At 72.8% G+C, this 115,343-nt stretch carries 105 protein-coding genes and 1 pseudogene (2 of these 106 cut by a window edge); 35 read left to right on the top strand and 71 right to left on the bottom strand.

The features are described 5' to 3' along the window. The 5 genes in view from RM445_RS16985 to RM445_RS16965 are tightly spaced (at most 3 nt apart) and all read right to left on the bottom strand, a layout consistent with a single transcriptional unit that may run on beyond the window. Positions 1–1,337 carry the 5' portion of a beta-galactosidase gene (locus tag RM445_RS16985; protein ID WP_311557425.1) on the bottom strand. 10 nt of this gene lie to the left of the window's left edge, so 1,337 of the gene's 1,347 nt are visible here — the first part of the coding sequence; its start codon is at positions 1,335–1,337; the stop codon falls past the left edge of the window. A gap of 3 nt (positions 1,338–1,340) precedes the next feature. Beyond that, the gene (locus RM445_RS16980; RefSeq protein WP_311557423.1) at positions 1,341–2,954 is read right to left on the bottom strand and encodes an ArnT family glycosyltransferase; all 1,614 of its coding nucleotides are present in this window, start codon (positions 2,952–2,954) and stop codon (positions 1,341–1,343) included. Further along, positions 2,951–4,363: a lipopolysaccharide biosynthesis protein gene (locus RM445_RS16975; RefSeq protein WP_311557422.1), complete on the bottom strand. Its 1,413-nt coding sequence runs from the start codon at positions 4,361–4,363 to the stop codon at positions 2,951–2,953. Before RM445_RS16975 ends, RM445_RS16980 begins: the two co-directional genes overlap by 4 nt. Then, positions 4,360–5,817 (bottom strand): glycosyltransferase family 4 protein, encoded by a 1,458-nt coding sequence (locus RM445_RS16970; RefSeq protein WP_311557421.1) that lies wholly within the window; start codon positions 5,815–5,817, stop codon positions 4,360–4,362. Before RM445_RS16970 ends, RM445_RS16975 begins: the two co-directional genes overlap by 4 nt. Next, positions 5,814–6,602: a glycosyltransferase gene (locus RM445_RS16965; RefSeq protein ID WP_311557420.1), complete on the bottom strand. Its 789-nt coding sequence runs from the start codon at positions 6,600–6,602 to the stop codon at positions 5,814–5,816. Before RM445_RS16965 ends, RM445_RS16970 begins: the two co-directional genes overlap by 4 nt. A gap of 262 nt (positions 6,603–6,864) precedes the next feature. Here RM445_RS16965 and RM445_RS16960 point away from each other — a divergent pair, with 262 nt between their 5' ends. Then, positions 6,865–7,470, top strand: a complete 606-nt coding sequence (locus tag RM445_RS16960) for a TetR/AcrR family transcriptional regulator (RefSeq protein ID WP_311557418.1) — start codon at positions 6,865–6,867, stop codon at positions 7,468–7,470. An 18-nt stretch (positions 7,471–7,488) separates the two neighbouring features. Next, positions 7,489–8,922: an FAD-dependent oxidoreductase gene (locus tag RM445_RS16955; protein ID WP_397469337.1), complete on the top strand. Its 1,434-nt coding sequence runs from the start codon at positions 7,489–7,491 to the stop codon at positions 8,920–8,922. 81 nt (positions 8,923–9,003) lie between these two features. On the opposite strand, the gene cimA is transcribed toward RM445_RS16955, so the two are convergent. Beyond that, entirely contained in the window at positions 9,004–10,662 is a 1,659-nt protein-coding gene (gene cimA, locus RM445_RS16950) for a citramalate synthase (RefSeq protein ID WP_311557417.1), read from the bottom strand. A 478-nt stretch (positions 10,663–11,140) separates the two neighbouring features. Between cimA and RM445_RS16945 the strand changes: the two genes are divergently transcribed. After that, on the top strand, positions 11,141–12,112 hold the full coding sequence (locus tag RM445_RS16945; protein ID WP_311557415.1) for a hypothetical protein: 972 nt from the start codon (positions 11,141–11,143) through the stop codon (positions 12,110–12,112). A 14-nt stretch (positions 12,113–12,126) separates the two neighbouring features. Here RM445_RS16945 and RM445_RS16940 read toward each other — a convergent pair whose 3' ends face one another. The 3 genes from RM445_RS16940 to serA form a co-directional block, all read right to left on the bottom strand. Beyond that, positions 12,127–13,629: an SUMF1/EgtB/PvdO family nonheme iron enzyme gene (locus RM445_RS16940; protein ID WP_311557413.1), complete on the bottom strand. Its 1,503-nt coding sequence runs from the start codon at positions 13,627–13,629 to the stop codon at positions 12,127–12,129. A gap of 90 nt (positions 13,630–13,719) precedes the next feature. Then, positions 13,720–14,763 (bottom strand): 3-isopropylmalate dehydrogenase, encoded by a 1,044-nt coding sequence (locus tag RM445_RS16935; protein ID WP_311557411.1) that lies wholly within the window; start codon positions 14,761–14,763, stop codon positions 13,720–13,722. Between the two features lie 142 nt (positions 14,764–14,905). Beyond that, complete coding sequence (gene serA, locus RM445_RS16930; RefSeq protein ID WP_311557410.1) at positions 14,906–16,507, bottom strand: phosphoglycerate dehydrogenase; 1,602 nt, start codon at positions 16,505–16,507, stop codon at positions 14,906–14,908. A 114-nt stretch (positions 16,508–16,621) separates the two neighbouring features. Between serA and RM445_RS16925 the strand changes: the two genes are divergently transcribed. Further along, positions 16,622–17,599, top strand: a complete 978-nt coding sequence (locus RM445_RS16925) for an aldo/keto reductase (protein ID WP_311557408.1) — start codon at positions 16,622–16,624, stop codon at positions 17,597–17,599. Between the two features lie 89 nt (positions 17,600–17,688). Here the strand turns inward: RM445_RS16925 and ilvC are convergent, their stop codons facing one another. From ilvC to RM445_RS16910, 3 genes are read right to left on the bottom strand one after another with little or no spacing between them, the layout of a single operon-like run. Beyond that, positions 17,689–18,693, bottom strand: a complete 1,005-nt coding sequence (ilvC, locus tag RM445_RS16920) for a ketol-acid reductoisomerase (RefSeq protein WP_311557406.1) — start codon at positions 18,691–18,693, stop codon at positions 17,689–17,691. 40 nt (positions 18,694–18,733) lie between these two features. Continuing rightward, positions 18,734–19,240 carry an acetolactate synthase small subunit gene (gene ilvN / locus RM445_RS16915; protein WP_311557491.1) on the bottom strand — a complete coding sequence of 169 codons (507 nt, stop codon included), beginning with the start codon at positions 19,238–19,240 and terminating at the stop codon, positions 18,734–18,736. Further along, on the bottom strand, positions 19,240–21,213 hold the full coding sequence (locus tag RM445_RS16910; RefSeq protein ID WP_311557404.1) for an acetolactate synthase large subunit: 1,974 nt from the start codon (positions 21,211–21,213) through the stop codon (positions 19,240–19,242). Before RM445_RS16910 ends, ilvN begins: the two co-directional genes overlap by 1 nt. A 273-nt stretch (positions 21,214–21,486) precedes the next feature. On the opposite strand from RM445_RS16910, the gene RM445_RS16905 reads away from it, so the two are divergent. Together RM445_RS16905 and ilvD are read left to right on the top strand one after the other, a co-directional pair. Next, complete coding sequence (locus RM445_RS16905; RefSeq protein WP_311557403.1) at positions 21,487–21,873, top strand: PH domain-containing protein; 387 nt, start codon at positions 21,487–21,489, stop codon at positions 21,871–21,873. Positions 21,874–22,022: 149 nt separating this feature from the next. Continuing rightward, on the top strand, positions 22,023–23,864 hold the full coding sequence (gene ilvD, locus RM445_RS16900) for a dihydroxy-acid dehydratase (RefSeq protein ID WP_311557402.1): 1,842 nt from the start codon (positions 22,023–22,025) through the stop codon (positions 23,862–23,864). A gap of 9 nt (positions 23,865–23,873) precedes the next feature. Here the strand turns inward: ilvD and RM445_RS16895 are convergent, their stop codons facing one another. After that, positions 23,874–24,503 carry a DoxX family protein gene (locus tag RM445_RS16895; protein ID WP_311557400.1) on the bottom strand — a complete coding sequence of 210 codons (630 nt, stop codon included), beginning with the start codon at positions 24,501–24,503 and terminating at the stop codon, positions 23,874–23,876. A 182-nt stretch (positions 24,504–24,685) separates the two neighbouring features. Here RM445_RS16895 and RM445_RS16890 point away from each other — a divergent pair, with 182 nt between their 5' ends. Next, positions 24,686–25,831, top strand: coding sequence for a PQQ-dependent sugar dehydrogenase (locus RM445_RS16890; protein WP_311557399.1), 1,146 nt, complete (start codon positions 24,686–24,688; stop codon positions 25,829–25,831). A 131-nt stretch (positions 25,832–25,962) separates the two neighbouring features. Further along, positions 25,963–26,472, top strand: a complete 510-nt coding sequence (locus RM445_RS16885; RefSeq protein ID WP_311557397.1) for a bifunctional nuclease family protein — start codon at positions 25,963–25,965, stop codon at positions 26,470–26,472. An 81-nt stretch (positions 26,473–26,553) separates the two neighbouring features. Here the strand turns inward: RM445_RS16885 and gatB are convergent, their stop codons facing one another. Genes gatB through gatC form a run of 3 tightly spaced genes read right to left on the bottom strand, consistent with a single transcriptional unit; the run spans position 26,554 to position 29,887 of the window. Next, a complete protein-coding gene (gatB, locus tag RM445_RS16880) occupies positions 26,554–28,053 on the bottom strand; it encodes an Asp-tRNA(Asn)/Glu-tRNA(Gln) amidotransferase subunit GatB (RefSeq protein ID WP_311557395.1) in 1,500 nt (499 codons plus the stop codon). Beyond that, the gene (gene gatA, locus RM445_RS16875; protein ID WP_397469336.1) at positions 28,050–29,558 is read right to left on the bottom strand and encodes an Asp-tRNA(Asn)/Glu-tRNA(Gln) amidotransferase subunit GatA; all 1,509 of its coding nucleotides are present in this window, start codon (positions 29,556–29,558) and stop codon (positions 28,050–28,052) included. The genes gatB and gatA overlap by 4 nt, the downstream gene beginning before the upstream one ends. Continuing rightward, on the bottom strand, positions 29,558–29,887 hold the full coding sequence (gene gatC / locus RM445_RS16870) for an Asp-tRNA(Asn)/Glu-tRNA(Gln) amidotransferase subunit GatC (RefSeq protein ID WP_311557393.1): 330 nt from the start codon (positions 29,885–29,887) through the stop codon (positions 29,558–29,560). The genes gatA and gatC overlap by 1 nt, the downstream gene beginning before the upstream one ends. 274 nt (positions 29,888–30,161) lie before the next feature. Here gatC and RM445_RS16865 point away from each other — a divergent pair, with 274 nt between their 5' ends. Together RM445_RS16865 and RM445_RS16860 are read left to right on the top strand one after the other, a co-directional pair. After that, on the top strand, positions 30,162–30,818 hold the full coding sequence (locus RM445_RS16865) for an ACT domain-containing protein (protein WP_311557391.1): 657 nt from the start codon (positions 30,162–30,164) through the stop codon (positions 30,816–30,818). Beyond that, positions 30,818–32,017 carry a helix-turn-helix domain-containing protein gene (locus RM445_RS16860; RefSeq protein WP_311557389.1) on the top strand — a complete coding sequence of 400 codons (1,200 nt, stop codon included), beginning with the start codon at positions 30,818–30,820 and terminating at the stop codon, positions 32,015–32,017. Before RM445_RS16865 ends, RM445_RS16860 begins: the two co-directional genes overlap by 1 nt. A 24-nt stretch (positions 32,018–32,041) precedes the next feature. Here RM445_RS16860 and RM445_RS16855 read toward each other — a convergent pair whose 3' ends face one another. The 6 genes from RM445_RS16855 to RM445_RS16830 form a co-directional block, all read right to left on the bottom strand. Then, the gene (locus tag RM445_RS16855) at positions 32,042–33,211 is read right to left on the bottom strand and encodes a fatty acid desaturase family protein (protein WP_311557388.1); all 1,170 of its coding nucleotides are present in this window, start codon (positions 33,209–33,211) and stop codon (positions 32,042–32,044) included. Positions 33,212–33,235: 24 nt separating this feature from the next. Then, the gene (locus RM445_RS16850) at positions 33,236–34,321 is read right to left on the bottom strand and encodes a ferredoxin reductase (protein ID WP_311557386.1); all 1,086 of its coding nucleotides are present in this window, start codon (positions 34,319–34,321) and stop codon (positions 33,236–33,238) included. Between the two features lie 159 nt (positions 34,322–34,480). Further along, positions 34,481–35,200 carry a 3-keto-5-aminohexanoate cleavage protein gene (locus RM445_RS16845; RefSeq protein ID WP_311557384.1) on the bottom strand — a complete coding sequence of 240 codons (720 nt, stop codon included), beginning with the start codon at positions 35,198–35,200 and terminating at the stop codon, positions 34,481–34,483. Between the two features lie 115 nt (positions 35,201–35,315). After that, complete coding sequence (gene ligA / locus RM445_RS16840; protein WP_397469335.1) at positions 35,316–37,673, bottom strand: NAD-dependent DNA ligase LigA; 2,358 nt, start codon at positions 37,671–37,673, stop codon at positions 35,316–35,318. 152 nt (positions 37,674–37,825) lie between these two features. Then, a complete protein-coding gene (locus RM445_RS16835; protein ID WP_311557486.1) occupies positions 37,826–38,956 on the bottom strand; it encodes a uroporphyrinogen decarboxylase/cobalamine-independent methonine synthase family protein in 1,131 nt (376 codons plus the stop codon). A gap of 136 nt (positions 38,957–39,092) precedes the next feature. After that, positions 39,093–39,911 carry a DUF1206 domain-containing protein gene (locus RM445_RS16830; protein ID WP_311557382.1) on the bottom strand — a complete coding sequence of 273 codons (819 nt, stop codon included), beginning with the start codon at positions 39,909–39,911 and terminating at the stop codon, positions 39,093–39,095. Positions 39,912–40,124: 213 nt separating this feature from the next. Between RM445_RS16830 and RM445_RS16825 the strand changes: the two genes are divergently transcribed. Together RM445_RS16825 and RM445_RS16820 are read left to right on the top strand one after the other, a co-directional pair. Further along, complete coding sequence (locus RM445_RS16825) at positions 40,125–41,216, top strand: alpha/beta fold hydrolase (protein WP_311557380.1); 1,092 nt, start codon at positions 40,125–40,127, stop codon at positions 41,214–41,216. 125 nt (positions 41,217–41,341) lie between these two features. Further along, complete coding sequence (locus tag RM445_RS16820) at positions 41,342–41,713, top strand: DsrE family protein (RefSeq protein ID WP_311557379.1); 372 nt, start codon at positions 41,342–41,344, stop codon at positions 41,711–41,713. Positions 41,714–41,754: 41 nt separating this feature from the next. On the opposite strand, the gene mnmA is transcribed toward RM445_RS16820, so the two are convergent. The 8 genes from mnmA to RM445_RS16780 all read right to left on the bottom strand — a co-directional run bounded on the left by mnmA (position 41,755) and on the right by RM445_RS16780 (position 50,060). Further along, complete coding sequence (gene mnmA / locus RM445_RS16815) at positions 41,755–42,831, bottom strand: tRNA 2-thiouridine(34) synthase MnmA (RefSeq protein ID WP_311557377.1); 1,077 nt, start codon at positions 42,829–42,831, stop codon at positions 41,755–41,757. Between the two features lie 13 nt (positions 42,832–42,844). Next, positions 42,845–44,074, bottom strand: coding sequence for a cysteine desulfurase family protein (locus tag RM445_RS16810; protein ID WP_311557375.1), 1,230 nt, complete (start codon positions 44,072–44,074; stop codon positions 42,845–42,847). Between the two features lie 97 nt (positions 44,075–44,171). Further along, positions 44,172–44,867 (bottom strand): class F sortase, encoded by a 696-nt coding sequence (locus RM445_RS16805; RefSeq protein ID WP_311557374.1) that lies wholly within the window; start codon positions 44,865–44,867, stop codon positions 44,172–44,174. Next, positions 44,857–45,714 carry a DUF4397 domain-containing protein gene (locus RM445_RS16800; RefSeq protein ID WP_311557372.1) on the bottom strand — a complete coding sequence of 286 codons (858 nt, stop codon included), beginning with the start codon at positions 45,712–45,714 and terminating at the stop codon, positions 44,857–44,859. Before RM445_RS16800 ends, RM445_RS16805 begins: the two co-directional genes overlap by 11 nt. Beyond that, on the bottom strand, positions 45,711–47,387 hold the full coding sequence (locus RM445_RS16795; protein ID WP_311557370.1) for a hypothetical protein: 1,677 nt from the start codon (positions 47,385–47,387) through the stop codon (positions 45,711–45,713). Before RM445_RS16795 ends, RM445_RS16800 begins: the two co-directional genes overlap by 4 nt. A gap of 32 nt (positions 47,388–47,419) precedes the next feature. Beyond that, a complete protein-coding gene (locus RM445_RS16790; protein ID WP_311557369.1) occupies positions 47,420–48,091 on the bottom strand; it encodes a hypothetical protein in 672 nt (223 codons plus the stop codon). A gap of 173 nt (positions 48,092–48,264) precedes the next feature. Then, the gene (locus RM445_RS16785; RefSeq protein ID WP_311557367.1) at positions 48,265–49,233 is read right to left on the bottom strand and encodes an electron transfer flavoprotein subunit alpha/FixB family protein; all 969 of its coding nucleotides are present in this window, start codon (positions 49,231–49,233) and stop codon (positions 48,265–48,267) included. Positions 49,234–49,256: 23 nt separating this feature from the next. Continuing rightward, positions 49,257–50,060: an electron transfer flavoprotein subunit beta/FixA family protein gene (locus RM445_RS16780; RefSeq protein WP_311557366.1), complete on the bottom strand. Its 804-nt coding sequence runs from the start codon at positions 50,058–50,060 to the stop codon at positions 49,257–49,259. Positions 50,061–50,237: 177 nt separating this feature from the next. On the opposite strand from RM445_RS16780, the gene RM445_RS16775 reads away from it, so the two are divergent. From RM445_RS16775 to RM445_RS16765, 3 genes are all read left to right on the top strand, one after another. Beyond that, positions 50,238–50,378, top strand: a complete 141-nt coding sequence (locus RM445_RS16775) for a hypothetical protein (RefSeq protein WP_311557364.1) — start codon at positions 50,238–50,240, stop codon at positions 50,376–50,378. 68 nt (positions 50,379–50,446) lie between these two features. Continuing rightward, positions 50,447–50,758 carry a hypothetical protein gene (locus RM445_RS16770; RefSeq protein WP_311557363.1) on the top strand — a complete coding sequence of 104 codons (312 nt, stop codon included), beginning with the start codon at positions 50,447–50,449 and terminating at the stop codon, positions 50,756–50,758. Positions 50,759–50,774: 16 nt separating this feature from the next. Then, entirely contained in the window at positions 50,775–52,031 is a 1,257-nt protein-coding gene (locus tag RM445_RS16765) for a glycosyltransferase family 4 protein (RefSeq protein WP_311557361.1), read from the top strand. A 6-nt stretch (positions 52,032–52,037) separates the two neighbouring features. On the opposite strand, the gene RM445_RS16760 is transcribed toward RM445_RS16765, so the two are convergent. From RM445_RS16760 to RM445_RS16740, 5 genes are all read right to left on the bottom strand, one after another. Beyond that, on the bottom strand, positions 52,038–52,226 hold the full coding sequence (locus RM445_RS16760; RefSeq protein ID WP_311557359.1) for a hypothetical protein: 189 nt from the start codon (positions 52,224–52,226) through the stop codon (positions 52,038–52,040). A 50-nt stretch (positions 52,227–52,276) separates the two neighbouring features. Continuing rightward, a complete protein-coding gene (locus RM445_RS16755) occupies positions 52,277–53,194 on the bottom strand; it encodes a PfkB family carbohydrate kinase (protein ID WP_311557358.1) in 918 nt (305 codons plus the stop codon). 117 nt (positions 53,195–53,311) lie between these two features. Beyond that, entirely contained in the window at positions 53,312–53,929 is a 618-nt protein-coding gene (locus tag RM445_RS16750) for a response regulator transcription factor (RefSeq protein WP_311557357.1), read from the bottom strand. Positions 53,930–53,990: 61 nt separating this feature from the next. Continuing rightward, on the bottom strand, positions 53,991–54,770 hold the full coding sequence (locus RM445_RS16745) for an enoyl-CoA hydratase/isomerase family protein (RefSeq protein WP_311557356.1): 780 nt from the start codon (positions 54,768–54,770) through the stop codon (positions 53,991–53,993). A gap of 105 nt (positions 54,771–54,875) precedes the next feature. Next, positions 54,876–55,640 (bottom strand): ABC transporter ATP-binding protein, encoded by a 765-nt coding sequence (locus tag RM445_RS16740; RefSeq protein ID WP_311557355.1) that lies wholly within the window; start codon positions 55,638–55,640, stop codon positions 54,876–54,878. A gap of 106 nt (positions 55,641–55,746) precedes the next feature. On the opposite strand from RM445_RS16740, the gene glgX reads away from it, so the two are divergent. The 3 genes from glgX to RM445_RS16725 all read left to right on the top strand — a co-directional run bounded on the left by glgX (position 55,747) and on the right by RM445_RS16725 (position 59,049). Beyond that, entirely contained in the window at positions 55,747–57,762 is a 2,016-nt protein-coding gene (glgX, locus tag RM445_RS16735; RefSeq protein WP_311557354.1) for a glycogen debranching protein GlgX, read from the top strand. A gap of 233 nt (positions 57,763–57,995) precedes the next feature. Beyond that, entirely contained in the window at positions 57,996–58,229 is a 234-nt protein-coding gene (locus RM445_RS16730; RefSeq protein ID WP_311557352.1) for an FmdB family zinc ribbon protein, read from the top strand. A 229-nt stretch (positions 58,230–58,458) separates the two neighbouring features. Then, positions 58,459–59,049: a LysM peptidoglycan-binding domain-containing protein gene (locus tag RM445_RS16725; RefSeq protein WP_311557350.1), complete on the top strand. Its 591-nt coding sequence runs from the start codon at positions 58,459–58,461 to the stop codon at positions 59,047–59,049. A gap of 109 nt (positions 59,050–59,158) precedes the next feature. Here the strand turns inward: RM445_RS16725 and glgP are convergent, their stop codons facing one another. Then, positions 59,159–61,729, bottom strand: a complete 2,571-nt coding sequence (glgP, locus tag RM445_RS16720) for an alpha-glucan family phosphorylase (RefSeq protein ID WP_311557348.1) — start codon at positions 61,727–61,729, stop codon at positions 59,159–59,161. 206 nt (positions 61,730–61,935) lie between these two features. Between glgP and RM445_RS16715 the strand changes: the two genes are divergently transcribed. From RM445_RS16715 to glgB, 4 genes and pseudogenes are all read left to right on the top strand, one after another. Further along, positions 61,936–63,930 carry an alpha-1,4-glucan--maltose-1-phosphate maltosyltransferase gene (locus tag RM445_RS16715; protein WP_311557347.1) on the top strand — a complete coding sequence of 665 codons (1,995 nt, stop codon included), beginning with the start codon at positions 61,936–61,938 and terminating at the stop codon, positions 63,928–63,930. Between the two features lie 161 nt (positions 63,931–64,091). Beyond that, entirely contained in the window at positions 64,092–65,879 is a 1,788-nt protein-coding gene (treS, locus tag RM445_RS16710) for a maltose alpha-D-glucosyltransferase (RefSeq protein ID WP_311557345.1), read from the top strand. Positions 65,880–65,993: 114 nt separating this feature from the next. Next, positions 65,994–67,409 (top strand): maltokinase N-terminal cap-like domain-containing protein, encoded by a 1,416-nt coding sequence (locus RM445_RS16705; protein ID WP_311557344.1) that lies wholly within the window; start codon positions 65,994–65,996, stop codon positions 67,407–67,409. Positions 67,410–67,510: 101 nt separating this feature from the next. Beyond that, a pseudogene (glgB, locus tag RM445_RS16700) lies at positions 67,511–69,694 on the top strand (1,4-alpha-glucan branching protein GlgB); the annotation flags it as partial. A gap of 440 nt (positions 69,695–70,134) precedes the next feature. Here the strand turns inward: glgB and RM445_RS16695 are convergent. The 3 genes from RM445_RS16695 to RM445_RS16685 all read right to left on the bottom strand — a co-directional run bounded on the left by RM445_RS16695 (position 70,135) and on the right by RM445_RS16685 (position 73,429). Then, complete coding sequence (locus tag RM445_RS16695; protein WP_311557342.1) at positions 70,135–71,418, bottom strand: glycosyltransferase family 87 protein; 1,284 nt, start codon at positions 71,416–71,418, stop codon at positions 70,135–70,137. Positions 71,419–71,536: 118 nt separating this feature from the next. Beyond that, positions 71,537–72,520: a tetratricopeptide repeat protein gene (locus RM445_RS16690; protein WP_311557340.1), complete on the bottom strand. Its 984-nt coding sequence runs from the start codon at positions 72,518–72,520 to the stop codon at positions 71,537–71,539. 15 nt (positions 72,521–72,535) lie between these two features. Then, positions 72,536–73,429: an SCO6745 family protein gene (locus RM445_RS16685; RefSeq protein WP_311557338.1), complete on the bottom strand. Its 894-nt coding sequence runs from the start codon at positions 73,427–73,429 to the stop codon at positions 72,536–72,538. Positions 73,430–73,747: 318 nt separating this feature from the next. On the opposite strand from RM445_RS16685, the gene RM445_RS16680 reads away from it, so the two are divergent. After that, the gene (locus tag RM445_RS16680; protein ID WP_311557337.1) at positions 73,748–74,041 is read left to right on the top strand and encodes a hypothetical protein; all 294 of its coding nucleotides are present in this window, start codon (positions 73,748–73,750) and stop codon (positions 74,039–74,041) included. Between the two features lie 46 nt (positions 74,042–74,087). Here RM445_RS16680 and RM445_RS16675 read toward each other — a convergent pair whose 3' ends face one another. After that, positions 74,088–74,405, bottom strand: coding sequence for an MTH1187 family thiamine-binding protein (locus tag RM445_RS16675; RefSeq protein ID WP_311557336.1), 318 nt, complete (start codon positions 74,403–74,405; stop codon positions 74,088–74,090). 150 nt (positions 74,406–74,555) lie between these two features. Here RM445_RS16675 and RM445_RS16670 point away from each other — a divergent pair, with 150 nt between their 5' ends. Next, positions 74,556–75,125, top strand: coding sequence for a MarR family winged helix-turn-helix transcriptional regulator (locus tag RM445_RS16670; protein WP_311557334.1), 570 nt, complete (start codon positions 74,556–74,558; stop codon positions 75,123–75,125). A gap of 5 nt (positions 75,126–75,130) precedes the next feature. Here the strand turns inward: RM445_RS16670 and RM445_RS16665 are convergent, their stop codons facing one another. Beyond that, positions 75,131–75,310: a hypothetical protein gene (locus RM445_RS16665; RefSeq protein WP_311557333.1), complete on the bottom strand. Its 180-nt coding sequence runs from the start codon at positions 75,308–75,310 to the stop codon at positions 75,131–75,133. Positions 75,311–75,390: 80 nt separating this feature from the next. On the opposite strand from RM445_RS16665, the gene RM445_RS16660 reads away from it, so the two are divergent. Beyond that, positions 75,391–76,590: a hypothetical protein gene (locus RM445_RS16660; protein WP_311557332.1), complete on the top strand. Its 1,200-nt coding sequence runs from the start codon at positions 75,391–75,393 to the stop codon at positions 76,588–76,590. Here RM445_RS16660 and meaB read toward each other — a convergent pair. After that, positions 76,536–77,528 (bottom strand): methylmalonyl Co-A mutase-associated GTPase MeaB, encoded by a 993-nt coding sequence (gene meaB / locus RM445_RS16655; protein WP_311557331.1) that lies wholly within the window; start codon positions 77,526–77,528, stop codon positions 76,536–76,538. The genes RM445_RS16660 and meaB overlap by 55 nt on opposite strands. Positions 77,529–77,664: 136 nt before the next feature. Here meaB and mce point away from each other — a divergent pair, with 136 nt between their 5' ends. From mce to RM445_RS16640, 3 genes are all read left to right on the top strand, one after another. Next, positions 77,665–78,114, top strand: coding sequence for a methylmalonyl-CoA epimerase (gene mce, locus RM445_RS16650; protein ID WP_311557329.1), 450 nt, complete (start codon positions 77,665–77,667; stop codon positions 78,112–78,114). A gap of 259 nt (positions 78,115–78,373) precedes the next feature. Then, on the top strand, positions 78,374–79,705 hold the full coding sequence (gene ccrA, locus RM445_RS16645) for a crotonyl-CoA carboxylase/reductase (protein WP_311557327.1): 1,332 nt from the start codon (positions 78,374–78,376) through the stop codon (positions 79,703–79,705). A gap of 113 nt (positions 79,706–79,818) precedes the next feature. Further along, complete coding sequence (locus RM445_RS16640; RefSeq protein ID WP_311557325.1) at positions 79,819–81,030, top strand: coiled-coil domain-containing protein; 1,212 nt, start codon at positions 79,819–79,821, stop codon at positions 81,028–81,030. Between the two features lie 8 nt (positions 81,031–81,038). On the opposite strand, the gene RM445_RS16635 is transcribed toward RM445_RS16640, so the two are convergent. Next, the gene (locus RM445_RS16635) at positions 81,039–81,329 is read right to left on the bottom strand and encodes a hypothetical protein (RefSeq protein ID WP_311557323.1); all 291 of its coding nucleotides are present in this window, start codon (positions 81,327–81,329) and stop codon (positions 81,039–81,041) included. Between the two features lie 85 nt (positions 81,330–81,414). Beyond that, positions 81,415–82,074 (bottom strand): endonuclease NucS, encoded by a 660-nt coding sequence (gene nucS, locus RM445_RS16630; protein WP_311557321.1) that lies wholly within the window; start codon positions 82,072–82,074, stop codon positions 81,415–81,417. A gap of 60 nt (positions 82,075–82,134) precedes the next feature. Between nucS and RM445_RS16625 the strand changes: the two genes are divergently transcribed. Beyond that, complete coding sequence (locus RM445_RS16625; RefSeq protein WP_311557319.1) at positions 82,135–82,674, top strand: NUDIX hydrolase; 540 nt, start codon at positions 82,135–82,137, stop codon at positions 82,672–82,674. 52 nt (positions 82,675–82,726) lie between these two features. After that, the gene (locus RM445_RS16620; RefSeq protein ID WP_311557318.1) at positions 82,727–83,440 is read left to right on the top strand and encodes a hypothetical protein; all 714 of its coding nucleotides are present in this window, start codon (positions 82,727–82,729) and stop codon (positions 83,438–83,440) included. Between the two features lie 12 nt (positions 83,441–83,452). On the opposite strand, the gene RM445_RS16615 is transcribed toward RM445_RS16620, so the two are convergent. The 3 genes from RM445_RS16615 to RM445_RS16605 form a co-directional block, all read right to left on the bottom strand. Then, positions 83,453–84,214 (bottom strand): tetratricopeptide repeat protein, encoded by a 762-nt coding sequence (locus tag RM445_RS16615; RefSeq protein ID WP_311557317.1) that lies wholly within the window; start codon positions 84,212–84,214, stop codon positions 83,453–83,455. Positions 84,215–84,262: 48 nt separating this feature from the next. After that, positions 84,263–85,051, bottom strand: a complete 789-nt coding sequence (locus tag RM445_RS16610) for an ATP-binding cassette domain-containing protein (protein ID WP_311557315.1) — start codon at positions 85,049–85,051, stop codon at positions 84,263–84,265. A gap of 101 nt (positions 85,052–85,152) precedes the next feature. Continuing rightward, positions 85,153–87,156, bottom strand: a complete 2,004-nt coding sequence (locus RM445_RS16605; protein ID WP_311557314.1) for a protein meaA — start codon at positions 87,154–87,156, stop codon at positions 85,153–85,155. Positions 87,157–87,284: 128 nt separating this feature from the next. On the opposite strand from RM445_RS16605, the gene RM445_RS16600 reads away from it, so the two are divergent. Then, on the top strand, positions 87,285–87,614 hold the full coding sequence (locus tag RM445_RS16600; protein ID WP_311557312.1) for a hypothetical protein: 330 nt from the start codon (positions 87,285–87,287) through the stop codon (positions 87,612–87,614). Positions 87,615–87,632: 18 nt separating this feature from the next. Here the strand turns inward: RM445_RS16600 and RM445_RS16595 are convergent, their stop codons facing one another. Together RM445_RS16595 and murA are read right to left on the bottom strand one after the other, a co-directional pair. Further along, positions 87,633–88,439, bottom strand: a complete 807-nt coding sequence (locus tag RM445_RS16595; protein ID WP_311557310.1) for a DUF1206 domain-containing protein — start codon at positions 88,437–88,439, stop codon at positions 87,633–87,635. Positions 88,440–88,587: 148 nt separating this feature from the next. Beyond that, a complete protein-coding gene (gene murA, locus RM445_RS16590) occupies positions 88,588–89,856 on the bottom strand; it encodes a UDP-N-acetylglucosamine 1-carboxyvinyltransferase (protein ID WP_311557309.1) in 1,269 nt (422 codons plus the stop codon). Between the two features lie 108 nt (positions 89,857–89,964). Here murA and RM445_RS16585 point away from each other — a divergent pair, with 108 nt between their 5' ends. Further along, a complete protein-coding gene (locus RM445_RS16585) occupies positions 89,965–90,558 on the top strand; it encodes a cob(I)yrinic acid a,c-diamide adenosyltransferase (RefSeq protein WP_311557307.1) in 594 nt (197 codons plus the stop codon). 20 nt (positions 90,559–90,578) lie between these two features. Here the strand turns inward: RM445_RS16585 and RM445_RS16580 are convergent, their stop codons facing one another. From RM445_RS16580 to RM445_RS16525, 12 genes are all read right to left on the bottom strand, one after another. Further along, on the bottom strand, positions 90,579–91,031 hold the full coding sequence (locus RM445_RS16580; RefSeq protein ID WP_311557306.1) for a DUF2550 domain-containing protein: 453 nt from the start codon (positions 91,029–91,031) through the stop codon (positions 90,579–90,581). 19 nt (positions 91,032–91,050) lie between these two features. Continuing rightward, positions 91,051–91,434, bottom strand: coding sequence for a F0F1 ATP synthase subunit epsilon (locus RM445_RS16575; protein WP_311557305.1), 384 nt, complete (start codon positions 91,432–91,434; stop codon positions 91,051–91,053). 20 nt (positions 91,435–91,454) lie between these two features. Continuing rightward, positions 91,455–92,882 (bottom strand): F0F1 ATP synthase subunit beta, encoded by a 1,428-nt coding sequence (gene atpD / locus RM445_RS16570; RefSeq protein WP_311557303.1) that lies wholly within the window; start codon positions 92,880–92,882, stop codon positions 91,455–91,457. Then, complete coding sequence (locus RM445_RS16565; protein WP_311557302.1) at positions 92,879–93,892, bottom strand: F0F1 ATP synthase subunit gamma; 1,014 nt, start codon at positions 93,890–93,892, stop codon at positions 92,879–92,881. Before RM445_RS16565 ends, atpD begins: the two co-directional genes overlap by 4 nt. A 25-nt stretch (positions 93,893–93,917) precedes the next feature. Continuing rightward, a complete protein-coding gene (atpA, locus tag RM445_RS16560) occupies positions 93,918–95,576 on the bottom strand; it encodes a F0F1 ATP synthase subunit alpha (protein ID WP_311557300.1) in 1,659 nt (552 codons plus the stop codon). Between the two features lie 49 nt (positions 95,577–95,625). Further along, positions 95,626–96,456 (bottom strand): F0F1 ATP synthase subunit delta, encoded by an 831-nt coding sequence (locus RM445_RS16555; RefSeq protein ID WP_311557298.1) that lies wholly within the window; start codon positions 96,454–96,456, stop codon positions 95,626–95,628. After that, positions 96,456–97,016 (bottom strand): F0F1 ATP synthase subunit B, encoded by a 561-nt coding sequence (locus RM445_RS16550; RefSeq protein WP_311557485.1) that lies wholly within the window; start codon positions 97,014–97,016, stop codon positions 96,456–96,458. The genes RM445_RS16555 and RM445_RS16550 overlap by 1 nt, the downstream gene beginning before the upstream one ends. A 59-nt stretch (positions 97,017–97,075) precedes the next feature. Beyond that, entirely contained in the window at positions 97,076–97,279 is a 204-nt protein-coding gene (atpE, locus tag RM445_RS16545; protein WP_169412857.1) for an ATP synthase F0 subunit C, read from the bottom strand. Positions 97,280–97,327: 48 nt separating this feature from the next. After that, positions 97,328–98,122, bottom strand: coding sequence for a F0F1 ATP synthase subunit A (atpB, locus tag RM445_RS16540; protein WP_311557296.1), 795 nt, complete (start codon positions 98,120–98,122; stop codon positions 97,328–97,330). A gap of 475 nt (positions 98,123–98,597) precedes the next feature. After that, complete coding sequence (locus RM445_RS16535) at positions 98,598–99,038, bottom strand: hypothetical protein (RefSeq protein ID WP_311557295.1); 441 nt, start codon at positions 99,036–99,038, stop codon at positions 98,598–98,600. A gap of 48 nt (positions 99,039–99,086) precedes the next feature. Beyond that, on the bottom strand, positions 99,087–100,262 hold the full coding sequence (locus RM445_RS16530; protein WP_311557294.1) for a glycosyltransferase family 4 protein: 1,176 nt from the start codon (positions 100,260–100,262) through the stop codon (positions 99,087–99,089). A 6-nt stretch (positions 100,263–100,268) separates the two neighbouring features. Next, entirely contained in the window at positions 100,269–101,774 is a 1,506-nt protein-coding gene (locus tag RM445_RS16525) for a glycine hydroxymethyltransferase (protein WP_311557292.1), read from the bottom strand. 143 nt (positions 101,775–101,917) lie between these two features. On the opposite strand from RM445_RS16525, the gene RM445_RS16520 reads away from it, so the two are divergent. Then, positions 101,918–102,610, top strand: a complete 693-nt coding sequence (locus tag RM445_RS16520) for a TetR/AcrR family transcriptional regulator (protein ID WP_311557290.1) — start codon at positions 101,918–101,920, stop codon at positions 102,608–102,610. Between the two features lie 105 nt (positions 102,611–102,715). Here RM445_RS16520 and RM445_RS16515 read toward each other — a convergent pair whose 3' ends face one another. The 10 genes from RM445_RS16515 to RM445_RS16470 form a co-directional block, all read right to left on the bottom strand. Further along, entirely contained in the window at positions 102,716–103,378 is a 663-nt protein-coding gene (locus RM445_RS16515) for an L-threonylcarbamoyladenylate synthase (RefSeq protein ID WP_311557289.1), read from the bottom strand. 175 nt (positions 103,379–103,553) lie between these two features. After that, the gene (prmC, locus tag RM445_RS16510) at positions 103,554–104,432 is read right to left on the bottom strand and encodes a peptide chain release factor N(5)-glutamine methyltransferase (protein ID WP_311557287.1); all 879 of its coding nucleotides are present in this window, start codon (positions 104,430–104,432) and stop codon (positions 103,554–103,556) included. Between the two features lies 1 nt (position 104,433). Continuing rightward, complete coding sequence (gene prfA / locus RM445_RS16505) at positions 104,434–105,510, bottom strand: peptide chain release factor 1 (RefSeq protein WP_311557285.1); 1,077 nt, start codon at positions 105,508–105,510, stop codon at positions 104,434–104,436. Positions 105,511–105,581: 71 nt separating this feature from the next. Further along, positions 105,582–105,806, bottom strand: a complete 225-nt coding sequence (gene rpmE / locus RM445_RS16500) for a 50S ribosomal protein L31 (protein ID WP_311557283.1) — start codon at positions 105,804–105,806, stop codon at positions 105,582–105,584. Positions 105,807–105,930: 124 nt separating this feature from the next. Then, positions 105,931–108,330 (bottom strand): transcription termination factor Rho, encoded by a 2,400-nt coding sequence (rho, locus tag RM445_RS16495; protein ID WP_311557282.1) that lies wholly within the window; start codon positions 108,328–108,330, stop codon positions 105,931–105,933. 300 nt (positions 108,331–108,630) lie between these two features. Then, on the bottom strand, positions 108,631–109,533 hold the full coding sequence (thrB, locus tag RM445_RS16490) for a homoserine kinase (RefSeq protein WP_311557280.1): 903 nt from the start codon (positions 109,531–109,533) through the stop codon (positions 108,631–108,633). Between the two features lie 72 nt (positions 109,534–109,605). Further along, positions 109,606–110,691: a threonine synthase gene (gene thrC, locus RM445_RS16485; protein WP_311557484.1), complete on the bottom strand. Its 1,086-nt coding sequence runs from the start codon at positions 110,689–110,691 to the stop codon at positions 109,606–109,608. After that, entirely contained in the window at positions 110,691–112,019 is a 1,329-nt protein-coding gene (locus tag RM445_RS16480; RefSeq protein WP_311557278.1) for a homoserine dehydrogenase, read from the bottom strand. Before RM445_RS16480 ends, thrC begins: the two co-directional genes overlap by 1 nt. After that, the gene (gene lysA / locus RM445_RS16475) at positions 112,016–113,455 is read right to left on the bottom strand and encodes a diaminopimelate decarboxylase (RefSeq protein WP_311557277.1); all 1,440 of its coding nucleotides are present in this window, start codon (positions 113,453–113,455) and stop codon (positions 112,016–112,018) included. Before lysA ends, RM445_RS16480 begins: the two co-directional genes overlap by 4 nt. Before the next feature lie 12 nt (positions 113,456–113,467). Then, positions 113,468–114,331, bottom strand: coding sequence for a DALR anticodon-binding domain-containing protein (locus RM445_RS16470; protein ID WP_311557276.1), 864 nt, complete (start codon positions 114,329–114,331; stop codon positions 113,468–113,470). 120 nt (positions 114,332–114,451) lie between these two features. Here RM445_RS16470 and RM445_RS16465 point away from each other — a divergent pair, with 120 nt between their 5' ends. Together RM445_RS16465 and RM445_RS16460 are read left to right on the top strand one after the other, a co-directional pair. Next, a complete protein-coding gene (locus RM445_RS16465; RefSeq protein ID WP_397469334.1) occupies positions 114,452–115,273 on the top strand; it encodes a DUF3105 domain-containing protein in 822 nt (273 codons plus the stop codon). Next, positions 115,270–115,343: the beginning of a DUF305 domain-containing protein gene (locus RM445_RS16460; protein ID WP_311557274.1), read on the top strand. It continues 613 nt past the right edge of the window; only the first 74 of its 687 coding nucleotides appear in the window; it begins with the start codon at positions 115,270–115,272; its stop codon lies beyond the right edge, outside the window. The genes RM445_RS16465 and RM445_RS16460 overlap by 4 nt, the downstream gene beginning before the upstream one ends.

Below are 115,343 nucleotides of genomic sequence, written 5' to 3'. Positions count from 1 at the left end.
GCGATGCGACGCGCGAGGTCGTCGACCGACACCTCGGGGTCCGGGCCGAACAGGTCGTCCTCGAAGGCCCACATCAGCACCTCGAACCCGCACTCCTGGGCGTAGCGGGGAGCGTGGACGAGCTGCTGGGTGAGGTCGTCGGACGAGTCGTCGCCACCGGTTCCCGGGGTCGCCGGGTGCCCGGGGTTCTCGCCGACGACGCGCAGACCGGCGGCGCGGGCGTTGGCGACGGTCCACCGCGTCGCGGACCACGTGTCGACGGACGGGGTGTCGCGCAACGGGAGTGACGCGTCCGCCGCCTGGCAGGTGTCCTGCGGCGGGTCCAGCTCGCGGGCCGCCACGGCGGTGGCGTCGTCGACCCCGGTGACGTCGGCGAACAGCGTGCTCGCGTCGGTCGCGCCGGCGATCGCCCGCAGCTGCTCGGGGTAGAACAGGCCCCGCTCCAGGCTCCCGTCACGGTCGGCGGTGCCGTCGAGCGCCGCCTCCGTCGCCGCGACGAGGTCGGCGGGCAGGACGCCTCGCCCGGCGAGCGGCATGTGGATCGGGCCGCGATAGCCGCGGTCGCGCAGGACGCCGATCTGCCAGACGGTTGTCCGGACCGCCGAGCCGGCGTACCAGTCGAACCACGACCGGGCGGCCGCGGCGTCGACCGGGCGGCCCTGCCAGGTCCGGTCGCCGGGCTTCCAGCCGGGCATCGGGTTCGGCGACATCCCGGCGGGCAGCCCGTCGCCGGAGAGCGCGGCGTCGTCGAACGCCCAGAAGCGGTTGCCCTCCGTGCCGAGCTGCATGCCGGGATAGCCGAGCTCACCCGCCTCGCTCGTCCCGATCCGCACCGCCGCGAAGCCGTCGAGGGGGAACTCGGCGGCGAACCGGTCGAGGTACCGCTCCGCCGCACCCCGGACCCTCGCGCTGAAGACGTAGTTCGGCACCTTCGCAGGGTTCGCGGCGCCGTTCTGGTCCCGGTACCTGCCGCCCGGGAGGTCGCGGACCCACGCCGGCGCGTACTGGAAGCCCGGGGTGAGCACGACGCCGAGGCCCGCGTCCGTGCACCGGGCGAGGCGGGCCCGCAGAGCGTCGATGTAGGCCTGGTCGAACTGCTCCGGGGCCGGCTCGAGCCGGCTCCACCGCACGCCCACCTCGACGAACTGCACCCCGGCCTGGTGCAGCGCGCTAACCCGGTCCGCGTCGCACGACCCGCCCAGGACACCGAAGGTGAGCCCCGGCTGCGCGCTGGCCGGCTCGGCGGGACCCGAGCGGCACGCGGTCAGTGCGGTGACGAGCACCGCCGCACCGATCGCCGCCAGGCCCCGCCGGCACCCGCGCAGGACGTCCGACATCCCCTACTGCTCCTGCTCGTTCGCCGGGAATGCGACGCGGGCCGCGGCGCCTGCCTGCAGCGCGTCCTTGTTGATGAACCACAGCGTGGTGGTCCCGTTGGTCGGCCCGTTCACCGCGATCATGGGCTTGGCGTTCGCCGCGAGCCAGGGCAGCAGCTCCGGCTTGGCGTAGCCGTACCCGAGGCTGGTCGGCAGGCTCTGGGTCAACACGTAGGACGCCCCGTTGTCGGCCAGGTCGGGCAGCGAGGCCCAGATCCCGAAGTGCGGATCCTGGTCGAACGCCCACGCCCCGGTGCTGTTCGTGACCCCCACCTTGGCGCCGACGGGGAGGTTCGTCCGCATCCAGTCGCTCACCTGCAGGAAGCCGTCGTCCCTGGTCGCCTCGGCGCGGATGCCCAGTACCGCCGCCGCGACGACGAAGACGAGGCAGACCGCCGTGATCGGGCGGCTGGCGCGCGGGAAGCGCGCAGAGAGCTCCACCGCGCTGATCGCGGCGGCAAGGATCCCCGCGATCATGACGGGGTAGCCGTACTGCTCCTCGAACGTGCCGAAGGCGGCGGAGTAGACGCCGAACAGCCCCATCATCAGCGCGACCAGACCGAGGAACCGCCGCGCCGGCGAGGCGCTCAGTGCCGCGACGACGCCCGCCAACGGGCACACGAGAAGCAGCACGTAGCTGGTGCCGAAGGAGCCCAACTGGTCGAGGATCCGGCCGATCAGGCTCGGTGAGTTCGGGGCGTTGAAGCCGGTCGCCTGGACTAAACCGAGCGCGCGCAGCAAGCCCTGGCTCTTGGCCTCGAACCAGCCGCCGAGGCCGCCGGAGAACGCGAGGACGACCAGGTAGATCACGTACGGCACGACGGTCGTGCCCATCAGCACCGCCCCGTCGCGCAGTGGCAGCGTCCGGCGCCACAGCACGGCGAGCGCCACCGGCACGACGGTGCACACGAACAGGACGTCCTTGGTGAGCAGGCCGTAGCCCAGCGCGAGGCCGGCCACGACGAGCCGGAGCCGGCTCCGCTGGTCGGCCTCCCTGCACAGATGGTCCCTGCTCAAATGCTCGCTGACCAGCGCCAGCCCGACGAGGACCGCCAGCATGCCCGTGGTCTCGATGAACACGCGGCTGTTGTTGCGCAGGATGAACGGCTCGAAGACCGCCAGGAGACCGGCGACGAACGCGGCCGGAGCCCCGATCGGCCGTCGCAGGATCACGAAGATCAGTCCGACGGAGAGCGCTCCGCAGAAGGCACTGACCCACCGCAGCTGGTAGACGAGATCCATCCGATCGCCGCTGATCCCGAACAGGTGGATCGCGACGGCCTCGACGATGAAGAAGCCGGGCGGGTGCAGGAAGAACGGCCCGTCGGGCAGGTTCGGCATCTCCCCCCGCGCGACCGAGGCCCCGAGCTCGGCGTAGAGCATCTCGTCGACCCACAGCTCGAAGCTGGTGGTCAGCCCGATCGAGCGGAACCCGAACGCGGCGACGACGAGGAGAAGGGTGGGCAGCAGGACGGCGCCGGCCCGCGACGAGAGCAGGGTCCGGGCCCGTCCGGAGCCCGACGAGGGCACCGTCTCGGTCGCCGGGGCGGACGTGCCGTGGATTTCGGATCGGGTCATCGCCGAGGCCTCCGGTGCAGCAGTCCGCGGACAAGGTCGGGTCGCAGGGCGAGCAGGCCGCCGACCGCCGCGCAGATCAGCCACAGCACCAGGAGGTGCGCGGTGAGCAGCAGCACGACGAGCAGAACGGCGGCGACGAGCACGGTGCGCGCCGTCGAGCCGAGCGTCCCGGCGGGGAGCGCCGGGGCCGTGAGCAGCGCCAGGACCAGCGTCGCGGTCAGCGCACCCGCGGCCGCGCCGGTCGCCAGCCCGGCCACCCCGCCCAGCACCCAGCCCACGCCGAGCCCGGCGGAGAGGAGCACCGTTGCGGCGACGAGGGCGATGTAGGTGCGGCGGGTCATCCGCAGGGCGAGCAGCACGGTCGCGAGCACGGTGACGGCGCCGTAGCCGAGACCGGCGGCGGCCAGTACCGGCAGCAGCACCGTCGAGCCGAGGTACTTGTCGGGCAGGAAGAGCATCACCAGCGGCGTGGGCACCGTGGCGAGCACGACGGCGGCGACGAGCGCGAGTGCTTCGAACGAGTGCAGAGCGGGCGCCAGCGCGTCCGTGAGCATTCTGGGGGCACCGGCACGCAGGAGCGGGAAGGCCACCAGCACCGTGCCGGACGCGACGTACACCGGCCCCTTGGCCAGCGTGGCCAGCGCCTGGAACCCGGCCTCGGCCGCGGTGCCGCTGCCGAGCAGGGCGACCAGCACGACGTCCGCGCCCACCAGCACGGACACCACGAACTGCACGAGCGCGATGTCGCCGGTCTCGGCCCAGCGGACCCCTTCGCGGAGCACGCGCGGGTGCCACGAGACGTCGCGCAGCATCTGCAGCGGCCCGGCGACCAGCACGAGCCCGCCGACGGCGAAACCGATCAGCGCCCCTGCCGGGCCCCACCCCACGAGCACCGCTACGGCGCTGAAGGCCACCCGCAGGGTGACCTCGAGGATCGAGGCGACCGCGTACCGGGTGAACCGCAGCTCGCCCTGCAGCCAGCCCTGCGCCGGGGCCACCGTGAACAGCACGAACGACCCGATTCCCGTGGCCACCGCGACGTTCCACGGGGCGAACGCCGCAGTGATCCCGCCGGTGAGCAGGCCCGCGACGAGGCCGGCGGCGACCGAGACGAGTACGGCGAACGCCATCCCGTCGCGACGGCCGCCCGTGCCGCGCGCGTGCCGGCGCACCAGCGCGGCCAGCGGAAGCGGCACGAGGGCGTGCGCGACGATCCCGACGATCCCGACCAGCATCTGCGCCGCGGCGTACTGCGTGTACTGCTCGGGCGGCAGCAGGTGGGCCATCAGCAGCGTGCACAGGTAGCTGAGCACGCCGACCATCCCGGCCGACACGGCCAGCAGCGCGCTGTGCTTCGCGACCTGGCCCGCCGGTGCGGCAGGGACCTCCAGGCCGATCGGCGAGGTCACACTGCACCCGGTCCGTGGACGCGGTTCAGCAGGTTGGGCAGCCGGGCGGGGCCGACGAGCAGGTCGTAGCGGTCGGCGAGCCGGATGTCGGCATCGGTGACGCCGAGGCGCTTGAGCGCCGCCGCGGCGTCGACCTCGTCGCACCCGGTGAGCAGCAGGCCTACGCGGTCGCCGTGCACCTCGACCTGGTCGGTGGGCCGCAGCGCCGCGTAGGCGAGCGCCCCTGCGAAGTCACGCGGCCGGTCGAACTCCGCGATGATGCCCATGTCGCTGCGGGCCGAGCGGTCGCCCGGGCCGATCTCCGGCTTGCCCGCGGCGAGCAGCACGCCCGCAAGCAGGCTCGCGCTGCGGTCCCAGGTGAAGCACCGCGCCCAGACCTGGCAGGCCTCGGTGATCTCGCGGGCGCGGTCCTCGTCGGCGAGCTCGCGCAGCGCGAGGATCGCCGCCGTGCCGAACTGGCCGACCTCGTCGACGAGCCAGCCGGTGCTGCCGTTGACCACCGAGTCGCGCACGCCCGGCACCCGCAGCGCGAGCGTCGGCACGCCGTACGCGGCCGCCTCGATGATCGACAGGCCCCAGCCCTCGTGGTGCGAGGTGCTCATGGTCAGCCAGGCCCGGCGCAGCAGTTCGTCGCGGATCTCGTCGGGCTGGAAGCCGTGGAAGGTGACCACGTCGCCGAGCCCCAGCTCGGCGGCGAGCGCGGTCAGGCGCATCCGCTCCGGGCCGTCGCCGACGATGTCGACGCGCAGCTTCGGCTCGGCGGCCGCGGCCACCGCGAGCTGGGCCAGCAGGACGTCGACGCGCTTGTGCGGGACCAGCCGCGAGACCACAGTGATCGTCGGCTCCGGGTCGCGCGGCGACCGGACGTCAGGAGTGGCGGTGTTGCCGTTGGGCACGATGTGGATCGGCCCGCGGAAGCCCAGGCGGCGGCGCAGCTCCTGGCGCGTCGAGGGCGACACCGCAGCGGTCGGGCGGTCCTTGTAGACGGCACGGGTGCCGCGGCTCTCGAGGAAGCGGCCGACGGCCGAGAGCACCGGGCCGAACCGCAGGGCGAACTGGTCCTGGTGGACGTGGTGCACGACCTGGACGACCGGAACGTCGCGCTCGACGAACAGCGGGGAGAAGAACGGGATGCCGTTCTGGCAGTCGACCACGTAGTCGATGCGGCCGTAGCGGCGCAGCAGGGCCAGGGCCGTGCGCGGGTAGATGCCGAGCGCGCCGCCGGCCCGCACGATCTCGATCCCGTCGATCACCCCGCGGTGCGTCTGCCCGGGACCGCGCGAGGTCAGCCACCCCACCTGGGCGCCGACCTCGACCCAGCGGCGGGCGATCTGGTGCATGTACTGCTCGGCGCCGCCCGCCTGCGGGTGCTGGATGTCGCGCCAGTTCAGCACGACGATCCGGGCGCCCTCGAGCTGCGCCAGCGGATGGAAGGGGCTCTCGATCTTGATCACCTGTGGCTCCCGCGGAGGTCGAAGACGGCGCGGAAGCTCGCCAGGCCGTCGCGGACGGGGTGGAAGGTGGACCCGGTGACGTCGGTCCAGGCGACGGGAATCTCGACGATCTTCCCGCCAGCGCGCTGCACCTGGGCGAGCAGTTCGACGTCGAAGGCGAAGCCGGTGGTGCGCACGCGCGCGATGGCGGTCTGCACGATCTCCCGGCGGAAGAACTTGAACCCGCACTGCGTGTCCGCGATGCCGGGGACGAGCTTGCGGGTCAGGAGCCGGAACATGTCGCCGCCCGCCCGGCGGCGCAGCGGCTGCGGGATGACGAAGCTGGCGCCGGGCGCGTGCCGTGAGGCGATGACCGCGTCGGCGCCGGTCTGCAGCGCCTCGACGGTCGGGACCAGGGTGTCGAGCGGCGTGGCGAGATCGGCGTCGTAGAACCCGACCAACGGCGAGGTGCTGGTCAGCAGGCCGCGGCGGACCGCGGCGCCCTTGCCGGCCCGGGAGCAGCCGATCACGACCACGTCGACCCTCTCGGTCACCGCCGCGGCCACGCGCGCGTCCGCGGCCGTCTCGTCGACGCTGCCGTTGTCGACCACGACGATCCGGCTCTGCCACGACTGTCGGTCGAGGTAGGCGACGCTCTGGCGCAGGGTCTCGGGAAGGCGGCCCGACTCGTTGTAGGCCGGGATGACGACCTCGAGCTCGACCGGTGCACGCAGCCGGCCGCGCCGGGCGGCGGGTTCGGGTGCGGAAGACGCCTCGGCCGGTGTCGAGGCGGTGACAGAGCTCATCAGTGCTCCTCCATACAGCGCAATGCAGCTACTCCTAATGCTTGCACTTCGGTGCTCTGTTGTCGCCTGTCACGAAACTCACCGTCTCGTCGCGGTGCGCTCACGAACCCTGCTTCGGCGGGGCATGGACGTCACGCGCACGGATGATCTGGACCCAGAGCTGCATCAACAGTGTGTCGCCGGGTTGCGTCCTGTCACTCGTTCGAGTGACCTAGCATTCCGCGGAACGACTCCGGAATAGACGCGCGATACGGACCGTATCGTGCACGAGAGGTATGGCGTGGCGGACGACGACATCACCCGGCGGCGCAACGAACGCGCCCACACCGCGATTCTCGAGGCGACCGTCGCGCTGTTACGGGAAGACGGCTATCCGAACCTGCGTCTCGACGCCGTGGCGGCACGGGCCCGTGTCGGCAAGACCACGATCTACCGCTGGTGGCCGGGCAAGGCACTGCTCGCGATCGAGGCCCTGCAGACGCTGGTCGACCCGCCGCACGTGACCTTCAGCGGCGACAGCCGGGCGGACGTACGGGCCCTCGTCACGCGCGTGGCGGAGGTCTGGACGGAGCCGACCGTGGGAGACACGCTCCCGGCACTGGCCGCCGACACTGCGCGCGACCCGGAGGCCCGGGCCCGCCTCGTCGAACTGCTCGCACCGCGGCGCGCGGCCGACACGGCCGTGCTGCTGTCGGCTGCGGCGCGCGGTGATCTCCCGCACGACGTCGACGTCCCCCTGCTGCTCGACGTCGTCTTCGGGACGCTGTTGTTCCGCCGGATGCGGGGCGCTCCGGTCGACGACGTCGTCGACGAACTGGCCGATCTCGTGGTGGCCGGCCGCAGGCCGAGGGTGGCACCGGCTCCCTGAACCCGCTATATTCAACGCGTGTCGAATAACGAGCGCACGACCTGCCTCGTGGTCGGCGGCGGCCCTGCCGGGATGGTCCTGGGGCTACTGCTCGCCCGCGCCGGCGTCCCGGTCACCGTCCTGGAGAAGCACGCCGACTTCCTGCGCGACTTCCGCGGCGACACCGTCCACGCCTCCACCCTGACCCTGCTCGACGAGCTCGGCCTCGGAGCGCGCTTCGCCGCGCTCCCCCAGCGCCGGTTCGACGTCGCCCGCATTCAGCTCGACCAGGGCACGGTCCAGGTGGGCGACCTGAAACGGCTGCCCGGACCGCACAAGCACATCGCGCTGGTCCCCCAGTGGGACCTGCTCGACCTCCTCGCCGACGCGGCCGCCGAAGAGCCCGCCTTCACCCTTCGTCGCAACGCTCAGGTCACCGACCTGCTGCGCGAGGACGGCCGGGTCGTCGGAGCGCGCTTCACCGACCGCACGGACGGCTCCGTGCACGAGGTGCGCGCGACGCTGACGGTGGCCTGCGACGGACGCGGATCCGCCGTCCGCGCGGCGGCCGGGCTCTCCCCCCGGGGGTTCGGCGTCCCGATGGACGTCTTGTGGTTCCGGCTGCCGCGGCACGCCGACGACCCGGCAGGCCTGGTCGGGCGGTTCAGCACGGGCCAGGTCATGGTGATGATCGATCGCGGCGACTACTGGCAGTGCGCCTACCTCATCCGCAAGGACAGCGACGCGATGCTGCGCTCGGAGGGCATCGAAGGGTTCCGGGCCCGACTGACGGCCCTGCAGCCGTGGATCGCGGACCGGGTCGGCGAGCTCGCCTCGTTCGACGACGTGAAGCTGCTCGACGTGCGTCTGGAGCGGCTGCGGCGCTGGTACGTCAACGGACTGCTGCTGATCGGCGACGCGGCGCACGCGATGTCGCCGGTCGGGGGCGTCGGGATCAACCTGGCGGTGCAGGACGCGGTCGCGGCGGCCCGCATCCTCGCCCCGGCCCTGCAGGTCGACGGGCCGGTCCCGGTGTCGGTGCTGCGCCGGGTGCAGCTGCGGCGCTGGTGGCCGACGGCGCTGACCCAGGCCGGGCAGCGGGTGGCGCACCGCCGGATCCTCGGGCCGGCACTTGCGGCCGGCCCGGCCGCAGCGCACCCGCAGAGGCACGCCGCCGATATCCCGACGGACACGTCAGCAGGCGCTTCGCGTCCCGTCGGGCCGGATGATGCGGTCGCCGAGGCGCCGTCGGCGTCGCTGCCTCTCCCGATGCGCCTGGTGCGCCGGTTCCCGGTGCTGCAAGGCATCCCGGGCCGCGTGATCGCCATCGGCCCGCTGCCGGAGCACGCGCCGGCCTGGGCCCGGCGGCCCGAGATGCCCGTCGTCTCCGCCCCGGTGGCCACGCCCGACATCACCGCATCCGGAGCGGGACGACGCGACACACAAGAAACCGGGTCGACACCCAGGTCCTGACCTGTGTGCCGACCCGGCAACGTGTGTGTGAGCCAGGCGGCCTGCTACACGCTGCGTGCAGAGCGGGCCCGTGCGTCGTGATCAGCCGGCGGTTGCCGCCACCGGCGCGCCCTCGCGCAGGCCCGCGTACGCCACGGCGTCGACAAGGGCCAACCACGACGCCTCCACGACGTTGCCGTGCACGCCCACCGTGGTCCACGAGCCCGCGCCGTCGGTCGACTCGACGAGCACCCGCGTGACGGCGTCCGTGCCGCGCGTCTCCCCCGCGCCCTGCGGGGCGAGCAGGCGGACCTTGAAGTCCGACAGCTCGACGTCCGCGAGCCACGGCCGCGACGGCGACAGCGCCGCGCGCAGGGCGGCGTCGAGAGCGTTGACCGGGCCGTTGCCCTCGCAGGTCGCGATCGTCCGCTCGCCGTCGACGACGAGCTTGACGGTCGCCTCCGTGACGACCTCGCCGCCGCGGTTCTCGATGAGCACGCGGTAGGACTCGATCGCGAACGGGAGCACCGTCCCGTCGTCGAGCCCTGTGTCGTTCAGCGCAGCACGCATGAGCAGCTCCAGCGAGGCGTCGGCGGCCTCGAACGACCACCCCTGCGACTCGCGCTCCTTGACGGTGGCGACCACGCTCGACACGGCGTCGGGACGGCCGGCCAGGTCCAGGCCGAGCTCAGCACCCTTGAGCTCGACGCTGGCCCGGCCGGCCATCTCCGTGACCAGCACCCGTTGCCCGTTGCCGACGTCCACAGGGTCCATGTGGTTGTACAGCTCGGGATCGACCTTGATCGCACTCGCGTGCAGGCCCGCCTTGTGGGCGAACGCTGCGACCCCGACATAGGCCTGGTGGGTGTCGGGGGCGATGTTGGCGATCTCCGCCAACGCGTGCGAGGTCCGGGTCATCTCGCTGAAGGCGCCGTCCGGTAGGACGGGCATGTTCAGCTTGGTCACGAGGTTCCCGACGACGGCGAACAGGTCGGCGTTGCCGGCCCGCTCCCCGTAGCCATTGGCGGTCAACTGCACGTGCGTCGCGCCCGCCTGCACCGCCGCGACGGAGTTGGCGACGGCGCAGCCGGTGTCGTCCTGGCAGTGGATGCCCAGCCGGAACCCGGTGCGGTCCTTGACCTGCGCGACGGTCTCGGCGATGCCGAGCGGCAGCATCCCGCCGTTGGTGTCGCAGAGCACGGCGACGTCCGCGCCTGCGGTGACGGCCGCGTCGAGCACCCGCAGCGCGGTGTCGGGGTCGAAGCGGAAGCCGTCGAAGAAGTGCTCGGCGTCGAGGAAGACCCGCCGGCCTTCGTTCGTCAGGAACGCCACCGTGTCGGCGACCATGGCGCAGTTCTCGGCGACGTCGGTGCGCAGCGCGCGCTCGATGTGGCGGCGGTCGGACTTCGCGACGAGCGTGACGACCGGGGCCTGCGAGTCGAGCAGGGCGCGGACCTGCGGGTCGTCCGCGGCGGTGGTCCCCGCCTTGCGGGTGGCGCCGAACGCGACGAGCGCGGCGTGCCGCAGCTCCAGCTCCCCCGCCGCGGCGCGGGCGAAGAACTCGGTGTCCTTGGGCATCGCTCCCGGCCAGCCACCCTCGATGTAGCCGACCCCCAGCGCGTCGAGGTGGCGGGCGACGGCGAGCTTGTCGGCCACCGAGTAGCTGACCCCCTCCCGCTGGGCACCGTCGCGCAGCGTCGTGTCGTAGACGTGGAAGTCGTCGCCGAGGGGGGTGCCGGCCGGGACGGTGCGGGGGGACATCAGGGCTCCTGGTGGTGGGATGCGCGTGATCGGGCAACAAAAAAGACCCCTCGCGGGTGCGAGAGGTCTGCGCGTCGGCTCGGGAGAGCTAGCCGACGCGCCTGCCGATAATGATCACGTGGAGGTGAGGCACGGGCGCAGTGTTACACGCCCGATCCCGCGCCGTCACATACCGTCCCACATCGTGGACGTTGCAGAGTTCGCTCGAGACCAGCGCCTGCCGCCACCGTCGAGATCCCAGCCCGGTTCGACGGTTCGGGCGATCACCGACCGTACGGCGCGGCCCGCTCAGCGACGGGGGCGAACTCTCCGCATGGGCCGCCCGTGTCGTAGTCGGCGCGCCGCGGCGGCGCGCGCAACGAGCACAGTGACCGCGAGGGAGCCCGCCGTGCACCCACAGCCGATCGGCACATCGAGCGCCGAACCCGATACGCCGATCACCCGCCGGACGGGCGCCCTGGTGAGGACGCTCGGAGGCGTGCTGGCACTGGCGGCGTGCGGAGCGCCCGACCCTTTCCCCGATCCGGTGCCGGCTCCGGCCGACTACTCCTGGGACCTCCCAGCGGGCGACACGACCTCCGACGGAGTCGACGGCGAGATCTACCAGGCTCTGCTGCGGAGCTGCGACGACGGCGAGACGACGCTGACGCAGCGGTGGCAGGCGTCCTCGGGGCCGCGCGAGGTCCTGCTGTTCGAGGCGGGTGTGCTCGCCTGCCGCGGCGACATCGCGGGTGCTCGGGCCCTCTACGACCGGGCGCGGGAGGAGTTCGGATGGACCGGCCTCGGACCGGTGCAGGTCTCGGCACGCTGCGATCTCTACAAGTCAGTGGCGAGCGTCGTCGAGAAAGCACCCCGCGACCGATTCCCCTGCCCCGACGGCACCGCGGCGGCCTTCCAGCCGGGCGCGAACGGCGAGATCGACAACCCGCTGACCCCGGTTGACGAGAGCGCTCTGAGCGACGTCGGCGCGCCCCCGCCTACCGACGCGTCGGCCCGGCCGGTGACGGACCCCGCGATCCCGCGGCCAGGCGGCGGCGGAGTGGTCCGGAGCCGAGTCGACGGGGGCGGAGCAGTCGGCGGCGGAGCGGTGAGCGGTGGGGTCGTCAGCGGTGCGGCCAGGGGCGGCGGAGGCCGCTCCACCGACGGGTCAGAGTCCACCGGCGCCACCCGAAACGGAACGACCCGAGGCAGCACGCCGCCGTCGATTCGCGGCCCGGTCGGCCCTCCGATCGGCACCGTGCCATCTCCCGGGATCGTCGGCCCACCGCCGCCCCCCGAGCCGCAACCGGTTCCGGTTCCGGTTCCGGTTCCGGTCGACATGGATCCCGCCGCGACCGATCCTCCGACCAACATGAACCCCGCCGCGACCAAGCCTCCGTCGAACATGGATCCCGCCGCGACCGAGCCTCCGACCAACATGAACCCCGCCACGTCGAAAGACAACCCGTGAGCTGACGACCGCGCCTACGACGGCTCCAGCTCGCACACCACACGCAGGCCCACGCGGCCCTCCCAGCCCGGCCAGTCGGGGCGCATGGAGTCGCGGTAGGCGGCGCGACAGATCGCCGGGTTGTGGGACCAGGACCCCCCGCGCAGCACCCGACTGCCCTGCGGCCCGACGGCAGGGCGGCCGTCCGTCGGCGCTTCGCGGTAGTCGACCGGCCCCACATCCGCGCAGTGCTCCCAGACGTTGCCGTGCATCTCGTGGAGACCGAATCCATTCGGCGGATAGGTCCGAACGGCGACCGTGCGGCCGAGGAAGACCCCGGCCGGCCCGCCGGCGTAGGCCCCGCTGTCGTAGGTGCGGGGCCCATAGGCCGGTCCGCCGATGTCCACGCCGTTGTTGGTCCCGCGCACCGCTCCGCCCGTCCCGCAGTAGTTGGCCAGCTCGGCCGTGAGCGTCGGGCCGAAGTGGAAGGCCGATGCCGTATGGGCACGGCAGGCGTACTCCCACTCGGTCTCGCTGGGCAGCCGCACCCGTAGCCCGCTGAGCCGCGACAGCCGAGCGCAGAACTCGACCGCCTGGTACCAGGTCACGGTCTCCACCGGGAGGTCATCCCCGCGGAACGACGACGGGTAGGGGCGCAGGGACTGACCGATCGGCTCGGGTGCCGCCTCGACCAACGCCGCCCACTGCGCCTGCGTCACCGCGGTGCGGCCGACCGCGAAGCTGCTCAGCTCGACGAGCTGCTGCGGTCCCTCGATCGGCAGCCGCTCCGCCTCGCCGTCGGGCGAGCCCACCTGGAACCCGCCGGCAGGGATCGCCGAGAAGGCCATTGTGGTACGCCCGACGGGAAGGTCGAACACCTCGACGGTCGTGCGCTGCGGTGGGGCGGCGTCGCCCCGGGCGTCGACGGTTACCGCGTCGACCTGCTCGGTCCGCCTCACCGGGACCGAGGCGCGCTGAAACACCGGTGCGCCGAGCCACCACCCACCGCCCAGCGCGACGCCTGCCGCCCCGACCGAGAGCACCCGCCGCCGCGACAGCCGCCGCGGCCGCGAGAGCCGCTGCGGGGGGTCTGCGAGGTCCTGCCGGACGTCCGGAACCGCCATCGGTGCCAGCTGGGGCATCCCACCGCCCTGCACCGCTCGGGTGATACCTGCAGTCAGCTGCTCGATCCGGGGATCGTCGGGATCGCCGGACCAGTCGCTCAAGTCGGGAGTCTGGAGCTGGCGGAAGCCCAAGGGGGGCGTCACGTCGTCCAGACGGAGCGGGACGAGAATGCCGCGGTCTCGACCCGCTGCCGCCTCGTCCCGGACCCAGTCCGCCCCGATCGACGATGCCGACCACGCCACCACCACGCAGCGCGCGCACTCGATCTCCCGGGCGATGACGTCGCCGAAACGTTCGCCCGCAACCAGGTCCGGGTCCCACCAGACCGTCAGGCCCGCATCTTCAAGCAGGCCAACGATCGGCTCGATCCGCGGGCGGTCGGCCCTCTTGTAGCTGACGAAGACGTCGGCCATATCCAGCCCGACCCGTTTCGACCTCGACGCAATCGGCGAGCAGCGTAGTGCAACACCCGCCCGCCGCTGGTCCGGGGTCCGGAGCGCCGGTCAGGACGAGGACGGGGCCGCCTGCCGGCTCACCAGCGCCGCCAGCCGGTCGCCGATCGACTGCGTGTGGCCCGTGGCCTGGTGGTCGCGGGTCGCGAGGTCGAACGCCACCGCGGCCTCGATCCGGCGCGCCTCCTCGGTCTGGCCGAGGTGGTCGAGCAGCAGCGCTACGGACAGGACCGCCGCCGTGGGGTCGGCGATCCCCTGCCCCGCGATGTCCGGTGCGCTGCCGTGGACGGGCTCGAACATGCTCGGGTTGTTCCGGCTCACGTCGAGGTTGCCGCTGGCCGCCAGGCCGATTCCGCCCGTCACCGCGGCCGCGAGGTCGGTGAGGATGTCACCGAACAGGTTGTCGGTGACGATCACGTCGAACCGGCCCGGGTCCGTGACCAGGTGGATCGTGGTGGCGTCGATGTGCTGGTACGACACCGCGACCTCCGGGTACTCCAGCGACACCTCCTCCACGAGCCGTGACCACAGCGAACCGGCGTAGGTCAGCACGTTCGTCTTGTGCACCAGGGTGAGGTGCTTCCGCGGGCGGCGCTCGGCCCGGTAGAACGCGTCGCGCACCACCCGCTCGACGCCGTACGCCGTGTTCACGCTGACCTCGGTGGCGATCTCCTGCTGGCTGTCCTTGCGCAGGTGGCCGCCCACCCCGGCGTACGGGCCCTCGGTGCCCTCGCGCACCACCAGCATGTCGATCTCCGACTTGCCGGCGAGCGGGCTGCGCACTCCGGGGTAGAGCCGCGCCGGGCGCAGGTTGACGTGGTGGTCGAGTTCGAAGCGCAGCCGCAGCAGCAGGCCGCGCTCGAGGATGCCGCTGGGCACCGACGGGTCGCCCACCGCGCCGAGCAGGATCGCGTCGTGGTCGCGCAGCTCCGTGAGCACCGACTCCGGCAGCAGCTCGCCGGTGGAGTGCCACCGCGCGGCGCCCAGGTCGTAGGTGGTGGTCGCGATGTCCGGAACCACCTCGGTGAGCACCTTCAGCGCCTCGTCGATGACCTCCGGCCCGATGCCGTCGCCCGGGATTACCGCAAGGCGCATGCCCTCGTTCCTCTCTGCACTTCAATCAGCTCAACACAACCCTGTTCGCAACAGCGCTGCCGCACGCTACTCCGTGCAACGACGCGCGAACCCCGGCGGCCACCCGACCGTGGTAATCCGGCCGGGTGGTTCCTCGGGTGGCTCAGTCGAACGAGACGAGCCGCGTGGTGCGCGCGCCGATGGACGCGCCGATCGGCTCGAGCACACCGGGATCGACGGCGCGGTCCACGCGGAGCAGCATGATCGCGTCCGTGCCGTCGGTGGTCTGGCTGATCTGGGCCGCCTCGATGTTCACCGCGGCCTCGCCCAGCAGCGAGCCGACACGGCCCATGACGCCCGGCCGGTCGGCGTACTCGAGCACGATGACCTCGCCCTCGGCGCGCAGGTCGAAGTGCCGGCCGTTGACCTCCACCAGCTTCTCCACCTGGGACCGGCCGGTCAGCGCGCCGGAGACGGTGATCGCCTCGCCGTCCGGCATCGCGGCGCGCAACTGGACGACGCTCCGGTAGTTCTCGCTCTCCGGGACGGTGGTCAGCTCGACACCGACACCCCGCTCCGCGGCGAGCGCCGGCACGTTCACGAACGTGACCTGCTCATCCACCACGTGGGTGAACACGCCGCGCAGCGCCGCGAGCGGCAGCACCGAGACGTCGTCGGCGGCGAGCTCGCCCGAGACCACGACGGTCACCGAGCTGGGCACCCGTCCGGCCAACGCGTGCAGCACCGTGCCGAGCTTCTGGGTGAGCGGCAGCCACGGCCGCACCTCCTCGCCCACGACACCGGTGATCTGCACGTTCACCGCGTCGGGCACGAACTCACCCGCGAGGGCGAGCTGCACCGAGCGGGCGACGTCCGTGCCGGCCCGGTCCTGGGCCTCGTCCGTCGACGCGCCGAGGTGCGGGGTGACGACGATCTGCGGCAGCTCGAAGAGCGGGCTGGACGTGGTGGGCTCGGTGACGTAGACGTCGATGCCGGCCCCGCCGACGTGCCCGCTGCGGACGGCCTCCGCGAGCGCCTCCTCGTCGACCAGACCGCCACGGGCGGCGTTGACGATCAGCACGCCGGGCTTGGTCAGCGCGAGCTGGTCCTTGCCGATGAGGCCGAGGGTCTCGGGCGTCTTGGGCAGGTGGATCGAGATCATGTCGGCCTGGCGCAACAGGTCGTCCAGGCTCATCAGCTCGATGCCGAGCTGGGCGGCGCGGGCGGGCGAGACGTACGGGTCGTAGGCGACCAGCCGGACGTCGAACGCGGCCAGGCGCTGCGCCACGAGCTGGCCGATCTTGCCGAGGCCGACGACACCGACGGTCTTGCCGTTGAGCTCGACGCCGGTGTACGCGCTGCGCTTCCACTGGCCCATCCGCAGGCTCGCGTCGGCCGCCGGGATGTGCCGGGCGGTGGCCAGCAGCAGGGCGATCGCATGCTCGGCCGCGGAGACGATGTTCGACGTCGGGGCGTTGACGACCATCACGCCGCGGGCCGTCGAGGCGGGCACGTCCACGTTGTCCAGGCCCACGCCGGCGCGGGCGACGACCTTCAAACGGTTGGCGGCCGCCAGCGCCTCGGCGTCGACCTTGGTGGCCGAGCGGACGAGCAGGGCGTCCGCATCGGCGAGCGCGGCGAGCAGGGCCGGTCGGTCCGTCCCGTCGACGTGGCGGATCTCGACGTCGTCGCCGAGCAGTGCGACCGCGGACGGCGCCAGCTTCTCTGCGAGGAGGACGACAGGGCGGCGGACGGCGGTGCTCACGCAGTTCTCCAGGATCGGGGACAGTGGTCTGGTCCCGATGGTAGTTGGCGGCTCCGAGGCACCTGCGGGGCCGCTCGGGTGGCGCATGCCGGACCGGTTCCCGACACTCGCGCCATGAGGATGACGACGTTGGGTAGGTCCGGCCTGCAGGTCTCACGGATCGCGTTCGGCACGTGGTCGTTCGGTGGCGACTGGGGCTCCGTGGATGTCGACGCCGCGCAGTCGGCCATCCGCTACGCCCACGAGCTGGGTGTCAACTTCTTCGACACCGCGCAGGGCTACGGCGACGGCGCCGCGGAGCGGATCCTCGGTGACGCGCTGCGCAGCGAGCTCGACAGCCGCCGCGACGAGATCGTGATCGCGACGAAGGGCGGGATCGATCCGGGGGCCGAACGCTCCCGGAACTCGAGCCGGGAGTTCCTGCGCGCCGGTGTGGAGTCGAGCCTGCGGGCGATGAACATCGACTACATCGACCTCTACCAGGTCCACTGGCCCGACGAGCAGACCCCGTTCGAGGACACGGCCGGTTATCTGCAGGAGATGGTCGACGAGGGGAAGCTGCGCCACGTCGGCGTCTCCAACTTCGACGTGCCGCAGATGGAGGCGTTCGAGCGCGGGCGGCCCGTCGAGACCCTCCAGCCGCCCTACCACCTCTTCCGCCGGTCCGACGCGGAGGAGACGATCTGGCCCTACGTGGGGCCCCGCGACATCGGCGTGCTCGTCTACAGCCCGCTGGGCTCCGGCCTGCTGACCGGCACGATGACCGAAGACACGACCTTCGACGCCGACGACTGGCGCTCGCAGGCGTCGGCGTTCACCGGGGAGAACCTCCGGACCAACCTGCGGGTCGTCGAAGAGCTCAAGAAGTTCGCCGCGCACAAGGGCTGCGAGGTGAGCCAGCTCGCGATCGCCTGGGTGCTGGCGCAACCGGAGGTCGACGTGGCGATCGTGGGGGCGCGGTCGCACCGCAACATCGAGCGCAGCCTCGCCGCGGTCGACATCGAGCTCGACGGGGCGGACCTGGCGGAGATCGACCACATCACGATGAACGGGGTCGAGGTCGTGGGCGCGACCCCGGAGGGCGCCCTGTAGTCAGTCGCCCGGGATGTCAGGAAGGCCACCTTCAGGACGCGAGACGCCGTGAAGGTGGCCTTCCAGACACAACGAGCAGGGACCGGCGCCTACTTCGCCTTCGTGCCCACCCAGCTCATGAGTCCGCGGAGCTTCTCGCCCACCTGCTCGATGGGGTGCTCCTGGCCCTCGCGCTGCAGCTTCGTGAAGGTCGGGCGGCCGTTGTCGTCCTCGGCCACCCACTCGTTCGCGAACGTGCCGTCCTGGATCTCGCCCAGGATCTTCTTCATCTCCGCCTTGGTCGCGGCGTTCACCACGCGCGGGCCGCGGGTGAGGTCGCCGTACTCGGCGGTGTCGGAGATCGAGAACCGCTCGTTCGCGATGCCGCCCTCGTACATGAGGTCGACGATCAGCTTGAGCTCGTGCAGGCACTCGAAGTACGCGATCTCCGGGGCGTAACCCGCCTCGGTCAGCACCTCGAAACCGGTCTGCACCAGCGCCGCCATGCCGCCGCAGAGCACGGCCTGCTCGCCGAAGAGGTCGGTCTCGGTCTCCTCGGTGAACGTGGTCTCGATGACGCCCGCGCGGGCGCCGCCGATGGCCGCGGCGTAGGACAGGGCGAGGGCCTTGGCGCCGCCCGTCGGGTCCTGCTCCACCGCGATCAGGCAGGGCACGCCCTTGCCGTCGACGAACTGCCGGCGCACGAGGTGGCCGGGGCCCTTCGGGGCCACCATCGCCACGTCGACGTCCTTCGGCGGCGTGATCAGGCCGTAGCGGATGTTGAAGCCGTGCCCGAAGAAGATCGCGTCGCCGCTCTTGAGGTTCGGGGCGATCGACTCGGCGTAGATGTGCCGCTGCGCGGTGTCCGGCGCGAGGATCATGATCAGGTCGGCCTCGGCGGAGGCCTCCGCCGGCGTCACCACCCGCAGGCCCTCGTCGGCGGCCTTGGCGCGGCTCTTCGAGCCTTCGGGCAGGCCGATCCGGACGTCGACGCCGGAGTCGCGCAGCGAGAGCGCGTGCGCGTGGCCCTGGCTGCCGTAGCCGATCACCGCGACCTTGCGGCCCTGGATGATCGACAGGTCGGCGTCGTCGTCGTAGTAGATGTTCACGCTCATGGCAGGTGGTGCGTCCTCTCGCAGAAGATTCAGGGAGTGTCTAGCGGACGGCGGTGGCCGTGATGGAGCGGGGCCCGCGGCCTACGGCGACCATGCCGGACTGCACCATCTCGCGGATGCCGTAGGGCTCGAGCATGCGCAGCAGTGCTGTGATCTTGTCCGACGTGCCGGTGGCCTCGACCGTCAGCGACTCGGGCGAGACGTCGACGACCTTGGCGCGGAACAGCTGGACGGTCTCGAGCACCTGGCTGCGCACCGTCGCGTCGGCGCGCACCTTCACCAGCAGCAGCTCGCGCTGCACCGACTGGGTCGGCTCGAGCTCGACGATCTTGATGACGTGCACGAGCTTGTTGAGCTGCTTGGTCACCTGCTCGAGGGGGAAGTCCTCGACGGAGACGACGATGGTCATCCGCGAGACGCCCACCTGCTCGGTGGGGCCGACCGCGAGCGACGCGATGTTGAACCCGCGGCGGGAGAACAGCCCGGAGACGCGGGCGAGCACGCCGGGCTTGTCCTCGACGAGCACCGAGAGCGTGTGCTTCTCCATCATCGCGCCTCCTCCTGCGCCTGATCGTTCCGGGAAGACTGCGCGTTGACCTGCGCGGTGACGGCCGACTCGGTGTCGACGTCCGCGACCAGCTCGTCGCCGTCGAAGAGCGGCCGGATGCTGCGCGCGGCCATCAGCTCGTCGTTCCCGGTACCGGCCGCCACCATCGGCCACACCTGCGCGTCCGGTCCCACCACGAAGTCGACGACGACCGGCCGGTCGTTGATCGCCATCGCGTCGCGGATCGTCTTGTCCACCTCGTCACGCGACTCCGCCCGCAGCCCCACACAGCCCATGGCCTCGGCCAGCAGCAGGAAGTCGGGGATGCGGTGCTTGTGCGTGCCGAGGTCGGTCTGGGAGTAGCGCTCCCCGTAGAACAGGTTCTGCCACTGCCGGACCATGCCCAGGTTCCCGTTGTTGATCACGGCCACCTTGATCGGGATGCCCTCGATCGCGCAGGTGGCGAGCTCCTGGTTGGTCATCTGGAAGCAGCCGTCGCCGTCGATGGCCCAGACCACCGAGTCCGGGCACGCGACCTTGGCGCCCATCGCGGCGGGCACCGCGTAGCCCATCGTGCCCAGGCCGCCCGAGTTGAGCCAGGTGCGCGGCTTCTCGTAGCCGATGAACTGCGCGGCCCACATCTGGTGCTGGCCGACGCCCGCCGCGTAGATCGCGTCGGGTCCGGCGATCTTCCCGATCCGCTGGATGACGTACTGCGGGGACAGCGACCCGTCGTCGGGCCAGTCGTAGCCCAGGGGGTAGGTGTCCCGCCAGGAGTGGAGCTGCGTCCACCACGCGGACAGGTCCGCGGTGCCGCGCTCCCGCTCGGCCGCGACGGCGGTCAGCAGGTCGATCAGGACCTCCTTGCAGTCGCCCACGATCGGGACGTCCGCCCGGCGGTTCTTGCCGATCTCGGCCGGGTCGATGTCGGCGTGCACGATCTTCGCGCCGGGCGCGAAGGTGGAGAGCTGCCCGGTCACCCGGTCGTCGAACCGCGCGCCGAGCGCGATCAGCAGGTCGGCCTTCTGCAGCGCGCCGACCGCCGAGACCTTGCCGTGCATGCCGGGCATCCCGACGTGCTGGGGGTGGCTGTCGGGGAACGCACCCAGTGCCATCAGCGTGGTGACGACCGGGATGTTGGTCAGCTCGGCGAGCGCCAGCAGCTCCGCACAGGCCTCCGCCTTGAGCACGCCGCCGCCCACGTACAGCACGGGCCGCTGGGCGGCGGTGATCAGCTTGGCGGCCTCGCGGATCTGCTTGCCGTGCGGCCGGGTCGTCGGCCGGTAGCCGGGCAGGCGCAGCTCCGGGGGCCAGGTGAAGGTCGTCTTCGCCTGCAGCGCGTCCTTGGAGATGTCCACCAGCACCGGGCCCGGTCGGCCCGTCGACGCCAGGTGGAACGCCTCGGCGATCGCCCGCGGGATCTCCGCGGCGTCGGTCACCAGCATGTTGTGCTTGGTCACCGGCATGGTGATGCCGGTGATGTCGGCCTCCTGGAACGCGTCCGTGCCGATCAGCGGGCGGGCGACCTGCCCGGTGATCGCGACGACCGGCACCGAGTCCATGTGCGCGTCGGCGAGCGGGGTGATGAGGTTGGTCGCCCCCGGCCCGGACGTCGCCATGCAGACCCCGACCTTGCCGTTGGCCTGCGCGTAGCCCGTCGCCGCGTGTCCTGCGCCCTGCTCGTGGCGGACGAGGACGTGCCGGACCCTCGTGGAGTCCAGGAGCGGGTCGTAGGCCGGCAGGATGGCGCCGCCGGGGATCCCGAAGACCACCTCGCAGCCGGCCTCCTCGAGCGAGCGCACCAGCGACTGGGCGCCGGTCACCCCCTCCTCCTCGATACGCACGGGGTCGGCGTGGCCGGAATCGGCGTGCCCGGAGTCGGTGTGCGCGGTGTCGGTGCGCCCCGGGTCGGTGCGCGGTGGCGGCGCCGGTTTCGGCGGTCCGGGGACCGGGCGGGGCGTTGCGGTGGTCATGGGGCTGGCCTCGGCTTCAGGATCGAGTAGGGGTCCGGGCAGAAAAAAACCCTCGACCGCCGGATGCGGCGGAACGAGGGTGGCGCGTCGACGGGGGACGTCCTCAGGCGTCGACGCGCCTGGGAAGTACGAGGAAACCGCGGACGGACATGACGCGGAGGTTAACGTCCGTCTCGGGCCAGCGTCAAACCAGTGGGAGGCGTTGCCCGGATGCTGGGACACCGCACGCGCGACGGAGGTGCCGTCCGTCCAGGTACGCGGCACCATGAAGCGGTGAGCTCTCCCGCCACGCCGCGCGCCGTGTTCCGCGTCTCCCCGCTCATGGTCCTGTTCGCCCTGTTCCTGTCGGTGTGCGCGATCCCCGTCGCCTTCAACGGCCCGTACCTGTGGCTGATCTACCTGGTGCCCCTGGCCGTCGTCGCGTGGACGCTGCGCACCCGCACGGTCGTCGACGCCGACGGGCTCCGGGTGCGACGGCTCGTCGGCGGTCGGCGCGTTCCGTGGGACGCGGTCGGCGGCCTGCGGGTCGACCGCCGCGACGGGGTGCACGCGGTGTTGACCGGGGGCGGTGAGGTCGCGCTCCCGGCCGTCCACACGCGTGACCTGCACCAGCTCGCGGTGGCCAGCGGCGGCCGGGTGCCGGACCCCGCGGCAGAGTGAGTGCACGAGTCGGTATGTCCTGACTCGCGCGTGACCGGCGCGTACCGTGGACGGCGATCAACCTCGGACGGGACCGTGGCGTCGACCCGTGCCGTCCGGGCCACCCTCGCAGCGGCTCCCGGCGGCTGCCTGACCGGCTGGAGACCGACGTGCCGGCCCTTCGTTCCCGCGTGACCACCCACGGCCGCAACGCCGCCGGAGCCCGCGCCCTCTGGCGCGCCACCGGCATGGGCGACGACGACTTCGGTCGCCCCATCGTCGCGATCGCGAACTCCTACACCCAGTTCGTGCCCGGTCACGTGCACCTCAAGAACATGGGCGATCTCGTCGCCGGGGCGATCCGGGAGGCGGGCGGGGTGCCGCGGGAGTTCCACACGATCGCCGTCGACGACGGCATCGCGATGGGGCACGGCGGGATGCTCTACTCGCTGCCGTCGCGCGAGGTGATCGCGGACGCCGTCGAGTACATGGTCAACGGGCACGCGGCCGACGCACTCGTGTGCATCTCGAACTGCGACAAGATCACGCCAGGCATGCTCAACGCCGCCATGCGGCTCAACATCCCCACGGTCTTCGTCTCCGGCGGCCCGATGGAGGCCGGCAAGGCCGTGGTCGTCGACGGCGTCGCCCACGCCCCGACCGACCTCATCACCGCGATCTCCGCGTCGGCGTCGTCGCAGGTCGACGACGCCGGGCTCTCCGTGGTCGAGCGCTCCGCGTGCCCGACCTGCGGGTCGTGCTCCGGCATGTTCACCGCCAACTCGATGAACTGCCTCACCGAGGCCCTCGGGCTGGCCCTGCCGGGCAACGGCTCGACGCTGGCCACGCACGCCGCGCGCCGCGAGCTGTTTCTGGAGGCCGGGCGCACGGTCATGGCCCTGTGCCGCCGCTGGTACGACCACGACGACGCCTCGGCGCTCCCCCGCAACATCGCCACGCGAGACGCGTTCGAGAACGCGATGGCGCTCGACGTCGCGATGGGCGGCTCCACGAACACCGTGCTGCACATCCTGGCCGCGGCGCAGGAGGGCGAGATCGACTTCGACCTCGCCGCGATCGATGCCGTCTCCCGACGGGTCCCCTGCCTGAGCAAGGTGGCCCCGAACGGCGACTTCCACATGGAAGACGTGCACCGCGCCGGCGGGATCCCCGCGATCCTCGGCGAGCTGTGGCGGGCCGGCCTGCTGAACGAGGGCGTGCACACCGTGCACTCCCCCTCGATCGAGGCGTGGCTCGGCGAGTGGGACGTCCGCGCCGCCGCGCCGTCCGAGACGGCCGTCGAGCTGTTCCACGCGGCGCCGGGCGGCGTGCGCACGACCGAGGCGTTCTCGACGGAGAACCGCTGGTCGTCGCTCGACACCGACGCCGCCGAGGGCTGCATCCACGACGTGGCGCACGCCTACACCGTCGAGGGCGGCCTGGCCGTGCTGCGCGGCAACATCGCCCCCGACGGCGCGATCATCAAGTCCGCGGGCATCCCCGAGGAGCTGTGGCACTTCGAGGGCCCGGCGCGGGTCGTCGAGAGCCAGGAGCAGGCCGTCGAGGTCATCCTCGGCAAGCAGGTCCAGCCCGGCGACGTGCTGGTGATCCGCTACGAGGGCCCGTCCGGCGGACCGGGGATGCAGGAAATGCTGCACCCGACGGCGTTCATGAAGGGCACCGGGATGGGCAAGGTCTGCGCGTTGATCACGGACGGCCGGTTCTCCGGCGGCTCGTCGGGCATCTCGGTGGGTCACATCTCCCCCGAGGCGGCCGCAGGCGGCGTGATCGGCCTCATCGAGGACGGCGACCACATCGTGCTCGACGTCCACCAGCGCCTGATCGAACTGCAGGTCGACGACGAGGTGCTGGCCGAGCGGCGGGCGAAGATGGAGGCGTCGGAGCGGCCGTGGCAGCCGCGCGACCGCGACCGCCCGGTGTCGAAGGCGCTGCGCGCCTACGCGGCACTGGCGACGAGCGCGCACACGGGCGCCGTCCGGCGCGTCCCGTAAAGGACGACCTCAGCGCTGGCGGAGCAGGAAGTACACCGCCAGCGCCGCGGCGACACCGATGATCAGGAAGAGCACGCCCCACGGGGCGGGGCGGCGGTTCCAGGTGCGGCCGTTCTCCAGGGCGACGCGGCCCGCGCCGGTCAGCACCAGTGCGGCGGCCCCGAGCCCGAGCACGACCTCCAGCTCGACCGAGGCCGCCCCGGGCGGACCGGCGATGAAGAACCCGTTGACCGCCTTGAGCAGCACCGCGTTGATCATCAGAGCCAGCAGGCCGGCGGCGGCCAGCGGTGTGAACAGCCCGAGGACGACGGCGGCGCCGCCCACCAGCTCGGTCAGCGCCGTGACCCATGCCAGGACGTTGACGTTGCGGAACCCGAAGGCCGTCAGCGCGTTGCGGAGGCCGGTCATCCCGACACCGCCCCACAGCCCGAACACGTGCTGCATGCCGTGCGCGAAGAACACGCCGCCGACGGCGAAGCGGAGCAGGAGCAGCCCGAGGTCGGCGCTGGGGTTCCAGGTCAGCTCCCGGCGCTTCGGGCGGTCCAGCGGCTGGGTGGTCGCACCGCCGAGGCCGAATCCCGACCCCGAACCGGAAGCCCCGGGGTCGCTGTCGAACAACGAGGTCTGCTGGTCACTCATGGCTCTCCCTCGCCGCCCGCACGTTCCCACCCTAGTGCTCTGCGGACCCTAGTACCCGTCTTCGACCAGGTTGGACGGTGTGTCGCCGGGTCAGCCGTGTCGGGTCCGATCCATTCAGCGCCGAGCCATGACCGCACGTTACTCACCGGCCGCTCACCCGCCCCGCCCTAGCGTGGGGGTCGATGATCGGACGGGTGCGGCGCGCGGTCGCGGGGGTGGCGCTCGCCCTCGCGCTGACGAGCTGCGCCACCTTCCCCGACGCCGGCCCTCGCGACTGGCGCGAGAAGGTCGAGGGGGCGGGCGAGCTGGGCGGCCCGCCGCTCGTCCCCGACCCCGGTCCTCCCAGCGAGGAGCAGGGCTCCCCGCAGGACGCCGACCCGTCCACGACCCCGGAGCCGACGGGGTGCGACGACCCCGACCTGCAGGTGGTGGCCACCTGCCTCTCCCCGATATCCGCGGTGGCGGTGCTGCCGGACGCGCGGACCGCCCTCGTCGCGGAGCGGACCACCGGCCGGGTGCTGCGGGTGCAGCGCGGGATGGATCCGGTGCTGGTGACGACCGTGCCGGTCGACGCGAGCGGAGGTGGCGGGCTGACCGGTCTGGTGCTCTCCCCCGGCTACGCCGAAGACCGGCTGGTCTACGCCTACGCCACTACGGCCGAGGACAACCGGGTGCTGCGCCTGGCACCGGGTGAGGAGCCGAAGCCGGTCCTGACCGGGATCCCGCGCGGGCCCCGGGACAACGGGGGTGCGCTGGCGACCGACCGCCGCAATGCGCTGCTGATCGCCACCGGCTCGGCCGGGCTCACCGCGGACGCCGGGTCGCTGGCCGGGAAGCTGCTCCGGATCGACACGCTCGGCCGGCCCGCCTCGGACAACCCGGACCCGGCGTCGCCGATCTTCAGCTCCGGCCTGCGTGCCCCGGGCGGGGTCTGCACGGACGGCAGCGCGATCTGGATCACCGACCATCCCGGCTCCCGGGACGTGCTCTACCGGGCGACGCCGGGCGTGCTCGGCGACCCGGCCTGGTCCTGGCCGGACCGGCCCGGCGTCGCGGGGTGCGTGGCGCAGCCCGGGCTGCTACTGGTGGCGCAGACGGTGGCCCGCTCGGTGTTCGTGCTGCGTCCCGACGACAACGGCACGTTCACCGGCGCCCCGGAGACCCTCCTGGCGAACCGGTACGGGCGCCTGGCGGCGGCCGCGACGGCGCCGGACGGACTGCTGTGGCTGGGCACCACGAACAAGGGTTCGAGCGGAAAGGTCGTGCCGAGCGACGACCGGGTGATCCGCATCCAGCCGCCGGCGGGCGGGGGCGAGTCGCGGCAGTAGGCCCCGCGCCGGCGTGCCTGGAAGGCCACCTTCATGTCACCAGGCGTCAGGAAGGTGGCCTTCCAGGCACCACGAGCCTTCGTCTCAATGTGAGATCGCCGCCCGGGGCGTCGCGGGACGACACTGCCGGGATGCGGGCCATGCGCGTGCTCCGGCTGGTCGTCCACGGGCGGACGCGCGAGCCGGTGCTGCTGCTCGGTGAGGCCGATCCGGGAGAAGGCGGGGGCCGGTGCGTCCCGGTGTTCCTGCGCCGCGCCCAGGCCGACGTCATCGCGCTCGGCCGCCGCAGCGGGACCGACCCGCTGCTCCCCCAGGACGTCGTGATCCCGCTGCTGCGCGGGCTGGGGCACACGGTGGACGGCGCGGAGGTCACCTCCCTGACCGACGGCGTCTTCGAGGCGGTTCTGGTGTGCGACGGCGACGTCCGCGTCCCCGTGCTGCCGAGCGACGCCCTGGCCGTGGCGGTACGCGAGGGCCTGCCGATCGCGATGGCGGAGGAGATCCTCGACGAGGTCGGTCAGCCGGTCGCGGAGCTCTTCCCGGACGGCGGAGCCGCGCCGCCGGAGGAGCAGGTGCAGGAGATGCGCGAGTTCCTGTCCGACGTCTCGCCGGACGACTTCGCCGACCCGCCGCGCCCCTGACCGGATGTAGCGAAAGCGGCGTTCGGTGCACTCAACGCACCGAAAGCCGCTTTCGCTACGTCGGTCGGGACGTGCCCGGCGCTAGGAGCAGCGCTCGATCACCAGTTCGCGGACGCGCTTGGCGTCCGCCTGGCCCCTCGTCGCCTTCATCACCGCGCCGACGATCGCCCCCGCCGCCGCGACCTTCCCGCCGCGGATCTTCTCCGCGATGTCCGGCTGCGCGGCCAGGGCCTCGTCCACCGCGGTGACCAGGGCGCCGTCGTCCGACACGACCTTGAGGCCACGGCTCTCGACGACCTCGTCCGGTGCGCCCTCCCCGGCCAGCACGCCGTCGACGACCTGGCGCGCGAGCTTGTTCGTCAGCTGCCCCGACGCCACCAGCGCGGCCACCCGCGCCACCTGCTCCGGGGAGATCGGCAGGCCGACCAGCTCGACACCGCGGACGTTCGCCTCCTGGGCGAGGTACGAGACCCACCACGACCGGGCCTCGGCGGGCGATGCGCCTGCCGCGACCGTGTCCGCGATCAGGTCCAGCGCACCCGCGTTAACCAGGTCGCGCAGCTCCGCGTCGCTCAGGTCCCACTCGGCCTTGATCCGGGCGCGCCGCGCCCACGGGAGCTCCGGCAGCGTGGCGCGCAGCTCCTCCACCCACTCCGCGGACGGCGCGATCGGCACGAGGTCGGGCTCCGGGAAGTACCGGTAGTCCTCGGCGGTCTCCTTGCGGCGGCCTGCGCGCGTGGTGCTCGTGGCCTCCTCGAAGTGCCGGGTCTCCTGGACGACCTTCTCGCCCGCCAGCAGCACGCCGGCCTGCCGCGACATCTCGTACCGGACCGCCCGCTCGACCGACCGCAGCGAGTTCACGTTCTTGGTCTCGGAGCGGGTGCCGAGCACGCCGGAGCCGCGCGGCGAGAGCGACAGGTTCACGTCGCAGCGCAGCGAGCCCTGGTCCATCCGCACGTCCGACACGCCGAGCGCGCGCAGCAGGTCGCGCAGCGCCGTCACGTAGGCCCGGGCGACCTCGGGCGCACGCTCCCGCGTCCCTGGGATCATCTTCGTGACGATCTCAATCAACGGGACGCCCGCGCGGTTGTAGTCGAGCAGCGAGTACTCCGCGCCGTGGATACGCCCGGTGGCGCCGCCGACGTGCAGCGACTTCCCGGTGTCCTCCTCCATGTGGGCGCGCTCGATCTCCACGCGCACAGTGGTGCCGTCGTCCAGCGGGACGTCCAGCCAGCCGTTCACGGCGATCGGCTCGTCGTACTGGCTGGTCTGGAAGTTCTTCGGCATGTCCGGGTAGAAGTAGTTCTTCCGCGCGAAGCGGCCCCACGGGGCGATCGTGCAGTTCAGCGCCAGCCCGATGCGCATCGCCGACTCGACCGCGACGCGGTTCACCACCGGCAGCGAGCCGGGAAGACCCAGGCAGATCGGGCAGACCTGGGTGTTCGGCTCGGCGCCGAACTCCGTCGGGCAACCGCAGAACATCTTGCTGTTCGTCGACAGCTCGACGTGCACCTCGAGCCCGAGCACGGGGTCGAAGCGCTCGACGACCTCGGCGAAGTCGACCAACGTCGGCGCGCTCATCGGGAGACCTCCAGTGCGGGCACCCGCTGGATCAGCGGGGTGTCGTCGTCGGCGTCGCGCGCGGCCTCGTACGCCGCACCGACCCGGTACATCTGCGCCTCGCCCAGGGCCGGGGCCATGATCTGCAGCCCGGCCGGCAACCCGTCCTCCTCGGCGAGCCCGCACGGCACCGACATCGCGGCAATGCCGGCGAGGTTCGTCGGGATCGTCGCGAGGTCGTTGAGGTACATGGCCAGCGGGTCGTCCACCTTGTCGCCCATCGGGAACGCCGTGGTGGGCGCCGTGGGCGAGACCAGCACGTCGGCCTGCTCGAATGCCGCGGCGAAGTCGCGGGCGATCAGGGTGCGGACCTTCTGCGCCTGGCCGTAGTAGGCGTCGTAGTAGCCCGACGAGAGCGCGTACGTGCCGAGGATGATCCGCCGCTTGACCTCGGGGCCGAACCCGGCCTCGCGGGTGAGCGCCATGACCTCCTCGGCCGAGGCGCCGCCCGCGACGCGCAGGCCGTAGCGCATGGCGTCGAACCGGGCGAGGTTGCTCGACACCTCGCTCGGCAGGATCAGGTAGTACGCGGCCAGCCCGTACTCGAAGTGCGGGCAGCTGACCTCGACGACCTCGGCGCCCAACTTCTCCAGCCGCTCGACGGCCGCGCGGTACGCCCGCTCGACGCCCGGCTGGTAGCCCTCGCCGCCGAGCTCCCGGACCACACCGACCCGGACGCCGCTCAGGTCGCCCGACGCCCCGGCGCGCACCGCCTCGACGACCGAGGGCACCGGCGCGTTGATCGACGTGGAGTCGAGCGGGTCGTAGCCGCCGATGATCTCGTGGAGCAGCGCGGCGTCGAGCACCGTCCGGGCGCAGGGACCGCCCTGGTCCAGCGATGACGCGCAGGCGACGAGGCCGTAGCGGGAGACGCCGCCGTAGGTGGGCTTCACGCCGACCGTTCCGGTCATCGCGGCGGGCTGGCGGATCGAGCCGCCGGTGTCCGTCCCGATGGCCAGCGGCGCCTCGAAGGCCGCGAGGGCCGCGGCCGAACCGCCACCGGAGCCGCCCGGGATGCGGGTGGTGTCCCACGGGTTGCGGGTGGGGCCGTAGGCCGAGTACTCGGTGGACGAGCCCATCGCGAACTCGTCCATGTTCGTCTTGCCCAGGATCGTGATCCCGGCGGCGCGCAGCCGCGCCGTGACCGTGGCGTCGTAGGGCGGCCGCCAGCCTTCGAGGATCTTCGATCCGCAGGTGGTGGGCATGTCGGACGTGGTGAACACGTCCTTGAGCGCGAGCGGGACTCCGGCCAGCGGGGAGGCGGGCGGAGTGCCGGCGTCGAGCGCGGCGTCGACCAGCGATGCCGACTCGAGCGCCGCCTCGCCGGCGACGTGCAGGAAGGCGTGCACCGTGCCGTCGACGGCGGCGATCCGGTCCAGGTGCGCCTGGGCGGCCTCGACCGCCGAGACCTCCCGCGAGTGGATCTTCTCGGCCAACGCTGCGGCGGAGAGACGGGTGAGCTCCATCAGGCCTCCTCCCCCAGGATCTGCGGCACGCGGAAGCGGCCGTCCTCGGCGGCGGGCGCACAGGCCAGGGCCTGCTCCTGCGTGAGGCCGGGGCGGCGCTCGTCCGGGCGGAAGACGTTCACCAGCGGCACGGCGTGCGACGTCGGCGGGATGTCGCCTGAATCGGACCCAGGACGGGCGACCTCGCCGACGCGCGCGACGGCGCCGAGGATGACGTCGAGCTGGCCGGCGAACAGGTCGAGCTCACGGTCGGTGACGGCGAGCCGGGCGAGCCGGGCGAGGTGCGCGACCTCGTCCCGGCTGATCGTGCCCGGGGAGTCGGCGGACATGTCCCTCCTACGGACGTTGCGGGCACCGGAAGGGCGCCCGTCACTACAGCCTAGGCGCGGAGGCGGACGCGCCTCGCAGACCTCCCCACGGCCGCTGTCAGCAGGGCATGATCGACTCTCGGTGCGGTGACCGTCACGCTGCTGTTGCATCCGGGGCGCCTGCGCCTGACAGAATCGGCAGTTCCGCCGCAGCAGCCGTGCCGACGCGCACGGCGGGGCACGCGGCGTTCGGAGGCCGGAGGGCCTCGTCGATCTCATCGAGAGGGTGTGCCGCGTGTCGTTCCTGCTGCGGGTGGTCCTACCGGACAAGCCGGGCAGCCTGGGAGCCGTGGCGACCGCGCTCGGCAATGCGGGCGCAGACATCCTGGGCGTCGACGTCGTCGAGCGGGCCGACGGCCACGCCGTCGACGACCTGGCCGTGGAGCTGCCCTCCGGGCGCCCGCCCGACGTGCTGATCACCGCTGCCGAGTCGGTCCCCGGCGTCGAGGTCGAGTCGGTCCGGCCGCACTCCGGGCGCCTGGACACCGCGCGCGAGCTGGCGCTGATCGAGGAGATCACCAACGACCCCAAGGAGGGGCTCCCGCTGCTCGCCGAGGGCGTGCCGCGGATCTTCCGGGCCGGGTGGGCGATCGTCGTGGTCCGGGAGGGCACCCGGTCGTACCGGCTCGCCCAGAGCACGGCCGCGCCGGAGACGGTGGCGGCGGACCTGCCGTGGCTGCCGCTGGAACGCACGGTGGTGATCGACCCCGAGGTGCAGTGGGTGCCCACTCCCTGGACGGCGCTGGACACCGAACTGGCCGCCGCTCCGCTGGGGCTGGCACCGCGGGCGCTGGTCGTCGGCCGCCCCGGAGGCCCCGCGTTCCGCCCGTCCGAGCTGGCCCGCCTCACGCACCTGACCGGGATCATCGCGACGGTGCTCACGGAGAGCTGATGGACCGACCGTGGGCGAGGGTGCCCGACTGGGTCGGCCCCGCGCTGCGTCCCGAGCTCCTCGGCGCGACCGAGGAGATCATCGCGGCGGTGCGGGCCGGCGTGCCGGAGTACGCACGGCCGTTGGAAGGACGCTTCGGCCGGCGGATCACCGAGGGCGTCTCGGTGGCGCTCAACCAGTTCGTCGACCTGCTCGGCGTCGACGCCGCTCCCGGTGATCTGCGGGTCTACCGCGCCCTGGGCCAGCTCGAGCACCGCGAGGGGCGGACGCTCGCGGCCCTGCAGTCGGCCTACCAGGTCGGCACCCGGACGGCGTGGCGGCGGATCGCGGGCAGCCCCGCCGCCCGGCAGCTGCCCCCGGAAGTGATCTTCGCGCTGGCCGAGGCGCTGTTCACCTACGTCGAGCAGCTGGGGGCCGCGTCGGTGGCGGGGTGGGCGTACGAGGACGCGCGCAACGCCGGATCGGTGCAGACCCGCCGGCACGCCCTCGTCGAGCTGCTTGCCCGGCAGCCGTCCGCGCCCGTCGCCGAGGTGGAGCGGGTGGCAGCGGCCGCCGCCTGGCGGCTGCCCGAGCGGCTGGTCGCGCTGGTCGTCGAGGAGGCCGTGGCGGTCGCGGCGCGCCTGCCGGGCGCCATCGGCGCGAACCTGGACCCGGTGGGGGTCGCGCTCGTGCCCGTGCCGGAACGCCCCGTGCCTGGTCGCACCGCCTGGCAGGACCGGGTGACGATCGCGGTGCGCGATCGGCCCGCGGTGCTCGGGCCGGTGGTCGAGCTGGCCCGGGCGAGCCGGTCCGTCGCCCGCGCCCAGGCCGCGTGGCCCTTGCACGTCGCCGGCCTGCTGGGCAGGGCGCAGGCCGGTCTGATCCGGGCGGACGAGCACCTGCTGGCACTGCTGCTGGCCGCCGAGCCGGAGCTGGCCGCGGAGCTGTGCGAACACGCGCTGGCCCCGCTGCACGCCCTGCCGGCGGGGGCAGGAGCCCGGGGCGAGCAGACGCTACGGGCCTGGCTGGACGCCCACGGCGACGTCTCGGTGGCGGCCGCGACCCTCCACGTGCACCCGCAGACGGTGCGGTACCGGCTGGCGGCGCTGCGCGAGGTGTTCGGCGACGCGCTGGACGACCCGGGGGCGCGGCTGGAGGTCGCGATCGCGCTGCGGATGACCCACCCGGCACCCCCGGACGCGACGGACCCGCCCTCCTGATCCAGGAGAGCGGGTCCGCGAGCCTCAGCCCGCCAGACGGACCGGCTGCTGGGTCTCCGGGATCTCGGAGCGCACCGGCAGCGCCGCGATCGAGCGGGTCCGGTGCGCCAGTGCTGCGCGCTGCTCCGCGCGGCGCGGCAGCGCGTAGCGGGAGATCTTGCGCAGCACGGTGCCGTACTGCTTCGTCAACGGGCCGGTGGTGTAGTTCAGCCCGTAGCGCTTGCAGATCTCGCGAACCCGCGGCGCGATCTCCACGTACCGGTTGCTCGGGATGTCCGGGAAGATGTGGTGCTCGATCTGGTGGCTCAGGTTGCCGGTCATGGTGTGGAAGACCGGGCCGCCCGAGAGGTTCGCCGACCCCATCATCTGCCGCACGTACCACTGGCCGCGGGTCTCGCCCTCGAGCTGCTCCTCGGGGAAGGTCTCGACGCCCTCCGGGAAGTGCCCGCAGAAGATCACAGCGTGCGCCCAGAAGTTGCGCACGGTGTTGGCCACCAGGCTCGCGGCGGCGCTCGCCAGGAACCCCTTGGGACCGGACATCGCCGGGTAGAGGATGAAGTCCTTCGCCAGCTGGCGGCGGGCCTTGCGCCACAGGCGCATGGCGTCGGCCCTGAAGGCCGCCTTGGACTTCTTGCCCTCTGCGACAAGGTCGAACTCGAGGTCGTAGAACGCCACACCCCACTCGAAAAACGCCGCGAGCAGCTGGTTGTACACCGGCTGCATCAGGTGGGCGGGGTGCCACTCCTGGTCGGCCGAGACGCGCATGATCGAGTAGCCGAGGTCGCGGTCCTTGCCCAGCACGTTCGTGTACGTGTGGTGCTCGAAGTTGTGCGACTTCTTCCAGCCCTCGGACGCGCAGGCGTGGTCCCACTCCCACGTCGTGGAGTGGATCTTCGGGTCGCGCATCCAGTCCCACTGGCCGTGCATGATGTTGTGGCCCAGCTCCATGTTCTCCAGGATCTTGGCCACCGACAGCGCCGCTGTTCCCGCGATCCACGCCGGCGGGAACTTCGCGAAGAGCAACAGGCCGCGGGCGCTCACCTCGAGGGCGCGCTGCGTCCTGATCACCTTGTGGATGTAGCGGGCGTCGCGCTCGCCCAGGCTCGCGACGACCTCGGCGCGCAGCGCGTCGAGCTCGGCGCCGAGCGCCTCGATCTGCTCGTCGGTCAGATGGTCTGCGGTGAGAGTGGCCACGGTGTCTCGCTGTCTCCTAGATCTCTACAGTTCGATTTCGACGTCGCCGGCTGCGCCCGACACGCAGGTCCGCACCGGTTCCCCGGGGGTGTCGTGGAGCTCGCCGGTGTGCAGGTTGGTCACGGCGCCCGACAGCAGGCGCCCGACGCAGGTGTGACAGATGCCCATGCGGCAGCCGTTGGGCAGCAGCGCCCCCGCGGTCTCGCCGGCAAGCATCAGCGGCTCGCCGGGAGCCGCCTCGGTCTCGACCTTGCTGGTGGTGAAGCGGACCCGGCCGCCGGTGCCGGCTCCCGCGGCCGGGCGGGGGGCGACGAACCGCTCGACGTGCAGCACGTCCGCATCGCCGTGGCGGTCCCACCAGTCGCCCAGGTCGTCGAGCAGACCTGCCGGACCGCACGCCCAGGTCTTCCGCGCGGCCCAGTCGGGCACGAGGCAGGTCAGGGCGTCCGGGGTCAGTCGCCCGTCGAGGGCGGTGTGCCGCTCGACGAGCCGCATCCCGGTCGCCGAGGCGAGTGCCCGCAGTTCCGCCCCGAAGACGACGTCCTCCGCGGTCCGGTCGCAGTGCACGGCGACGGCACCGGCGAGTGAGTCCGGCCGGGTCGCCGCGAGATGGCGCAGCATCCCCATCACAGGGGTGATGCCGCTACCGGCGGTGACGAACAGCAGCTTCTCGGGCACCGGCTCGGGCAGCACGAACTCGCCAGCCGGCGGGCCGAGCCGCAGCACGGTGCCCACGGGCGTCGCGTGGGCCAGCGCTCCCGAGACGGTCCCGCCCGGGATCGCGGTCACGGTGACGGCGAGCAGGCGGTCGTCGGGCCGCGACGTCGCCGAGTACGTGCGCCAGTGCCACACCCCGTCGAGCCGGGTGCCGACGCCGACGTACTGGCCGGGCCGGTGCCTCTGGCGGCGCGGTCCGGTCTGGATGAGCAGCGTGCTGGTGTCGGCGGTCTCCCGACGCACCGCGACGACCCGACCGGCCGGCTCGGTGGTCGACCAGACGGGATTGAGCGTGCCCAGGATGTCGTCGGGCAGCAGCGGCGTGGTCAGCAGGTTCGCGACATCGCGCGCCCGCGCCGCCGCGCGGCTTCCGATCTCCCGCCAATGCACCATGCCACTCACGGTATTTGAGCGGACCGACGGATTGCCACGCCGCGAACCACGCCAAGCGGGCGAGTTCCGTTGCAAACACCAAAATTAGTTGCAGGCTTTCTGGGTACGCCCCCTGCATCCGGCAGGTGTCTGCGCGCCCGGCGCGTCGTGCAGTGTCGCTCAGACTCTGATCTGTTGCGCGGCCCTCACGAGGTCGTCGTTGCCGGTGGCGAGCCAGCCGTCGGGCCGCTGGAGCACGTCTTCGAAGCCGATGCGGGTGTCCTGTTTGGTGCGCAGTGCGTACTCCAGCACCGGCCAGGCGCCGCCCTCCTCGCCGTGCAGGAGGACCGGGACCGACAGCTTGCCCAGCGCCCGCAGGATCCGGACCGACTCGGCGACGGCGGTGTCCGGGTCCGTCACCGTCGACTCGGCGAGCACCCGCGTCGTCATCGGCGGGATCCCCTTCTTACGCAGCGTGACCGCGTCGCCGCTCGTCCACACGCCGAGCTCGACGCCGATCCCGACCGACGCGGCCGCGTTGCAGATCTCGACCCAGCCCAGTTCGTGCACGTTCACCGAGCAGAAGTCGGGCTTGGCCAGGCCGAGTCGGCCCCATGCGAGCACGGCCTCGATCCGCAGGCGGGGATCGGGCTGGATCCAGCGGCCGGTGGTGACGCCGATCTCCATCGACGGAACCTCCGTGCGGATCGCCGCGACGGCGTCGCCGACGTGCACGGGTTCGAGGGTCTCGAGGGTGTCGGGCCCTCGCGGGTGCACGTGCACGGAGGTGATGCCGAGGCGGGCGACGGCGCGTGCGTCGCGGGCGAGGTGGCGGGCCTGCACCGGGAGCGCCGGGTGCGCGTCCTCCGGACGCGAGCCGTTGAGCGCCGCCTGCAGCACCGCACACCGTCCTTCCGGTCCGCCCCGTCACCCTGACACGACAAGACTAACCGCCAAGCGCGACACCCGAAGATCGACACGGCCTGTAATCACAGGCTCTTGGGTCACGGCTCTGTCAACCGCCGATTGTGGCCACCTCCCGCGCCGCCTCGGGCCCGCGCTCGAGCAGGACGCGGAAGCCCGATTCGTCGAGGAGGGGGACACCCAGCTCGAGCGCCTTGTCGTATTTCGACCCCGGCGCGTCGCCCGCGACGACGAACGCCGTCTTCTTCGACACCGATCCCGCCGCCCGGCCCCCGCGCGACATGATCGCCTCCTTCGCCTCGTCGCGGGAGAAGCCCTCCATCGAGCCGGTGACGACGATCGAGAGGCCCTCGAGGGTGCGCGGCACGGAGGTGTCGACCTCGTCGACCATCCGCACGCCGGCCGCCCGCCAGCGCGCGACGACGTCGCGGTGCCAGTCGACGGCGAACCAGTCGCGTACCGCCGCGGCGATCGTGGGGCCCACCCCGTCGACGGAGGCGATCGGGGCCAGCGCGGCGGCGACGGCCCTGGTCCGGGCGCGGACCGCGTCGCGGGCGACCTTGGCCTCGGCGGCGGCTCGAGCGTCTGCCTCGGCCTCCTCCGCGGCGGCCCGCTCGGCCTCGGCAGCGGCGGCATCCCCGACGGCCGTCTCGTCCGGGCCGGCGACAGCTGTCACCGATGCGGTCTCTGAACTCGGGGCGGGGACGTCGCCGTCCTCGGCTGAGTCCGGCTCCCCCGCCGCGCCGTCCGACGTGAGCGCCACTCCCGCCGCCTCGGTGTCGCGCGCCGCCTGCTCCGCCGCCGCCTCGATCACGTCCAGCGAGCCGAACTCCCGCGCCAGCGCCTGTGCGGCCGTCGGCCCCACGTGCCGGATCGACAACGCCACCAGCACCCGCCACAGCGGCCGGTCCTTGGCGGAGTCGAGGTTGTCGAGCAGCTTGCGCCCGTTCGCCGACAGCGCGCCCGCCTTGGTGCGGAACAGCTCGACGCGGAGCAGGTCGTCTTCGGTCAGGGCGAAGACGTCGCCCTCGTCCTGCAACACCCCCGAGGTCAGCAGGGCCGTCGCCGCCTCGTAGCCCAGCACCTCGATGTCGAACGCCCCGCGGCCTGCGAGGTGGAACAGCCGCTCACGCAGCTGCGCGGGACACGAGCGCGCGTTCGGACAGCGCAGGTCGACGTCGCCGGCCTTCTGCCGGGCCAGCGCCGTGCCGCACTCCGGACAGTGGGTGGGCATCACGAACGCGCGCTCGGTGCCGTCGCGGGCGTCGACCACCGGCCCGAGCACCTCCGGGATGACGTCGCCGGCCTTGCGGATCACCACGCGGTCGCCGATCAGCACGCCCTTGCGCCGCACCTCGTCCGCGTTGTGCAGGGTCGCGAGCGACACCGTCGAGCCCGACACGGTGACCGGCTCCATGAACGCGAACGGCGTGACCCGCCCGGTGCGGCCGACGTTCACCCGGATGTCGAGGAGCTTCGTGGTGGCCTCCTCGGGCGGGTACTTGTAGGCGATCGCCCAGCGGGGCGCGCGGGACGTGGCGCCGAGCCGGCGCTGCAGCGCCACCTCGTCCACCTTCACCACCACGCCGTCGATCTCGTGCTCGATGTCGTGGCGGTGCTCGCCCCAGTACGTGACGTGCTCGAGCACCTCGCCGACGCCGTGGCGGACCACCGTGCGGTCCGACACCGGCAGCCCCCACGTCCGCAGGGCCGCGTAGGCCTCCGACTGGCGCCGCGGGTCGAACCCGATCCGCTTGCCGAGCCCGTGGCAGATCAGCCGCAGGTGCCGCGACCCGGTGACGCGCGGGTCCTTCTGGCGCAGCGAACCCGCAGCGGTGTTGCGCGGATTCGCGAACGGCGGCTTCCCGGCCTCGACCAGCGACGCGTTGAGCGCCTCGAAGTCGGCCAGCCGGAAGTACACCTCGCCCCGCACCTCGACCAGCTCGGGCACCGGGAACTCGGCCGTGCCGGTGAGCCGCTCGGGGACCTCCTCGAGAGTGCGCATGTTCAGCGTGATGTCTTCGCCGGTGCGGCCGTCGCCACGGGTCAGAGCGCGGGTGAGCACGCCGTTCTCGTAGAGCAGGTTCACCGCGAGCCCGTCGATCTTCAGCTCACAGAGGTACGACACCTCGCCGACCTCGCGCGCGACCCGCTCCGCCCAGGCGCGCATCTCGTCCGGGGAGAACGCGTTGTCGAGGCTGAGCATCCGCTCCAGGTGGTCGTGCGCCGTGAAGTCCGTGGAGAACTTGCTGCCGACCTTCTGCGTGGGCGAGTCGGGCGTCGACAGCTCCGGATGTTTCTCCTCGAGCTCCACCAGCTCGCGCCACAGCGTGTCGAACTGCCCGTCGGAGACGATCGGCGCGTCGAGCACGTAGTAGCGGAACTGGTGGTCGGCCACCTCGGCAGCCAGCCTCGCGTGCCGCTCGCGGGGGTCGGTGTCGGTGCTCACGACGGTGAGGCTAACGAGGGCCACCGACATTCTCAGCCGGGCGAACCGGCTGTCGCCCGGGTCCACCCGTGAGAGCAACGTGAGCGCTGCGGTCGGGCCCGGAGAGGACCGTGGTGTTCACCTCACGAGCAGAGCGCGGTGGATGCGGCGGGTCACCAGCTCTCCGGCGGGTCGACGAACGCCTTGCCGAGCTCGCGGGACAGCGCCATCGCGCGGCGGGCCCAGGCCGATGTGGCGCCGGCCAGCCCGCAGGTGGGGGTGGGGACGGCGAGCTCCCCGAGGCGGGACCGGTCGAAGCCGAGGCGATCGGCCAGATCGAAGGCGCGCCGGGCGACGGTCCGCAGGGCAGCCGACGAGTCCGGGGACGTGGAGCGCGGGTCGTCGGAGCGCGGGTCGCGCGGCTCGGGGCGGCTCGACCCGGCCTCCACAGCGCCACCGCGCCGCGGCACCGCTGGGACCAGCCCGAGCAGCAGCGGGATCCCCTCATCCCACACCTCGCCCAGCGCGTCCAGCGCCGCCGGGACCGCGGTCGGGCCGCTCACCGCGGGCAGGGTGGCGTCGATCCCGATCCCCGCCACCCCGGTGGCGGCGAGCAGCCGGACCGGTGGGTCCACTGCGCAGCAGTGCACCACCACCGGTGCGCCGATGGCGGCGATGAGGTCGCGCAGCAGGTCCTGGGCGTCCGGGGCCGCCACGGACCGGACCGTCCCCCAACCCGACGCCGTCGGCAGCCTCCCCTCGAGCACCGCGGGCAGGCTCGGCTCGTCGAGCTGGACGAGCACCCGCGCGCCGGTCCGCTCCGCGATCTCCGCGACGTGGGCCCGCAGCCCCTCCCCCAGGCTGCCGGCGAACTCGCGGACGGCGCCCCGGTCGGTGAGCACCCGGTGCCCGGTGTGCAGCTCGACCGAGGCCGCGAGCGTCCACGGCCCGGCGGCCTGCACCTTCACCCACTCCGGCCGCGGGCCTGCGCACGCGGCGTCGAGGGCGTCGATGTCGAAGCGCAGGAGGTCCAGCGCGCGCCGGTGGTCGCGGCCGGGCCGCGCTGTCACCCGCCAGCCGGTGGGCACGACCTCGACCGCGAGGTCGACGAGCAGCGCGGCGGTCCGTCCGATCATGTCGGCCCCGACCCCGCGTGCGGGCAGCTCGGGCAGGTGCGGCAGGAGCGGCAGTTCCCCGACGACCGTGCTCGCAGCCTCGGTGACGTCCGTACCCGGCAACGAGCCGACCCCCGTCGCCGCACCCGCGGGCCAGCGGACCCGCTCAGGAGCGGGTGCGTCGGGCAGGTCGTCGGGGCCGGCGATCACCAGCGGGCCGGGCACCGTGGTGCCCGGCGCGGCACCGGCGAGGCCGGCGGCGGCCAGCGCGGCCTCGAGGTCGGGATCGGTACTCACGGGCCAGGTCTACCAGCGTGCGGTCGCCCTACTCCGCGCGGTACCGCGCGTCGAACAGGCAGTAGACGGCGAAGACCGCCAGCCCGGCTGCGAGCAGGAGCAGCAGCACGGGCCCGAACGGCTGCTGGGCCAGCGCGCGGATCCCGGCGTCGAGGCCGACAGGGGCCGCGCGGTCGAACCGGATGGCCGCGCCGACCAGCAGCACTCCGGCCGTCGCACCCGCGACCCCGAGCACCGTCCAGCCCACCGTGCCGAGCACGACGACCAGGCGGCGCAGGCGGGCGGGCGGCGCCAGTTCGCGCATGAAGGCGCGGCGTACGCCGTGCACGACCGCGTACCCACCCGCCGCGAGGACCGCGACCCCGACGAGCCCCACCAGGAACCGTCCGCCTGGCAGGCCGAACAGCACGGCGACGACCGACTTGCTGAACGAGTCGCCGCCCTCGGCCTGCGCGATCGCGGCCGCCGATCGGGCCAGCACCGCGAAGACGACGGCCTCGCCGACCGCGAGGGCGATCCGTCCGGCCCCGCTCCGCTCCCGGAGCGCGGACACCGCGTCGACGAGCCGCACGACCACCAGCGCGACCAGGGTCGCCACGACCACCCACAGCAGCATCCGGCCGACCCCGGTCTCGGCGATCTCCTGCAGCGCGCCCTTCTTGTCGGCACGCTCGCGCTGCCCCAGAGCGACCTGGGCGATGAGGCTCGCCAGCACCAGGTTGACCAACCCGTACGCGACGAGCCCGACACGGGCGGCCACCCGCACCGGCTTCGCGGCCTGCTCGGCGACGTCGCCGGGACGCACCTGCTCGCCGACCGGACGGTCTCGAGCACCGGACTGGGTCACGGCGACCTCCTCGGCGTGGTGACGCGCGAAGAGTGCCCGAAAGGCCGGATTCGCGCCAACCCGGCCTGCGTCGCCGTGTCAGCAAGGCCACCTTCAGGGCGCCAGGCGTCTGGAAGGTGGCCTTGCTGGCATGAGGAGCGCGCCGACGCGGACGTGGTCCGGAGCGCGCCCGGACGGTGGTGGACGTCCTCGACGGAGCACTACGCTGCGGGAATGTCGCGGCCGGCCCGGGTGGACGGCGCGCCGCCGCAGGACGTCCGGTTCTGCCGCAGCGCGGACGGCACGCGCATCGCCTACGCCGTCCACGGGTCCGGTCCGCCGCTGCTGCTCGCGGCCTGTTGGCTCAGCCACCTCGAGTTCGACTGGCAGAGCCCGGTGTGGCGGCACTTCCTGCTCGACCTCGGACGGGTCGCGACCGTGATCCGCTACGACGAGCGTGGCAACGGGATGTCGGACTGGGACGTCGCCGACTTCGGCCTGCCCGCCCGCGTCGCCGACCTCGAAGCCGTCGCCGACGCCGCCGGGTTGGACCGGTTCGCCATGGTCGGCATGTCGCAGGGCGGGCCGGTGGGTGTCGCGTACGCGGCCCGCCATCCCGGGCGGCTGTCGCGCCTGATCCTCTACGGCACCTACGGGCGGGCCATGGACCAGACGGACCCGCAGGCCGTGGAGCTGGAACAGACGTTCCGGCAGATGATCAAAGTCGGCTGGGCGCGGCCCGACAGCACGTTCCGACGGGTGTTCACCAACCTCCTGATCCCGGGCGCGACCGCCGAGCAGGCCGGTTGGCTCGACGACCTGCAGGCCCGCGCGACCTCGACCGAGAACGCCGTGCTTGCCCGCGCCGGACGGATGCAGGCCGACGTCCGCGACCTGCTGCCGGGGCTGACCGTGCCGACCCTCGTGCTGCACGCGCGCGGCGACCGCATGATCGATTTCTCGCTGGGCCGCGAGCTGGCCGCGCGGATCCCGGGCGCCCGCCTGGTGTCGCTGGACAGCGACAACCACATCACGCTGGCCGACGAGCCGGCGTGGCCGGTGTTCGTCGACGAGGTCACGGCCTTCCTGACCCCCGACCGGGTCTCCGCAGGAACTCCCGCCGGCGCGCTGCGCTCGCTCACCGACCGCGAGGTCGACGTATTGCGCCTGGTCGGGCAAGGCCGGGACAACGCCGAGGTCGCGCTGGCGCTCTCCCTGAGCGTCCGTACCGTCGAACGCCACCTGACCAGCATCTACGCCAAGCTCGGCCTCACCGGACGGGCGGCGCGCGCCGCGGCGGTCGCCCGGCTGCTCGCCGCAGGCTGAGCCTGCGTGCCGACCGCCACGAAGGCGCGGTCCGACGGCACGAGGTCGGCGGCTGACGCGGAATCGGCCGCCCCTTCGGATCCCGACACTTGTCCTCGGTAGCCCACCGACGAATCGAGGACGAGATGAGCACCATCCCCGGCAAGGCCGCGATCAGCCTGAGCACCGGACTGGAGGACGCCGAGCGGGTCACGGTGGCCTTCCTCATGGCCGTCGGCGCCGCCGAGCAGGGCCGCCCGACGATGATGTTCCTGACCAAGGAGGCGGTACGGCTCGCCGTCCCCGGGGTCGCCGTCGGCACCGCCTGCGACGGCTGCCCCCCGCTGCCCGAGCTGATGGACCGCTACGAGCGGGCCGGCGGCCGCTACCTCGTGTGCCCGATCTGCGTCAACGCCAAGAAGATCGACTCCGGCACCCTGATCGCCGGGGCGGACATGGGCGGGACCGTGCCGCTGTGGCAGTGGATCGGCGACGGCGCCACGACGTTCAGCTTTTAGCCCTCAGCCGGGGCGACCTGCACACGTCTGGTGCTGACCGCTCAACGGGCTGCGGTGATCGTCGCGCTGCCCAGCACGACGTCGCCCGCGGGGTCCGGCCGGTACAGCGCCACCGCCTGGCCGGGGGCGACGCCGCGCAGCGGCTCGTCCAGCTCGACGCGCAGGTCGCGGCCCACCGGGTGAGCAGTGGCGGGCGCGAGACCACCGTGCGCCCGCACCTGGGCGACACACTCCACCGGCCCGTCCGGCCCCGCACCGTCGCTCCACACCGTCTCGCGGGCCTCGAGCGACCACACGTCCAGGGACTCCGCCGGGCCGACACGCACGGTGCCGCTCACCGGCTCGATGCCCAGGACGTAGCGGGGCCGCCCGTCCGCGGCCGGTCGGCCCAGCCCCAGGCCGCGCCGCTGGCCGACGGTGAACCCGTGCACGCCGTCGTGGCGCGCCAGCACCTCGCCGGACCCGGCGTCGACGACCTCGCCCGGGCGGGCGCCGAGGCGGTCGGCGAGGAAGCCGCGGGTGTCGCCGGAGGGGATGAAGCAGATGTCGTGACTGTCGGGCTTGTCCGCCACCCGCAGCCCGCGCGCCGCGGCCTCGGCCCGCACCTCCGGCTTGGGCGTGTCGCCCAAGGGGAACATCGCGTGCCGCAACTGCTCGGCCGTCAGCACGGCGAGGACGTACGACTGGTCCTTGTCCGCGTCGACCGCCCGCCGGAGGACGCCCTGGTGCAGCTGCGCGTAGTGCCCGGTGCAGACGGCGTCGAAGTCCAGCCCCAGCGCCCTGTCGAGCAGTGCGGAGAACTTGATCTTCTCGTTGCAGCGCAGGCACGGGTTCGGGGTCTGCCCGCTCGCGTAGGCGGCGACGAAGTCGTCGACGACGTCTTCGGTGAACCGGGCGGCGAAGTCCCACACGTAGAACGGGATGCCGAGCACGTCCGCGGCACGGCGGGCGTCCGAAGCGTCTTCCCGCGAGCAGCAGCCCCGCGAACCGGTGCGCAGCGCGGCGGAGGTCTGCGACAGCGCCAGGTGCACCCCGACGACGTCGTGCCCGGCGGCGACGGCCCGCGCGGCGGCCACGGCCGAGTCGACGCCGCCGCTCATCGCGGCCAGAACTCTCATCTGTGCTGCACTCTCATCGGCTCGCCGGCACCCGTCCGCCGTGCGGCTGCCCGGCCCGCCGGGCCCGCTCGACGACCGGACCGATCACGGCGGCCACCGCCTCGACGTCGTCGGAGGTGGAGGTGTGCCCGAAGGAGAAGCGCAGCGACCCCCGTGCCTTCGCCTCGTCCGCGCCCATCGCGATCAGCACGTGGCTGGGCTGGGCGACACCCGCCGTGCAGGCCGAGCCGGTGGAGCACTCGATGCCGTGCGCGTCGAGCAGCATGAGCAGGCTGTCGCCCTCGCATCCCGGGAACGACAGGTGCGCATTGCCCGGCAGCCTCGAGGGGCCGCCGCCGACCGTGCCGGTACCGGGGTCGCCGTTCAGACGGGCGTCGGGCACGGTGGCCAACACTTTGCCGACGAGGTCGTCGCGCAGCCCGGCGAGCATCGCGGCCCGGCGCGGGGCGTCGGCCACGGAGATCTCGACCGCCGTGGCGAGCGCGACGATCGCCGGGGTGTCGAGGGTGCCGGAGCGGACATCGCGCTCCTGGCCCCCGCCGTGCAGCAGCGCCGTCAACGTCGCCTCGCGCCGCAGCAGGAGCGCGCCCGCGCCGTAGGGGCCGCCGAGCTTGTGGCCGGTCAGGGTGAGCGCGTCCGCGCCGGAGGCGGCGAAGTCGACGGGCAGGATCCCGACGGCCTGCACGGCGTCGGTGTGCAGCGGCACGGCGTACTCGTGAGCGACCTCGACGAGCTCGCGCACCGGGTTGACCGTGCCGACCTCGTTGTTCGCCCACATCACCGACACCAGCGCAGCGCGCTCGGGGGCCTCGGCGAGTGCGGCGCGCAGGGTGGCCGGCTGTACCCGGCCGAACCGGTCGACGGGCAGCGGGACGACCTCGGCGCCCTCGTGCTCGGCGAGCCACTCGGCCGACTCGAGCACGGCGTGGTGCTCGATCTCCGAGACGAGCACGCGCGTGCGGCGCGGGTCGGCCGACCGCCGCGCCCAGAAGAGGCCCTTGACCGCGAGGTTGTCGCTCTCGGTACCGCCCGTGGTGAGCACGACCTCCGACGGCCGCGCGCCGACCGCCGCGGCGATCCGCTCGCGGGACTCCTCGACGAGCCGGCGCGACCGGCGGCCGGCGGAGTGCAGCGACGAGGCGTTGCCCGTGCGAGTCAGCGCCTCGGCCATCACCGCCACGGCCTCGGGCAGCATCGGCGTGGTGGCGGCGTGGTCGAGGTAGGTGCCCGGTTCTGCGTTCACGGGTTCCACGTTCACGAAGATCCTCGCCGTCCCGTCGGTGTGCCGGGGTTCCAGGGTAGTCGCCGCGCGGCGCTGCGGCGCGGGGGTGCCGGGTGCCCTACGGCACCGCGACCGCGGTCACGACCACGTTGTCGCGGTAGTGGCGGCTGTGGGGGTCGAACACGCCCCCGCACGTGATCAGCCGCAGCACGGAACCGGGCGCCGGGCCGTAGACCAGCGCCGTCGGGAAGGCGGTCTTGGGATGGCTCTCGACGGAGACCACCCGGTACGCGAAGGCCTTCCCGTCCGACCGGTCCACCTCGACCGGGTCGCCCGGCGCGAGCTCGTCGAGGCGGGAGAAGACGGCGGGCCCGGAGCGCGAGTCGACGTGCCCCGCGATCACCGCAGGCCCCTGCTCCCCGGGTGCCGCGCCGCGGCGGTACCAGCCCGCCACATCCGGGTCGACCGGCGGCACCAGCACGCCGTCGGCCCCGACGTCGAGGTCGACGAGAGTGCTGTCGACGCCGAGGGTCGGCAGGTGCACCGCGGTGGCCCGCAGCATGGCGGCTGTCGGAGCCGACGCGGCCTGGACCGGCATCGGATCGAGCGCGCTGTGCACCCGCGAGGTCGCCGCGATCGGCGCAGGTGCGGGACCGGGGCCGCCCACGGCCGTCCCGGCGCCGACGACGGCGACCACCACACCCACGGCGACGGCGACCCCGACACCGAAGCCGACGTGTCGGCGCGGGCGTGACTCGGCGGGCGGTCGGTCGCCGTCGATCACGTCCGCCGACGCCGGACCCTCATCGTCCACGGGCGCCCCGGCGGGACCGCGCCACACCCAGGCCGGCGAGCAGCAGCACCGCGGCCGCGGCGACCGCGGCCGGCAGCAGGTCCGGGCCCGCCGCACCGCCGAGCCCGGTCTCGACCGCGCCGGAGGGCACGGTGCCCGCCCCGGTGCTGTCGCGGGTGATCTGTGGCTCCAGGCCCTTGCCCTTGTCGATCAGCAGCACGGTGTAGGTCGAGTTCTCCTGCAGCGTGAGCGGCACTGTCGTCGAGGTCCCGGCCGAGCTCACGGCGAGGTCCCACTTGCCGAGCGGGCAGTCGACGTAGGCGGTCTCGGTCCCGAACTGCACGCCCTTCGCCCACACCGGCCCGTTCACCGGCCCGACGTCCGCGGACGGCACGCTCAACGCCGCGTTGATCACCCGGACGCTGGCCTTACCGGTCGGCGGGATGTCGAGCTTGTCGTCCAGCACCGACAGGCCGAGATCGGACGACTTGCCCGTGCCCGCGACCGTGTAGGCGGCCCCGGACCGGGCGTCGACCGTGGCGGAGATGACCGGCGGGGACGAGGCCTCCGCGCCCGCGGCCCGCATGCTGATCACGTAGCTGTCGGGCGGCAGCGGCTGGTACTGCGACACCGCCCCGTAGCCCACGCCCTGCACGACAAACGAGCGTGCCGGATCGGCTGCGGAGTCGACGTAGACGTCGACGGTCGGTGTGTCCGGGGACAGGTGGGCCAGCCGGAGGTAGGCGGGGGGCTCGGCGGCCGGGGCCGCGACGGCCACCCCGGGCGCCCCGAGAGCGAGCAGTAAGGCCGCCAGAACTGCGGCGACAGCGGCGCGGGTGGCGCGAATGGAGAACCTCCGTGGGGTCATCCGGCGATCAGTCCCGTCGGGGTGGGAGCCGGGAATCCGATGAGCAGGGCCTCGCCCCGGACCTCGATCGAGTTGGGCACGAACGGGCTCTGCTGGCTGGCGAACCACGTCCGCATCAGCGGCTGCGGGTCACCCGCGGCGGGCATCCCGTCGACCGCGCTGAGCAGGACGTGCCGCCGCAGTGCGTACGGGGGTTCCAGCGGCTCGACGGGGAAGTCGTCGACCGCCAGGCGGCGCGGGCTGGCCAGGTCGGCGAGCACCAGCACCACCCGCGGATCGACGAGCCCCGCCTCCAGGGCCGCGGCCGCCTCCGGCTGCAGCTCGAGCGAGGGGTTGCGGGCGAGCGCCGCGCCGAACCGGGCGCGCGCCGCCTGTTCGGCCACGACCGTCCGCGGTTCGAGCGGGGCGGCGGGGCACACCGTCGTCGGAGCGCCGCCGGAACCCCGGGGGACGGCAGCCAGGGTCGCGATGGCGACGCAGCGCGACGCCGGCGCGTCGGCAGCACGGGTCGCCGGGCGGTCGGTGACCATCAGGAGATCGCCGGGCCGGGCCGGCTCGCCCAGGTCGCGCAGGCGTTCGGCGGCGACGCCCCCCGCCGACAGCTCGGCGCGGTCCAGCGGGTCCGCGCGGATCACGGCGTCGGGGCTCAGCTCGCTGCCCACCCAGGTGGCCAGCTCGGTCGGCGGTGCGGGCACGGTGTTGACCACCCCGAGGAGCCCGACGGTGGCCGCCAGCGCGAGGGCGGTCAGGGGGACGGCCTGGAGGACCGTCCGGCGCTCCGGCCGCGCGGCGACGACCGGCTCGGCGAGCAGCGCGAACACCACGGCCAGGAACGGCAGCACCAGCAGCAGCGCGGCGGACCGAGCGGCTCCGGGCACCACGGCGACGGCGAGCAGCAGGACGGCCGGGGTCAGCGCGGGCCGCAGCTCGGGGTGCTGCGTCCAGGCCAGCCAGGCGAGCACGATCCCGGCGCCGACGGCGACGACGGTGGTGCCCCATCCGGCCACCGGTCCGCCGACGCCCGCGAGCGGGCCGTTGCCTGCCGCGACGGCCGCCACCGCGACGGCCGTCGCGCCCGTCGCGACGGTGATCGGGAGCCGGGCGGCGGGCGGCAGGCGGCCGCCCAGCACCCGGTCGTGGAGGAGGTGCGCGGCCAGCGCGAGCAGTGCGGCGGCGGCGAGGGGTGAGGTGAGGGCGGCCAGCGCCGCCACGACGGCGGCCGGCGCGCCGCGGCGCCGGGCGCGGGCCACCAGCGCCGCCGCGGCGACCAGCCACATCGTGGCGGGGGCGGCGGCACTGATCCCGGCGTGCAGGGTGACGACCGGAGGCAGCACGCCGATCAGACCGGTGGCGACGGCGGCAGGCACCGGGCCCGCGCCCAGGGCTCGCAGCACGGGCCAGAGCAGCACGACGGACAGGAACCCGAAGGCGAGCGCGGCGTACCGAGCCGCGTCGACGACAGGGACGCCGGCGGTCGGGAGGAGCGTCTGCACGACGGCGAACTGGCGCACGGCGAACCGGTCGGCCGCGGGCAGGGTGATGCCGCCCAGGTCGGCGCCGCGCGCGGCGAACGTGGCGGCGGCGAGACGGGCCTCGCCGACCGTCGCGACGAACCGGTCGCTCCGCATCGCGACGGCGAGGTGCGCGGCGGCCGCGGCGGCCGCGACCAGCACCGGCCACAGAAGGCCGGAGCGGGATGCCGCACTCAGTTCGATGTCGGCTTCCCGGCCTCCGGCGGGGGCCCGTCGGCGGTCGGCGGGTCGTCGTCGGCGTTCAGGCCCTCGGGGTCGGGCCGTTCCAGCTCGGCGTTCAGCATCTGCGAGAGGCGGCGGATCTCGCCCTTCGTCGCCCGGTGCAGGTGACCCAGCCGGGCCACCTCTTGCGCGGCCTGCTTCTTCAGCCGGGCGGATTCCTGGGTCGCCGTCGAGCGGATCTCGTCGGCCTCCTTCTCCGCCGCGCGCACCTGCTCCTCGGAGCGTCGCCGCGCGGCGGCCTCGACGGCCTCGGCCTCGCGCGTCGCGCGGGTGCGCATCTCGACGGACTCGCGCTCGGCCAGGCGCAGGAGTTTCTCGGCGCGGAAGCCGAAGCTGTCTTCGGCCGGGGTGTCGACGTCGTACTGCGGCGCCGAGGGCTGCGCGGCCGGCTGGGGCGCCGGCTGGGCCTCGGGTCGCGACGCGCGCACGTCCAGCTCGCGACGCAGGGCGGCGTTCTCCTCCATGAGGGAGGCGATGTACTCGTCGACCTCGATGCGATCGTAGCCACGCAGCACCATGTCGAACTGCGGGGGCTCGGGTGCGGGACGGGGCTTGCGCGACGCCGCATCGGACGAGGAGCCCCGCTGCCCCGTCACGACCGACTCGGATCGACTGTCTGGCACAGAGTGAGGGTCGTGAACTCCGCCGACCGCGTCACGTCGCGGATGGGTGAGACCACTGGGCCGTTCAGGTACGGTCGTCACCGAACGGCGTGGTTTCGTCCGCTGGCAGGAGGGTGGGGCCGCGGCGAAGACCCCGGACGGAGCACCGTCGGGGCCTTCGCGGCCGACCCACCTCACGAGCGCCTGCGGGCGACCTCCTCCTGGAGCTGTGGGGCGATGGTGAACAGGTCGCCGACCACGCCGAAATCGGCGATCTCGAAGATCGGTGCGTCGGGGTCCTTGTTGACCGCGACGATCGTCTTCGACGTCTGCATGCCCGCCCGGTGCTGGATCGCGCCGGAGATCCCCAGCGCGATGTAGAGCTGCGGCGAGACCGTCTTCCCGGTCTGCCCGACCTGGAACTGGTGGGGGTAGTAGCCGGAGTCGACCGCCGCCCGGGACGCCCCGACCGCAGCTCCGAGGCTGTCGGCCAGCGCCTCGACCACGGTGAACTGGTCGGCCGACCCGACACCGCGACCACCCGAGACCACCACGCTGGCCTCGCCGAGGTCCGGACGCTCACCCGTCGTGACCGGCTCGCGCGACACGACGGTCGCGCCGCGCCCGGCCGCCGGCACATCGACGGTCTCCTCGACGCCCGCGCCCGCGGCCGGTTCGGGCTCGACCGAACCCGGCCGGACGGTGACCACCGGGTGCCCGGTGTTCGCCTTCGACTGCACCGTCCACGCCCCGCCGAACACCGAGTGCTCCGTCGAGATCTCGGCACCGTCGCCGTCGATCGCGACGACGTCGTTCAGCCAGCCCGAGCCGGTCCGCACCGCCAGCCGGCCGGCGATCTCCTTGCCGTCCGCGGACGTCGCGATGAGCACGGCGACCGGGTCCACCCGTTCGACCAGCGCGGCCAGCACGCCGACCTCGGGCGCCAGGAACTCCCCGCCGATCCCTGCCGCGTCGGTCTCGGCGACGTAGATCTTCTCCGCGCCGTACTCGCGCAGGCCGTCGGCCAGCTTCGTCGCCGTCCCGGGGCCACCCACCACCACGGCGGCCGGCTCACCCAGCGCCCGTGCGGCCGTCAGCAGCTCGAACGTGCTCTTCTTGATCTCACCCTCGACGTGGTCGACGAGGACCAGCACCTCACCCATGGGTCTCCTCCTCCGTCGTCAGGTCAGATCAGCTTCTGCGCGACCAGGAAGGCCGCCAGCTTCGTGCCACCGTCGCCGTCGTCGACGACCTTCTCGCCCGCGCTCTTGGGCGGCTTGGGCGTCGCGCTGACCACCGAGGTGAGCGCGGCCGCCGCCCCGACCTGTGCGGCGTCGAGCCCGGCGGCGGCCAGCGACAGCGTGGTCACCGGCTTCTTCTTGGCCGCCATGATCCCCTTGAACGACGGGTACCGCGGTTCGTTGATCTTCTCGTTCACGCTCACGACCGCCGGCAGCTCGGCCGAGAGCGTCACCACGCCGTCGTCGGTCTCCCGCCGCACCGTCACCGATCCGCCCTCGACGGTGACCTGGCGGGCGTGGGTCAACGCGGGCAGGCCCAGCACCTCGGCGACCATCGCCGGCACCGCTGCCGAGCGCCCGTCCGACGCCTCGTTGCCGGCCAGCACCAGGTCGACCCCACCTGATCCCATGGGGCCGACCGTGCCGATCGCGCCGGCCAGCGCCCGCGCGGTGCCGACGGCGTCGGACCCGGCCAGCCCCTCGTCGGTCAGGTGCACCGCGGCGTCGGCGCCCATCGACAACGCCTTGCGGATCGCCTCGGTGGCCCGGTCCGGACCCATCGACACGACCGTCACCGTGACCTCGGAGCCGCCGTGGGCCTCCTTGAGCTGCAGGGCCTCCTCGACCGCGCGCTCGTTGATCTCGTCGAGCACCGCGTCGGAGGCGTCCCGGTCCAGGGCACCGTCCCCCCGCAACCGGCGCTCGGAGTAGGTGTCGGGCACCTGCTTCACCAGAACGACGATGTTCATCGGACCCCTTCGGCTCCTGCCTCCGACCCCACCCCGGACTCGCGGCGGGTGAACAAGTGTTACCAGCCGGTATACCTCGTGCGCGGGTGAACCTGCTCACCACCGGCAATGGTGCAAATCCGGCATCTTCGGGTAACCCGGTCGCTGACCACCATTGTCGCTGCATCGGAGGCTCTTGTGCCGCTTCTCGACCGCATCCGTTCCTTCCTCGCGAGCCCGCAGGGCCGTCGAGTGACCGACCAGGGCCGGCGCTACGCCTCGGACCCGCGTCGCCAGCAGCAGGCGCGCAACCTCCTGGCCCGCTTCCGCCGCCGCTGACCCGTCGGGTCCCACGAGGCGCCGTCTCCCCCTAGGCTCCGGGCCGGGGTCCGGGGACGGAGGCGGCGATGCTGGTGACCGGGTTCGACGACCGGCAGGGGTGCGGGTACGTGCTGCGGACCGGTCCGCACGCCACCGAGGCCGCCCCGGGCACGCAGCCCGTGCGGCACAACGGCGTCGTGGTCCTGGCCACGCCGGAACTGGCGGCCGCGCTGCGTGACGCCCTGACACGCAATCCGGTCGCCTCGCTGAGCTGGAACGGCCCCACCGTGCCGCTGACCCTGGAGGACCCGACCGTCCTGGCGTGGCTGCGCAACAACCTCGGCGGAGTGCTGACGGTGGCGGGCGGGCCCCAGGCCGACCCGCGCCGGCGGCGCTGACCGCCAGGCCTCTCGGATGCGGGTGCTCGTCGTCTCGTGGGAGTACCCGCCGGTCGTCGTCGGCGGGCTGGGGCGCCACGTCGACGCGCTGAGCCGTGAGTTGGCCGGACTCGGGCACGACGTCACGGTGCTCACCCGGCACCCCACCGGGACCGACGCGACGAGCCACCCGACCGCGTGCGACTCGTCGGGACCGGTCCGCGTGCTCCGCGTGGCCGAGGACCCGCCGCTGCTGGAGTTCGGGCGCGATCTCGTCGCCTGGACGCTGGCCTGGAACCACGCGGCTTTGCGCGCGGCGCTCGTTCGTCTCGGGAACTGGCGGCCCGATGTCGTGCACGCGCACGACTGGCTCGCCGCCCACGCCGGGATCGGGCTCGCCGACGTCTTCGACGTCCCGCTGGCCGCGACCGTGCACGCGACCGAGGCCGGGCGGAACGCCGGCCGGCTCGGCACCCCGCTGCAGCGACAGGTCCACTCCGTCGAGTGGTGGCTGGCGCGCCGGGCGGACGCGCTCGTGACCTGCTCGCAGGCCATGAGGGCCGAGGTCGTGCGGCTGTTCGCACCGGACGCACCGATCGCGGTCGTCCCCAACGGGATCGTCCCGCGGCGCTGGGCGGTCGACGCCGAGCAGGTCGCGACGGTCCGCAGGCGCTGGGCGCAGGGCGGCGGACCGCTCCTGGTGAACCTCGGTCGGCTGGAGTACGAGAAGGGCGTGCAGGACCTGCTCGCCGCCCTGCCCCGGATCCGGGAGCGGTGCGCCGGGACGCGACTGGTCGTCATCGGCACGGGCACACAGGCCGCGATGCTCGCCGAGGCGGCCCGCAGTTACGGGATCGACGGGGCCGTCACGTTCGCGGGGCACGTTCCCGACGACGACCTGGCCGCGACCCTCGCGGCGGCCGACGCGGTCGTACTGCCGAGCCGCTACGAGCCGTTCGGCATCGTCGCGCTGGAGGTGGCGGCTGCGGGCGCGCCGCTGGTCGCGGCGCGGACGGGCGGGCTCACCGAGGTCGTCGGGGACGACGCAGGTCTGTCCTTCCCGCCGGGCGACGTCGGCGCGCTGGCCGAGGCCGTCGTGCGGACGCTCGACGATCCGGACGCGGCGGCCCGGCGGGTGGCCCGGGCTCGAGCGCGGCTCACGACGGACTTCGACTGGGCGCGGATCGCCGCTCGGACGGCGGAGGTCCTCCGGGCCGCGCAGCGGCGGCCGCCGGTCGCCCTCGGCCGGCCGACGATCGCCTCCGGCGACCTCCTCGGGGCACCGGAGCGCTGACGCCCGTCAGGCGGCGACCGGCAGCACGCGCGCCATCAGCGCCAGCGACTCGTCGCTGTACTCGTCGGCGAGTGTCCGCACCAGGTCGTCGCGGTCTTCGGCGACGGCGCGGTTGACGGCGTCGACGTACACGTCCTTCAGCTCACGCAGGCTCTCGACGAGGGTGGTCCCGGGGTACGAGTGGATGTTGCTCATGTCTCGAACAACGCACTTGCTGATCGATCCGTTTCATAATTCGACGCAGGTCACATCGATGCAGCGATCAACTCGGCGGACGGCATGCCGCCTCGTGCGCCGACCTGGGCCACCGACAGGGCCGCGGCGACGTTCGCCGCCCGCGCGGCGTCGAGCAGCCCGGCGCCGGCCGCGAGCTGAGCAGCGAACACGCCGTTGAAGGTGTCGCCCGCGCCGGTGGTGTCGCACACGGTGGTCGGGCGCGGCGGCAGGTGCTCGACCATGCCGCCGGGTTCGACGACGAGCGCGCCCTCACCGCCGAGGGTGACGACCACCGGGGCCTCCGTCCGCGCCGCGAGCCCGACCGCGCGGACGCCGGTCGGTCCGGGGCCGGTGAGGGCGGCGAGCTCGCCGACGTTCGGGGTCAGGAGCGGGCCGTGCAGGCCCGGCCGCGGCACGAGCAGGCCGGCGAGGCCCGGGAGCACCGGAGCCGGGTTGAGCACGCACGGCACGCCGACCGCGGTCGCCGTCTCGACGGCGACCACCACCGCGGCGAGCGGGATCTCGGTGCTGACGAGGACGCAGTCGGTGTGCGGCAGCGCGTCGACCAGCGCGGCACGCACCTGATCACGCTCGACGCCGGCGTTCGCACCCGCGCCGACGGCGATCTGGTTCTCCCCCGCCGCGTCCACCACGATCAGCGCGACGCCGGTCGGGACGCCGTCGAGCACGGCGACCCCGTCGACGCGCACGCCTTCCCCACGCAGCTCGTCCAGTGCCGCGCGGCCGGTGTCGTCGGCGCCGACCGCACCGATCAGCAGGACGTCCGCGCCGGCTCGCGCGGCCGCGACGGCGGCGTTGGCCCCCTTGCCGCCGCCGAAGTGCTCGACACGGGGGCCGACGACCGTCTCGCCCGGCCCGGGCAGCCGCTCGGCGGCGACCACGAGATCGACGTTGACCGCACCGACCACGACGACCCGACCGCCCATGCGCTCCCCCTCGGTTCGGCGCCAGCGTGGCACGTCCGGACCGTCCCGTCCTGCTCGGACGTCCAGGTTGGACCGGCTGCACCGTCCTGCGTGAACCCGCCGTCCCGGCGCGGTTGGTCAGACCAGACCGTTCTCCACGGCGTAGCGCACAAGCGCCGCCCGGTTCGGCAGGCCCAGCCGGCGCAGCACCCGCTGGACGTGGTTCTCGACCGTCCGCGGCGAGAGCACCAGCCGCGTCGCCGTCTGCCGCGCCGTCAACCCCTCCACGACCAACCGGAGCACGTCGGCCTCGCGGGGCGTCAGCCGCACCTGCGCCGGATCGGCCGGGCGGCTGTAGTCCTCCAGGACGATCTCGGCGAGGCCCGCGCCGAACACGGCCTCGCCGTCGGCCGTACGCCGCAGGGCGTCGGCCAGCGCGTCGGGATCGCCGTCGACCACGAGGTAGCCGCGGGCTCCGGCCCGGACGGCGGCCAGGACGTCCGCAGCCGGGTCGGTCGACCCCGGGCCGGACACCGCGAGGACGGGCGCGCCGGGCACGCGCGCGGTCAGCTCGGGGAGGACCGCGAGCAGGGCGTCCCGGTCGCGGCCCAGGGCGGCCAGCACGACCTGCGGCCGGATGTCGTCGACAAGCCGCGGCGCCCGGCGCGGGTCGTTGACGCTGGCCACCACGCGCACGTCGGGTGGTGCGGCGAGGTCACCGATCACCACCACCGTCACCGGTCCGGATGTCGCCATGCATCCCCCGTCCCGTCACCAGTACCACGTGACGCGGGGCGGTCCGGTTCACCGCGGTCGGTCAGCGCCCGGTGAACCGCGCCTTGCCCGGCCCGTGCTCGACGAACGACGCCATCCCGATGCGGCGGTCGTCGGTCGCGAACAGGCCCGCGAACAGGTCGGACTCGATGTCCAGTCCGGTGTGCAGGTCGACGTCCAGCCCGCCGTCGATCGCCTTCTTCGCCGCGGCGTAGGCCAGGGCGGGTCCGCGGGTGAACGGCTCGACGTAGGCGCGCGCACGGGCGTAGACGTCGTCGGCGGGCACGACCTCGTCGACGAGCCCGATCGCCAGCGCCTCCTCGGCGTGCACGAACCGGCCGGTGTAGACCAGGTCCTTCGCGCGGGCCGGCCCGATCAGCCGGGCCAGGCGCTGCGTCCCCCCACCGCCGGGGATCACCCCCAGCAGGATCTCCGGGACGCCCAGCGTCGCGTTCTCGGCCGCGATGCGCCGGTCGCACGCCAGCGCGACCTCCAGGCCGCCGCCGAGCGCGTACCCGGTGATCGCGGCGACCGTGGGCTTGAGCACCCCGGCGAGCGCCCCGAGCCCGGCGGACAGGCTGCGGGCGAGGGGGGCCATGTCGGCGTGGGTGAGCGACGCCATCTCCTTGACGTCGGCGCCGGCGGCGAACACCTTCGGGCCGCCGTAGACGATCACGGCGCGCACGTCGTCGCGCTCGGTGGCCTCGGCGGCGACGCGGCGCAGATCGTCCTGGACGGCGCGGCTGAGCGCGTTCATGGGCGGGCGGTCCAGCCGGACCGTGCCCATCCCAGCGTCGACCTCGAGCCGCACGAAACCCGTCACGCTCCGCACCCTAGCCGGGCTCGCCGGTGCGCCAGGGTTCGCAGCATGGTGGCTTTGCTGCACTCCGACCGCAGCAAAGCCACCATGCTGATGTCGCGGCTCACCTCAGCGCAACCACGCTGTGTAACGACCCCGCCGCCGCTGCACCACCAGGGGCAGGCCGAACGTCGCCGACAGGTTCTCGTCCGTCAGCACATCGTCCAGCAGCCCCGCCGCCACCACCTTCCCCGACCGCAGCAGCAGGCCGTGGCTGTAGCCGGGCGGGATCTCCTCCACGTGGTGGGTCACCAGCACCGACGCCGGCGCGTCGGCGTCGTTCGCCAGCAGCGACAACCGGGCCACGAGGTCCTCCCGGCCGCCCAGGTCCAGGCCCGCCGTCGGCTCGTCGAGCAACAGCAGCTCGGGGTCGGTCATCAGCGCCCGCGCGATCAACGCCCGCTTCCGCTCGCCCTCCGACAGCGTCCCGTAGGCGCGCCCGCCCAGCCCGCGCAGTCCCAGCGCGCCGAGCAGCTCGTCCGCGCGGGCCGCGTCGAGCGGGTCGTAGCGCTCCCGCCAGCGCCCGATCACCGCGTACCCCGCGCTGATCACCACGTCGCGGACGGTCTCGTCGGACGGCACGCGCAGGCCCAGCGCCGCCGACGACAGGCCGATCCGCGTGCGCAGCTCGAACACGTCGACGCGCCCCAGCCGGGAGCCGAGGATCTCGACGGCTCCCTGTGACGGATGGATGTCGGCGGCGGCCAGCCGCAGGAGGGTCGTCTTGCCCGCACCGTTCGGACCGAGGACGACCCAGCGCTCGTCGAGCTCGACGGCCCAGTCCACGGAGTCGAGCAACGTCGTGTCACCGCGGCGGACCGACACACCCTCCATCCGTATGACGTAGTCACCCGCGTCGGAGACGGCGGGCTCACTCCTTGTGGGAAACAACGACTCGGAAGGCGATCCGTGTGCGGCCACGGGCCTATCCTCGCCGATCGTGTCCGTCTTCCCGTTGGGTGCCCATGTCGATCCCGACGGGGTCCGGTTCGCCGTGGCGTCGTCCAGCGCGGAGGCGGTCGAGGTCTGCCTGGTCGACGGCGATCCGGACGAGCCGACCGAGCGTCGGTTCGCCCTCACCGAGCGCACCTTCGGGGTCTGGCACGGGCACGTGCCCGGCGTCGGCGTGGGCCAGCGCTACGGCTACCGCGTGCACGGCCCGTACCGGCCGTGGGACGGCCCGCGCGCGAACCCCGCCAAGATCCTCGTCGACCCGTACGCGCGGCAGATCGCCGGCACGATCACGGACCTCAAATCGGCGCGCGGCTGGGAGATCGACCCGATGACCGGGCCGCCCAGCACGGTCGACTCACTGGGGTACGTCCCGCTCTCGGTGGTCACCGGCGCGCTGCCCCCGGTCGCCGGGCCGAGGCCGGACATCCCGTGGTCCGAGACGGTGATCGCCGAGGTGCACGTCCGCGGCTACACCCGGCTGCACCCGGACGTACCGCCCGAGCAGCGCGGCACCTATCTGGGGCTGGCCCATCCCGCCGTCGTCGCGCACCTGCGCCGCATCGGGGTGACGGCCGTCGAGCTGCTCCCCGTCACCGCGACGCTCGACGAGCCCCCGCTGCTGGACCGCGGAGTCACCAACTTCTGGGGCTACTCGACGCTCGGCTTCTTCGCCCCGCACCCCGGTTATGCCAGCGTGCCCGGCGCGGAGGTCGAGGAGTTCCGCGCGATGGTCGACGCCCTGCACGAGGCCGGCATCGAGGTGCTCCTCGACGTGGTGCCCAACCACACCTGCGAGGGCGGCGTCGACGGCACCACGATCTCGTTCCGCGGCCTCGACGCCCCCGCCTACTACAGCCTGCGCGGCGGCTACGACGCCGACATCACCGGCACCGGCAACACCCTCGACGCCGGTTCGCCGACGGTCGTGCGGATGGTGTGCGACGCCCTGCGGAACTGGGTGACGGCGTTCGGCGTCGACGGGTTCCGCATCGACCTCGCGAGCGTGCTGGGGCGCCCGCGCTCCGGGCCGTTCGACCCGCACGCCCCCATGCTGACCGCCATCGCGACGGACCCCGTGCTCGCGCAGTGCAAGCTGATCGCCGAGCCGTGGGACGCCACCGGCGAGGGCTACCGGGTCGGCGGCTTCCCGGTCGCGTGGTCGGAGTGGAACGGCCGCTACCGCGACGCCGTCCGCGACTTCTGGCGCGGCCACGGCGCGATCGGCGAGCTGGCGTCGCGGCTGACCGGGAGCGAAGACCTCTACGGGCTGTCGCTGCGCCGGCCGTGGGCGTCGATCAACTTCGTGACGGCCCACGACGGCTTCACGCTGCGCGACCTCGTGAGCTACGAACGCAAGCACAACGAGGCGAACGGCGAGGACAACCGCGACGGCACCGACGACAACCGCTCGCAGAACTTCGGCGTCGAGGGCGAGACGACCTCGCCGGTGGTCCGCGCACGCCGGATGGACGCGGCGCGGGCGCTGCTCGGCACGCTGCTGCTGTCGACGGGCACGCCCATGCTGCTGGGCGGCGACGAGCTGTGGCGCACCCAGGGCGGCAACAACAACGCCTACTGCCTCGACGACAAGACGTCGTGGGTCGACTGGTCCGGCGGCGTCGAGGCGGAGCGGTTGACGGCGTTCGTCGCCCGCCTGGTGGAGATCCGCCGGTCGTCGGTGACGCTGCACCGCGACCGCTTCTACCGCGACGGCGACGTCACGTGGTGGCACTTCTCCGGCCGCCCCCTGAGCCACGGCGACTGGCACGACCACGGCACGCGCTCGCTGGGCCTGCTCGTCGGGGAGTGGCTGATCCTGCTGCACTCAGGCGACGCCGCGCCGTGCACGCTGCCACCGGGAGGCCCGTTCACGCCGGTGGTCGACAGCACCCGCGACGATGGCACGCCGGTGAGCTCCCGCCCGCTGCCGGGCGGCACGACGATCACCCTCCCGACGGGCTCGCTGCTGCTCCTGCGCCGGGACGTCCCGCCGGCCGAGTGATCCGCGAGTCGGCACGTTCGTCAGCGCGAGTCGGCACGTTCGTCAGCGCGAGTCGGCACGTTCGTCAGCGCGAGTCGGCACGTTCGTCAGCGGGCCGCCGAGCACCCTCTTCGCAGAGTCCGCCGCCTCTTCACAGAGTCCGCCGCCTCTTCACAGAGGCGAGTGCCGCTGCGAGGACGCCACGGGGTCTGCGAAGACGTCGAGCACGAAACGCGCCGCGGTACCCTCCGACCGTGCCGCGCTACGACTTCCGATGCCGTCAGTGCTCCACCACCTTCGAGGTCGACCGGCCCATGGCCGCAGCGGGCGACCCGGCGCGCTGCCCGTACGGGCACGCGGACACGGTCAAGCTGCTCAGCACCGTCGCCCTCGGCGGCCGGGCCGCCTCCGGCCGCGCGCCCATGACCGCCGCACCGGCCGCGCCCGCCGGCGGTGGGGGCTGCTGCGGGGGCGGCTGCTGCGGCTGACCGGCGGCCACTCCGCGCGCCGACCGCAGGCCCGCATCGGTTCCGGCACACGCACGCACGCGAATGTGCCGCGACGTCCCGGCGATCGCCATACACCTGCGGTCGTCACCGGACAGCGACCGGGGCGGCCGACCCTCGATGGGGACGCCGCCCCTAACCTCCGCAACGCGGAGTGATCGCGCCCGGGGTCGCCGGCCGCGCGGCCTCCGCCCGAACGGAAGGACGTGCAATGAACGTGCTGTCGAGCGGGTCGGTCCTGAAGCCGGGCGACTCCATCACGTCGCAGAACGGCCGCTACCGGCTGGAGCTGCAGTCCGACGGCAACCTGGTGCTCACAGGTCCGACCGGGCTGGCATGGGACTCCGACACCCGCGGCAAGAGCGTCGCGACCGCCGAGATGCAGACCGACGGCAACTTCGTGCTCTACGGCGCGGACCGCAGCGTGGTGTGGACCGCGGACACCACCGGTCCGGGTGCGCAGCTGGTGCTGCAGGACGACCGCAACCTGGTCATCCTCGCCGCGGACGGCACCACCCTGCTGTGGACGCCGAACTGCTACGTGACCGAGGCCGAGCGGGCCGCGGAGGAGCAGGCCATCGCCGACGAGCAGGCGCAGCAGGCTCCCGCAGCCCCGGCGGCACCGGCCCCGGCAGCCACGCCCGCCCCGCAGACCTACACGGTCCAGCGCGGCGACACGCTCTCGGCGATCGCCAAGCGCTTCTACGGCCACGCGGGCGAGTACCGGCGCATCGCGGCGGCGAACAACATCGCGAACCCGGACCTGATCCACCCGGGCCAGCAGCTGGTCATCCCGGCCTGACGGCGGCCCGTCACGGGCCGCCCCCACCGCAGCATGGTGGCTTTGCTGCACTCCTACCGCAGCAAAGCCACCATGCTGAGCTCGTCCACTCGGCCGGGAGGCGGGCCGATCAGCCCGCCAGCACGACCTTCCCCAGCTCCACCGGCGACGCCAGCAGCGGGTTGTGCGGCAGAACCCGCACCGTGTAGCCCGTCAGCCCCGCGTGCGGCAGCTGCACCCCCGCCTCGAACCGCTCCGCCCCGTCGGGCTCCGCGCCGTCCACCGGGCCCACGTGCTTCATCGGCACCGTCACGGTCTCGGTCAGCTCGTCGGTCTCGCCCACGCGGCCGACCACCGCTTCGACGGCGACGTCCGTCGGGTCCAGCCCCGCCAGCGCCACCACCGCGCGCACCGTCATCGGGGCCCCGACCACCGGCGTGTCCGGCAGCCCGGAGGCGTCCACCCCGACCACCTTCACCGACGGCCACGCCGCGTTCAGCCTTGTCCGGAACGCGGCCACCTCACGGGCCGGCGCGAAGTCGTCCGTCGCGATGCGGCGAGCGGCCCGGGCGGCCGGGCTGTACCAGTCCTCGACGTACTCGCGCACCATTCGCGTGGCCTGCACCTGCGGCCGCAGCGTGGTCAGCGTGTGGCGCACCAGCTCCACCCACCGGTGCGGCACGCCCTCCGTGCGGTCGTAGAACGCCGGCGCCACCTGCGTGGCGAGCAGCTCGTAGAGCGCGTTCGCCTCGAGGTCGTCGCGGCGGTGCGGGTCGTCGACGCCGTCCGCGGTCGGGATCGCCCAGCCGTTGGCGCCGTCGTAGAACTCGTCCCACCAGCCGTCGCGGATCGACAGGTTCAGCCCGCCGTTGAGCGCCGACTTCATCCCCGACGTGCCGCACGCCTCCAGCGGGCGCAGCGGGTTGTTCAGCCAGACGTCGCAGCCCCAGTACAGGTAGCGGGCCATCGACATGTCGTAGTCGGGCAGGAACACGATCCGGTGGCGCACGGCCGGGTCGTCGGCGAAGCGCACGATCTGCTGGATCAGCGCCTTGCCGCCGTCGTCCGCCGGGTGCGCCTTGCCCGCGACCACCAGCTGCACCGGCCGGTACGGGTCGAGCAGCATGTCGCGCAGGCGGTCCGGGTCGCGCAGCATCAGCGTGAGCCGCTTGTAGGTCGGCACGCGCCGGGCGAAGCCGACGGTGAGCACGTCGGGATCGAAGACGTGGTCGGTCCAGCTCAGCTCGGGCACGGACGCCCCGCGCTGCAGCCAGGCCTCGCGCACCCGGCGGCGCACCTCGCCGACCAGGCGGGTGCGCAGGCTCGTCCGCAGGTCCCACAGCAGGGCGTCCGACGGCCCGTCGCCCTCGAGCGCGGCGGGGTGCGGCGCGGGCGGCCCGATGAGCGCGGTGACCTCCTCGGCCTCCCAGGTCTGGCCGTGCACGCCGTTGGTCACCGAGCCGATCGGCACCTCGGTGGTGTCGAAGCCGCTCCACAGGTCGCCGAACATCCCCCGCGAGACCGCACCGTGCAGCTTCGAGACGCCGTTCGCGCGCTGGGCCAGCCGCAGGCCCATGTGGGCCATGTTGAACATGCTCGGGTTCTCTTCGGCGCCGAGCGCGAGCACGCGGTCGGTCGCGACGCCGGGCAGCAGCGCGTGCGCCTTCGCGGAGTCGTCGAAGTAGTGGCGCACCATGTCGAGCGGGAACCGGTCGATGCCGGCCGGCACCGGCGTGTGGGTGGTGAAGACCGTGCCGGCGCGCACCACGGCGAGCGCCTCGTCGAAGTCGAGACCCTCGGCGTCCTGCAGCTCGCGGATGCGCTCCAGGCCCAGGTAACCCGCGTGTCCCTCGTTGGTGTGGAACACGCGGGGAACGGGGTGTCCCGACGCGGCGCAGAAGGCGCGCACGGCGCGCACCCCGCCGACGCCGACGAGGATCTCCTGGCGGATCCGGTGGTCCTGGTCGCCGCCGTAGAGGCGGTCGGTGACGCCGCGCAGGTCGGCGTCGTTCTCCTCTATGTCGGAGTCGAGCAGCAGCAGGGGGACCCGGCCGACCGCCGCCCGCCACACCCGCGCGTTGAGCACGCGACCGCCGGGCATGTTCACCGAGACCAGCGTCGGAGCACCGGACTCGTCGGTCAGCAGGTGCAGCGGCAGGCCCTGCGGGTCCAGGACGGGGTAGGTCTCCACCTGCCAGCCGTCGAGGGCGAGCGACTGGCGGAAGTAGCCGGAGCGGTACAACAGCCCGACGGCCACCAGCGGCACACCGAGGTCCGACGCCGCCTTCAGGTGGTCGCCGGCGAGCACGCCGAGGCCCCCGGAGTAGTTCGGCAGGACCTCCGAGACGCCGAACTCCATCGAGAAGTACGCGACGGCCTCGGGCAGGTTCGGGTCGTCCTCGTTCTCCACCTGGTACCAGCGCGGTTCACCCAGGTAGGCCGCAAGGTCGTCGGCGAGCTCACGCACGGTGACGACGGTCTCGGCGTCGGCCGCGAGCTCCGCGAACCGGGCGGACGAGATCTCGCCCAGCACGCGGACGGGGTCGTGCCCGCTGCGCTCCCAGGCCTGGTGATCCAGTGAGGCGAACAGGTCCTGCGTGGGCGGATGCCATGTCCACCGCAGGTTCATCGCAAGGGTCTGCAACGGCTGGAGTGGCGCGGGCAGCTGGGCACGGACGGTGAAGCGACGCAGGGCTCTCACGGCCCGCAGCGTACGGGTAGCGGTCAAGTGATCGATTAAGGAGCGCGCCGGATCCGGCACCCCGTCACCCGTCGGTGACGCCCCGCGCACCACCCACGTGAAGATCATGTAATCGTGGCCCGGCCAGCGGGAACCCGGTGCCGAACTGGTCGGGATCGGGTAGGTACGGTCTGCCCGTACACGTAGAGAGTTCCGGGGGTGCGCTGATGACCGGTCGGCTGGGTATCGACGACGTCACGCCGAAGGTGGGTGACGGTCACCATCCCGGCAAGGCCGTCGTCGGCGAGGTCGTCCCCATCGGTGCCTCGGTCTGGCGCGAGGGCCACGACGCGATCGCCGCGAACGTCGTGTGGAAGAAGGTCGGCAGCGACGGCCCGGGCCAGCACATCCGGATGGCACCGCAGCCCGACGACGTCGACCGGTTCGCCGCGACGGTCGTGCCGGACGAGCCCGGCCTGTGGACCTTCCGGGTCGACGCCTGGAGCGACCCGTGGGCGACCTGGCGACACGCCGTCACCGTGAAGCTCAAGGCCGGGCAGAGCCCGGACGAGCTGGCGAACGACCTCGAGGTCGGCGCCCGGCTGCTGCAGCGCGTGGGCCGCAGGCCTGCCGAGCGCGCCAACCGCGACCTGCTGTTCGCGGCGGCGAACGCGCTGCGCGACACCGCGCTCCCCCTGCAGGACCGGGTCGCGCCCGCGCTCTTCCCCGCCGTGCAGACGATCATGGTCGAGCGGCCCGTCCGTGAGCTGATCACCCGCGGCCAGCCGCACCAGATCTACGTCGACCGCACCCGCGCGCTGTTCGGCTCCTGGTACGAGTTCTTCCCCCGGTCGACCGGCGGCCGCGACGAGAACGGCCGCCCGGTGCACGGCACGTTCGCCACGTCGACCAAGGAGCTCGACCGCGTCGCCGCGATGGGCTTCGACGTGGTCTACCTGCCCCCGATCCACCCCGTCGGCACCGTGCACCGCAAGGGCCCGAACACCGCCGCGCTGCCTGGCGGCAACCCCGTCGCCGAGCCCGGCGACGTCGGCTCGCCGTGGGCGATTGGGTCCGCCGAGGGCGGGCACGACGCGATCGACCCCGCGCTGGGCGACTTCGACGACTTCGACGCCTTCGTCGCCCGCGCGAAGGACCTCGGCATGGAGATCGCGCTCGACTTCGCGCTCCAGTGCGCCCCGGACCACCCGTGGGTGGCCGCGCATCCCGAGTGGTTCACCGTGCGCCCCGACGGGACGATCGCCTACGCCGAGAACCCGCCCAAGAAGTACCAGGACATCTACCCGGTCAACTTCGACAACGACCCCACGGGCATCTACGCCGAGTCGCTGCGCGTCGTGCTGCTCTGGGTGGAGCACGGGGTGCGGATCTTCCGGGTGGACAACCCGCACACCAAGCCGCCGAACTTCTGGCACTGGCTGATCTGGCAGGTCAAGGCCAAGTACCCGGACGTGCTGTTCCTCGCCGAGGCGTTCACCCGCCCGGCACGGCTGTTCGGCCTGGCCCGGCTGGGCTACACGCAGTCGTACACCTACTTCACGTGGCGCACGGGCAAGGAGGAGCTGACCGAGTTCGCCCTCATGCACGCCGAGCGCGCGGACGAGTGCCGGCCCAACCTGTTCGTCAACACCCCGGACATCCTCCACGAGTCGCTGCAGACCGGCGGCCCGGCGATGTTCGCGATCCGCGCGACGCTGGCGTCGACGTTCTCACCGACCTGGGGCGTCTACTCGGGCTTCGAGCTCTTCGAAGGCGACCCGGTGAAGCCCGGCAGCGAGGAATACAAGGACTCCGAGAAGTACCAGCTGCGCCCGCGCGACTTCGCAGGCGCCCTGAACGAGGGCCGCTCGCTCGAGCCGTACCTGACCCGGCTGAACGAGATCCGCCGCGCGCACCCGGCGCTGCAGCAGCTGCGCGACATCCACTTCCACCACACCGACAACGACCAGGTCATCGCCTACTCGAAGACGGACGTCAGCACCGGCGACACGGTGCTGGTGGTGTGCACGCTCGACTCGTACAACCCCCAGTCGGCCAACCTCGCACTGGACATGCCGGCGCTGGGCGCCGACTGGGGCGACACCCTCGTCGCGCACGACGAGGTGAGCGGCGCGACCTTCCACTGGGGCCAGTTCGCGTTCGCGCGGCTCGAGCCGTTGAACGCCGTCGCGCACATCCTCAGGATCACCCGCGCCACCTGACCCACCGCTCACTCACACTCGCACCACCTTCTCGACGGGGCCACCGGCGTCCCTGCTTGATCTTTCTGGGCAGACGCCCGGTGGGCCCGCTCTGCCCGTTCCGCAGGCCCGCGCTCCACCTCCCCCACCCACCGCCACCGCCGAGATGACCGAGGCCACGAATGTCACGTCCGCTGCACGCGCAGGTCGACCAGGCCGTCATGGCCGACGGCAGAGTCGCCGAGACCACGTCCGAGGACTACGGCCAAGCCCGCACGCTGGGCGTGGACCACGACTGGTTCAAGCGGGCGGTGTTCTACGAGGTGCTGGTCCGCGCGTTCGCCGACTCGAACCGCGATGGCACCGGCGACATCCGCGGGCTCACCGAGAAGCTCGACTACATCCAGTGGCTGGGTGTCGACTGCATCTGGCTGCCGCCGTTCTACGACTCGCCGCTGCGTGACGGCGGCTACGACATCCGCGACTTCCGGGCCGTGCTGCCGGAGTTCGGCACCGTCGACGACTTCGTCGTGCTGCTCGACGAGGCGCACAAGCGCGGCATCCGGGTGATCACCGACCTCGTCATGAACCACACGAGCGACCAGCACGCCTGGTTCGAGGAGTCGCGCCGCAACCCGGACGGCCCCTACGGCGACTTCTACGTCTGGTCGGACGACGACACGCGCTACCCCGAGGCGCGGATCATCTTCGTCGACACCGAGACGTCGAACTGGACCTACGACCGGGTGCGCGGCCAGTTCTTCTGGCACCGCTTCTTCTCCCACCAGCCCGACCTCAACTACGACTGCGAGGCCGTGCAGGAGTCGATGATCGACGTCCTGCGCTTCTGGCTGGACCTGGGTATCGACGGCTTCCGGCTCGACGCCGTGCCCTACCTGTTCGAGCGCGACGGCACGAACTGCGAGAACCTGCCCGAGACGCACGCCTTCCTGCGCCGCTGCCGCAAGGTCATGGAGGACGAGTACCCGGGCCGGGTGCTGCTGGCCGAGGCCAACCAGTGGCCCGCGGACGTCGTCGAGTACTACGGCGACCCCGAGGTCGGCGGCGACGAGTGCCAGATGGCGTTCCACTTCCCGCTGATGCCGCGCATCTTCATGGCGGTGCGCCGGGAGAACCGCTTCCCGATCTCGGAGATCCTCGCCCAGACCCCGCCCATCCCGGCGGGCTGCCAGTGGGGCATCTTCCTGCGCAACCACGACGAGCTGACGCTCGAGATGGTCAGCGACGAAGAGCGCGACTACATGTACGCGGAGTACGCCAAGGACCCGCGGATGAAGGCCAACATCGGCATCCGCCGCCGCCTGGCCCCGCTGTTGGAGAACGACCGCAACCAGCTCGAGCTGTTCACGGCTCTGCTGCTGTCGCTGCCAGGCTCGCCGGTGCTGTACTACGGCGACGAGATCGGCATGGGCGACAACATCTGGGCGGGCGACCGCGACGGCGTCCGCAGCCCGATGCAGTGGACCCCGGACCGCAACGCCGGGTTCTCCAGCTCCGACCCGGGCCGGCTGTACCTGCCGATCATCATGGACCCGCTGTACGGCTACCAGGCCGTGAACGTCGAGGCCCAGCTGAACTCGACGACCTCGCTGCTGCACTGGAACCGGCGGATGATCGAGATCCGCAAGCGGCACCAGGCGTTCGGGCTCGGCGACTACCGCGAGCTCGGCGGGTCGAACCCGACGGTGCTGTCCTACATGCGCACCTACGGCCAGAAGGATCAGCACAGCAAGCACGACGGCGACATCGTGCTGTGCGTCAACAACATGTCGCGCTTCCCCCAGCCGGTGGAGCTGGACCTGTCGGAGTGGCAGGGCGCCGTGCCGCACGAGCTGACCGGCGGCGTGCCGTTCCCGGCCATCGGCGAGCTGCCCTACCTGCTCACGCTTCCGGGTCACGGTTTCTACTGGTTCTCCATCACGCCCGCGGGACCGGACTCCAGGCCGTAAGGTCACATCCGGCCAGGTCAGGTCCGGCGGGGTGAACCCTCGCCGGGCGCTCGGCCACTTCGGACGCGGAACGTGACGGTCCGGCGCGACGGCGCCGGCGAAGGAGGCGCAGCAGTGACGTTCGTCGAGGAACTCGTGCCGCACCTGCCCGAGTGGCTCGGGCGGCAGCGGTGGTTCGGGGCGAAGGGACGGGAGGTCAGCGGCGTCGAGGTGGCGTCTGTGAACTCGCTGACGACCTCGCTGACCGACGCCGAACCGCTCCTCGACCTGCTGGTGCTGGCCGTCTCCTTCGCCGACGGCGGTCCGGTCCAGCACTACCAGCTGCTGCTCGGCCGCCGCCGGGAGGCGCGCGGCGAGCTGGAGCACGTCACCATCGGCCATGTCGACGGCCTGTGCGCCTACGACGCACTGTGGGACCACACCGCCACGGCCTGGCTGCTCGAGGAGGTCCGCGCCGGGCGGACGATCGGCGACATGCGGTTCGTCCCTGAACCGGGAGCCGTGCTCGCGCCACCCGGCCTGGGGCGGGTGATGAGCGCCGAGCAGTCCAACACCTCCGTGGTGTTCGGCGAGAAGACGATCATGAAGCTGTTCCGGCGGCTCAACCCGGGCGTCAACCCGGATCTGGAGCTGCACCGGGCGCTGCGGTCCGTCGGCAGCAACGACGTCGCCGCGTTGCAGGGGGCCATCGAGGGCACGCTCGGCGGCGAGCCCACCACGCTCGCAATGCTCCAGGACTTCGCCGGCAACTCCGCCGACGGCTGGGCGATGGCCCTGGCCTCGGTCCGCGACCTCTTCGCCGAGGCGGACCTGCGTGCCGACGAGGTGGGCGGCGACTTCGCAGGCGAGGCCTCCCGGATCGGTGAGACCGTCGCCGGCGTGCACTCCGAGCTGGCCCGGGTGCTGGGCACAGCGGAGCGCGACCCGGCCGAGTTCGCCGCCGCGTGGAGCGCCCGCCTGGACGCCGCCGCACGCGACGCACCCGTACTCCTGCCGCACGTCGACGCGGTGCGTGCCGTGTACGAGGCGGTCGCCGGGCTGACCGAACCGGTCCCGATCCACCGCGTGCACGGCGACCTGCACCTGGGGCAGTTGCTGCGCACCACGCAGGGCTGGCTGATCCTCGACTTCGAGGGCGAGCCGTCCGCGCCGCTCGCGGAACGGCGCCGCCTCGACTCGCCCATGCGCGATGTCGCCGGAATGCTCCGCTCGTTCGACTACGCGGCGTTCTTCCAGCTGCTGTCGACCGATCCGCGCGCACTCGCCGACGACCGGACCGCGCCGTCGCCCCTGCTCTGGCACGCGAAGGAGTGGACGGCCCGCAACCGCGACGCGTTCTGCGACGGCTACGCGCTGCGGGCCGGTGCCGACCCGCGCCGCCACGGCCCGCTCCTGCGCGCGTTCGAGCTGGACAAGGCCGTGTACGAGGTGGTCTACGAGACCCGCAGCCGCCCGAGCTGGGTCCCGATCCCGCTGTCGTCGATCAAGCGGCTGACGGCCGGTGCGACCTCGGACTCCGCCGCAGGCTGACGCCCGGAAATCCGTGCTCCCACCGACCGGAGCCAGGTGCAGCGCGGACGTGATGAGCGCAATAAGGTTCGTCCGTGGACCGCGAACAACAGACCCAGACGATCGACGCCTCCCCGCCCGACCAGGGCACGATCGACCGCGTCCTGGGCGGAGCCCACCACAACCCGCACGGGATCCTGGGCGCGCACCTGCTGGCGAACGGCACGGTGGTACGCACGCTGCGCCCGCACGCCGACGAGGTGCTGGTACTCGTCGACGGTGACCCCGGGCGGACCCATCCACTGGTCCGGGTGCACGACGCCGGGCTGTGGTCCGGCGTGGTTCCCGAGGCGCCCGGCGACTACCGCCTGCAGGTGCGCTACGGCGACGACGTCCACGTGGTGGACGACCCGTACCGCTGGCTGCCCACTCTCGGCGAGATCGACCTGCACCTGATCGGCGAGGGCCGCCACGAGCGGCTGTGGGACGCCCTCGGCGCCCACGTGCGCACCTACGACACCCCGAACGGCGACGTCACCGGCACCAGCTTCGCGGTCTGGGCGCCCACGGCCCAGGGCGTGCGCGTCACCGGCGACTTCGACGGCTGGGCCGGCTGGACGCACCCGATGCGCTCGCTGGGCAGCTCCGGCGTCTGGGAGATCTTCGTGCCCGGCGTCGGCGTCGGCACCCGCTACAAGTACCGGATCCTCGGCCAGGACGGCCAGTGGCGCGACAAGGCCGACCCCATGGCCTTCGCGACCGAGATCCCGCCGTCCACCGCATCGGTCGTCACGGCGCTGCACCACGAGTGGGGCGACGACGAGTGGATCGCGAAGCGGGCGAAGAGCAAGGCGTACGCCGAGCCGATGAGCGTCTACGAGGTGCACCTCGCGTCGTGGCGGCAGGGGTTGGACTACCGGGAGATGGCCCACCAGCTCGTCGAGTACCTCGACGAGACCGGTTTCACCCACGTCGAGCTGCTGCCGGTGGCCGAGCACCCGTTCGGCGGGTCGTGGGGCTACCAGGTCACCTCGTACTACGCGCCGACGGCCCGCTTCGGCACCCCGGACGACTTCCGGTACTTCGTCGACACGCTGCACCAGGCCGGCTACGGCGTGATCGTCGACTGGGTGCCCGCGCACTTCCCCAAGGACGAGTGGGCGCTGGCCCGCTTCGACGGCACCCCCCTCTACGAGCACGCCGACCCCCGCCGCGGCGAGCAGCCCGACTGGGGCACCTACGTCTTCGACTTCGGCCGACGCGAGGTGCGCAACTTCCTCGTCGCGAACGCCCTGTACTGGATCGAGACGTTCCACATCGACGGCCTGCGGGTCGACGCCGTCGCCTCGATGCTCTACCTCGACTACTCGCGCTCCGAGGGCGAGTGGCTGCCCAACATCTACGGCGGCCGCGAGAACCTCGACGCGGTGGCGTTCCTGCAGGAGATGAACGCCACCGTCTACCGCCACCACCCCGGCGTGACGACCATCGCCGAGGAGTCGACGGCGTGGCCGGGCGTCACCCGGCCCACCCATCTCGGCGGACTCGGCTTCGGGTTCAAGTGGAACATGGGCTGGATGCACGACACGCTCAGCTACATCGGGAAGGACCCGATCTACCGGGGCTACCACCACAACCAGATGACGTTCTCGCTGATGTACGCCTTCAGCGAGAACTTCGTGCTGCCGATCAGCCACGACGAGGTCGTGCACGGCAAGGGCTCACTGTGGGAGCGGATGCCCGGCGACGCCTGGAACAAGGCCGCGAACGTGCGCGCGCTGCTGGCCTACATGTGGGCGCACCCGGGCAAGCAGCTGCTGTTCATGGGCCAGGAGTTCGGGCAGGCCCGCGAGTGGTCCGAGGAGCGCTCACTGGACTGGGACCTGCTCGGCAACCCGCTGCACGGCGGCATCAAGACGCTGATGGGCGACCTCAACCGGGTCTACAAGGACTCGCCTGCGCTCTACACGCGCGACAACACGCCCGAGGGCTTCTCCTGGATCGACGCGAACGACGCCGCCGGGAACGTGCTGAGCTTCCTGCGGCACGGCGTCGACGCCGACGGCAACCCGACGGTCCTCGCCTGCATCGCCAACTTCTCCGGCGGCCCGCGCGACGACTACCGCGTCGGCCTGCCCTTCACCGGGCGCTGGCGCGAGGTGCTCAACACGGACGCCGAGATCTACGGCGGGTCGGGCGTCGGCAACTTCGGGGTGGTCGAGGCCGAGCCGGTGATGTGGCACGGGCGGCCGGCCTCGGCCGCGCTGCGTCTGCCGCCGTCGGGTGTGCTGTGGCTGGCGCCCGAGCGGTCGGTGGTGGACGAGGTCGGGGCCGAGCAGGCCGCCGACATCGGGCAGACCACGCCGGTGGCGCCGTTCGCCCCGGAGGTCGTCGACGACACCACCCCGGCGGTGACCGTTCCCGACTCCCCCGCCGGGCTGACCGACAGACCCGAGCTGACCAGCGGCAACGGGGCCGTCGGCGAAGACGTCGACCTGGCCTACGCGGTCGACGACGACGAGGCACCGCCCGTGCCCGCGACCGACACCGACGTCGACGCGGGGCCCATTCCCTCGGCCACCGATGCCGACGCGCCGCACTTCTCGGACGAGGCTTCGGCCGAGGCGGTGGCGCACCACGCCGAACTGCTCGACGAGGCCCCGTCGGCCGGCGTCAGTGCAGACGCCCCCGTGGTCGCGCCCGAGGTGCCGGAGGTGGAGTACCCGCCGCTGGGCGGTGAGGCGGATCAGGTGCCGCCGGACACGGCGACCGAAGACGAGCCGCCGGCACTGGAGCTGGCCCCGGGCGCCGCGGAGGCCGTGCTCGACGAGCCGGTGTCCGGCTCGGACGTCACCGAGAGCGCCGTGGCCGTCGGTGGCTCGTCCCGCCTCTCGGTGCCGTCGGCCACCCGACCGGCCGACGACGACCCCGACGCTCCGGAGAGCAGCACCCACCAGTAGGCGAGCAGCACGACGCAGTAGAGGGTCCGGCCGGGGAGCGCCCACCACTCTCCGGCCGGCCACAGCGCGTTCCACGACACGGGCACCACGGCGACGGCCAGCAGCACCGCCGCGCGACCTGGCCGGTGCGGGGTGGGTATGCCGCGGGCGATGAACAGCAGCACGCCGGGCCACAGCAGCATCAGGTAGTTGTGCCAGGCGATCGGCGACATCAGCAGGCCGGCGGCCAGCACCGCCCACGGTGCGGTGCCGGCGGGGTCGACCTGCCCGCGCCGCCGGTACAGCACAGCCAGCGTGCCGGTCAGCACAGCCAGGCCGAGCACCGTGCCCACCGCCGACGGCAGCCCGAGCCGGACGGCCAGGCCGGGCAGCGAGGCGTTGTCCGCGGTGTCGGGCACGGGCTCGCTGAGGCCGATCCGCAGCCACTGCCGCCCGCTCGCCGGGCCGGCCACCAGAACGCCGAGCAGTGACGCCGCAGCCGCGCCGCCGAACCCCGCGGCGGCCGGGCGCCATCGGCGCAGCACCAGCGGGAGCAGCAGCAACGGCGCGAGCGACGGCTTGAGCGCCACGGTGACGCCGTAGCACGCGGCGGCGAGCAGCGGGTGACCGTGGCGTTCGGCGACCCATCCTGCGACCAGCCCGACCAGCAGCAGCCCGTAGATCTGCCCGAGCAGCAGCGTGCCGTGCAGCGGTGACGAGGCGAGCACGACGAGCACGACGGCCGCCGTCGGCCCGGCGGTGAGCCGCAGCTCCCGGGCCACCACCACGACCGCACCGACCACCATGATCAGGGTGAGCACGACGAAGAGGCGGTAGGCCGGCAGGGCGTCGAGCAGCGCGAACGGTGCCAGCAGCACGGCGAGCACCGGCGGGTTCAGGTTCCGCAGCTTCGCCGGGGTGTCGTAGATGTCGCCGCCGTGCGTGAGCGCGACGGCCGACGCCCGGAAGGTGTCGAAGTCGGGGTGCAGCTCATGCATGTCCGGCGAGGGCAGCAGGGCGACGAGCGGCGGCGGGAAAGCGAGGTGCAGCGCGACGGCGCCGGCCACGCAGGCGAGCACGAGCAGTGCCACGACACGGTGACGTACGCGGCCACGACGGACACGGGCACGGGGACGACCGCGAGGGGCCGGGCGGACGTCGGACACGACCGTCCACGGTATCCGACGCCGCCGCCCGCTCTTCCCGGGCTCAGAACAGGGCGCGCGCCAGTGCTCGCCGGGCGGTGGCGACCCGCGGGTCGTCGACCGGGAACAGTTCGAACAGCCCCACGAGGTGCTGCCGCGCGCGGTCGCGGTCGTCGCCCCCCGTCCGCGCGACGACGGCAACCAGCCGGGCGAACGCGGCGTCCACCCGGTCCACCGCCACCTCGGCGTCGGCGGCCGCGAGCTGGGCGTCGAGGTCGTCCGGCGCGGCGTCGGCGCGCGCGATCGCCGACGGATCGGCGTTCTCCGCCCTGGCGAGGAAGCGGACCTGCGACAGTGCCGCAGCGGCCTGCTCGTTGTCCGGCTCCGCGGCGAGGATCGCCTGGTAGGCGGCCTCGGCCGCGGCGTAGTCGCCGAGCTCCAGTGCGTCTTCCGCCGCGGTGAAGCGGGGATCGTCCGGCTCCTCCTCGACGGGAGCCTCACCTGCGGCGGCCGCAGCCTTCTCCGCGGCGACGATGCCCGGCATCCGGTCGCGCAGCTGCTCGATCATCGAGTCGATGGTCTGGCGGACCTGCGGCTCGGGCAGCACGCCGTTGAACAGCTGCAGCGGCTGCCCGCCGACGACGGCGACCACCAGGGGGATCGACTGCACGCCGAACGCCTGCGCGATCCGCGGGTTCGCATCGACATCGACCTTGGCCAGGATCCACGTCCCCTGACCGGCCGCGGCGAGGCGCTCCAGCACCGGGGAGAGCTGTTTGCAGGGGCCGCACCACTCCGCCCACAGGTCGACGACGACCGGCACCTCGAGCGAGCGCTCCAGCACCTCTGCCTGGAACGTCTCCTCGGAGACGTCGATGACCCACTGCCCGGTGGCGGCGGAGACATCCGTGGCCGGCGCCGAGGCACGTGTGGCGGCTGCCTCGGAACGGGCCTTCACGGCGGCGAGATCGACCGCGCCGGCCATGGCGCGGGACAGCGCGGCGGTCTGGGCCGCCTTGCGGGGATCGGGACGCGACACGCGTTCCATCCTGGCACGACGAGCTCAGGCGGGCGTCGTCACCGTCGGCAAAGGCGCAAGGCCCATCGGGTTGTCGCGCATGAACCCGTCGCCCGCCACGATCGCCCGCACGACCGGCTCCACCAGCTCGGTCAGCCGCGCTGCGCGCGCGTCGCCCAGCGCCGCGACGGCGGCGTCCGCGAGGGTGTCCGTGCGCTCCTCGACGGCGGCGCGCACCGCCCGCCCCGGAGCGGTCAGCGTCGCGTCGGCGCCCAGCAGGCCCCGGTCGACCAGCCGGTCCACCCCGGCCGCCCACTCGTCGTCGCTCCACCCCCGGCGGGTGCGCATCCAGCCCCCGTCCATCGCGATGTCGGCGGCGAACAACGCCAGCGACTCCACGGGATCCAGCTCCGCGGTGAGGAGGGCGGCGACGTGCCCGTCGCCCCGCTGCTCGCGCAGCACCGTCTGGGCGTGCCACAACACGAGGTGCGGCGGCTCCGGCCAGGGCAGGGCGGCGTTCGCCGCGCCGAGCGCCCGCCCCGCCGTCGGGGCGGCGAGCGCGGCCTCGCGGGCGAGATCGGCGGCCTCGGCCATCTCGGCCGACCGCAGCACGTCGCCGCCGAGCAACCGGTGCAGCGCCGCGTCGACCGCCTCCAGACGCACGGCGAGGAACCGCTCCGGCGACGCCACCTTCCACGTGTCCGGCACCGCGCGGGCCACGAGCCGAGGGGCGAAGCCGTAGAACAGCGCCGCGATCACCTCCGGCGGGGCCGCGCCCAGCGGCGCGGCCCGCAGCGCGAAGTAGCTCATCCAGTACCCGCGCGTGCCCAGGTCCGTGCATGCCGCCTGCGACTCCGGGGCGAAGTAGACGACCGCGTGGTAGGGCTCCACCGCACGCCACAACCGCCGGGCGCGATGCTCGGCCGCCTGCTCTGCCATGTGTTCTCCGATCCCGACAGGTGTTCTCCCCGGTCCCGCCACCGGACCGTAGGTCGTGGCGGCCCGGACGGCCAGTGCCGCTCCGGCGGCCGTGATGACGGCTTCTCCGGCCCGCCCCGTCACCCGGTGCAACCGGCCCGGCCCGGACCCACCCGACCGGGGACGGGTTGATCACCGTTCCGGTGGAGCACCCCGGCGCGCGGCCAGCTCGTTGCAGGGGTGCGCGGTGCGCGACGTCGACCGGGGCCGTGCCTCACACGTCCTCGGCAAACCCGCCGCCCGCGCGGCTTCCCTTTCCCGTCGTAGTAAGGACATCCGATGAGCTCGGACAACACCGTCGCCGACCGCCTCCTCGACGACGCGCGGAAGAAGACCGCGCGCCAGGAGAACCCCTCGACCGGCAAGGTGGCGCTGATCGTCGGCGTCATCGCCCTGCTCGTCAGCCCCGTCTCCATCCTCGGATGGATCGTCGGTACGGCCGCCGTCGTCACGGGCGCCATGGCCGTCAAGCACCCGACCGCCGCCAAGAAGGGCAAGATCGCCATCGGCCTCGGCGTGGCCGCGATCCTGATCGGCATCTTCTTCTTCACCCTGAACATCGCGATGCGCTGACGGCGTCCGACGCCCGGCGGGGCCGGCCACCGGCCCCGCCGCACCGTCAGCCGTCGTCGGCGGTCGTGCCGCCGAGCGCCTGCTCCACCCGCTCGACCTTCGCCTGCAACTGGCCGGTCCACCCCGGCCGGATGTCGGCCTTCAGCACCAGACTCACCCGCGGCGCTCTGGCCGCGACCGCCTCGACCGCCCGCTTCACCACCTCCATCGCCTCGTCCCACGTCGGTGCCTCGATCGTGGTGAACATCGAGGTGGTCTCGTTCGGCAGGCCGGACTCCCGGACCACCCGCACCGCCTCGGCCACCACGTCGCCGACACTGTCCGTTCCGCCCCCTGAGGGCGCCACGCTGAATGCCACAAGCATGCGGGCCAGCGTGCCGCAGCCGGATCGCGGAACGCGACCGCTGGCCACCGCCGATCACCGTCCACTTCGGACGTGACGCCGACGCCGCCGGCCGACGTTGCAGGCCGGTCGGCGAAATGGTGGCGGACGACACTGCTAGCGTCGCCCGCCATGACGTCGCGGGAGCCCCTGCCGTTCGACCCCATCCTGCGCGCGGCGGCGTTGTGGGACGAGCGAATCGGGCCGTCGCGCACCATGGCGGCGGTGACGAGCGTGATGCGCGTGCAGCAGATCCTGCTCTCGGCCGTTGACGGCGCCCTGCGCCCGCACGGGCTCACCTTCGCCCGATACGAGGCACTGGTGCTGTTGAGCTTCTCCCGGAATGGCCGCCTGCCCATGCGGGTGATGGGTGAACGGCTGCAACTGCATCCCACGAGCGTCACCAACATCGTCGACCGGCTGCAGGCCGACGGCCTGGTGCGCCGCGTACCCCATCCCACGGACCGGCGGGCCACGCTCGTGGAGATCACCGACGGTGGCCGGGCTTCGCTCGAGGACGCCACCAAGGCGGTGACCGACGTCGACTTCGGCCTCTCCGGCCTGACCCCGGAGGAGGAGACGGAGCTGACCGGCCTGCTCAGCAGGGTCCGCCACGCCGCAGGCGATTTCTCGATCGAGCCGGGGCCCGACGGGGCGGACGACGCCCTGCTCGACGACGAGGCCTCCGCCGGCCTGCACTGACCTCTTCATCGGCCGTGCCGCCGCCGGGAGCCGCGGCGGGGCCCGGGCCAGATGCGCCCGACTCGCCGCTTCAGGCGCCCGTCGCCCCGGCCGGCCCGTCGGCGACCGCGCCGGGCCCCGAACCCGACCAGCGCACCACCCGTCGCCCCCGCGAGGGCGCACACCCCGCACGTCGTCGCGTCCATCCGCTCTCCCCTGCCGGTGTTGACGACCTGTTGCCTCAACACCGTTGACGGTACGGCCGGCCACCGACATTCTCGGATCCGTGACTGCCGGACGACCGACCTCGCTGCGCGCCGCTCGGGCTGTCCAGGGCTGGTCACAGACCGAGGCCGCGCGGGCGCTGGCCGAGCTGGCCTCGACGCGGGGCGTCGCCGTCGCGTCCACCGCCAGCCTCAAGACGCAGCTCTCCCGCTGGGAGAACGGCCACGCGACACCGGAGACGCCCTACCGGGCCCTGCTCGGTGAGCTCTATGCGGGCTCCGGCGTCGACCTGGCCCCCACCGACCCGGCGTCGGTCGGCCCGGCCGACCCCGCCGAACGCCTGCGCGCCCGGCTCGCGGCCGCTGCCGCGGTCGACGGCGACGTCATCGCCCTGTGGCGCACCCAGCTCACCACCGCACGGCAGCTCGACGACCGGCTCGGCACCGCCGGTGCCGAAGATGCGGTCCGCGTGCTGGTCGAGCAGCTCGAGGCCGTTCTGCCACACATCCCCGATCCGGACCGGCGCCGCCCCGTCGCCGTGCTGCTCGCCCGGGCCTGTCTGCTGGCCGGCACACAGGCGCTCGACACGGGCGACGCCGAGGCCGCCGTCGCGCGGTTCACCCGCGCCGCCGAGGCCGCCCACGCGGCGGGGTCGGTGAGCGTCGCGGTCGAGGCGGCGGTCGGGCACGCCGACGCCCTGGTCGAGGTCGGCGCGCCCGGCGACGCGCTCGCGGTGCTGGAGAACGCCCTCGACCCGGTGCCCGCGGACCGGGCCGGCGAGATCCCGGATCCTGCCGGTTTCCTGCTCGGCGCCACCGTGGCGCTCGTCCGCGCCGCCGCAGGCGACGCCGACGGCGCGTACCGGGCACTCACCCACGAGCCGCCCATCGAGCAGGTGACGGCCGCAGTGGATGTCGCGCACGCGCTCGTCGGCCTTGCGGTCGAACTGGCCGGGCCGTCGCCCGACCTCCGCCACCGGCGCGGCCGCGCCCTCGCGCTGCTTCACGACGACGCGGCGATCGACCACCTGGCCGGCTCGCTGACGGACGGGTCGCCCTCGGCCCGCGAGCGGGCGGCGACGCACGCCGACCTCGCGCTCGCCCTCACCGCCGCCGGCCGCGGCGACGAGGCCGCCCCGCATGCGCGGGCTGCGCGCGAACTCGCCACCCGCATCGGCTCACGGCGCGTGCTGCGCCGCCTCGACGGTCACGGACTCTCCGCCGGGAGTGCGGTCTCCAGCAGCGCGTCGGCGGCGCGGTAGGGATCCAGCTCGCCCGCCGCCACGCGGTCGGCGAGCCCGGGCAGCGCACCGGCGCCACGGACGTCGCCGATCCGGACCCGCACCTGCTCCAGCGCGATCGCCTCGACCTCGGCGGCCGCCCGCGCTCGCCTGCGAACGGCCCGCGCACCGGTCTCGTCGAGCCACACCCGGTGCGCGTCGAGGGCGGCCACGAGGTCGTCGACGCCCTCGCCCCGCACCGCGACCGTCGACACGACGGGTCGCGTCCACCCCGTGCCGTGCTCCCTGCCGCCCTCGGACATCGCGATCGCGTACTCGAGGTCGCGCACGGTCCGCCGGGCGCCGTCGCGGTCCGCCTTGTTCACCGCGAGGATGTCGGCCACCTCGAGGATCCCGGCCTTCGCCGCCTGCACGCCGTCACCCATCCCCGGTGCGAGTAGCACCACCGTGGTGTCGGCCAGCGCGACCACCTCGACCTCGGACTGCCCGACGCCGACGGTCTCCACGAGCACCACGTCGCACCCCGCGGCGTCGAGCACCCGCAGTGCCTGCGGGGTGGACCAGGCCAGTCCGCCCAGGTGCCCGCGGCTGGCCATGGAGCGGATGAACACCCCCTCGTCCGTCGCGTGCTCGCCCATCCGCACCCGGTCGCCGAGCAGCGCGCCCCCGGAGAACGGCGACGAGGGGTCGACGGCGATCACCCCCACCCGACGACCGCGCCGCCGCAGTGCGGTGACCAGCGCAGAGGTCGACGTCGACTTGCCCACGCCCGGGGGGCCCGTCAGGCCCACCACGTGGGCACGCCCGGTGTACGGCGCGAGCCGGGCCGCCACGTCACGCAGCAGCGCACGGCCGGCCGCGCTGTCGGTCTCGACGAGCGAGATCAACCGCGCGACCGCGCGGTGCTCCCCCTGCCGGGCGCGCGCGACCAGGTCCGCGACGTCCTGGGGGCGACTCACGGCCGGACCATACCTGCCGAAGCGGGCACCGCAGATGTGGCGAAATCCGCCTTTCAGCCTGACGAACGTGCCGACTCGCGAGGTGACGTGACCCGTCCCACACGGCACCGCGCAATCTCCCGCTTACATTCCGGACATGACGACCTCATCGTTGGGCGCCCTCGTGACCGGCGTCGACCACGTGGGCATCGCGGTCGCCGATCTCGACGAGGCGATCGCCTGGTACGCCGACACGTTCGGTCTCGTGGCGACGCACACCGAGACCAACGAGGAGCAGGGCGTCCGCGAGGCGATGCTGTCGGCTCCCGGCGACACGGGCGCGGCCGTCCAGTTGCTGGCACCGCTGCGCCCCGACTCGCCGATCGGGAAGTTCATCGACCGCAACGGGCCCGGCATCCAGCAGATGGCCTACCGCGTCGCCGATATCGACGCGGCGTGCGCCGCGCTGCGCGACAAGGGGGTGCGTCTGCTCTACGACGCGCCGCGCCGGGGGACCGCGGGCTCGCGGATCAACTTCGTCCACCCGCGCGACGCCGGGGGCGTGCTGGTCGAGCTCGTCGAGCCGGCCGCAGCGGCCGGGCACTGAGCCCGGACCTCACCCGACGACCAGGTACCACACAGCAATGACCGGGAATGTAGGTGCGGCACACATAGTGTCGCGCTGCGCGACATTCTTAACGTCGCCATCACCGGTGCTGCTCTTTCACCCACGGAGCACACCGCGTGGCATGGGTCACAGTACCGCCGCAGACATCGGTGGAAGCGCCCAGCCCGGTTACGATACTGATCAGTAGCTTGGTGTACCAAGCATACCGGGTCACGACTTCAGCCAGCGGAGGCCAGCCGTGCAGGAAATCCTCGACGCCATTCTCGCCGAGCAGTACGACGCCGTCGGAGCGCTCGACATCCCCGATCACTACCGGGGGGTGACGGTGCACGCGGACGAGGCGGAGATGTTCGCGGGGATTCCCTCGTGGGAGAAGGACCCGCGCAAGAGCCTGCACGTCGACGACGTCGCGACGCCCGAGCTGGGCCCCGGCGAGGCGATCATCGCGGTGATGGCCAGCGCCATCAACTACAACACGGTCTGGACGTCGATCTTCGAGCCGATCTCGACCTTCAGCTTCCTCAAGCGCTACGGCCGGCTGTCCCCGCTGGCCAAGCGGCACGACCTGCCGTACCACGTCGTCGGTTCGGACCTCGCCGGCGTCGTGCTGCGGACGGGGCCGGGCGTCAACGCCTGGAAGGCGGGCGACCGGGTCGTCGCGCACTGTCTCTCGGTCGAGCTCGAGAGCCCGGACGGGCACGCCGACACGATGATGGACCCCGAGCAGCGCATCTGGGGCTTCGAGACGAACTTCGGCGGCCTGGCCGAGCTCGCGCTGGTGAAGTCGAACCAGCTCATGCCGATGCCGGCGCACCTCACCTGGGAGGAGGCCGCCAGCCCCGGGCTGGTCAATTCCACCGCCTACCGGCAGCTCGTCTCGCGCAACGGCGCCGGCATGAAGCAGGGCGACACCGTGCTCATCTGGGGTGCGTCGGGCGGTCTGGGCTCGTACGCCACCCAGTTCGCGCTCAACGGCGGCGCCACCCCCGTGTGCGTCGTCTCCTCGCCCGAGAAGGCCGAGATCGTTCACCGGATGGGCGCCGAGTGCGTCATCGACCGCAGCGCCGAGGGCTACAAGTTCTGGCGCGACGAGCACACGCAGGACCCGCGCGAGTGGAAGCGGTTCGGCGCGAAGATCCGCGAGCTGACCGGCGGCGACGACCCCGACATCGTCTTCGAGCACCCGGGCCGGGAGACCTTCGGCGCGAGCGTGTACGTCGCGCGTAAGGGCGGCACCATCGCCACCTGCGCCTCCACGAGCGGGTTCATGCACGAGTTCGACAACCGCTACCTCTGGATGAACCTCAAGCGGATCATCGGCTCGCACTTCGCGAACTACCGTGAGGCGTGGGAGGCGAACCGGCTGATCGCCAAGGGCCTGATCCACCCCACGCTGTCGAAGGTCTACCCGCTCGACGAGACCGGGCAGGCCGCGCTCGACGTCCACACCAACGCCCACCAGGGCAAGGTCGGCGTGCTGGCGCTGTCTCCCGAAGAGGGCCTCGGGGTCGTCGACCACGAGCGGCGGGAGCGCCACATCGCGGAGATCAACCTCTTCCGCGGGGTTTAGAAGATGAGCGTCCCCGGGCGGGGAACGCCGACGCTCCCCGCCCGGGTGACAGTGACCGATCGCGCTGAGTATCGCTCCGGCCGCGGCCGGGTCCGGCCGGTACGGTGATGCGCATGCCCGAACCCGTCGCACCCCCGTCCGACGGCGTGTTCACGGTGGGGCGTCGGGGATACGACCCGCACCAGGTCGACGCGCACCTGCGCCGGATGGACGCGGAGATCCGCATTCTCGTCGCCGACCGCGACGCGGCGGTCGACCAGGCCGCGCAGCTCGGCCGCGATCTCGACGAGGCGCGGCTGCGGGCGGACCGGTTGCGGACCCAGGTCCGGACGATGGCCGCACGCCCGTCGGACGTGCAGGGCATGAGCGAGCGCATGCGCACGATGCTGCGGCTGGCCGAGGACGAGGTCGCCGACATGCTGCGGCGCGCGGACGAGGAGGTCGCCCGCCGGATCGGCGACGCGGAGCGTTCGGTCGGGCAGATCACGGAAGGGGCCCGGCGGGAGGCCGCCGACATCCTTGGCCGTGCCCGTGCGGAGGCGGAGACCACTCTCGCCGGAGCCGCGAAGCACCGGGCCGAGGCCGAGGCGGCCGCGGCGGCGGACCGTGAGTCGATCGCCGTGGAGCGCGACACCGCCGCACGCGCGATCGCACTGGCCAACGCAAGCGCCGAGCAGGAGCGCACGTCGGCGTGGGCGGAGTCGGAGCGCCGGCGCGCCACGGTCGAAGAAGACTTCTCCATCGCGATGGACCAGCGCCGCGCCGAGGCGCTGACGGCGATCCAGGCCGAGCGGGTGCGCACCGAGCAGTGGGTGCAGCACAGCAAGGACGAGGCCACCCGGCGGGCGCGGGCCGGGATCGCCGCGGCTGAGGAGACCGCCCGCCGGATGATCGCCGAGGCCCAGGCCCGGGTGGCCGAGCTCGCCGACCTGCGAGGACGCATCGCCGCGCAGCTGCGGGGCACGCAGGCGCAGCTCGGCACGGCGCTCGACGATCTCGCGCCCCAGTCGCCGACGGATGCCCCCGCCACACCGGCCGTCCGGGCCGCACCCCCGGCTCGCGGGGTCGAGGCCTCGACGCCCGAGCCGGTCACCCGGCCCCTGCCTGCCGTCCGATCGGAAACCCTGGTGCTGGACGCGGCGGCGGACGACAGCCCGCCGGACGTGCCCGGACCACGCATGGGAGACGACGCCAGCGCGAACGGGTCCTCGGTCGGCGAGGCGGCGGAGGCCGCGGAGACCGTCTCCGAGCGCTCCGAGTCGGGAGAGATCCGGCGCCCGACGCAGCGCCGGCGCAAGCGCCAGAACAGCGGCACCCGCCGCTAGAGCGACGGTCAGCGTCGCCTGCCACCCGGCCTGCGCCGCAGCCGGTGCTGCCAGCACGCGTTGTGCCAGTGCCGCCGGTCGGCCACGGACCCGTGGTCACCGGCGGGCCACGTCACGAGGTGGCCCGTGCCCGCCACGATGAGCTGGTTGCAGCCCGGGCAGCGGTAGTCCTTCGTCGACGACGCCCCGGGCACCGACCGCACCACCCAGTCGCCGTCCGGCCCGGACTCGCCCCGGACGAGGCCGACGGACCGCAGCGGCACGTGGTCGGTCCGCCGGGGCCGGTTCGAGCGGGGCATGCCCCCATTCTTCCCGACCCCCCGCGCCCTCCCGGGCGCTGCACGGGTTCCGGACGTCGCGCGGCCCCGGACACCGCGCGAGGTGCTAGAACAGGCGCAGGTCGGTGCTCTGGCGGCCGCGCAGCGCGTCGTAGTCGACCACCACGCACCGGATCCCCCGGTCCTGCGCCAGCGTGCGGGCCTGCGGCTTGATCTGCTGAGCGGCGAAGACCCCGGTGACGGGCGTCAGCAGCGGGTCGCGGCCGAGCAGCTCCAGGTAGCGCGTCAGCTGCTCGACCCCGTCGATCTCGCCGCGCCGCTTCACCTCCACGGCCACGGTCGCCCCCGTGGCGTCGCGGCACAGCAGGTCCACCGGGCCGATCGCCGTCATGTACTCCCGGCGCACCAGCGTGAACCCGTCGCCCAGGCTCGTCGGATGGGCCGCCAGCAGCTCCTGCAGGTGCGCCTCGACGCCGTCCTTGACCAGGCCGGGGTCGACGCCCAGCTCGTGGCTGGTGTCGTGCAGCACCTCGTCGATGGTGATCACCAGCGACTCGTCGGCCTTGTTGCGCACCGTCCACACGCCCGGCTGCTCCTCCAGCCAGCAAGGCGGGCTCATCCAGTTCAGGGGCTTGTAGGCGCGGTCGTCCGCGTGCACGGACACCGACCCGTCGGCCTTGACGAGCAGCAGGCGCGGGGCCATCGGCAGGTGGGCGGTGAGGCGCCCGACGTAGTCGACCTGGCAGCGGGCGATGACGAGGCGCACGGCGACACGGTAGTCAACCCCGCGGGTGCACCCCGGAACCGGACCCGGCACGGTGTGTAGGTGCAGACGCTCACCAGCCGCCAGGTCTACGCCAACTCCTGGATGACCGTGCGCGAAGACGGGATCCGGCTCTCCGACGGCACCGAGAGCATCTACGGCGTGGTCGACAAGCCCACCTACGCCCTGGTCATCCCCCGCGACGGCGACCGGCTGCACCTCGTCGAGCAGTTCCGCTACCCGGTCGGGCGCCGCCGCTGGGAGTTCCCGGCCGGAACCGCACCCGAGCGGGCCGACGTCGACCCCGCCGACCTCGCGGTCCGGGAGCTGCGTGAGGAGACGGGGCTGATCGCCGGACGGATGGAACGCATCGGATTCCTCGAGGTGGCGCCCGGGATGTCCAGCCAGCGCGGCCACGTCTTCCTCGCGAGCGAGCTCACCGAGGGACCGACCGAGCGCGAGCAGTCCGAGCAGGACATGCGCACCGCGTGGTTCGCCGTCGCCGAGTTCGAGGACATGGCCCGCTCGGGAGAGCTCGCCGACTCCCAGAGCCTCGCGGCCTACCTCCTCCTGCAGCTCCACGACCGCGCGAACGGCTCCTGACCCGAACCGTCCGCACGTGCGCAGTGCCCGCTCGGTGGGCGAAGATCCAGGGGTGCCCCTGAGCCTCGGCGGTCTGCTCCGCTCCCCCTCCGATCTCGCCTCCGCCGTTCGCTCGGTGCTGGGGTGGACCGACGAGGCCGTGCAGGTCGTCGCCGACCTGCCCGCACGCGTCGCCGCGCTGGTCGACGAGGCCGAGCGCGTGGTGCGACGGGTGGACGACACCCTGGACCGCGTGGAAGCCGCCGTCGACCGGGTCGACCAGGTCGCCGCGCGGGCGGCCGAGGTGGCCGAGGCGGCCGCGGGCGTCGCCGACCAGGCCGGGAGCGTGGCCGACCACGCCGGAAAGGTGGCCGATCACGCGGACCAGGTCGTCGAGCGGATCATCCCGGTGACCGGTGCCGCCGAGGCGCTCCTGGAGTCGGTGGGCGCCACGAGCGCGGGCGCGAAGGCACTGCTCGACGTCTTCCAGCCGATCGCGGAGCGCGGCGCCCCGATGCTGCGCCAGTTCGTCGACGAGTTCTCGCAGGAGGAGGTCCAGGCGCTGATCCGGCTTGTCGACCAGGTGCCGGTGTTCACCGAGCACATGGAGACCGACATCATGCCGATCCTCGCGACGCTGGACCGGGTCGGTCCTGACGTGCACGAGCTCCTCGAGGTGCTCAAGGACGTCCGGTTGGCGATCCAGGGCGTTCCGGGTTTCTCGCTGTTCCGCCGCCGCGGCGCCGACCGCGACGACGAGCTGGCTGAGGAGCGCCCCGAAGCCTGAACCCGGGCCGGGTCAGTCCGAGGGCGCTCGCGGCGACGGCACGCAGAACAGGTCGCGGCGCTCCTCCCGCAACGTCTCGGTGTCGGGATGGCCAGGGCCGAAGGCCGCGGACGCATCGGCGATCGCCCGGTCGTATCCCTCCGCCGCCACGGCGAGCTCGCCGTTGAGGGCGTGGCAGCACGCCAACGCGGCCCGGATCTCGATCGTGTGCCGGTACGCGCCCCCGTGCGCCGCGTCGGCGTCCGCGAGCGCCGCCGCCAGGACCGCGATCGCCCGGGGTACCGCGTGGGCCTCGGCGAAGGCCAGCCCGACCCCCAGCCGCGAGACGAGCGTGTCGGGATGGGCCGCTCCGAGCACCCGCTCGCGGGCCGCGACGACACCCTCGCCGATCCGGATCGCCTCGCCAGTGTCGCCCCGCATGCGGTGGGCGGCGGCCAGGCACTCCAGCGCCGTCAGGGTGCGCACGTCGTCGGCGCCGAACTCGTGCTCGCGGGCCGCACACGCCTCCTCGAGGACGGCGAACCCGTCGTCGTCGTGGCCCGCGCGCAGGTAGACGACCGCGAGGTTGCCCTCGACGGTCAGCGTGTCGCGGTGCCGCTCCCCCAGCACCGCCCGGCAGCCGAACACGATCTGTTCGAGCAGCGGCAGGGCGGTGTCCGCCCGCCCGGCGAGGTAGTGCTCGACCGCCGTCGCGTGCCGCTCTGCGAGGCCGGCCGCCGCCCGCCGGTGTTCGGGCGACGTCCCCGGCTGCTTGTGCGCCATCCAACCGGCCACGAGCTCATCCGGGCCCGGAGTGACCGCGGCGCACCGCCGGGTGCACGGTCAGCCCGCCTGGTGTCGGCCGCGGGAGCGGCCCTGCCCGAAGAGGCTGCGGGTCGGCACGGCTCCGGTCATCGCGTGGTGGACCTGCTCCGCGGTCGTGGAGGCGACCTGGAAGACGCCGTTGTTGCGGCCGTGGCGCAACACGACGACGCGGTCGGCGACCGCACCGACGTCGTCCAGGTTGTGTGAGATCATGATGACGCCCAGGCCACGGGCCCGGAGCTGGGTGATCTGGTCGAGCACCTGCATCCGCTGAGTCGTCCCCAGCGCGGCGGTCGGCTCGTCCAGGATCACGATCGACGGGTTGCCGAGCAGCGTCCGGGCGATGGCGACGGTCTGCCGCTGGCCGCCCGACAGGTCGCCGACCCGGTCGCGGACGCGCGAGACCGTCGAGAAGATCTGCCGCAGCAACTGCGTCGACTGCCGTTCCATCGTCGACTCGTCCATCCAGAACGACCCGATCTCCCGGCCGAGGAACAGGTTCTTGACCACGTCGAGGTTCTCGCACAGCGCGAGGCCCTGGAACACCGTGGAGATGCCGAGTGAGTGGGCCCGGCCCGGGCTGTCGATCCGCACGCGGACGTCGTCGAGGAGGATGGTCCCCCCGTCGGCCCGGCACATGCCGGACAGCACGTTCACGACCGTCGACTTGCCGGCCCCGTTCTCGCCGACGATCGCGACGACCTCGCCGCGCCCGACCTCGAGGTCGACCTCCGACAGCGCCGTGACGCCCCCGAACCGTTTGGTCAGGCCACGCACCACCAGCGTCGGTGGTGGCTCTGCCGTCACGACACCCTCCTGCCGGCGCGCGCCGGACACCTGCCGTCCTGCCGCGGAAGCGGCAACATAGGGGAACACCGGCAGCTGTGCAACGACACGCAGCGTTAAGGCTAGAGCCCCTGGGCGGCGCGGACCAGCGTCACGATCTCGTCCATCATCCCGGTGAGCTGGTAGTCCTTCGGCGTGAACACCGCGGCCACCCCGCGCTCGCGCAGGGCGGCGGCGTCGTCGGGCGGGATGATCCCGCCCACGACCACCGGGACGTCGTCGACGCCCGCAGCGCGCAGCCCCTCGACCACCGCGGGGACGACCTCGAGGTGCGATCCGGACAGGATCGAGAGGCCGACGACGTGCACGCCCTCCTGCACCGCGGCGGCCACGATCTGCGCCGGGGTGAGTCGGATGCCCTGGTAGATGACCTCGAATCCGACGTCGCGGGCGCGCACGGCCACCTGCTCGGCCCCGTTGGAGTGCCCGTCGAGACCGGGCTTGCCGACCAGCATGCGCAACCGCTGGTGCAGCTCGTCGCCGGTCGCGCGGACCCGTGCCCGCACCGTCGCGATCTCCCCCACCGCCTCGCTCGCGACCGCCGCGGCGACGCCCGTGGGCGCCCGGAACTCGCCGAACACCTCGCGTAGCGCCCCGGTCCACTCGCCCGTCGTCACTCCGGCCTTCGCGCAGGCGATCGACGCCTCCATGAGGTTCGCGTCGGTCCCCATGGAATCCTTCAGGGCGGCGTCGCGCAGGTCGTCCAGCGCCACCGCCACCGTGGCCGCGTCGCGCCCGGCCCGCCACACCCGGATCGCCTCGACCGCGGCGTACTCCATCGCCGGGTCGACGACCTCGATCGCGCCGGCCCCGTCGGCCTGTAGCGGGCTGGGTTCGGTGGTCTCGAACCGGTTCACCCCGACGACGACGTCGTCGCCCGACTCGATCCGCCGCCGCCGCGCCGCCAGCGAGCGCACCAGCTCGCCCTTCATGTAGCCGGACTCCACGGCCGCGACCGCCCCGCCCATCTCCTGGACGCGGTCGATCTCCACGCGTGCGCCCTCGACCAGATCGGCGACCTTGGCCTCGACGACGCGGCTGCCGTCGAAGAGGTCTTCGTACTCCAGGAGGTCGGTCTCGAAGGCCAGCACCTGCTGCATCCGCAGCGCCCACTGCTGGTCCCATGGCCGCGGCAGGCCCAGCGCCTCGTTCCAGGCGGGCAGCTGGACGGCGCGGGCGCGGGCGTCCCGGGAGAGCGTCACCGCGAGCATCTCCAGCACGATGCGCTGGACGTTGTTCTCCGGCTGCGCCTCGGTCAGGCCCAGCGAGTTGACCTGCACGCCGTAGCGCAGCCTGCGCGTCTTCGCGTCCGTGATGCCGTAGCGCTCGCGCGTGATCTCGTCCCAGAGCTGGGCGAGGGCCCGCATCTTGCACATCTCCTCGACGAACCGGAGCCCGGCGTTGACGAAGAACGAGATGCGCCCGACGACCCGGCCGAACTCCGCGGCGGGGACCTGGCCGGAGTCGCGCACGGAGTCGAGCACCGCGATCGCCGTCGACAGCGAGTAGGCCAGCTCCTGCGCGGGGGTCGCCCCGGCCTCCTGCAGGTGGTAGCTGCAGATGTTGATCGGGTTCCACTTCGGGATGTTGGTGTACGACCAGGCGATCATGTCGGTGATCAACCGCATGCTGGGCGCGGGCGGGAAGACGTAGGTGCCCCGCGACAGGTACTCCTTGACGATGTCGTTCTGCGTCGTCCCGGCCAGCTGCGCGCGGTCCGCGCCCTGCTCCTCGGCGACGGCCACGTACAGCGCGAGCAGCCACATCGCCGGCGCGTTGATCGTCATGGACGTGTTCGCCCCGGCGAGCGGGATGCCGTCGAACAGCGTCCGCATGTCGCCGAGGTGGCTGATCGGCACCCCGACCTTGCCGACCTCGCCGCGGGCGAGCTCGTCGTCCGGGTCGTAGCCGGTCTGCGTCGGGAGGTCGAAGGCCACCGACAGCCCGGTCTGCCCCTTCGCCAGGTTCCGGCGGTAGAGCTCGTTCGACTTCGCGGCCGACGAGTGGCCGGCGTAGGTGCGGATGACCCAGGGTCGGTCGCGTTCACGATCGGTCGGGTACGGCACCGGACACCTCCACCTCGAGGACCAGCTGGCCGCTTGATCCTACGGTCGCACGCCCACAAGTCGGACGTCCTTTGAAGTGGGTCACATCGTGCATGGCGGCGTTGCGCGAGGAGGCGGAGACTGGGTCGGTGCCCGATGCGTCAGCCCGGATCTGGGTGATCCTCGGTGGCCTGCTGCTGATGGCGGTCGTGGTCGTCGCACTGCGGTGGACGTTCGGGACGGACCGGCAGGTGCCGACGGCGCGGTTGGCGGATCCCGACGACCCCGACGCGTTCGGCCTGCTGGAGGAGGTCTCGCGGGTGCCGGGCGCCATCGCGGCCGAGGTGCTGCAGGGTCGGCTCGCCGCCGCAGGCATCCGCGCCACGCTGAGCCGCGACGGGCCCGCCTACCGCATCCTGGTGTTCCCGGACGACCTGAAGGCCGCCCGGGTCGTGCTCAGCAGGGGTGCGCTCGGCTAGGACCCGAACCGCGACGACTCAGACGCGGTGGTACTTGGCGTCGAAGAAGCAGAACACGCCGTAGGCGGCGAGCCCGACGGCCACGATCGCCAGCAGGATCATCCCGAACGGCTGGCCGGCCAACCCCTTCAGCGCGGGGTCGAGGCCGTTCGCCTTGGACGCGTCGAACTGCACGGCCGCGACCACCACCAGCACACCGATGAGGCCGAGCGCGACGGCCTTCGCGACGGAGCCGACCTGCCCGAGCCGCTCGACCACCGTCCGGGCGTGCTGGTCCGACGGCAGGTCCATGTCCTCCAGGAACTTCTTCTCCCAGCCGTGCTTGGCCTTCACCACCGCGATGGCGATGAGCACCAGCCCGACCGCGCCGACGAGGAACTGCCCGCCCGGCCAGCCCAGCACACCCCCGGCGGCTTCCTGCCCGGTGCCCTGCTCACCGGCACCCATCGCGGTCCGGGCGGCGATGATCGCCAACCCGATGAAGACGGCGGCCCGGGCCCCGGCCTCGACCCGCTTCTTGATCTGCTCCTTCTGGTCCTGGACGCCGGCCGTGGCGAAGACCGCCTGCTCGAGGCGCCACAGGGCGACCGCGACGAACCCGACGACGAGGATCCACAGCAGGACCTGCCCGAACGGTTCGCTGGCGATCGTCTGGAACGCACCGTTCTGGTCCGTCTGCTCCCCGCTCGAGCCGAACGCCACCTGCAGGGCGAGCCAGGCGATGAGCAGATACGTGATCCCGTAGGCCACGAGGCCGATGCGCGCGCCGACCTTCACCGGCCGGCTCTTGGCCACCTGTCGTGCTGTTCCGGCAGCGTCCGTCATCGGTCCAGTCCTCCTCGTTGAGCAAAGGGGCATCGCCCGAGCGGGTGATTCCCGAACTGGACACTTCCCAACCGGAGGCACGAGACCGGGGGACTTGAGCCGATCCGTCCCGCCGACCGAAAGGCCCCGGTCTCGTGCCCCCGTCCGATCAGCGAACGGGGTCTGCGGCCACCCGCTCGATGTCCGCGCCCAGGGCGCGCAGGTTCTCGACGAAGCGCGGGTAGCCACGGTCGATGTGCGCGACGTCCCACACCTCGGTCTCGCCGTCCGCGCACAGCCCGGCCAGCACCAGTCCGGCGCCTGCGCGGATGTCGCTGGCCCACACCGGCGCGCTCGACAGGCGCTCGACGCCGCGGACGACCGCGTGGTGCCCGTCCGTCCGCGCGTCCGCACCCAGGCGCATCATCTCGTCGACGAACCGGAAGCGGGCCTCGAACACGTTCTCGGTGATCATCGACGTGCCGTCGGCCACCGCGGCCAGCGCGATCGCCATCGGCTGCAGGTCCGTGGCGAACCCCGGGTAGGGCAGCGTGACGAAGTCGACGGCCCGGGCCCGGCCGGACATCGCGACCGTGAACTCCTCCAGGCCGACGGTGACGTCCGCGCCGGCCGTGCGCAGCTTGTCGAGCACCAGGTCGAGGTGGTGCGGGTCGACGCCGCGGACGGCGACCGTCCCCTGCGTCATCGCCGCGGCGAACGCCCACGTGGCGCCCACGATGCGGTCACCGATCACGCGGTGCTCGGTGGGCTGCAGGCTGGTGACACCGTGCACAGTCAGCGTCGAGCTCCCGACGCCCTCGATCTTGGCGCCCATCTGCTGGAGCATCGTGCACAGGTCGACGATCTCGGGCTCGCGGGCCGCGTTGTCGATCACCGTGGTGCCCTCGGCGAGCACGGCGGCCATGAGGATGTTCTCGGTGGCGCCGACGCTGGGGAAGTCGAGCCAGATCTGCGCCCCGTGCAGGTCCCCCGCCTCCGCGACGACCCTGCCGTGCTCGATCTCGGTCGTCGCCCCGAGCTTGCGCAGCCCGGCCTGGTGCATGTCGAGCGGCCGCGAGCCGATCGCGTCGCCGCCGGGCAGGGGGACGACCGCCCGTCGGCACCGCGCCACCAGCGGCCCGAGCACGCACACCGACGCCCGCAGCTTCGACACCGACCGGTAGTCGGCCTGCGCCCCCGGCTCGGCGGGGACGTCGATCGTCACCGTGTCGTGGTCGACGGCCACAGTGCAGCCGAGGCTGCGCAGCACGTCGGCCATCAGCGGCACGTCGAGGATCTCAGGGCAGTTCGTGATCGTCGTCGTGCCCTCGGCGAGGAGTGCCGCCGCCATGAGCTTGAGGACGCTGTTCTTGGCGCCCACCACGTCGACGGACCCGACGAGCCGGGCACCGCCTCGTACCGCGAAATGCTCCACCACGGCCGACGACGCTAGCGTCCGGCTCCGGACCCGGCCCGGCCGGATACCGTCTGTGCTCGACACGGTCCTGGGCACCCATTCCGTCCGGAGCACCTCTACCGTCGAGACATGGCCGTGCACCTGACGAGGATCTACACCAAGACCGGCGACGACGGCACCACCGCGCTCGGCGACTTCACCCGCGTCCGCAAGACCGACGTCCGGCTCGCGGCCTACGCCGACACCGACGAGTGCAACGCCGCGATCGGCGTGGCCGTCACCGTCGGAGCCCTCGCGGACGAGGTGCTCGTGCCGCTCCGCCAGGTGCAGAACGACCTGTTCGACGTGGGTGCGGACCTGTGCAACCCGATCACGGAGAGGGTGGGCGGGAAGGAGCCTCAGTACCCGCCGCTGCGGGTGACCAACGACTACGTGACGCGGCTCGAGGGCTGGTGTGACGAGTTCAACGAGGGCCTGCCGAAGCTCGACTCGTTCATCCTCCCGGGCGGGACGCCCGGCGCCGCGTACCTGCACGTGGCGCGGACGGTCGCGCGTCGCGCCGAGCGCTCCGTCTGGGCCGTGCTGGACGTCGACGCCGAGCGCACGAACCCCCTGACGGCCCAGTACCTCAACCGGCTCTCGGACCTGCTGTTCATCCTGGGCCGGGCAGCGAACCCGGGTGGCGACGTCCTGTGGCGGCCGGGCGGCCCCGACGCCGGCTGACCCGTCGACCCGTCGACCCGTCAGGAAGCTTGGCGGTAGCCCGTGCGACCCGGTGGGGTGGCCTCCAGCCACGCGAGGAAGCCCGTCAGCACACCCGGGGCCATCGCCAGCTCCAGGGCGCCCGCCGGCGTGCGGCACCGGAGCACCACGCCCGCGGTGGGCAGCGTGACGGACTCGGCCTCCGTGGGGATCCGGCGGTCCACGATCTCCAGCACCGTCCGGTCCACCACCATGGTGGGGCCGGGCCAGAGGCTGGTGAGCCGGAACCAGGCCAGGTCGTCGCCGCGGTAGCGGCCTACTCCTGACTGCCAGCCCGAGCCGCTGTCCGGCCCCCGCGAAACGGCAGGGCGGCGGCGCAGACTCACGTCCACGCCGCCGCCCCGGATCAGCCGCACTCGTCGTACGACCAGACAGATCGCGAGCAGGAGACAGAGGGCAAGCAGCAAGCCGGCGACGAGCTCCGTTTCTCCCATCGCCGGCAGCCAGCCCTTCCTACTCGGCCTCGCCGGCGGCTCTGAGCCGCGCCTGAGCCCGTTTCGCCGCCGCGACGCCCTCGGGATCCTCGGAGTCGGCACGCTCGAGCGCCTTGCGCGCCCGGGCGACGTCGATGTCCTCGGCCAGCTCGGCGAACTCGGCCAGCACGGTCACGCCCTCGGGGGTGATCGACAGGAACCCTCCGTGCACCGCGACCGTCAGCTGCGTGCCGTCCGTGGCGTCGATCCGCACCACGCCGGCGTCCTCCATCTGCGCGAGCGTGGGCTCATGACCGGGCAGCACGCCGATGTCGCCCACGGTGGTGCGGGCGAGCACGAAGTTCGCCTCGCCCGACCAGAGCCGCCGCTCGACCGCGACGAGCTCCACGTGCATGTCCGCCATGTGACCAAAACCCGTTCTACTCAGCCCTGCAGCTTCTTGCGGTTGCGGTCCAGGTCCTCGAGGCCGCCGCAGAGGAAGAACGCCTGCTCCGGCACGTCGTCGAACTCACCCTTGGCGATCTTGTCGAACGCCTCGAGGGTCTCCTTGACCGGGACCGTCGAACCCGGCTGGTTGGTGAACTGCTCGGCGACCAAGAGGTTCTGCGACAGGAAGCGCTCGATGCGCCGGGCTCGGCCGACCAGCTGGCGGTCTTCCTCTGACAGCTCGTCGATGCCGAGGATGGCGATGATGTCCTGCAGGTCGTTGTACTTCTGCAGGATCCGCTTGACCTCGTTGGCCACCCGGAAGTGCTCGTCGCCGATGTACTGCGGGGCCAGGATCCGCGAGGTCGACGTGAGCGGGTCCACCGCCGGGTAGATCCCCTTCTGGGAGATCGGCCGGGACAGCTCCGTCGTCGCGTCGAGGTGGGCGAACGTGGTGGCCGGCGCCGGGTCAGTGTAGTCGTCGGCGGGCACGTAGATCGCCTGCATCGAGGTGATCGACCGGCCGCGGGTGGAGGTGATCCGCTCCTGCAGCTCGCCCATCTCGTCGGCCAGCGTCGGCTGGTAGCCCACCGCGGAGGGCATGCGGCCGAGCAGCGTCGAGACCTCGGAACCGGCCTGCGTGAACCGGAAGATGTTGTCGATGAAGAGCAGCACGTCCTGGTTCTGCTCGTCGCGGAAGTACTCCGCCATCGTGAGCGCCGACAGACCGACCCGCATACGGGTGCCCGGCGGCTCGTCCATCTGCCCGAACACCAGCGCGGTGTCGTTGATGACGCCCGACTCGGTCATCTCCGTGATGAGGTCGTTGCCCTCGCGGGTGCGCTCGCCCACCCCGGCGAACACCGACGTGCCGCCGAAGTTCTTCGCGACGCGAGTGATCATCTCCTGGATGAGCACCGTCTTGCCCACGCCGGCGCCGCCGAACAGGCCGATCTTGCCGCCCTGCACGTACGGGGTGAGCAGGTCGATGACCTTGATGCCGGTCTCCAGCATCTCGGTGCGGCCCTCGAGCTGGTCGAAGTTCGGCGCCTTGCGGTGGATGCCCCACCGCTCGCCGGTCAGCTCCAGATCGGGGACGTCGAGGCACTCGCCGAGGGCGTTGAAAACGTGGCCCTTGACCTGGTCACCGACCGGCACCGAGATCGGCCCGCCGGTGTCGGTGACCTCCTGGCCGCGCACGAGACCGTCCGTCGGCGCCATCGAGATCGTCCGGACCAGGTTGTCGCCCAGGTGCTGGGCGACCTCCAAGGTCAGTCGCTTCGCGACGGTCTCGAGCGCTACGTCGACCGTGAGGGCGTTGTAGAGCTCCGGGATCGTGTTGCGGGGGAACTCCACGTCGACGACCGGGCCGGTGACCCGGACGACCCGACCGGTGGTGGTCTCGGTATCAGCGGTGACGGTCATCGATCCTCACTTCCTGCGCTGACGAGAGCGTCGGCGCCACCGACGATCTCACTGATCTCCTGGGTGATCTGTGCCTGACGGGCCTGGTTGGCCTCCAGCGTCAGACTACGGATCAATTCGTTCGCATTGTCCGTGGCGGCCTTCATCGCACGCTGCCGCGCGGCCGACTCCGACGCCGCCGACTCCAGCAGCGCGGCGAACAGCCGGGCGCCGATGTACTTCGGCAGCAGGGCGTCGAACAGCGTGTCCGCGCTCGGCTCGAACTCGTAGAGCCGGTGCACCCCGTCGTCCGGGACCGCGCGCTGCTCCTCGTCGTCGCCCTCACCCTCGCGCTCACCGGTGATCTCGTTCGCGTCGACGTACTCCACCTGCAGCGGCGCCATCCGCCGGGCGGTCGGGATCTGGGTGACCATGTTCTGGAAGCGCGTGTACACGAGGTGCAGCTCGTCCACGGCGACGACGTCTTCCGCGTCCACGCCGCTGTCTTCGATCGCCTCGTCCTCGCCGCGCTCACCCGCACCGGCCATGAAGGCCGCGACGAGCACGCGGGTGACCTCGGCCGCGTTCGCGTAGCTGGGCTGTTCGGAGAACCCCGTCCACGAGGCGGTGACCTCGCGGCGGCGGAACCGGTAGTAGTTCACGGCCTTGCGCCCGATGACGTAGAGGACCGGCTCCTTGCCCTGCTCGCGCAGGAGCCGCTGGAGCGCCTCGGCCTCTTTGAGCACGTTGTTGTTGTACCCGCCGGCCTGGCCGCGGTCGCTGGTCACGACCAGGACCGCGGCCTTCTTCGTGTTCTCCCGCTCCACGAGCAGCGGATGGTCCAGCGCCGCCCGCTGGGCGAGCTGGGTCAGGACCGCGGTGATCTGCTCGGCGTAGGGCCTGGACTCGTCCACCCGCGCCCGCGCCTTCGCGATCCGGGACGTCGCGATGAGCTCCATCGCGCGGGTGATCTTCTTGATGGACTGCGTCGACTTGATCCGCCGCCGCAGCACACGGATCTGTGCTGCCATGTCTCCGCCCCTGGACCTTCCGGGCTCAGCCCGAGCTGCTGCCGGACGGCGCCGGCCGGTTGACCTTGACCGAGTCGCGGTCGACCTCGTTCTCGGCCAACGCGTCGGGCTGCTCCTCCTTGGGGACGACCGCCGACCCGTCCGCCGCCGTGAAGTCGTTCTTGAACGACTTCACCACGCCCTTGAGCCGGTCGATCGCCTCGTCGGGCAGCTTGCCGGTATCCCGGATCTCGTCGAGGATCCCGTTCTCGTTGCGCCGCAGGTGGTCGAGGAACTCGCCCTCGAAGCGCCGGATGTCCGCGACGGGCACCGAGTCGAGCTGGCCCGAGGTACCGAGCCAGATCGAGACGACCTCCTCCGCCACCGGGAACGGCGAGTACTGCGACTGCTTGAGGAGCTCGACCAGCCGCTCGCCACGACCCAGGGCGGCCGCGGACGCCGCGTCGAGGTCGGAGCCGAACGCGGCGAACGCCTCCAGCTCGCGGTACTGCGACAGGTCCAGCCGCAGCGACCCGGACACCTGCTTCATCGCCTTGATCTGGGCGGCGCCGCCGACCCGCGACACCGAGATACCGACGTTGATCGCCGGCCGGACACCCTGGTTGAACAGGTCCGACTCGAGGAAGACCTGACCGTCGGTGATCGAGATGACGTTCGTCGGGATGTAGGCCGACACGTCGTTCGCCTTGGTCTCGATGATCGGCAGACCGGTCATCGAGCCGGCACCGAGCTCGTCGGACAGCTTCGCGCAACGCTCGAGCAGGCGGGAGTGCAAGTAGAAGACGTCGCCGGGGTAGGCCTCGCGGCCCGGCGGGCGGCGCAGCAACAGCGAGATCGCGCGGTACGCCTCGGCCTGCTTGGACAGGTCGTCGAACACGATGAGGACGTGCTTGCCCTGGTACATCCAGTGCTGGCCCAGGGCGGAGCCGGTGTACGGGGCGATCCACTTGTAGCCGGCGGGGTCCGACGCCGGCGACGCGACGATCGTCGTGTACTCCAGCGCGCCCGCCTCCTCGAGGGAGGCGCGGATGCCGGCAATCGTGGAGCCCTTCTGACCGACCGCGACGTAGATGCAGCGGACCTGCTGCTTGGGGTCGCCGGTCGCCCAGTTCTGCTTCTGGTTGATGATCGTGTCGATGCAGACGGCGGACTTGCCGGTCTTGCGGTCGCCGATGATGAGCTGGCGCTGGCCACGACCGATCGGGGTCATGGCGTCGATGGCCTTGATGCCGGTCTGCAGCGGCTCGCCGACGCTCTGGCGGTCCATCACGCCCGCGGCCTGCAGCTCGAGGACGCGCCGCGCTTCGGGCTCGATGTCGCCGAGGCCGTCGATCGGGTTGCCCAGCGAGTCGACGACCCGGCCGAGGAACCCGTCGCCGACGGGCACGGAGAGGATCTCGCCGGTTCGCTTCACCGGCTGCCCCTCCTCGATGCCGCCGTAGTCGCCGAGGATCACCGCACCGATCTCGCGGACGTCCAGGTTCAGCGCGACGCCCAGCACGCCGCCGGAGAACTCCAGCAGCTCGTTCGTCATCGCCGAGGGCAGGCCCTCGACGTGGGCGATGCCGTCACCGGTGTCGGCGACCGCGCCGACCTCCTCGCGTGAGGTCCCGGTCTCCAGCGTCGAGACGTAGCTGGAGATCGCACTCCGGATCTCCTCCGGGGAGATCGTCAGCTCTGTCATGACTGCGCGTTGTCCTTATCTTCGCTGTTTCGCTGTTCGTGCGTGCGTGTCACCGGGGCAGGTGACGCCGAGCAGCTTCGATCCGTCCTGCGACACTGCCGTCGATCACCTCGCCGCCGACCCGGACGACCAGCCCGCCGAGCAGGGCTTCGTCCAGTTCGACCTGCAGGGACATCGGACGGCCGTAGAGACGCGAGAGGCTGGTCGTCAGCCGTTGTTCCTGCTCGGGGGTCAGCCGCACCGGGGTGGCGACGCGGGCGACCGAGAGCTCCCGGCGCGCCGCGGCCAGCTCGGCCAGCTCCTCGGCGATCACGTCGAGGTGCCGGCCGCGGGGCAGCGACACCGCCTGGTGCAGCAGCGTCGCCGTAGCCGGTGTGACCTTGCCCGCCAGCAGCCGGTCCAGCAGCGCCGTCCGCCCGTCCAACGGACGGGAGGTGTCGGCGAGCAACCCCGCCAGCTCGGGCTGACCATCCAGGATCCGACCGAAGCGGAACAGCTCGTCCTCGACCTCGTCGAGACGGCCGCCCTTCTCCGCCGACCCCAGCGCCGCGTTGCGGGCCAGCGCCTCCAGCGCGTGCACCAGGTCCACCGGCCGCGACCAGCGTTCCGCCACCGCGGCGGCGACCGCCTCCAGCGCGGGCCGGTCCAGCTTGCTGCCGAGCAGGCGCTCGACGAGCCCGGTGCGCGACTCCTGCGGTACCGCCGGGTCGGCCAGGTGCCGCCGCAGCGTGGTCTCGCCCGACAACAGCCGGGCTACGGAGAACAGCTGGTCGGCCAGCCGGTCGAGGTCCGCCACGCCGACCTGCCCGATGAACACGTCGAGCCGGGCGCTCAGGTCGGCGAGCGACTCCCGGCTGGCCGCCTGGAGGGCGAGGGCCATCAGCCCGCACCACCCGTCCAGATCGTCGCGCGGCGGGTGTCGTCGGCCTGCCGGTCCAGCTCGCCGAGGAAGGCGTCGACCGTGTCGCGGCGCCGGCTGTCGTCCGCCAGCGACGTGCCGATGATGCGCTCGGCCAGCTGCACGGACAGTCCGCCGATCTCGCCGCGGAGCTGGCGCACGGCCTGCGCACGCTGCGCGGCCAGCTGCTCCTCGCCGCGCTGACGGATGCGCTCAGCCTCCTGCTCGGCCTGCTCGCGCAGCTCAGCCCGGATCCGGTTGCCGTCGGCACGGGCGTCGTCGCGGATGCGCGCCGCCTCGGCTCGCAGGCCGGCCAGCTGCTCCTCGTACTGCCGCTTGAGCGCGGCGGCCTGCTCCTGGGCCTCCTCGGCCCGCTTCAGACCGCCCTCGATCTTGTCCGTGCGCTCGGCGTAGACCTTCTCGAACTGCGGGAAGACCGATCGGGCGAGCAGCCAGAACAGCAAGAGGAACGCGATCGTCCCGACGACGATCTCGACGGTGTGCGGGATGAGGGGGTTGAGCTCGCCCTCGGCCGCGATGATCAAGTTCACGAGTGTCTCCTTCGCCGACTCGGCGCCGCCGGCCGACTAGTCACTGCCGACTAGAGAACGAAGGCGAGAACGAGGCCCAGAATGGCCAGCGCCTCGGAGAGCGCGAAGCCGATGAACGCGATGCCCTGCAGCTGTCCACGGGCCTCGGGCTGGCGGGCGACGCCGTTGATGAACGCGGCGAACACGATGCCGACGCCGATACCCGGGCCAATGGCCGAGAGGCCGTACCCGACGACGTTCAGGCTTCCGGTCATGTCGATGATTCCTTTCGGGGATTTCCTGGAGGTCTGACGGGGAGCCGCTCAGTGCTCGTCGGCGAGCACCGTGCCGATGTACGACGCGGTGAGCATGACGAAGATGTAGGCCTGCACCACCTGGACGAAGGCCTCGAAGAACGTGAAAACGATGCCCATGCCGAACGCGAACGGCGACAGCACGTTGAGCGCCAGGTCGTCGGCGACGAAGAGCATGTACTCGCCACCGAGGATGAACACGAGGAGCAGCAGGTGGCCCGCGAACATGTTGCCGAACAGTCGCAGCGAGAGCGTGACCGGCCGCAGGATGATGTTGGAGATGAACTCGATCGGCGTGAGGATGATCCGCACCCACCACGGCACGTCCGGCGGCCACGTCGAGATCCGCAGGTAGCCACCGAGCCCGTGGTGCCGGATCCCGATCACGGTGTACATCAGCCACACCATCAGGGCGAGGGCGTAGGGCATGCCGGGGTGCGAGAACGTCGGGAACTGGATCAGCGGGATGATCCCGAAGAGGTTGTTCACCAGGATGAAGGCGAACAGCGCCGTCAGGAACGGCACGTACTTCAGGAACTCCGGGCCGATCATGTCGCGCGCGATCGTGTTGCGCACCAGGCCGTGGAACGACTCGCCGAGGAACTGCGCCTTACCCGGGACGAGCTGCACGTTGCGCACCGCGAGCCGGAACAGCACGTAGATGATCACAGCCGAGAAGACGAGCAGCAGAACCGGCTTCGTCAGCCCCTCGATACCCGCGATCGGCGGCAGATCGAAGTCTCCGACTCCAGGGGCCTCGAAGCCCGGTGCCGGTCCTCCCGGTGCGGTGGCCAAATTGGTCACCAAGCGCTCCTTCCGGTCCCGTCGCCGAACCGTGACCCGGACGACAAGATCGAGACGATCATGACTTAACGTACCTGACATAAATCAGGTACGCAGAGGCGGTTCCACCGGCCAGCAGGCCGACCGGCGTACCCCACCGCGTGCCGAACAGAGCGTCCAACCCCACCCCGATCCCGCCGAACAGCAGGAAACCGGACAAGAGGTAGGACAAGGCGTTCCAGGCGTCGCCCGGTGGGGGTGTGGCTCCCCCGCCGGAGGACCGGTCCGCCTTCATCACGGCGCACCCTATCAGCCAAGCGAACCTGCTCTCACCAGGTAGGACCGCCACGGCCGGGTACGCACGACGCCCTCCCGCCGAGCGGGAGGTCGCCTGCGCGATGTTTCTCTACACGCAGTAGAACACCCCTCGGGCGGGTGACGCAATCGTAGCGTCGGGGCACGAACCGGACGATTACCTGCCTGGTAGGCGGAGCGCCTAGAGATCGAGAACCGGCGCCTTGGCGCGGACGAAGCCGACCACCTCGCCCGCGATCCACCCGACGGTGACCGCGAGCAGCGTGAACCCGAAGGCCTGGTTGTCGAACAGCGTCGTGCCCCGGAAGGCGACCAGGAACACCATCAGCAGCAGGATCTTGCCTGCCAGCGACGTCATTGCGCCGATCATCACACCCGCAGGCGACGTGCGGGCGGTGCCGCGCATGACCAGCGTGGTGACCAGGCCGGCCGCCAGCCCCAGCACCGCCCCGAGCAGGGCGCCGACGAGGCCTGACGTCCCGCGAAGCACGGCGCCCAGCACCACGGCGGCCACGGCGAGCGGCACGCTGAACAGCAGCGCGTGGCGCTGCATCACCGCCGCCAGGCGGAGCACGGTCTTGACGTGCGGAGCGTCCTGCTGCTCAGGAGGAGGGGTCGTCATCGGCCTGTTCTCTCGTCACGGGCACGGCCCTCATCTCGGGGCCCGCAGTCATCTCGGGGCTCGCAGTCGCGGTACGGCGGAGGCGAGCACGGCCACCAGGAGCCCGATGCCCACCGCCCACAGCACGACGAACGGGTCGGCGATCAGCGCCAGCGCGACCGCACCATAAGCCAGCACACCCGCCCACAGGTAGATGAGCAGCACCGCGCGACGGTGGCTGTGCCCGATCTCGAGCAGGCGGTGGTGCAGGTGCATCTTGTCCGGTGAGAAAGGGCTCATGCCCTTGCGGGTCCGGCGCACGACGGCCATCAGCAGGTCCAGCAGCGGCACGAACACCACGGCCGCGCCGGCGAGCAGCGGCGCGAAGAGCGCGATGACGTCCGTGGCGGACGTGTCGGCGTCGGGCAGGATCCGGCCCGAAGCCGTCGTCGTCGCCGCGGCCAGCATGAGCCCGATGAGCATCGAGCCCGAGTCGCCCATGAAGATCCGGGCGGGGTTGAAGTTGTGCGGCAGGAAGCCCAGGCACGCGCCGGCCAGCACCACCGCGAGCAGCGCAGGCGAGTAAGCCCCCGGGTCGTTGCCGTTGGCCTTCACCAGCCCGATCGCGAACAGCGCGGTCGCGGACGCCGCGATCAGCCCGATCCCGGCCGCCAGGCCGTCGAGCCCGTCGACAAAGTTCATGGCGTTGATCAGCGCGACGGTCAGCACCACCGTGAGCAGCACGCCCTGGGTCTCGCCCAGGATGAGGAACGAGCCCGAGATCCCCGTCCCGCCACCGCCCCACGGGATCCAGAACGTCACCCACTGCACCCCGGCCAGCACCAGCACGCCCGCCGCGGTCGTCTGGCCGGCCAGCTTGGTGATCGCGTCGAGTTCGAAACGGTCGTCGAGCACCCCGACGGCTCCGAGCACGACCACCGCGACGAGGGCGCCGACGACCTCGTCCGAGTAGTCGAAGGCCAACCGCAGCGCCGGGAGCTGGTAGGCCAGCAGCACGCCGGCCAGCACTCCCCCGAGCATCGCCAGGCCGCCCCAACGAGGGGTCGGGGTGGAGTGCACGTCACGGCCGCGAGGCCAGGCGACCGCCCCCAGCCGCACGGCGAGCACCCGCACGGGCCCGGTGAGCAGGAACGTCACGACCGTCGCGGTCAGCCCGGTGAGCAGGTACTCGCGCAGCGGCAGAACAGCCGATCCGATGACCGGCGCCTGCTGCGCGAGGTCCACCGGCTGCTAGCCCTCGACGATCGAGAGGTCGATCTCCGGGTAGACCGGGAACTTGTCGCACAGCGCCGCGATCCGCGCGCGGGCCTCCTGCACGACCTTCGCCTCGGTCTCGTACTTCGCCTTGCCCGGCTTGCCGTTGACGCTGACGGGCGTGGTCGCCCGCAGGACCTCGACGGCGACGTCCGCGATCTCGTCGACCTCGTCGGTGCCCATGCCAAGCGTGGTCAGCGCCGGGGTCCCCAGCCGAAGGCCGCTGGTGTACCAGGGGCCGTTGGCGTCGAAGGGCAGCGAGTTCCGGTTCAGGGTCATGCCCACGGCGCGCAGGGCGGACTCGCCCTGGCGGCCGGTGAGCCCGAACGACGACGCGACGTCGGCCAGCACGATGTGGTTGTCCGTGCCGCCGGTCGCCACGCGGGCCCCGCGCCGCTGCAGCCCGTCGGCGAGCGCGCGCGCGTTGTCCACGATGCGCGCCGCGTACTCCTGGAACGACGGCTGCGACGCCTCCTTCAGCGCGAGCGCCTTCGCGGCCATCACGTGCGGCAGCGGGCCGCCCAGCACGGCCGGGCACCCCTTGTCCACGGCGTCGGCGTAGTCGGCCGAGGAGAGCACGATGCCGCCGCGCGGGCCGCGCAGGGTCTTGTGCGTGGTGCTGGTGACGACGTGCGCGTGCGGCACGGGGTCGTAGGCGCCGGTGAACACCTTGCCGGCGACGAGCCCGGCGAAGTGCGCCATGTCGACCATGAACGTGGCGCCGACCTCGTCCGCGAGCTCGCGCATCTTCGCGAAGTCGATCTTTCGCGTGTAGGCGCTGTAGCCGGCCAGCAGGATCAGCGGGCGGACCTCGTGCAGCTGCGTGCGCAGCGCGTCGAGGTCGAGCAGGCCCGTCTCCCGGTCGACGGTGTACCCGCGGGCGTCGAACAGCCGCGACGAGATGTTGAACCGGTAGCCGTGGGTGAGGTGGCCGCCCGAGTAGTAGTCCATGCCGAGCAGGCGCTGGTCGTGCAGCTCGGTGCGCAGCTCGGCGAACTGCTCGTCGGACAACGCGGAGACGTTCTTCACGTCGAGCCGCTCGAGGAAGCTCTCCTCGACCCGGGTGGCGAGGATCGCGATGAAGGCGACCAGATTCGCGTCGATGCCCGAGTGCGGCTGCAGGTAGGCGTGGTCGGCGCCGAACAGCGCCTTCGCCAGGTCCGCGCCGTGCGACTCGATGGCGTCGACGTTGTCGCAGCCGGCGTAGAACCGGTGCCCGGCCGACCCCTCGGCGTACTTGTCGGTGAGCAGGTTGCCCATGGCCTGCTGGACGGCCAGCGAGGCGTAGTTCTCGCTCGCGATGAGCTTGATGTTCGAGCGCTGGTCGACGAGTTCCGCGACCACCCGGTCGGCGACCAGCGGGTCCACCGACCGCATCTGGTCCAGCGACGCGAAGAACGTCAGCGCGGCGGGGTCGGGACGGCCACCGCCGAGCCGGCGGAGGTAGCGCTCGACGATGAGGTCGGGCTGGTCGATCGGCATCGTCGTACTCCTCCTCGCCACGATCTGCGGCCGCTTCGAGTCTCTCACAGCGCCGTCCGCCCGCTGGACGCCCTGCTGAGCACGCCGCCGGAGCACCGCTCTCTGTTGTTGTCGGCGATCCGCATCCTTGCCAGACTCGCCCGGTGACCGCCGCCGGAACCCGCGCCCGTGTCCGGGCCGCCCTGACCCGTGAGATCGCCGACACCGCCCGGCGGCACCTCGCCACGGAGGGCGCGGCGGGGCTCTCCCTCCGGGCCGTCGCCCGCGAGCTGGGCATGGCGTCGTCAGCGGTCTACCGGTACTTCCCCAGCCGGGACGACCTGCTCACGGCCCTGATCGTCGACGCCTACGACGCGCTGGGCGCCGCCGCCGAGGAGACCGAGGCCGCCGCGCCGCGAGTGGACCTGCGAGCACGGCTGCACGCGGTGTGCGGCGCGGTCCGCGACTGGGCGCTGGCGCACCCGCACGAGTACGCGCTGGTCTACGGCTCGCCGGTGCCGGGGTACGCGGCGCCCGAGACCACCATGGGGCCGGCGTCGCGGGTCGGGGTGCTGCTCAGCCGGATCGTGGTCGACGGGCTCGCGGCGGGCGTCGTCGATCCGGGGACGGGCGGGGCGGACGCGACCCTGACTCCGGGCGCCGCCGAGTCGGTGGGGCTCCCGACCGATCCCGGCACGTCCGCGGCGGCCCGCGCCGTCCAGGCCTGGACGGCGCTGTTCGGGCTGGTGAGCTTCGAGCTGTTCGGGCAGACGCACAACGTCGTGGAGCGCCACGAGGAGTTCTTCCGCGGTGCGGTGGAGCGGCTGGGCGACCTGCTCGGCCTACCGCCCGGGTGAGGTGCTCGATATGTCAGGAAGGCCACCTTCAGGACGTCACGTGCCCTGAAGGTGGCCTTCCTGACGCAGGGGGCCGCTCGACACAGGCCGGGGCGGGTCCGGCGGTCAGGCGGTGGCGACCTCGCGGCCCAGCACCTCGGCGACCGCCGCCAACGGCACCGCGCCCTCGCGCAGCACCCTCGGCTCGTCGCCGGTCAGGTCGACGATCGTCGAGGCGACCCCCACCCGGCACGGCCCGCCGTCGAGGTACACCGCGACCGAGCCGCCGAGCTGCTCCGTGGCCTCGGCGACGGTGGTGGCCGGCGGACGGCCGGAGATGTTCGCGCTCGACACGGCCATCGGCCCGATCTCGCGCAGCAGCTCCAGCGCCACGGGGTGCAGGGGCATCCGCAACATCACCGTGCCCCGGGTGACGCCCAGATCCCAGGTCAGCGAGGGGGCGTGCGGCAGCACGAGCGACAACCCGCCGGGCCAGAACGCCTCCACCAGCTCCCGTGCGGCCGCGGGCACGCTCGTGACCAGGCCGTCGATGGTGTTCCACGAGCCGACGAGCACCGGGACCGGCATGTCCGGCCCCCGCCCCTTGGCGGTGAGCAGCGACCGGACCGCCGCGCCGGAGAACGCGTCGGCACCCAGGCCGTAGAGGGTGTCGGTCGGCAGCACGACCAGCCGACCCGACCGCACCGCGTTGGCTGCGGCGGCGAGTCCGGCGAGCCGCGCATCGGGGTCGGCGCAGTCGTAGGTGGGCGGGACGGCGGGCGCGGTCACGCGCGCGAGGGTATGCCGCCCATGTAGCGAAAGCGGCGTCGGGTGCGTTCGACGCACCGAACGCCGCTTTCGCTACATCGAGCCGCCCTTCCGCCTCACGGGCCACGCCCGCCCGCGCGATCCGACGAGCGGCACAGTCGTCGCATAGGTTCCGACGAACGTGCCGGTCGTCCGATCAGGACGCCGCAGAACGGATGCGGTGAGCCGTCGCGAAGCGGGGCCTGCCCGCCAGGTCGGCGTGCTCCTCGACATCCGCCAGCGCGGGGCACCCGCGCAGCAGGTCCGGCATCGCGTCGGCGTGGGTGTCGTCGTGCTCGATCCCCAGCGCGCCACCGGGCCGCAGCAGCGCCGACGCCGCCGTCACGACCGCCCGGATGATCTCCAGGCCGTCGGGGCCACCGAACACCGCGCCCGGCGGATCCCAATCGGCCACCTCCGGCGGCACCGGAGTGCCGTCGGGGACGTAGGGCGGGTTGCACAGCAGCAGGTCGACCCGGGTTCGGAGCTCGGGCAGCAGATCCGCCTCCCGGACGTCCGCGGCGTGCACCGTGACCGGCGTACCTCCCGCCGCGACGTGCGTCTCGACGTTGCGGCGGGCCCACGCGAACGCCGCGGGATCCACCTCGACGGCGTGCACCGTCGCGTCCGGCCGGGCGGCGGCGACGCCCAGCGCCAGCGCGCCCGACCCCGTGCACAGGTCCACGACCAGCGGCGTTGTCACGTCGGCGATCGTCTTCAGCCCCCACTCCAGCAGCAGCTCGGTTTCCGGGCGCGGGGTGAACACCCCCGGTCCGACGGCGAGGGTCACCGGGCCGAACACCGCCGTGCCGAGCAGATGCTGCAGCGGTTCACGGGCTGCGCGCCGCTCCACCAGTTCCCGGTAGCGCTCCAGCACCGGCTCGTCGACGAGCGGCACCATGATCAGCCGGCCGCGGGGCACACCGACGACGTGCGCGGCGAGCAGTTCGGCGTCGACCCGCGGGCTGGCCACGCCCGCGGAGGCGAGGACGTTCTCGGCCTCGCGGACGGCGGACCGAAGGGGGTGGCGGGTCATGTCAGACCGCGACGGGCCCTGCTCCGACCGACTGGGCCCGCTCCGCCGCCGCCAGGGCCGCGAGCACGTCGCCGAGGTCGCCGTCCAGCACAGCGGCGAGGTTGTACGCCTTGTAGCCGATCCGGTGGTCGGAGATCCGGTTCTCCGGGAAGTTGTACGTGCGGATCCGCTCGGAGCGGTCAACGGTGCGCACCTGCGAACGCCGCTCCGCCGAGGCCTTCACCGCGGCCTCCTCCTCGGCCAGCGCCTGCAACCGCGACCGCAGCACCTCCATCGCCCGCGCGCGGTTCTGCAGCTGCGAGCGCTCGTTCTGGCACGACACGACGATCCCGGTGGGCAGGTGGGTGATCCGCACCGCGGAGTCGGTGGTGTTGACGCTCTGCCCGCCGTGCCCCGACGAGCGGAAGACGTCGATGCGCAGGTCCTTGTCGTCGATCTCGACGGCGGCGTCGTCGCCGGTGTCCGGGTAGACGAGGACGCCGGCCGCGGACGTGTGCACGCGACCCTGCGACTCCGTGACCGGCACCCGCTGCACGCGGTGCACGCCACCCTCGAACTTCAGTGCCGACCACACGCCGACCGGGTCGGACGCGCGGGAACGGATCAGCAGCGTGGCGTCCTTGTAGCCGCCGAGGTCGGAGTCGGTGCCGCCCAGGATCTCGGCCTTCCAGCCGTGCCGCTCGGCGTAGCGCAGGTACATCCGCACCAGGTCGCCGGCGAACAGCGCCGACTCCTCGCCGCCCTCCCCCGACTTGACCTCCATGATCACGTCGTCGGCGTCGTGCGGGTCGCGGGGCACGAGCAGCTCGGCGAGCCGGGTCTCCAGCTCCTCCACACGGGCGTGCTGTTCGCGGGCCTCCTCGGCGAACGACGGGTCTTCGCTCACCAGCTCCCGGGCGGCGACCTCGTCGTCTCGGGCCGCCGCCAGCTCCCGTGCCGCAGCCACGACCGGGCCGAGCTCGGCGTAGCGCCGGCCCAGCTTGCGGGCCTGCGCGGCGTCGGCGTGCACGGAGGGGTCGGCCAGCGCGCGCTCCAGCTCGGCGTGCTCGTCGAGCAGGGCGTCGAGGGACGCGGTCATGGGCCCTCCTGGGATACGTACGGCAGACATGCGAACGGCGCCCACCAGGATGGTGGGCGCCGTCGGTTCAGCTAGTTGTTGCCGCGGGCGGGGCGCTTGCCGTAGCGCGCCTCGAAGCGGGCGACGCGACCGCCGGCGTCCAGGATGCGCTGCTTGCCCGTGTAGAACGGGTGGCAGGCTGAGCACGTCTCCGCATGGATGTGACCGCTCTTCGCGGTGCTACGGGTCGTGAACGAGTTACCGCAACCACACGTGACCGTGGTCTCGTGGTAGTCGGGGTGAATTCCGCTGCGCACAGGGATGTCCTTCCGAGAATGTGGCGCCGGGTCCCCGCGTGGCGAGGTGAACCGGAGCCCGTGTGCGTGACAGTCCATTCAACCATCCGACGCCCCGGGCGATTCCCGAGGCGTCGGACGGACGTCAGTCCTCGCCGATGGCGGTGTTCTTCGCCACCTGCATCAGGAACTCGATGTTGGTGCGCGTCTTGCGCAGCTGCTCGAGGAGCAGGTTGATGGCCTGCTGGTCGTCGAGCGCGCTCAGCACCCGCCGCAGCTTGACCATCACGGCGTACTCGTCGGGCGACATGAGCAGCTCTTCCTTACGAGTGCCCGAGTCGCCGACGTCGATCGCCGGGAAGACGCGCCTGTCGGCGATCTTGCGGTCCAGCTTGAGCTCGGCGTTGCCCGTGCCCTTGAACTCCTCGAAGATCACGGTGTCCATCGTGGAGCCGGTCTCGACGAGCGCCGTCGCGAAGATCGTCAGCGAGCCGCCGCCCTCGATGTTGCGCGCGGCGCCGAGGAAGCGCTTCGGCGGGTAGAGCGCGGTCGAGTCGACACCGCCGGACAGGATCCGGCCGGACGCGGGCGCCGCCAGGTTGTAGGCGCGGCCGAGGCGGGTGATGTTGTCGAGCAGCACGACGACGTCGTGGCCCATCTCCACCAGGCGCTTGGCCCGCTCGATCGACAGCTCCGCGACCGTGGTGTGGTCCGACGGCGGCCGGTCGAACGTCGAGGCGATGACCTCACCCTTCACCGACCGCTGCATGTCGGTGACCTCCTCCGGCCGCTCGTCGACGAGGACGACCATGAGGTGGCATTCGGGGTTGTTCGTGGTGATCGCGTTCGCGAGGTTCTGCATGATCGTGGTCTTGCCGGCCTTCGGCGGCGACACGATCAGGGCGCGCTGGCCCTTGCCGACCGGCATCACCAGGTCGATGACGCGGGTGGTCAGCTTGTGCGGCTCGGTCTCGAGGCGCAGCCGCTCGTTCGGGTAGAGCGGGGTGAGCTTGGTGAACTCGGGCCGGTTGCGGGTCGACTCGGGGTCCTGCCCGTTGAGGGAGTCGACGCGGACCAGCGGGTTGAACTTCTGCCGGCTCTGCTCGCCCTCGCGCGGCTGCCGGACGGCGCCGGTGACGGCATCGCCGCGGCGCAGGCCGTAGCGGCGAACCATCGACAGCGACACGTAGACGTCGGTCGGACCGGCCAGGTAGCCGGTGGTCCGGACGAACGCGTAGTTGTCGAGGATGTCGACGATGCCGGCGACGGGCAGCAGCACGTCGTCGTCGCGGACCTCGGTGTCGACCGTGCTCTGGCCGCCGCCCTGGCCGCCCTGGGGGGTGCGGTCGCGGTCGCGACCCCGGCGGCGGTCACGGAACCGGCGCCCGCGGCGGCCGCGGCCGTCACCGTCGTCGTCCCCGTCGTCGTCGCGGTCCCGCACGTCGCGGTTGTCCCGCACGTCGCGGTTGTCCCGCACCTCGCGGTTGTCCCGGACATCCCGGTTGTCCCGCACATCGCGGTTGTCGCGGACGTCGCGCTGGTTGCGGTCGTCGCGCTGGTTGCGGTCGTCGCGCTGGTTGCGGTCGTCGCGCTGATTCCGGTCGTCGCGCTGATTCCGGTCGTCGCGCTGGTTGCGGTCGTCCGTGCGGCTGCCGCGCTCGTCGGTCCGGTCGGTCCGGTCGGTCCGGTCGCTGCGCTCGATCCGGTCGGTGCGCGGTCCGCGGTCGTCCGTGCGGTCCGTGCGCGGACCACGGTCGCCGCGGGTCCGCCCGTTCTCCCGGCCGGCCTCGCGCCGGCCGCCGTCGCCGGTGCCCTCCGCGGTGGTCTCGGGAGTGACGTCGACGGTCGGAGAGGCCACAGATGCACCGTTCTCGCCCTGATCGGCGCGGTCGGTCCGCTCGCCGCGCGTACGGCGCTGGCGCGAGCGTCGGGGGATGGACTCGCCGTCGGTCTCGACGGCGGCGGGGGTGACGGGTTCGGCGGGCGCCTCGGCCGGCTGTGCGGCTGCAGCGACCTCGGGGGTCGGCTCGACGGGCGGTGCGACCGTGGGAGCAGCGACTTCCGGGGCCGTCTCGACGGGCGGGGCCGCCTCGACGGGCGGGGCCACCTCGGCAGCGGGCACCTCGACGGGCGCGCCGGAGGCCTCGTCGGACGTGGCCTGCGCGTCGCCGTCGGCGGCCGCTGCACCCTTGCGCGGCGAGCCGGCAGGACGCGACGCGACGCGACGGCGCCGAGTCGGCGCGGGCGCCTCGTCCATGGCGGACTCCGCCGTGCCGGCACCGTTCGTGCTGGTGGCAGCGGTTTCGGGCAGCGGGAGCTGCGGAGCGGGACCACCCGCCTGGCGCTCCTTGATCGCGGCGATCAGGTCGCCCTTGCGCATCTTCGCGGTGTCCGCGATGTTCAGTTCGCCCGCGAGCTGGCGCAATTCGGCGAGCACCATGGTGCTCAGGCCCTTGCGGCGGGCGGGGGCGGCAGAGCCGCCCGTGGTGTCCGGAGCGCCCGCCTCGGGCGCGGTACCGGCGGTGACGAGATCAGTCTCGCTCACGAAGGTCCTTCCTGACCGACCGGGGGCATTCCCGGGTCAGCGGATTACATGCTCATCCGGACGGTGTGCCGGACGACTGTCGGGGTGAACGCGGCGTCGGCGGCCGTCCCGAACGGGCAGGACGACGAACGACACACTTCCGCTGAAGGGCCGCTCGGGCGGTTGCGGGCTCTACATTATTTTCTGCCCGGCTCGAGTGGCCATGCGGAAACGCATGGATCGCCGTTGCGCTGCCGAGGGTAGACGTATCCGTCAACGGCGGCAACAACACCCCCGCCCGACACGCCGTCCACATCACGGTCACGTGACCTCGACCGCGACGCCGGACGGATCGACCGGCAGCCGCAGCACGGTGAAGCCGTGCAGGTCGAGCTCGGGCGGCAGCGCGCCGTCCGTAGTCAGCGCCAGGACGGTCGGTCCGGCGCCGGAGATCACGGCCGGTACGCCCGCCGCCCGTAGCGCGTCGACCAGCGAGGCCGACTCCGGGTAGGCCGGACGGCGGTACTCCTGGTGCAGCCGGTCCGCGGTGGCGGGGAACAGCAGTTCCGGGCGTTCGGTGAAGGCGACCACGGCGAGCGCCGTGCGACTTCCGGTGAACGCCGCGTCCGCCAACGGGACCCGATCGGGCAGGAGCCCGCGGGTCGTCGCCGTGGAGGACTCGACGTCCGGAACCAGGGCAACGGGGGCGATCGACGATTGTGCGTCGAGCCGTACAGCGCCGAACCGGTCCGGTTTGTTCCCGCCCTCGTCCCAGGCGACGACGAACCCGCCCAGCAGGCTCGCCGCGGCGTTGTCCGCGTGCCCCTCCATGCCGGCCGTGAGCTGCAGCAACGTCTCGCGCTCGGTGGCGACGTCACGGCCCGCCAGGGCTGCCGCGGCCGCCGCACCGGCGACCGCAGCCGCCGCCGAGCTGCCGAGACCCCGCGCGTGCGGGATCGCGTTGCGACAGCGCAGGTGCAGGCCGGGCGGCGCACCGCCGAACACCTCGAAGGCGCGGCGCATGGCCCGCACGACGAGGTGCCGCTCGTCACGGGGCACGCCCGCTGCGCCCTGCCCGTCGACCTCGACGATCACGCCGTCCGTCGCGACGGAGACCTCGACCTCGTCGTGCAGACCCAGTGCGAGCCCGAGGGTGTCGAACCCCGGCCCGAGGTTGGCCGACGACGCCGGGACCCGGACCCGAACCTCGGTGGGCCTACTCACCGCAGCCGCCAGGCTCGCTGGCTCTCGAGGCAGGTACCTGTTCGAGACGGAGGGCTTCGCCTGACGACTGCGTCACCTCAGCTCCAGCGCGTCCGCCACGACGCCCGGGTCGATCGGCACCACCGTCGGATCCGGGGCGGCGAGCAGCGCGGTGTCGGGGTCCTTGAGGCCGTGCCCCGTCACCGTGCACACCACCAGCGACCCCGGAGGCAACGTCCCGTCGCCGGCCGACTGCAGCAGGCCCGCCACGCTCGCCGCCGACGCCGGCTCGACGAACACCGCCTCCCGCGACGAGAGCAGCCGGTACGCCGCGAGGATCTCGTCGTCCGTCACCGCCGCGAACCGCCCGCGGGATTCGTCACGCGCCGTGATGGCCTGCGTCCACGAGGCGGGAGCGCCGATGCGGATCGCGGTCGCGATCGTCTCCGGGTGGCGCACGGGCGCGCCGTGCACCAGCGGTGCCGCACCTGCGGCCTGAAAGCCGAACATCCGCGGCAGGGCGTCGATCAGGCCGTCCTTCGCGTACGCCTGGTAGCCCGCCCAGTAGGCGGTGATGTTGCCGGCGTTGCCGACGGGCAGGCAGTGGATGTCGGGAGCGCGGCCGAGCACGTCGCAGATCTCGTACGCCGCGCTGGCCTGGCCGGCGATCCGGGTGGGATTGACGGAGTTGACCAACGCTGCGACCGGGTAGTCCTGCGCGGTCTTGCGGGCGAGCTCGAGGCAGTCGTCGAAGTTGCCGTCGATCTGCAGGATCCGCGCGCCGTGCGCGACGGCCTGTGCCAGCTTCCCGAGCGCGATCTTGCCCTGCGGGACGAGCACCGCGCAGGACATGCCCGCCCGGGCGGCGTAGGCGGCCGCCGAGGCCGACGTGTTGCCGGTCGACGCGCAGATCACGCCCTGCTGGCCCCGCGCCAGCGCGTCCGTGACCGCCATCGTCATCCCGCGGTCCTTGAACGACGCCGTCGGGTTCGCGCCGTCGACCTTGAGGAACACCTCGCAGCCCGCGCGGTCCGACAGGTACGGCGCGGGGAGCAGCGGGGTACCGCCCTCACCGAGTGTGACGATCGTCCAGTCGGGCTCGACCGGCATCCGGTCCCGGTAGGCCTCGATCACTCCGGGCCATCCGGCCCGGGTTCCTGCGCCCATGATCCCGGCCATCACGTGCCCACCTCCGGTGCCGTGCGGCCCAGGTCCTCGACCCGGACCACGCTTTCCACGCCGCGCACGGCATCGAGTCCACTGAGCACCTCGACGGTCGCGGCCAGCGCCGCCTCCGGCGCCTCGTGCGTGACGACGACCAGGCGCGCGTCGCCCTCGCCGTCGCCACGGCCGCCGGTCTGGCGCACCGCCGCGATGCTCACGTCGTGGCGGGCGAACTCCCCCGCGATGGTCGCGAGCACGCCGGCTCGGTCCGCGACGTCCAGGCTCACGTGGTAGCGGGTCGGCACGCTACCGATGGGGCGCACCGGCAGGTTCGCGTGCGTCGACTCGCGCGGCCCGCGCCCGCCGACGACCCGGTTGCGGGCCACCGCCACGACGTCGCCGAGCACCGCGCTCGCCGTCTGCGCGCCGCCCGCACCCTGGCCGTAGAACATCAGCTGCCCCGCCGCCTCGGCCTCGACGAACACCGCGTTGAACGCCCCGTCCACCGAGGCCAGGGGGTGCCCGGCCGGGATCATCGCCGGGTGGACCCGGGCGGAGACGCTCTCCGGGTAGGTCCCGTCGGCCGGGGTCCGCTCGCAGATCGCCACCAGCTTGATCACGAAGCCGAGCCCGGCGGCGGCCGCGATGTCCGCGGCGCTGACGTCGCGGATGCCCTCGCAGTACACGTCGGCGCTGGTCACGCGGGTGTGGAAGGCGAGCGACGCGAGGATCGCGGCCTTCGACGCGGCGTCGTAGCCGTCGACGTCCGCGCTCGGGTCCGCCTCCGCGTAGCCGAGGCGGGTGGCCTCGTCCAGCGCGTCCGCGTAGCTGGAGCCCGAGGCGGTCATCGCGGAGAGGATGAAGTTCGTGGTGCCGTTGACGATCCCGGCCACGCGGGTGATCCGGTCGCCGGCCAGCGACTCGCGCAGCGGCCGCAGCAGCGGGATCGCCCCGGCCACCGACGCCTCGTAGTAGAGGTCGGCACCGGAGGCGTCGGCCGCCTCGGCCAGCGCCGCGCCGTCCTCGGCCAGCAGCGCCTTGTTCGCCGTCACCACCGACTTGCCGGCCTTCAGCGCCTCGAGCAGGAGCGTCCGGGCGGGCTCGATGCCGCCGATGACCTCGACGACGACGTCCACGTCGTCGCGCGCCACCAGCGCGGACGCGTCCGTCGTGACCAGGTCGCCCAGCTCCGGGTGCCGACGCGGGCGGCGCACGGCCACCCCGGCCAGCTCGATGCGGGTACCGACCCGCGCGGCCAGCTCGTCCGACTGCTCGTGCAGCAGCCGCACGACCTCGGTTCCGACGGTGCCGCAGCCGAGCAGGGCGACGCGCAGGGCGTTCACGGGGTCACCTCCAGGCGGAACTGGTCGGCGACGGTCTCGCGGCGCAGGATCGCCCTTGCCGCACCGTCGCGCACGGCGACCACCGCGGGCCGCGGCAGCCGGTTGTAGCTGCTGGCCATGGAGTAGCAGTACGCGCCGGTGGCCGCCACGGCCAGCAGGTCGCCCGGAGCGAGGTCCGCAGGCAGCCAGCAGTCGCGCACCACGATGTCACCCGACTCGCAGTGCTTGCCGACCACGCGCGACAACGTGCTCTCCCCCGTGCCGTCGACCTGCGACCCGCGGGACACCAGCCGCACGTCGTACTCCGCGTCGTACAACGCCGTCCGGATGTTGTCGCTCATGCCGCCGTCCACACTGACGTAACGACGGGTCCCCCCGGTCAGCGGCACGTCCTTGAGCGTGCCCACCTCGTAGAGGGTCACGGTGCCCGGTCCCGCGATCGCCCGCCCGGGCTCGACCGCGATCGCCGGGGCCGGCAGCCCGGCCGCGGCACATTCGCGGGCCACGATCGCGCGCAGCTCGTCGGCGAGGCTCGCGACGTCGACGGGATCGTCGCCGGGCCGGTACGCGATGCCGAAGCCACCGCCGAGATCCAGGGTGTGCACGGAGGCGAGCGCCTCGGGCCCGTGCTCGCGGTGCAGCTGCGCCAGGAAGCGGACGACGCGGTGCGCGGCCACCTCGAAACCCTCGGTGTCGAAGATCTGGCTGCCGATGTGGCTGTGCAGGCCGACCATCGTCAGCGCGTCGGCCTTGAACACCCGGCGTGCGGCCTCCGCGGCATCGCTCGTCGGCCCGCCGGCGATCGAGAAACCGAACTTCTGGTCTTCGTGCGCCGTCGCGATGAACTCGTGGGTGTGGGCCTCGACACCCACCGTGAGCCGGATCATCACCGGCACCGTCACGCCCCGCTCGCGGGCCACGGCGTCGAGCCGCGTGATCTCGAACAGCGAGTCGACCACCACATAGCCGACGCCGGCCTCGACCGCGGCGATCAGTTCGTCGGTGGACTTGTTGTTGCCGTGGAACGCGATCCGGTCCGCGGGGAAGCCCGCCCGCAGCGCCACGGCCAGCTCACCGCCGCTGCAGACGTCCAGGCTCAGCCCCTCGTCGGCGACCCAGCGGGCGACCTCCGCGCACAGGAACGCCTTGGCCGCGTAGTGCACCGACCGCGCACCGAACGCCGCGGCGAACCCCGCGGCACGGGCCCGGAAGTCGGCCTCGTCGACGACGAACAGCGGCGTGCCGTACTGCTCGGCCAGGTCGCGGACGTCCACGCCGGCCAGCTCGACGACGCCCGCGTCTCCGCGGCGGGCACTCCGTGGCCATACCGCCGGAGCGAGCGCGTCGAGGTCGGCGGCGTCACGCGGGTGCACACCCGCGGACTCGGCCGGGGGCAGCACGCCGGCGTGCAGCGGTCCGGCGGGATGAGCGTTCACTTGATCCTCTTGTCAGATTCGGTCGGGTGCGCTCACGCCGAGCAGCCCGAGCCCGTTCGCGAGCACCTGGCGCACGGCGACGACCAGCGCCAGCCGCGCACGGTGCAGGTCAGTGACGTCCGCGTCCCCCACCGGCAGCACGGGGCAGACGTCCTGGACGTCGAAGAAGGCGCCGGTCAGCGCCTCGAGGTACCGCGCCACACGGTGCGGCTCGCCCGAGCGCACCACGGCCGGGAAGTGTCCGATCGCACACACCAGCTCGGCCTCGCGGGGATGTGCGAGCGGCCGCAGGTCCGTTCCGAGCCCGATGCCGAGGTCGGCGGCGTTGCGGATCAGCGACGCGGCGCGGGCGTGCGCGTAGCGGATGCGGAAGACCGGGTTGTCGGCGGTCCGCCGCCGGAGCAGAGCGACGTCGATCACCCGGCCGCACGCCAGGGCGTACCGCGCGGCGTCCGCGCCGACGGCCTCGACGAGCCCCTCCGGCGCGGCCACCACCAGCAGGTCCGCCGCCGCCTCGACGAGGGACGCACCGTCCAGGCCGTAGTCCTCGCCCTCCGCAAGCACCTCCGCCACCAGCGCCGATCGGCCGTCGGGCGTCATGCGGAGGTTGAGGAAGCCAGGCCCGGCCACCTCGGCGCCCGCCACCTCGGGCATGCGGATGAGCGCCTCGGCCAGCCAGCCCGCCAGCTCGCGCGGCTCCACCCCGATCCGGCCCGCGGTGCGCAGCGCGACGCTCGTGGCGTACTCGCCGTGCGCGGGATTGCGGGGCCGCTCGACTCCGGCGTCGGCCGGCAGCGCCGCGGGATCCAGCCCGCGGACGGCCAGGACCTCGGACGCGGCGGCGCGCACGAGATCGTCGAGCAGGGCGGGGGTCACGAATCGATTCTAGGGAGTGCGGTACGGCGTCTCCCGGGCCTGTCCGCCGTGGGGGCTTCTCACGGCCCTCTCAGGCGGCGCTCCTAGACTCGGTGACCGGAGCACGCCAGGGTCGTCCGGGTGACGGTCCACGGAGGGTCGGGACGGTCGATGGTCAGCGGCAAGAGCAGCAAGGCCTCGCGCAACACGCGCGCCTCCGTGGTGACGAAGCGGGCCACACCCTGGGGAACGATCGCCGCCGTCGCGGTGGTGCTGCTGATCGCGGTCGGCGTCTTCGGCTACGGCATCGCGGCCAACCGGGCCAAGGACGCAGAGCGCGCGGCCCTGTCCAAGTTCACGCCGTCCGCGACGAACCAGGACCCGTCGCTGCAGATCGCCGGGATCGTCTCCCAGCAGTACGCGGGCGGCCAGCACGTCACGCCGGACCAGCAGGTCGCCTACACCCACGCCCCGCCGTTCGGCGGCGCGCACGACGGCTACTGGGCCGCGTGCAACGGCGTCGTCTACCCGACCGCCGTGCGCACCGAGAACCTCGTGCACTCCCTGGAACACGGCGCGGTGTGGATCGCGTACAACCCGGACCAGATCACGGGCGACGCGCTCTCCACCTTGCAGAAGAAGGTCGACGGCGAGCGCTACATGGTGATGTCGCCCTACCCCGGCCTCGACTCCCCGGTGTCACTGCAGTCGTGGGGCCACCAGCTCAAGGTCGGCGACGTCACCGACCCGCGCATCGACGAGTTCATCTCGGCGCTGAAGCAGAACCAGTACACGCACCCCGAGGTCGGCGCGAGCTGCGACGCCACCGGGCCGGGCGCCTTCGACCAGGACAACCCGCCGCCGTTCGTCGCCGCCCCGGCGCCGGGCACCCCCGGTTCACAGCCCGAGATCAGCGCCACCCCCGCGACCGTCGCACCCGACGCCCCGGTGCCTTCGCAGTGACCCTCGAGGCCCCACCGGCACCCCCTGCCGAGCGCAGGGGGTGGGCCCGCCCGCTGATCGCGGTGCTGGC

The organism is Pseudonocardia charpentierae (genome assembly GCF_031845345.1).
Taxonomy (GTDB): domain Bacteria; phylum Actinomycetota; class Actinomycetes; order Mycobacteriales; family Pseudonocardiaceae; genus Pseudonocardia; species Pseudonocardia charpentierae.
Note: the sequence above shows the minus strand (reverse complement) of the source record. Positions and strands in the feature narration are given on the sequence as shown.

Excerpts from the sequence above, each read along its gene's own strand:
- atpD (WP_311557303.1), bottom strand. The coding sequence starts at position 92,882 with ATGACCGTCACCGCTGATACCGAGACCACCACCGGTCGGGTCGTCCGG.
- RM445_RS16580 (WP_311557306.1), bottom strand. The coding sequence starts at position 91,031 with ATGGGAGAAACGGAGCTCGTCGCCGGCTTGCTGCTTGCCCTCTGTCTC.
- RM445_RS16910 (WP_311557404.1), bottom strand. The coding sequence starts at position 21,213 with ATGACCACCGCAACGCCCCGCCCGGTCCCCGGACCGCCGAAACCGGCG.
- RM445_RS16665 (WP_311557333.1), bottom strand. The coding sequence starts at position 75,310 with ATGGACGCGACGACGTGCGGGGTGTGCGCCCTCGCGGGGGCGACGGGT.
- RM445_RS16750 (WP_311557357.1), bottom strand. The coding sequence starts at position 53,929 with ATGGCGACATCCGGACCGGTGACGGTGGTGGTGATCGGTGACCTCGCC.
- RM445_RS16535 (WP_311557295.1), bottom strand. The coding sequence starts at position 99,038 with ATGACGACCCCTCCTCCTGAGCAGCAGGACGCTCCGCACGTCAAGACC.
- treS (WP_311557345.1), top strand. The coding sequence starts at position 64,092 with ATGTCACGTCCGCTGCACGCGCAGGTCGACCAGGCCGTCATGGCCGAC.
- RM445_RS16525 (WP_311557292.1), bottom strand. The coding sequence starts at position 101,774 with ATGCCGATCGACCAGCCCGACCTCATCGTCGAGCGCTACCTCCGCCGG.
- RM445_RS16670 (WP_311557334.1), top strand. The coding sequence starts at position 74,556 with ATGACGTCGCGGGAGCCCCTGCCGTTCGACCCCATCCTGCGCGCGGCG.
- RM445_RS16725 (WP_311557350.1), top strand. The coding sequence starts at position 58,459 with ATGAACGTGCTGTCGAGCGGGTCGGTCCTGAAGCCGGGCGACTCCATC.
- RM445_RS16770 (WP_311557363.1), top strand. The coding sequence starts at position 50,447 with ATGCTGGTGACCGGGTTCGACGACCGGCAGGGGTGCGGGTACGTGCTG.
- RM445_RS16565 (WP_311557302.1), bottom strand. The coding sequence starts at position 93,892 with ATGGCAGCACAGATCCGTGTGCTGCGGCGGCGGATCAAGTCGACGCAG.
- RM445_RS16780 (WP_311557366.1), bottom strand. The coding sequence starts at position 50,060 with ATGAACATCGTCGTTCTGGTGAAGCAGGTGCCCGACACCTACTCCGAG.
- ilvC (WP_311557406.1), bottom strand. The coding sequence starts at position 18,693 with ATGAGCGTGAACATCTACTACGACGACGACGCCGACCTGTCGATCATC.
- RM445_RS16740 (WP_311557355.1), bottom strand. The coding sequence starts at position 55,640 with ATGGAGGGTGTGTCGGTCCGCCGCGGTGACACGACGTTGCTCGACTCC.
- RM445_RS16940 (WP_311557413.1), bottom strand. The coding sequence starts at position 13,629 with ATGGCCGACGTCTTCGTCAGCTACAAGAGGGCCGACCGCCCGCGGATC.
- RM445_RS16585 (WP_311557307.1), top strand. The coding sequence starts at position 89,965 with ATGGCCGTGCACCTGACGAGGATCTACACCAAGACCGGCGACGACGGC.
- prfA (WP_311557285.1), bottom strand. The coding sequence starts at position 105,510 with ATGACCGCGTCCCTCGACGCCCTGCTCGACGAGCACGCCGAGCTGGAG.
- ilvN (WP_311557491.1), bottom strand. The coding sequence starts at position 19,240 with ATGGAGAAGCACACGCTCTCGGTGCTCGTCGAGGACAAGCCCGGCGTG.
- RM445_RS16965 (WP_311557420.1), bottom strand. The coding sequence starts at position 6,602 with ATGAGCTCTGTCACCGCCTCGACACCGGCCGAGGCGTCTTCCGCACCC.
- atpA (WP_311557300.1), bottom strand. The coding sequence starts at position 95,576 with ATGACAGAGCTGACGATCTCCCCGGAGGAGATCCGGAGTGCGATCTCC.
- RM445_RS16635 (WP_311557323.1), bottom strand. The coding sequence starts at position 81,329 with ATGCCCCGCTCGAACCGGCCCCGGCGGACCGACCACGTGCCGCTGCGG.
- RM445_RS16690 (WP_311557340.1), bottom strand. The coding sequence starts at position 72,520 with ATGGAACGCGTGTCGCGTCCCGATCCCCGCAAGGCGGCCCAGACCGCC.
- RM445_RS16785 (WP_311557367.1), bottom strand. The coding sequence starts at position 49,233 with ATGGGTGAGGTGCTGGTCCTCGTCGACCACGTCGAGGGTGAGATCAAG.
- RM445_RS16680 (WP_311557337.1), top strand. The coding sequence starts at position 73,748 with ATGAGCTCGGACAACACCGTCGCCGACCGCCTCCTCGACGACGCGCGG.
- RM445_RS16800 (WP_311557372.1), bottom strand. The coding sequence starts at position 45,714 with ATGACCCCACGGAGGTTCTCCATTCGCGCCACCCGCGCCGCTGTCGCC.
- RM445_RS16925 (WP_311557408.1), top strand. The coding sequence starts at position 16,622 with ATGAGGATGACGACGTTGGGTAGGTCCGGCCTGCAGGTCTCACGGATC.
- RM445_RS16980 (WP_311557423.1), bottom strand. The coding sequence starts at position 2,954 with ATGACCCGATCCGAAATCCACGGCACGTCCGCCCCGGCGACCGAGACG.
- RM445_RS16575 (WP_311557305.1), bottom strand. The coding sequence starts at position 91,434 with ATGGCGGACATGCACGTGGAGCTCGTCGCGGTCGAGCGGCGGCTCTGG.
- RM445_RS16595 (WP_311557310.1), bottom strand. The coding sequence starts at position 88,439 with ATGACGGACGCTGCCGGAACAGCACGACAGGTGGCCAAGAGCCGGCCG.
- mce (WP_311557329.1), top strand. The coding sequence starts at position 77,665 with ATGACGACCTCATCGTTGGGCGCCCTCGTGACCGGCGTCGACCACGTG.
- RM445_RS16640 (WP_311557325.1), top strand. The coding sequence starts at position 79,819 with ATGCCCGAACCCGTCGCACCCCCGTCCGACGGCGTGTTCACGGTGGGG.
- gatB (WP_311557395.1), bottom strand. The coding sequence starts at position 28,053 with ATGAGCGCGCCGACGTTGGTCGACTTCGCCGAGGTCGTCGAGCGCTTC.
- gatA (WP_397469336.1), bottom strand. The coding sequence starts at position 29,558 with ATGGAGCTCACCCGTCTCTCCGCCGCAGCGTTGGCCGAGAAGATCCAC.
- RM445_RS16755 (WP_311557358.1), bottom strand. The coding sequence starts at position 53,194 with ATGGGCGGTCGGGTCGTCGTGGTCGGTGCGGTCAACGTCGATCTCGTG.
- thrC (WP_311557484.1), bottom strand. The coding sequence starts at position 110,691 with ATGGCCGGGATCATGGGCGCAGGAACCCGGGCCGGATGGCCCGGAGTG.
- RM445_RS16555 (WP_311557298.1), bottom strand. The coding sequence starts at position 96,456 with ATGGCCCTCGCCCTCCAGGCGGCCAGCCGGGAGTCGCTCGCCGACCTG.
- mnmA (WP_311557377.1), bottom strand. The coding sequence starts at position 42,831 with ATGAGAGTTCTGGCCGCGATGAGCGGCGGCGTCGACTCGGCCGTGGCC.
- RM445_RS16715 (WP_311557347.1), top strand. The coding sequence starts at position 61,936 with ATGACCGGTCGGCTGGGTATCGACGACGTCACGCCGAAGGTGGGTGAC.
- RM445_RS16850 (WP_311557386.1), bottom strand. The coding sequence starts at position 34,321 with ATGGTGCATTGGCGGGAGATCGGAAGCCGCGCGGCGGCGCGGGCGCGC.
- RM445_RS16895 (WP_311557400.1), bottom strand. The coding sequence starts at position 24,503 with ATGAGTGACCAGCAGACCTCGTTGTTCGACAGCGACCCCGGGGCTTCC.
- gatC (WP_311557393.1), bottom strand. The coding sequence starts at position 29,887 with ATGTCCGCCGACTCCCCGGGCACGATCAGCCGGGACGAGGTCGCGCAC.
- RM445_RS16760 (WP_311557359.1), bottom strand. The coding sequence starts at position 52,226 with ATGAGCAACATCCACTCGTACCCCGGGACCACCCTCGTCGAGAGCCTG.
- RM445_RS16825 (WP_311557380.1), top strand. The coding sequence starts at position 40,125 with ATGTCGCGGCCGGCCCGGGTGGACGGCGCGCCGCCGCAGGACGTCCGG.
- RM445_RS16685 (WP_311557338.1), bottom strand. The coding sequence starts at position 73,429 with ATGGCAGAGCAGGCGGCCGAGCATCGCGCCCGGCGGTTGTGGCGTGCG.
- RM445_RS16765 (WP_311557361.1), top strand. The coding sequence starts at position 50,775 with ATGCGGGTGCTCGTCGTCTCGTGGGAGTACCCGCCGGTCGTCGTCGGC.
- RM445_RS16935 (WP_311557411.1), bottom strand. The coding sequence starts at position 14,763 with ATGCGCCTTGCGGTAATCCCGGGCGACGGCATCGGGCCGGAGGTCATC.
- RM445_RS16820 (WP_311557379.1), top strand. The coding sequence starts at position 41,342 with ATGAGCACCATCCCCGGCAAGGCCGCGATCAGCCTGAGCACCGGACTG.
- cimA (WP_311557417.1), bottom strand. The coding sequence starts at position 10,662 with ATGTCCCCCCGCACCGTCCCGGCCGGCACCCCCCTCGGCGACGACTTC.
- RM445_RS16890 (WP_311557399.1), top strand. The coding sequence starts at position 24,686 with ATGATCGGACGGGTGCGGCGCGCGGTCGCGGGGGTGGCGCTCGCCCTC.
- RM445_RS16860 (WP_311557389.1), top strand. The coding sequence starts at position 30,818 with ATGGACCGACCGTGGGCGAGGGTGCCCGACTGGGTCGGCCCCGCGCTG.
- RM445_RS16675 (WP_311557336.1), bottom strand. The coding sequence starts at position 74,405 with ATGCTTGTGGCATTCAGCGTGGCGCCCTCAGGGGGCGGAACGGACAGT.
- prmC (WP_311557287.1), bottom strand. The coding sequence starts at position 104,432 with ATGACCCGCCACCCCCTTCGGTCCGCCGTCCGCGAGGCCGAGAACGTC.
- RM445_RS16885 (WP_311557397.1), top strand. The coding sequence starts at position 25,963 with ATGCGGGCCATGCGCGTGCTCCGGCTGGTCGTCCACGGGCGGACGCGC.
- atpE (WP_169412857.1), bottom strand. The coding sequence starts at position 97,279 with ATGACCGGAAGCCTGAACGTCGTCGGGTACGGCCTCTCGGCCATTGGC.